121 protein-coding genes and 1 pseudogene (2 of these 122 only partly in view) are annotated in these 115343 nt (G+C 43.4%); 17 read left to right on the top strand and 105 right to left on the bottom strand.

The window, feature by feature from the left end:
• The 7 genes from MKY99_RS13375 to MKY99_RS13345 all read right to left on the bottom strand — a co-directional run.
• A protein-coding gene (locus MKY99_RS13375; protein WP_339271000.1) for a hypothetical protein crosses the window boundary here: on the bottom strand, nt 1–160 show its beginning. It extends 182 nt beyond the left edge of the window; the window shows 160 of its 342 coding nt (coding positions 1–160); it begins with the start codon at nt 158–160; the stop codon falls past the left edge of the window.
• A 22-nt stretch (nt 161–182) separates the two neighbouring features.
• A complete protein-coding gene (locus tag MKY99_RS13370) occupies nt 183–713 on the bottom strand; it encodes a TlpA disulfide reductase family protein (protein WP_339270999.1) in 531 nt (176 codons plus the stop codon).
• Nucleotides 714–854: 141 nt separating this feature from the next.
• Complete coding sequence (locus MKY99_RS13365; protein WP_339271628.1) at nt 855–1382, bottom strand: ClbS/DfsB family four-helix bundle protein; 528 nt, start codon at nt 1380–1382, stop codon at nt 855–857.
• Between the two features lie 69 nt (nt 1383–1451).
• On the bottom strand, nt 1452–2315 hold the full coding sequence (locus MKY99_RS13360; protein ID WP_339270998.1) for a S66 peptidase family protein: 864 nt from the start codon (nt 2313–2315) through the stop codon (nt 1452–1454).
• Nucleotides 2316–2335: 20 nt separating this feature from the next.
• The gene (locus tag MKY99_RS13355; protein ID WP_042187839.1) at nt 2336–2971 is read right to left on the bottom strand and encodes a pyridoxamine 5'-phosphate oxidase family protein; all 636 of its coding nucleotides are present in this window, start codon (nt 2969–2971) and stop codon (nt 2336–2338) included.
• 11 nt (nt 2972–2982) lie between these two features.
• On the bottom strand, nt 2983–3744 hold the full coding sequence (locus tag MKY99_RS13350; protein ID WP_339270995.1) for a class I SAM-dependent methyltransferase: 762 nt from the start codon (nt 3742–3744) through the stop codon (nt 2983–2985).
• The gene (locus MKY99_RS13345; RefSeq protein ID WP_339270993.1) at nt 3741–4727 is read right to left on the bottom strand and encodes a phosphotransferase; all 987 of its coding nucleotides are present in this window, start codon (nt 4725–4727) and stop codon (nt 3741–3743) included. The genes MKY99_RS13350 and MKY99_RS13345 overlap by 4 nt, the downstream gene beginning before the upstream one ends.
• 147 nt (nt 4728–4874) lie before the next feature.
• Here MKY99_RS13345 and MKY99_RS13340 point away from each other — a divergent pair, with 147 nt between their 5' ends.
• Both MKY99_RS13340 and MKY99_RS13335 read left to right on the top strand, forming a co-directional pair.
• Nucleotides 4875–5369, top strand: a complete 495-nt coding sequence (locus MKY99_RS13340) for a hypothetical protein (protein WP_339270991.1) — start codon at nt 4875–4877, stop codon at nt 5367–5369.
• Between the two features lie 97 nt (nt 5370–5466).
• The gene (locus MKY99_RS13335) at nt 5467–6225 is read left to right on the top strand and encodes a hypothetical protein (protein WP_076286378.1); all 759 of its coding nucleotides are present in this window, start codon (nt 5467–5469) and stop codon (nt 6223–6225) included.
• Between the two features lie 70 nt (nt 6226–6295).
• Here the strand turns inward: MKY99_RS13335 and MKY99_RS13330 are convergent, their stop codons facing one another.
• The 4 genes from MKY99_RS13330 to MKY99_RS13315 form a co-directional block, all read right to left on the bottom strand.
• Complete coding sequence (locus MKY99_RS13330) at nt 6296–6769, bottom strand: GNAT family N-acetyltransferase (RefSeq protein ID WP_076286379.1); 474 nt, start codon at nt 6767–6769, stop codon at nt 6296–6298.
• Between the two features lie 24 nt (nt 6770–6793).
• Entirely contained in the window at nt 6794–7489 is a 696-nt protein-coding gene (locus MKY99_RS13325) for an HAD-IA family hydrolase (RefSeq protein WP_339270989.1), read from the bottom strand.
• A 78-nt stretch (nt 7490–7567) separates the two neighbouring features.
• Nucleotides 7568–8614 carry a Gfo/Idh/MocA family oxidoreductase gene (locus MKY99_RS13320; RefSeq protein ID WP_339271627.1) on the bottom strand — a complete coding sequence of 349 codons (1047 nt, stop codon included), beginning with the start codon at nt 8612–8614 and terminating at the stop codon, nt 7568–7570.
• Nucleotides 8615–8632: 18 nt separating this feature from the next.
• The gene (locus tag MKY99_RS13315; RefSeq protein ID WP_339270987.1) at nt 8633–9520 is read right to left on the bottom strand and encodes a sugar phosphate isomerase/epimerase; all 888 of its coding nucleotides are present in this window, start codon (nt 9518–9520) and stop codon (nt 8633–8635) included.
• 123 nt (nt 9521–9643) lie between these two features.
• On the opposite strand from MKY99_RS13315, the gene MKY99_RS13310 reads away from it, so the two are divergent.
• Nucleotides 9644–10528 carry an AraC family transcriptional regulator gene (locus tag MKY99_RS13310; RefSeq protein WP_339270985.1) on the top strand — a complete coding sequence of 295 codons (885 nt, stop codon included), beginning with the start codon at nt 9644–9646 and terminating at the stop codon, nt 10526–10528.
• Between the two features lie 66 nt (nt 10529–10594).
• On the opposite strand, the gene MKY99_RS13305 is transcribed toward MKY99_RS13310, so the two are convergent.
• From MKY99_RS13305 to MKY99_RS13280, 6 genes are all read right to left on the bottom strand, one after another.
• On the bottom strand, nt 10595–11422 hold the full coding sequence (locus tag MKY99_RS13305; RefSeq protein ID WP_339270983.1) for a hypothetical protein: 828 nt from the start codon (nt 11420–11422) through the stop codon (nt 10595–10597).
• A gap of 75 nt (nt 11423–11497) precedes the next feature.
• A complete protein-coding gene (locus tag MKY99_RS13300) occupies nt 11498–12601 on the bottom strand; it encodes a Gfo/Idh/MocA family oxidoreductase (protein WP_339270981.1) in 1104 nt (367 codons plus the stop codon).
• Between the two features lie 20 nt (nt 12602–12621).
• Entirely contained in the window at nt 12622–13344 is a 723-nt protein-coding gene (locus MKY99_RS13295; RefSeq protein WP_339270979.1) for a ThuA domain-containing protein, read from the bottom strand.
• Nucleotides 13345–13393: 49 nt separating this feature from the next.
• On the bottom strand, nt 13394–14554 hold the full coding sequence (locus MKY99_RS13290; RefSeq protein WP_339270977.1) for a Gfo/Idh/MocA family oxidoreductase: 1161 nt from the start codon (nt 14552–14554) through the stop codon (nt 13394–13396).
• A 1-nt stretch (nt 14555) separates the two neighbouring features.
• Complete coding sequence (locus tag MKY99_RS13285; RefSeq protein ID WP_339270976.1) at nt 14556–15656, bottom strand: LacI family DNA-binding transcriptional regulator; 1101 nt, start codon at nt 15654–15656, stop codon at nt 14556–14558.
• A gap of 110 nt (nt 15657–15766) precedes the next feature.
• Complete coding sequence (locus tag MKY99_RS13280; RefSeq protein WP_042187813.1) at nt 15767–16642, bottom strand: LysR substrate-binding domain-containing protein; 876 nt, start codon at nt 16640–16642, stop codon at nt 15767–15769.
• A gap of 129 nt (nt 16643–16771) precedes the next feature.
• On the opposite strand from MKY99_RS13280, the gene MKY99_RS13275 reads away from it, so the two are divergent.
• Nucleotides 16772–17665 carry a DMT family transporter gene (locus MKY99_RS13275; protein ID WP_339270973.1) on the top strand — a complete coding sequence of 298 codons (894 nt, stop codon included), beginning with the start codon at nt 16772–16774 and terminating at the stop codon, nt 17663–17665.
• Between the two features lie 84 nt (nt 17666–17749).
• On the opposite strand, the gene MKY99_RS13270 is transcribed toward MKY99_RS13275, so the two are convergent.
• The 4 genes from MKY99_RS13270 to MKY99_RS13255 all read right to left on the bottom strand — a co-directional run bounded on the left by MKY99_RS13270 (nt 17750) and on the right by MKY99_RS13255 (nt 22091).
• Nucleotides 17750–19249, bottom strand: coding sequence for a DHA2 family efflux MFS transporter permease subunit (locus tag MKY99_RS13270; RefSeq protein ID WP_042187809.1), 1500 nt, complete (start codon nt 19247–19249; stop codon nt 17750–17752).
• 244 nt (nt 19250–19493) lie between these two features.
• Nucleotides 19494–20243 carry a DUF3887 domain-containing protein gene (locus MKY99_RS13265; RefSeq protein WP_339270971.1) on the bottom strand — a complete coding sequence of 250 codons (750 nt, stop codon included), beginning with the start codon at nt 20241–20243 and terminating at the stop codon, nt 19494–19496.
• 126 nt (nt 20244–20369) lie between these two features.
• Nucleotides 20370–21134: a M15 family metallopeptidase gene (locus MKY99_RS13260; protein WP_339270969.1), complete on the bottom strand. Its 765-nt coding sequence runs from the start codon at nt 21132–21134 to the stop codon at nt 20370–20372.
• 45 nt (nt 21135–21179) lie between these two features.
• Nucleotides 21180–22091, bottom strand: coding sequence for a hypothetical protein (locus MKY99_RS13255; protein ID WP_339270967.1), 912 nt, complete (start codon nt 22089–22091; stop codon nt 21180–21182).
• Between the two features lie 235 nt (nt 22092–22326).
• Here MKY99_RS13255 and MKY99_RS13250 point away from each other — a divergent pair, with 235 nt between their 5' ends.
• Both MKY99_RS13250 and MKY99_RS13245 read left to right on the top strand, forming a co-directional pair.
• Entirely contained in the window at nt 22327–22860 is a 534-nt protein-coding gene (locus MKY99_RS13250) for a PadR family transcriptional regulator (RefSeq protein ID WP_052404270.1), read from the top strand.
• Nucleotides 22861–22918: 58 nt separating this feature from the next.
• Nucleotides 22919–23737 (top strand): SDR family oxidoreductase, encoded by an 819-nt coding sequence (locus MKY99_RS13245; protein ID WP_339270965.1) that lies wholly within the window; start codon nt 22919–22921, stop codon nt 23735–23737.
• Nucleotides 23738–23896: 159 nt separating this feature from the next.
• Here the strand turns inward: MKY99_RS13245 and MKY99_RS13240 are convergent, their stop codons facing one another.
• Nucleotides 23897–25351, bottom strand: a complete 1455-nt coding sequence (locus MKY99_RS13240) for a DHA2 family efflux MFS transporter permease subunit (RefSeq protein ID WP_042193817.1) — start codon at nt 25349–25351, stop codon at nt 23897–23899.
• 49 nt (nt 25352–25400) lie between these two features.
• Entirely contained in the window at nt 25401–25970 is a 570-nt protein-coding gene (locus MKY99_RS13235) for a TetR/AcrR family transcriptional regulator (protein ID WP_042187803.1), read from the bottom strand.
• Between the two features lie 162 nt (nt 25971–26132).
• Between MKY99_RS13235 and MKY99_RS13230 the strand changes: the two genes are divergently transcribed.
• Nucleotides 26133–26567 (top strand): DUF4395 domain-containing protein, encoded by a 435-nt coding sequence (locus tag MKY99_RS13230; protein WP_339270963.1) that lies wholly within the window; start codon nt 26133–26135, stop codon nt 26565–26567.
• 3 nt (nt 26568–26570) lie between these two features.
• Here the strand turns inward: MKY99_RS13230 and MKY99_RS13225 are convergent, their stop codons facing one another.
• The 19 genes from MKY99_RS13225 to MKY99_RS13135 form a co-directional block, all read right to left on the bottom strand.
• Entirely contained in the window at nt 26571–27104 is a 534-nt protein-coding gene (locus MKY99_RS13225; protein ID WP_042187799.1) for a hypothetical protein, read from the bottom strand.
• A 103-nt stretch (nt 27105–27207) separates the two neighbouring features.
• Nucleotides 27208–28083 (bottom strand): serine/threonine protein kinase, encoded by an 876-nt coding sequence (locus tag MKY99_RS13220; RefSeq protein WP_339270960.1) that lies wholly within the window; start codon nt 28081–28083, stop codon nt 27208–27210.
• Nucleotides 28084–28105: 22 nt separating this feature from the next.
• Nucleotides 28106–28363: a GNAT family N-acetyltransferase gene (locus MKY99_RS13215; protein WP_339270958.1), complete on the bottom strand. Its 258-nt coding sequence runs from the start codon at nt 28361–28363 to the stop codon at nt 28106–28108.
• An 89-nt stretch (nt 28364–28452) separates the two neighbouring features.
• Complete coding sequence (locus tag MKY99_RS13210) at nt 28453–28722, bottom strand: PQ-loop domain-containing transporter (RefSeq protein ID WP_076286400.1); 270 nt, start codon at nt 28720–28722, stop codon at nt 28453–28455.
• Nucleotides 28723–28809: 87 nt separating this feature from the next.
• A complete protein-coding gene (locus MKY99_RS13205; protein WP_339270956.1) occupies nt 28810–29784 on the bottom strand; it encodes an ROK family protein in 975 nt (324 codons plus the stop codon).
• A gap of 106 nt (nt 29785–29890) precedes the next feature.
• Nucleotides 29891–31399, bottom strand: a complete 1509-nt coding sequence (locus tag MKY99_RS13200) for a PLP-dependent aminotransferase family protein (protein ID WP_339270954.1) — start codon at nt 31397–31399, stop codon at nt 29891–29893.
• A 33-nt stretch (nt 31400–31432) separates the two neighbouring features.
• Nucleotides 31433–31744 (bottom strand): AzlD domain-containing protein, encoded by a 312-nt coding sequence (locus MKY99_RS13195; RefSeq protein WP_042187788.1) that lies wholly within the window; start codon nt 31742–31744, stop codon nt 31433–31435.
• On the bottom strand, nt 31741–32589 hold the full coding sequence (locus MKY99_RS13190; protein ID WP_339270952.1) for an AzlC family ABC transporter permease: 849 nt from the start codon (nt 32587–32589) through the stop codon (nt 31741–31743). Before MKY99_RS13190 ends, MKY99_RS13195 begins: the two co-directional genes overlap by 4 nt.
• Before the next feature lie 41 nt (nt 32590–32630).
• Nucleotides 32631–33734, bottom strand: a complete 1104-nt coding sequence (locus MKY99_RS13185; protein ID WP_339270951.1) for a PRK06851 family protein — start codon at nt 33732–33734, stop codon at nt 32631–32633.
• A gap of 91 nt (nt 33735–33825) precedes the next feature.
• Entirely contained in the window at nt 33826–34281 is a 456-nt protein-coding gene (locus tag MKY99_RS13180; protein ID WP_042187782.1) for an NUDIX hydrolase, read from the bottom strand.
• Nucleotides 34282–34432: 151 nt separating this feature from the next.
• Nucleotides 34433–35053: a thermonuclease family protein gene (locus tag MKY99_RS13175; protein ID WP_339270949.1), complete on the bottom strand. Its 621-nt coding sequence runs from the start codon at nt 35051–35053 to the stop codon at nt 34433–34435.
• 171 nt (nt 35054–35224) lie between these two features.
• On the bottom strand, nt 35225–36403 hold the full coding sequence (locus tag MKY99_RS13170) for an MFS transporter (RefSeq protein WP_339270947.1): 1179 nt from the start codon (nt 36401–36403) through the stop codon (nt 35225–35227).
• Nucleotides 36404–36485: 82 nt separating this feature from the next.
• Nucleotides 36486–36797 (bottom strand): ArsR family transcriptional regulator, encoded by a 312-nt coding sequence (locus tag MKY99_RS13165; RefSeq protein WP_339271626.1) that lies wholly within the window; start codon nt 36795–36797, stop codon nt 36486–36488.
• 47 nt (nt 36798–36844) lie between these two features.
• The gene (gene mraY, locus MKY99_RS13160) at nt 36845–37798 is read right to left on the bottom strand and encodes a phospho-N-acetylmuramoyl-pentapeptide-transferase (protein ID WP_339270945.1); all 954 of its coding nucleotides are present in this window, start codon (nt 37796–37798) and stop codon (nt 36845–36847) included.
• 322 nt (nt 37799–38120) lie between these two features.
• Entirely contained in the window at nt 38121–38750 is a 630-nt protein-coding gene (locus MKY99_RS13155) for a hypothetical protein (protein ID WP_339270943.1), read from the bottom strand.
• Nucleotides 38751–38864: 114 nt separating this feature from the next.
• Nucleotides 38865–39608 (bottom strand): ABC-2 family transporter protein, encoded by a 744-nt coding sequence (locus MKY99_RS13150; RefSeq protein WP_339271624.1) that lies wholly within the window; start codon nt 39606–39608, stop codon nt 38865–38867.
• 48 nt (nt 39609–39656) lie between these two features.
• Nucleotides 39657–40406, bottom strand: coding sequence for an ABC-2 family transporter protein (locus MKY99_RS13145; protein ID WP_339271622.1), 750 nt, complete (start codon nt 40404–40406; stop codon nt 39657–39659).
• A 127-nt stretch (nt 40407–40533) separates the two neighbouring features.
• Nucleotides 40534–41589 carry an ABC transporter ATP-binding protein gene (locus MKY99_RS13140; protein WP_042187774.1) on the bottom strand — a complete coding sequence of 352 codons (1056 nt, stop codon included), beginning with the start codon at nt 41587–41589 and terminating at the stop codon, nt 40534–40536.
• Nucleotides 41590–41667: 78 nt separating this feature from the next.
• Complete coding sequence (locus MKY99_RS13135; RefSeq protein ID WP_339270942.1) at nt 41668–42447, bottom strand: GTP cyclohydrolase II; 780 nt, start codon at nt 42445–42447, stop codon at nt 41668–41670.
• Nucleotides 42448–42641: 194 nt separating this feature from the next.
• On the opposite strand from MKY99_RS13135, the gene MKY99_RS13130 reads away from it, so the two are divergent.
• Nucleotides 42642–42968 carry a helix-turn-helix domain-containing protein gene (locus tag MKY99_RS13130; protein WP_042127276.1) on the top strand — a complete coding sequence of 109 codons (327 nt, stop codon included), beginning with the start codon at nt 42642–42644 and terminating at the stop codon, nt 42966–42968.
• 91 nt (nt 42969–43059) lie between these two features.
• Here the strand turns inward: MKY99_RS13130 and MKY99_RS13125 are convergent, their stop codons facing one another.
• The 18 genes from MKY99_RS13125 to MKY99_RS13040 all read right to left on the bottom strand — a co-directional run bounded on the left by MKY99_RS13125 (nt 43060) and on the right by MKY99_RS13040 (nt 60260).
• Nucleotides 43060–43944, bottom strand: a complete 885-nt coding sequence (locus tag MKY99_RS13125) for an ABC transporter permease subunit (RefSeq protein WP_076298894.1) — start codon at nt 43942–43944, stop codon at nt 43060–43062.
• Nucleotides 43941–44903, bottom strand: coding sequence for an ABC transporter ATP-binding protein (locus MKY99_RS13120; RefSeq protein ID WP_339270939.1), 963 nt, complete (start codon nt 44901–44903; stop codon nt 43941–43943). Before MKY99_RS13120 ends, MKY99_RS13125 begins: the two co-directional genes overlap by 4 nt.
• Complete coding sequence (locus MKY99_RS13115; protein ID WP_339270937.1) at nt 44900–46021, bottom strand: hypothetical protein; 1122 nt, start codon at nt 46019–46021, stop codon at nt 44900–44902. Before MKY99_RS13115 ends, MKY99_RS13120 begins: the two co-directional genes overlap by 4 nt.
• 53 nt (nt 46022–46074) lie before the next feature.
• Nucleotides 46075–46593, bottom strand: a complete 519-nt coding sequence (locus tag MKY99_RS13110) for a sigma-70 family RNA polymerase sigma factor (protein WP_339270935.1) — start codon at nt 46591–46593, stop codon at nt 46075–46077.
• A gap of 173 nt (nt 46594–46766) precedes the next feature.
• On the bottom strand, nt 46767–47084 hold the full coding sequence (locus MKY99_RS13105; RefSeq protein WP_042187762.1) for a hypothetical protein: 318 nt from the start codon (nt 47082–47084) through the stop codon (nt 46767–46769).
• Nucleotides 47085–47230: 146 nt separating this feature from the next.
• The gene (nagE, locus tag MKY99_RS13100; protein ID WP_076286417.1) at nt 47231–48685 is read right to left on the bottom strand and encodes an N-acetylglucosamine-specific PTS transporter subunit IIBC; all 1455 of its coding nucleotides are present in this window, start codon (nt 48683–48685) and stop codon (nt 47231–47233) included.
• Nucleotides 48686–48733: 48 nt separating this feature from the next.
• Nucleotides 48734–49240 (bottom strand): PTS glucose transporter subunit IIA, encoded by a 507-nt coding sequence (locus MKY99_RS13095; protein ID WP_339270931.1) that lies wholly within the window; start codon nt 49238–49240, stop codon nt 48734–48736.
• A 22-nt stretch (nt 49241–49262) separates the two neighbouring features.
• Nucleotides 49263–50135 (bottom strand): PRD domain-containing protein, encoded by an 873-nt coding sequence (locus MKY99_RS13090; protein WP_042187757.1) that lies wholly within the window; start codon nt 50133–50135, stop codon nt 49263–49265.
• A 214-nt stretch (nt 50136–50349) separates the two neighbouring features.
• Nucleotides 50350–50736 (bottom strand): DivIVA domain-containing protein, encoded by a 387-nt coding sequence (locus MKY99_RS13085; protein ID WP_339271621.1) that lies wholly within the window; start codon nt 50734–50736, stop codon nt 50350–50352.
• A 93-nt stretch (nt 50737–50829) separates the two neighbouring features.
• Nucleotides 50830–51189 carry a Replication termination protein gene (locus MKY99_RS13080; protein ID WP_339270929.1) on the bottom strand — a complete coding sequence of 120 codons (360 nt, stop codon included), beginning with the start codon at nt 51187–51189 and terminating at the stop codon, nt 50830–50832.
• Between the two features lie 309 nt (nt 51190–51498).
• A complete protein-coding gene (locus tag MKY99_RS13075) occupies nt 51499–52515 on the bottom strand; it encodes an extracellular solute-binding protein (RefSeq protein WP_339247735.1) in 1017 nt (338 codons plus the stop codon).
• Between the two features lie 108 nt (nt 52516–52623).
• The gene (locus tag MKY99_RS13070; RefSeq protein ID WP_042187748.1) at nt 52624–53706 is read right to left on the bottom strand and encodes an ABC transporter ATP-binding protein; all 1083 of its coding nucleotides are present in this window, start codon (nt 53704–53706) and stop codon (nt 52624–52626) included.
• Between the two features lie 23 nt (nt 53707–53729).
• On the bottom strand, nt 53730–55385 hold the full coding sequence (locus MKY99_RS13065; RefSeq protein ID WP_076286420.1) for an iron ABC transporter permease: 1656 nt from the start codon (nt 55383–55385) through the stop codon (nt 53730–53732).
• Between the two features lie 91 nt (nt 55386–55476).
• On the bottom strand, nt 55477–56514 hold the full coding sequence (locus tag MKY99_RS13060) for an ABC transporter substrate-binding protein (RefSeq protein WP_339247730.1): 1038 nt from the start codon (nt 56512–56514) through the stop codon (nt 55477–55479).
• Nucleotides 56515–56536: 22 nt separating this feature from the next.
• Entirely contained in the window at nt 56537–57325 is a 789-nt protein-coding gene (locus tag MKY99_RS13055; protein WP_339270926.1) for a DUF3919 family protein, read from the bottom strand.
• Nucleotides 57326–57395: 70 nt separating this feature from the next.
• Nucleotides 57396–58802, bottom strand: coding sequence for a HAMP domain-containing sensor histidine kinase (locus tag MKY99_RS13050; protein ID WP_149644319.1), 1407 nt, complete (start codon nt 58800–58802; stop codon nt 57396–57398).
• A gap of 3 nt (nt 58803–58805) precedes the next feature.
• Nucleotides 58806–59471 carry a response regulator transcription factor gene (locus MKY99_RS13045; protein WP_076286423.1) on the bottom strand — a complete coding sequence of 222 codons (666 nt, stop codon included), beginning with the start codon at nt 59469–59471 and terminating at the stop codon, nt 58806–58808.
• A 213-nt stretch (nt 59472–59684) separates the two neighbouring features.
• Nucleotides 59685–60260 carry a GNAT family protein gene (locus MKY99_RS13040; RefSeq protein ID WP_339270923.1) on the bottom strand — a complete coding sequence of 192 codons (576 nt, stop codon included), beginning with the start codon at nt 60258–60260 and terminating at the stop codon, nt 59685–59687.
• A gap of 121 nt (nt 60261–60381) precedes the next feature.
• Here MKY99_RS13040 and MKY99_RS13035 point away from each other — a divergent pair, with 121 nt between their 5' ends.
• Complete coding sequence (locus MKY99_RS13035; protein ID WP_339270922.1) at nt 60382–61272, top strand: GNAT family N-acetyltransferase; 891 nt, start codon at nt 60382–60384, stop codon at nt 61270–61272.
• A gap of 88 nt (nt 61273–61360) precedes the next feature.
• On the opposite strand, the gene MKY99_RS13030 is transcribed toward MKY99_RS13035, so the two are convergent.
• From MKY99_RS13030 to hrpB, 6 genes are all read right to left on the bottom strand, one after another.
• Nucleotides 61361–61723, bottom strand: a complete 363-nt coding sequence (locus MKY99_RS13030) for a YmaF family protein (RefSeq protein WP_339270920.1) — start codon at nt 61721–61723, stop codon at nt 61361–61363.
• Nucleotides 61724–61825: 102 nt separating this feature from the next.
• Nucleotides 61826–62764, bottom strand: coding sequence for a GNAT family N-acetyltransferase (locus MKY99_RS13025; protein ID WP_339270918.1), 939 nt, complete (start codon nt 62762–62764; stop codon nt 61826–61828).
• Nucleotides 62765–63172: 408 nt separating this feature from the next.
• Nucleotides 63173–63301: a hypothetical protein gene (locus MKY99_RS13020; protein ID WP_256716254.1), complete on the bottom strand. Its 129-nt coding sequence runs from the start codon at nt 63299–63301 to the stop codon at nt 63173–63175.
• Nucleotides 63302–63327: 26 nt separating this feature from the next.
• Complete coding sequence (locus MKY99_RS13015; protein ID WP_339270916.1) at nt 63328–64194, bottom strand: NAD(P)-dependent oxidoreductase; 867 nt, start codon at nt 64192–64194, stop codon at nt 63328–63330.
• 186 nt (nt 64195–64380) lie between these two features.
• Nucleotides 64381–64965 carry a general stress protein gene (locus MKY99_RS13010; RefSeq protein WP_042187728.1) on the bottom strand — a complete coding sequence of 195 codons (585 nt, stop codon included), beginning with the start codon at nt 64963–64965 and terminating at the stop codon, nt 64381–64383.
• A 96-nt stretch (nt 64966–65061) separates the two neighbouring features.
• Nucleotides 65062–67554, bottom strand: a complete 2493-nt coding sequence (gene hrpB, locus MKY99_RS13005) for an ATP-dependent helicase HrpB (protein WP_339270913.1) — start codon at nt 67552–67554, stop codon at nt 65062–65064.
• 157 nt (nt 67555–67711) lie between these two features.
• Between hrpB and MKY99_RS13000 the strand changes: the two genes are divergently transcribed.
• Nucleotides 67712–68131, top strand: a complete 420-nt coding sequence (locus MKY99_RS13000) for a GNAT family N-acetyltransferase (protein WP_076298882.1) — start codon at nt 67712–67714, stop codon at nt 68129–68131.
• 119 nt (nt 68132–68250) lie between these two features.
• Here the strand turns inward: MKY99_RS13000 and MKY99_RS12995 are convergent, their stop codons facing one another.
• Nucleotides 68251–68649, bottom strand: coding sequence for a DnaJ family domain-containing protein (locus MKY99_RS12995; protein ID WP_076286432.1), 399 nt, complete (start codon nt 68647–68649; stop codon nt 68251–68253).
• A gap of 1158 nt (nt 68650–69807) precedes the next feature.
• On the opposite strand from MKY99_RS12995, the gene MKY99_RS12990 reads away from it, so the two are divergent.
• A complete protein-coding gene (locus tag MKY99_RS12990; RefSeq protein ID WP_339270909.1) occupies nt 69808–70287 on the top strand; it encodes an SRPBCC family protein in 480 nt (159 codons plus the stop codon).
• Here MKY99_RS12990 and MKY99_RS12985 read toward each other — a convergent pair.
• The 4 genes from MKY99_RS12985 to MKY99_RS12970 form a co-directional block, all read right to left on the bottom strand.
• On the bottom strand, nt 70276–71085 hold the full coding sequence (locus MKY99_RS12985) for an SDR family NAD(P)-dependent oxidoreductase (RefSeq protein WP_042187718.1): 810 nt from the start codon (nt 71083–71085) through the stop codon (nt 70276–70278). The genes MKY99_RS12990 and MKY99_RS12985 overlap by 12 nt on opposite strands.
• 138 nt (nt 71086–71223) lie before the next feature.
• Entirely contained in the window at nt 71224–72090 is an 867-nt protein-coding gene (locus tag MKY99_RS12980) for a transglutaminase family protein (RefSeq protein WP_042187715.1), read from the bottom strand.
• Entirely contained in the window at nt 72087–73040 is a 954-nt protein-coding gene (locus tag MKY99_RS12975) for an alpha-E domain-containing protein (RefSeq protein WP_076282772.1), read from the bottom strand. Before MKY99_RS12975 ends, MKY99_RS12980 begins: the two co-directional genes overlap by 4 nt.
• 72 nt (nt 73041–73112) lie before the next feature.
• Complete coding sequence (locus MKY99_RS12970; protein ID WP_076282773.1) at nt 73113–74576, bottom strand: circularly permuted type 2 ATP-grasp protein; 1464 nt, start codon at nt 74574–74576, stop codon at nt 73113–73115.
• A gap of 352 nt (nt 74577–74928) precedes the next feature.
• Here MKY99_RS12970 and MKY99_RS12965 point away from each other — a divergent pair, with 352 nt between their 5' ends.
• A complete protein-coding gene (locus MKY99_RS12965; protein ID WP_339270904.1) occupies nt 74929–75816 on the top strand; it encodes a DUF1835 domain-containing protein in 888 nt (295 codons plus the stop codon).
• A 127-nt stretch (nt 75817–75943) separates the two neighbouring features.
• Here MKY99_RS12965 and ftsY read toward each other — a convergent pair whose 3' ends face one another.
• From ftsY to MKY99_RS12905, 12 genes are all read right to left on the bottom strand, one after another.
• The gene (gene ftsY, locus MKY99_RS12960) at nt 75944–76942 is read right to left on the bottom strand and encodes a signal recognition particle-docking protein FtsY (RefSeq protein WP_042187710.1); all 999 of its coding nucleotides are present in this window, start codon (nt 76940–76942) and stop codon (nt 75944–75946) included.
• A 105-nt stretch (nt 76943–77047) separates the two neighbouring features.
• Entirely contained in the window at nt 77048–80617 is a 3570-nt protein-coding gene (gene smc / locus MKY99_RS12955) for a chromosome segregation protein SMC (protein WP_339270902.1), read from the bottom strand.
• Between the two features lie 171 nt (nt 80618–80788).
• Nucleotides 80789–81493, bottom strand: coding sequence for a ribonuclease III (gene rnc, locus MKY99_RS12950; protein WP_042127220.1), 705 nt, complete (start codon nt 81491–81493; stop codon nt 80789–80791).
• Nucleotides 81494–81505: 12 nt separating this feature from the next.
• Nucleotides 81506–82744 carry a beta-ketoacyl-ACP synthase II gene (fabF, locus tag MKY99_RS12945; RefSeq protein ID WP_076282776.1) on the bottom strand — a complete coding sequence of 413 codons (1239 nt, stop codon included), beginning with the start codon at nt 82742–82744 and terminating at the stop codon, nt 81506–81508.
• A 218-nt stretch (nt 82745–82962) separates the two neighbouring features.
• Nucleotides 82963–83196 carry an acyl carrier protein gene (locus MKY99_RS12940; protein ID WP_036686493.1) on the bottom strand — a complete coding sequence of 78 codons (234 nt, stop codon included), beginning with the start codon at nt 83194–83196 and terminating at the stop codon, nt 82963–82965.
• A gap of 224 nt (nt 83197–83420) precedes the next feature.
• On the bottom strand, nt 83421–84170 hold the full coding sequence (gene fabG / locus MKY99_RS12935; protein ID WP_042187706.1) for a 3-oxoacyl-[acyl-carrier-protein] reductase: 750 nt from the start codon (nt 84168–84170) through the stop codon (nt 83421–83423).
• A 52-nt stretch (nt 84171–84222) separates the two neighbouring features.
• Nucleotides 84223–85146 carry an ACP S-malonyltransferase gene (gene fabD, locus MKY99_RS12930; protein WP_042187705.1) on the bottom strand — a complete coding sequence of 308 codons (924 nt, stop codon included), beginning with the start codon at nt 85144–85146 and terminating at the stop codon, nt 84223–84225.
• Nucleotides 85147–85183: 37 nt separating this feature from the next.
• The gene (locus tag MKY99_RS12925) at nt 85184–86173 is read right to left on the bottom strand and encodes a beta-ketoacyl-ACP synthase III (RefSeq protein ID WP_139328492.1); all 990 of its coding nucleotides are present in this window, start codon (nt 86171–86173) and stop codon (nt 85184–85186) included.
• An 8-nt stretch (nt 86174–86181) separates the two neighbouring features.
• On the bottom strand, nt 86182–87171 hold the full coding sequence (plsX, locus tag MKY99_RS12920; protein WP_042187701.1) for a phosphate acyltransferase PlsX: 990 nt from the start codon (nt 87169–87171) through the stop codon (nt 86182–86184).
• Nucleotides 87155–87751: a transcription factor FapR gene (gene fapR / locus MKY99_RS12915; protein WP_042127208.1), complete on the bottom strand. Its 597-nt coding sequence runs from the start codon at nt 87749–87751 to the stop codon at nt 87155–87157. Before fapR ends, plsX begins: the two co-directional genes overlap by 17 nt.
• Nucleotides 87752–88174: 423 nt before the next feature.
• Nucleotides 88175–88348: a 50S ribosomal protein L32 gene (rpmF, locus tag MKY99_RS12910; RefSeq protein WP_019911234.1), complete on the bottom strand. Its 174-nt coding sequence runs from the start codon at nt 88346–88348 to the stop codon at nt 88175–88177.
• 69 nt (nt 88349–88417) lie between these two features.
• Complete coding sequence (locus tag MKY99_RS12905) at nt 88418–88930, bottom strand: DUF177 domain-containing protein (RefSeq protein WP_339270897.1); 513 nt, start codon at nt 88928–88930, stop codon at nt 88418–88420.
• 218 nt (nt 88931–89148) lie between these two features.
• Between MKY99_RS12905 and MKY99_RS12900 the strand changes: the two genes are divergently transcribed.
• Nucleotides 89149–90387, top strand: coding sequence for a nucleotidyltransferase (locus MKY99_RS12900; protein ID WP_339270895.1), 1239 nt, complete (start codon nt 89149–89151; stop codon nt 90385–90387).
• Here the strand turns inward: MKY99_RS12900 and MKY99_RS12895 are convergent.
• On the bottom strand, nt 90377–91414 hold the full coding sequence (locus MKY99_RS12895; protein WP_339270893.1) for a SepM family pheromone-processing serine protease: 1038 nt from the start codon (nt 91412–91414) through the stop codon (nt 90377–90379). The genes MKY99_RS12900 and MKY99_RS12895 overlap by 11 nt on opposite strands.
• A gap of 152 nt (nt 91415–91566) precedes the next feature.
• Between MKY99_RS12895 and MKY99_RS12890 the strand changes: the two genes are divergently transcribed.
• Entirely contained in the window at nt 91567–92793 is a 1227-nt protein-coding gene (locus tag MKY99_RS12890; RefSeq protein WP_339270891.1) for a nucleoside recognition domain-containing protein, read from the top strand.
• Here MKY99_RS12890 and coaD read toward each other — a convergent pair.
• From coaD to MKY99_RS12850, 8 genes are all read right to left on the bottom strand, one after another.
• A complete protein-coding gene (gene coaD, locus MKY99_RS12885; protein ID WP_076282781.1) occupies nt 92765–93283 on the bottom strand; it encodes a pantetheine-phosphate adenylyltransferase in 519 nt (172 codons plus the stop codon). The genes MKY99_RS12890 and coaD overlap by 29 nt on opposite strands.
• Nucleotides 93267–93875 carry a 16S rRNA (guanine(966)-N(2))-methyltransferase RsmD gene (gene rsmD / locus MKY99_RS12880; protein ID WP_060624086.1) on the bottom strand — a complete coding sequence of 203 codons (609 nt, stop codon included), beginning with the start codon at nt 93873–93875 and terminating at the stop codon, nt 93267–93269. Before rsmD ends, coaD begins: the two co-directional genes overlap by 17 nt.
• A gap of 646 nt (nt 93876–94521) precedes the next feature.
• Complete coding sequence (locus MKY99_RS12875) at nt 94522–94977, bottom strand: DUF6773 family protein (RefSeq protein ID WP_339270889.1); 456 nt, start codon at nt 94975–94977, stop codon at nt 94522–94524.
• 377 nt (nt 94978–95354) lie between these two features.
• Nucleotides 95355–95459: a sporulation protein YjcZ gene (locus MKY99_RS12870; protein WP_081389784.1), complete on the bottom strand. Its 105-nt coding sequence runs from the start codon at nt 95457–95459 to the stop codon at nt 95355–95357.
• A 119-nt stretch (nt 95460–95578) separates the two neighbouring features.
• Nucleotides 95579–96001 (bottom strand): hypothetical protein, encoded by a 423-nt coding sequence (locus MKY99_RS12865; protein ID WP_042187685.1) that lies wholly within the window; start codon nt 95999–96001, stop codon nt 95579–95581.
• Nucleotides 96002–96112: 111 nt separating this feature from the next.
• Nucleotides 96113–96397 (bottom strand): holin, encoded by a 285-nt coding sequence (locus MKY99_RS12860; protein ID WP_339247685.1) that lies wholly within the window; start codon nt 96395–96397, stop codon nt 96113–96115.
• A 20-nt stretch (nt 96398–96417) separates the two neighbouring features.
• Complete coding sequence (locus tag MKY99_RS12855) at nt 96418–97227, bottom strand: glycoside hydrolase family 73 protein (protein ID WP_339270886.1); 810 nt, start codon at nt 97225–97227, stop codon at nt 96418–96420.
• A 579-nt stretch (nt 97228–97806) separates the two neighbouring features.
• On the bottom strand, nt 97807–98415 hold the full coding sequence (locus tag MKY99_RS12850; RefSeq protein ID WP_076298872.1) for a pentapeptide repeat-containing protein: 609 nt from the start codon (nt 98413–98415) through the stop codon (nt 97807–97809).
• Nucleotides 98416–98538: 123 nt separating this feature from the next.
• On the opposite strand from MKY99_RS12850, the gene MKY99_RS12845 reads away from it, so the two are divergent.
• The gene (locus MKY99_RS12845) at nt 98539–98919 is read left to right on the top strand and encodes a PilZ domain-containing protein (RefSeq protein WP_042187677.1); all 381 of its coding nucleotides are present in this window, start codon (nt 98539–98541) and stop codon (nt 98917–98919) included.
• Between the two features lie 113 nt (nt 98920–99032).
• Here the strand turns inward: MKY99_RS12845 and MKY99_RS12840 are convergent, their stop codons facing one another.
• The 5 genes from MKY99_RS12840 to MKY99_RS12820 are packed head-to-tail and all read right to left on the bottom strand — an operon-like array spanning nt 99033 to nt 102542.
• Entirely contained in the window at nt 99033–99761 is a 729-nt protein-coding gene (locus tag MKY99_RS12840; protein WP_339270884.1) for a hypothetical protein, read from the bottom strand.
• Nucleotides 99755–100456: an ABC transporter ATP-binding protein gene (locus MKY99_RS12835; RefSeq protein WP_339270882.1), complete on the bottom strand. Its 702-nt coding sequence runs from the start codon at nt 100454–100456 to the stop codon at nt 99755–99757. The genes MKY99_RS12840 and MKY99_RS12835 overlap by 7 nt, the downstream gene beginning before the upstream one ends.
• Before the next feature lie 13 nt (nt 100457–100469).
• A complete protein-coding gene (locus MKY99_RS12830; protein WP_042187671.1) occupies nt 100470–100844 on the bottom strand; it encodes a GntR family transcriptional regulator in 375 nt (124 codons plus the stop codon).
• 2 nt (nt 100845–100846) lie between these two features.
• Nucleotides 100847–101593, bottom strand: a complete 747-nt coding sequence (locus MKY99_RS12825; protein WP_339270880.1) for an ABC transporter permease — start codon at nt 101591–101593, stop codon at nt 100847–100849.
• Entirely contained in the window at nt 101586–102542 is a 957-nt protein-coding gene (locus tag MKY99_RS12820; protein WP_339270878.1) for an ABC transporter ATP-binding protein, read from the bottom strand. Before MKY99_RS12820 ends, MKY99_RS12825 begins: the two co-directional genes overlap by 8 nt.
• A gap of 199 nt (nt 102543–102741) precedes the next feature.
• Between MKY99_RS12820 and MKY99_RS12815 the strand changes: the two genes are divergently transcribed.
• Nucleotides 102742–103113: a hypothetical protein gene (locus MKY99_RS12815; RefSeq protein ID WP_042187664.1), complete on the top strand. Its 372-nt coding sequence runs from the start codon at nt 102742–102744 to the stop codon at nt 103111–103113.
• Nucleotides 103114–103454: 341 nt separating this feature from the next.
• On the opposite strand, the gene MKY99_RS12810 is transcribed toward MKY99_RS12815, so the two are convergent.
• The 6 genes and pseudogenes from MKY99_RS12810 to MKY99_RS12785 all read right to left on the bottom strand — a co-directional run bounded on the left by MKY99_RS12810 (nt 103455) and on the right by MKY99_RS12785 (nt 111401).
• Nucleotides 103455–103943 carry an RICIN domain-containing protein gene (locus MKY99_RS12810; RefSeq protein ID WP_339271618.1) on the bottom strand — a complete coding sequence of 163 codons (489 nt, stop codon included), beginning with the start codon at nt 103941–103943 and terminating at the stop codon, nt 103455–103457.
• Nucleotides 103926–105296, bottom strand: a pseudogene (locus tag MKY99_RS12805) (glycoside hydrolase family 30 beta sandwich domain-containing protein); the annotation flags it as partial. The pseudogene MKY99_RS12805 and the gene MKY99_RS12810, both read right to left, overlap by 18 nt.
• Nucleotides 105297–105768: 472 nt before the next feature.
• Nucleotides 105769–107358 (bottom strand): extracellular solute-binding protein, encoded by a 1590-nt coding sequence (locus MKY99_RS12800; RefSeq protein ID WP_339270875.1) that lies wholly within the window; start codon nt 107356–107358, stop codon nt 105769–105771.
• A gap of 91 nt (nt 107359–107449) precedes the next feature.
• Nucleotides 107450–108385: a carbohydrate ABC transporter permease gene (locus MKY99_RS12795; protein WP_339270873.1), complete on the bottom strand. Its 936-nt coding sequence runs from the start codon at nt 108383–108385 to the stop codon at nt 107450–107452.
• Between the two features lie 15 nt (nt 108386–108400).
• The gene (locus tag MKY99_RS12790) at nt 108401–109321 is read right to left on the bottom strand and encodes an ABC transporter permease subunit (RefSeq protein ID WP_339270871.1); all 921 of its coding nucleotides are present in this window, start codon (nt 109319–109321) and stop codon (nt 108401–108403) included.
• A gap of 226 nt (nt 109322–109547) precedes the next feature.
• Nucleotides 109548–111401 (bottom strand): helix-turn-helix domain-containing protein, encoded by a 1854-nt coding sequence (locus MKY99_RS12785; RefSeq protein WP_339270869.1) that lies wholly within the window; start codon nt 111399–111401, stop codon nt 109548–109550.
• On the opposite strand from MKY99_RS12785, the gene MKY99_RS12780 reads away from it, so the two are divergent.
• On the top strand, nt 111390–111854 hold the full coding sequence (locus MKY99_RS12780; RefSeq protein ID WP_339270867.1) for a hypothetical protein: 465 nt from the start codon (nt 111390–111392) through the stop codon (nt 111852–111854). The genes MKY99_RS12785 and MKY99_RS12780 overlap by 12 nt on opposite strands.
• A 46-nt stretch (nt 111855–111900) precedes the next feature.
• On the opposite strand, the gene MKY99_RS12775 is transcribed toward MKY99_RS12780, so the two are convergent.
• A complete protein-coding gene (locus tag MKY99_RS12775) occupies nt 111901–112920 on the bottom strand; it encodes a LacI family DNA-binding transcriptional regulator (RefSeq protein WP_339270865.1) in 1020 nt (339 codons plus the stop codon).
• 249 nt (nt 112921–113169) lie between these two features.
• Nucleotides 113170–115343, bottom strand: partial view of an S-layer homology domain-containing protein gene (locus tag MKY99_RS12770; RefSeq protein WP_339270862.1) — the end only. 5890 nt of this gene lie beyond the right edge of the window; 2174 of the gene's 8064 nt are visible here — the last part of the coding sequence; its start codon lies beyond the right edge, outside the window; the stop codon is at nt 113170–113172.

Here is a 115343-nt window from a genome sequence, read left to right as displayed (position 1 = left end):
GTTCTAGATAAACTTGTTCATCCTGTTCCTCCATACTAGAAAAGTCTACCATCATCGCATGAACGGGTTGAGGATTTAACATATAGCTAGCTATTAGTAACATTAAAAAGATGGATAGGAATGCGGCGATGATGAATGTCTTTTTCCTTTTTTTGATCATACCAGTAGCTCCTTTTAGATTATCAAAAATACTCTATAAGAATATTTAACGAACTCTCAATAACCTCAAGATCAGATGAGCCTATAATTTGATCAAGCACTTCCCCTTCAGAATCTATAAAGTACAATGTAGGAAAACCTGGTTCCCCATAATGTTTATAGAAAGCTCCTGTTTCATCTAGAAGTACGGGATAATCAATTTTGTATTTCTTAACATACTGTTCAACTTCTGAAACATCATCACGATAAATTGGATTAATGCCGTAGATGTTCACTTTATCCTTATATTTTTCATACAAAGAAACAATCTTTGGAGCATCTTCATTACAATACGGACACCAAGAGGTGAAAAATACTAATACCGTTGGTTTTCCCGAAAATTTGATTTGTGTTACATCCGAATTTATTAGCTCCTTTAATTCAATGTTCTCTGGACTAACTGTGGGTTTAGCATTATTGTTTACCACGATATAAATGATAGTGCTTAATGCAATACATAATATAAGTGAACTGATTATTGTGGTGCTTTTTCTCAAAAGATCCACCCTTTTCATCTTTTTTCGGGACTAGTATACATTCTCTTCCACTAATCCTATCTCCTCCACATCATGCCAATCAAAATTCCTTCTATGTATATGAAAAAAGCCTCTGCTTCAGAGATTTCTTCTCTTAGACAATGGCTTGGTCTGCGGTTATTATATTGAGCTAATACAATTAAGCTTTTTCCATTTACGAATCTTCGAACGAAAAGTCTTAAACGGTGCTACTGAATTAATATGAATCCATTTGACCATTGGCCATCTTGGATTGTTTCCTGTCCATTTCCGCACGCCTTGCGTAAAAAGTTCTTCATCACTTAAAGAATCAATCCAGCTCTGCCACTGATGTTCTGTCTCTTGAAATAAAGATCTTAACTCGTCTAATGAGTAGGCAGCATATGTATGATAAAACGATTGATATAATCCGCCAAGCTGATTCCATTTATAATCCGGTGAAGGTGTAATAACGGTTATCCCTGCTTTTTCATCCTTATCCCATTTCATCACAAGGTTCAACCATCCCAATTGATAGGCAAGAATTTCTGCAGGAGTACGATCGACGCCTTCCATACGAGTGTCTTTTTGAGCATTCTCAATGCCTTCAAATTCAAGATCGAGAGATAGATAGGCAGTATGTATAGCATTTTTCAATACCTCTTTAGATGGGTAGTCGTGTTTAGACATCATAATTCTCTCTGACTCCTCTCTTATCAAAATAAATCACCTTGAAAACCAATCATCCACCTTTAGCTCTTATAAAGTTATATTCTCACCCACAACAATACACTTACTGTCACTACCATGCCCGATCTCGTCCGTCTTCACGATAGGAATCCCGCTGATTTCCTTCAAGTACGCTTCTACGATTGAAAATTCATTATAGCTCTCACTCTCAAGCTCAGTAAACGACCCAAGAATCACTCCAGCACATTTATCAAAAGTTCTAGCTTGCTGAAGCTGAGCAAATAAGGAGACGATTTTGTTAGCTCTGCCACTTAAACTCTCTAAGAATAAAATCTTGTTCGAAGGGTCTGGAAAATAACTTGTTCCTGCCAGCTTCATAAAACATCGAATATTGCCGCCAATTACAATCCCACTCATCTGGTTCCCACGGACCCAATGAAAGTCGAAATCGTAAAGATCGTTATGTCCTTCGAAAAATGTTCGATAAAAAGCAGCTTGCTGCTCCGCCCCATCAGAAGATACGAGATTCATCAACTGATAGTGATAGGATTTCGAATTACTTTGTGTATGTAAAGCGTTCAAAATAACGGACAAGTCACTCATTCCGAAAAAAGGCTTCGGATGCAATCGAATATTATCGTAGTCGAGATATTCCAAGATCTGGTTCGCGGAATTCCCACCTGAAATATCAAAAATCGCAAGAATTTCATCATTATTAAATAGACGATTCAACTCCGTTGCTCTTTCCTTAGGATTGCCACTGAAATAACCATCTCTTCTAAACAAGGTGTTAGACATCGCTACCTCTAGACCAACCGAGTTCAGAATTCTAATTAATTCTTCTACTTTAGGCAGGTTCTCCACTCTCACACCATCAGAACAAGCGATAAGTCCTACTTTATTCCCTGGAGTGAGTTTTAAAGCTTTGCTCATCTTAGTTAATCCTTTCATTTCTAATATAACCGATTCTCATAGCTATCCTTTAATCCCTTTGATACATCCTCTTGAGAAATCCCCAGCTCTTTTGCATGTTCTGCTATGATAACCGAAGGTTTAGGCAGCTCTGCTTTCAATGGCCAATACGTATCATCCCATAGATGTGATCTTTTAAAAGCTTTAGCACAATGCATATAACACTCTTCCACTTCAACGGCAATGCCCAATTTCGGTAGTTTACCTTGAGCCTCCATATGAACCATTATTTCTTGATCTTTGATAATCCTTGCATGTCCATTTATTCTTAAGGTTTCTTCAAGACCGGGAATAATAAATATCAAACCCACTTTTGAATTTAAAAGGATGTTGCGCAAAGAATCAAACCGTCGATTACCAGGTCGCTCAGGAATCACTAAATGTTTGTCGTCTAACACATATACAAAACCTGCAGCATCCCCACGCGGAGATACATCACAATTGCCAGCTGAATCACTTGTTGCTATAAAGAGTAACGGTGATTTGGATATATAATCTCGGCAATGATGATCGATGAAGGTTATACTCTTATTGTTAACCAATTCACTGGGATACCCATACATTGACCTTAACTCTTCTTCAGAGTCTATAACTTCTTTGAAAATATTATGGTTCATCTTTCTCCCCCCTATTTTCGCAGTTTAAAAACCAAAAAATCGCTGCAGCGAAAATCCTCCTCATAAGACGGATACTTCTCAAGCATTTCAGCAGAGGGCTTCGGCTCAATCATTTCTTCGATTTGAAATCCAGCCCGTACAATCGTATTTACATAACTGGATAACGTCCTATGAAAAATCAGAAACTTTTCCTCTTGATCTATTGGGAAGTTCTGATTATAAGTGCCCTCGTAAAAATAATTATCTACTTTCCAATAAAGCTTCTCACCAGTATCCGACTTCACCCATCCGCTACCAGGGGTTACAAAGCAAGGATGTGGAATTGAGAATATAAACGTCCCTCCATCAACTAACAACCGATACATTTCATGAATCGCCATCTCATAATCAGATAAGTCATGAATCACCATGTTAGAAACGATGAGATCATAACTCTCATTCTGAAGAAAGCTGAGATCTTCACAATTGCCATGATGGAAGTTTATCTTTAATTCCTCTGGTGATTTACTCTTGGCTATCGTTATCATGTTCTGCGAGTAATCAACGCCAGTGACTGAGGCACCTGCCTTAGCTAACATTCTGCTTAAATATCCTTCACCACAGCCTGCATCTAGCACCTTCTTATTTTCAACAGAACCCATAAGACTGAATAAAGCTGGATTCAAAAAAATTTCTCGATGGATATCCCCGTTTTTGCTGTACGAAGTTGAGATTAGTTCTGCGTATTTATCCCATCTTTTTATGGCTTCTTTACTGCCCAATTCATCATTCATTTGATCACCTCTAAATTTCTGAAATAATCCATTTTACTGTCGATAAATCCATTGTCAAAGTCAGCTGCACCAATAAGCTCACCTTCACTGAAACATAAAGCAAATAACCAAAGCTGTCTAAGCGCAACGAACATAGGTACGGCACTAATATCATTGTCACTGAGATCTCTTAAACTTATATATCCATTTAAAAATGATGCCCATAACCGTTCTACTTCATCTTTATCATGGCCGCTATGAATCTCTCTTGCCAATCTAAACTCAGCGATATCATAGGCTCTCCATCCGTAACCACAAATATCGAAATCATAATGAGTTAATTTCCCTTCGTCCGTGAAAGTCACATTCGTATTCCCATGCAAATCGCCATGGCAGATGCCCCAGTCGAGCCCCGCTTCCAGATGTACTTCAATCTGCGCTTTTAATTGTATGGCAAGGTCATACAGGAATTGATAATCCTCTTGTCGATGGCTCATATGCAGTTTGATCGTATGAAGCGGTTCCTCAATTAAATGTTCAAAATCAAGCTTACCTCTTACATGTTCACTCTTAAAATTGTCCGTAGCTGTGTGGATTTGTGCAACTGACTGACCAAATAAATAGCTGTCTTTTACCGCATGAATAGGCTTTTCATTTCCTACTGCAAAACTAAACATAACGCCATACTTCACACCCTCAGGCACCAAAAATTCATTAAATATGATCCCATCTTTTCGAGGAATAGGAATGGAGACGTTTACACCTTTTTCGTGCAAATCGTTCAACAATTCTAATTCAAAATCAATATCCGATCTACTCCGTCTATCCGCACGATAAACACGAAAGATGTATTTTTCCAATGCCGTTTCTAAGATGTATGTATCGTTCATGCCTCTAAGAAAATACTGCAACTGTACTGGTTCTGGAATCTCATAATGCTCTTTAATATGTAATAATAATGCGTCTGTTGCCAACAGTGAGTATGTAATAGGAAAAAAATTCAAGTGTATCCCATCCCTTTAGGTTTTTGATAGTAATATTTACACCATACCATATTTAGGGAGTTGAATCATTTTCTTCTTGAAGCTGTGAAACCAATGTATGGAAATATAAGTATAATAATACAGAATCAATTACATGGAGGTGTTCGAATGCGTAAATCACCGTTGATATTGAGTATGATTTTATTATCCCTAACGTTAATTATGGGCTGTAGTTCAGAAGTGGATGATGCCACTAAAGCCGCTGAGAAGTACAAAAATGTTGAATATACCATTAAGGTTTCTGATGATTTATTTTCTGAGGAATCCATTCTAGCCCGAAATGAAGAAATGAAACCGTACTTTACTGAATACTATACCGAAAAAGCTATAGGAAGCCGAATCACAACTATCCCTTTTCAAATCGCTAATAAACAAGAGCTTTCTTTAAAACCAGATAATCTAAAGTTCACCCTTTCCGAACAAAAGAAAAATATTGTTGAGTTAAAATATACTTGTGATCTTGTTTTGTTGGATAAGAATGACAAAGAAAGTAAACGTGTCCCTTTGGAGGGAATACTGACTATGTTTGATGTGGATGGTCAATGGTTAGTGCAAGGAGATCGTTTTGACTCGGAGGCTTTAATGAAATTGATTTATGACTAAACACCCTTCATATACCATATTATTACTGGAACATATTATCTAACAATAGTAATATTAATTTCCAGTACATAGTAATATGATAAGGAGCTAATGAGTCATGAAGCGAACTGCATGGATCATAGTAACATTACTTTTATTATTGGGGAGTATTCCAATTACTGCGTCAGCAAAAGCACCAACTGTAAAATCATGGAAGACACTTTACTCTGAGTATATCAAGAAAACGTTAATGGATGCTACTAGAGACAGGTCTTATGACGGTGACTTCAATTATTTCACTTTAGTAGATTTGAACTTTGATGGTACTCCTGAACTTATACAGGGGTATTCTTTACGATTCATTCAGCCCATCAACATTGCTCTAACCGTCCAAAATGGAAAAGTCATTCCATTCAATTATCAAGGAAAACTGAAGGATATTTCAGAGGGTATATTTAATGTAGGTATGGGTGGATTTCTACCGCGCGATGAAAATCGTGGCCTGCATCTCTATAAGAACAAAAAAGATGGAACATTACGTTATATCGCTTTTGTAGATGGCAGTGGTTCGTACAATTCTAATTTGCAGGTTTTCGAGATTAGTTTCCAAGGAACCAAATTTAATGACAAAGAGATATTCTTGGTCGACATTCCAGATCAAGAAAAAACGGATGATTTGCCAAGCTATTATGTAAATCAAAAAGAAGTGAATAAATCCGCCTATGATAAGGCGTATAAGCAATATTTTTCAAACTTGACGTTAGTACCAAGTAAAGTTATCACTGCAAACTATACAGACCTGTTTAATAATGAAGTTAACAAATTCGTTCCAAATGGAATCGCTAATTTTATAAATCGTTATTCTTCATCCAAATAAAGCTTGTTGATTGATCCTCCTTCAATAGATAAAAAAGCAGACTGCTCACCATAGCAATCTGCTTTTTTGATTAAATTAGCTTTTTACTCATCCGATAATTAACTAACAGTACTCCTTTTCGTTCTACACTTTGTTTCATCATAAGCTGGTATCCCTGTCGTTCAAAAAAGGGTCTAGCTGTAATACTTGCTTCGGTATCCATTTCATGAAGACCAAGCTCTCTCGCCTTCATTTCAAGCTTGTTCACGAGAGCAGAGGCTACGCCTTGGCCTTGGAAATCTTTGTGGACATAAAGACAATCCAAATGTCCTTCCAACGTCATATCCGAAAAGCCAACTATGTACCCGTTAATTTCGGCTACATAAGTAATATTTTGACGTAAAGAAGTGCTCCAAGCATCAAGTTTGAGGGTCTTTTCCTCTTTAGGTGCCCAAGCATCAAGCTGTTCTTGTGAATAATGTTGTTTGTTTACGAAATGAACTGTCTCATAGAACAATGAGATAAGCTGACTAATATCCGATTCTTGATAAGCTCTAATTTCCATTGCTTGTTCTCCTTGCTGGCATTGCTACAACCCCACTACATCTTTAAGCTCCAGAAGAGAACTAATCATATAGTTAGGCTTGAGGTCTTTAGGAACCTCTATATTCTGGCGATTGTAATAGCAGAAGTCAATGTCAGAATTCACAGCACCATGGTAATCATCTTGTAAAGAATCCCCAACGAACAGCACTTCATGATTGCTTAGCTGTAGATCTATTAAAGACATTTCAAAAATCCTTTTATCAGGTTTTCGGATGCCTACCTCATCAGAGATCATTATGGATTTGAATATTTCATAGATCTTACCGGCTTGCAGTCTTTTTCTTTGTGCCTCACTGATCCCATTGGTGATAATCCCCAGAGCATACTTATCTTTAAATGAAGTTAAGATCTGTTCCGCTCCTTCTTCAAAATAACAGGAATTGCAAAAATAATCCCAATAAGTATCTGACAGTTTGCTATGAAAAAACTCCTCCTGTTTAAGGGTGTCTCTAAAAGAATACCTCAATACCTCTCCTATAGTCTTCACCTCACCACCACCCACAAAGTTCATCCAATGGCGAAAATTATGACCTGAAAACTCTCCATAAAATAAAGACCACGCCTCAATATCTTCTACGAAGAGATTATGATCGTTACAGGTTCTTTTCATCGCTTCGATTTCACAAGTACTATAATTTATTAATGTATTATCTAGATCAAATATAATGGCTTTGTACATAATATCCTCCCCGAATAATGTTCTTATCTATCATAACATGAACATTAAAGTTTGGATAAAATTAACAAAAGGTTTTCATCACTCTGAGGTACTCATGAACTCTACTAGATCAATTTTCTGACCTGTTTTAGCACTTTCCAGCGCTCCAAATACCATTGCCATACTATACCGATTATCTCTACAATTCGTCTCTGCTGAACGCTCTTCTGCTAGTGAAAGGAACATTTCCTCCAAACATCCTTGATGGAAGGTTTTGTCCATATTAACAGCTTCTCCATTTACACGCTCTACATCACGAATAAATTTATCACTCTGATCTCCTGATACGACTACCTCTGCATATGGCATCTCATGACCATCCCAAATCGCAGTTCCTTTTTCCCCATTCAGACGCCAAGCTGCTTCCCAAGAGGTAGAGGCACCTTCTGCACACCAAGACCCCTGATAAGTAAATACAGATCCGTCCGACATCTCAAAGATACACACTGCCGACGCATTCCCCTTATACCATGATCCGGGAGGATTAAACTCCTGACAGTAAACGGAAATCGGATTGGCTCCACTAATAAATCGGGCCTGATCAAAGGTATGAATCGCCATATCCAGCAGCAGAGGACTTTCCATGACATCACGGAACCCTCCGAAATGAGCGCCGAGGAAAAAGCTAGAACTGATGTATCCTACTCTACCAATGGTGTCAGACTCGATTAAGTTGCGCAAAGAACGAATACGAGGGTCATAACGTCGGTTCTGCATCACAGCATGGGCATTTCCGGTTCTTTCAGAGATCTCAACAATCTTAGTGCACTCTTCCATAGTCTCGGCCAGTGGCTTCTCACTAAACACATTACATCCGAGTTCTAATGCAGTGCTAGAAATGCTGTAATGGCTTCCTGGAACTGTAACGTCAAACACAAGATTAGCTTCAGTCGCCTGAATTGCTTCTTTAATGTCAGTAAACGTCAGACAAGAAATCTCATGCTTTGCCGCCATCGCTTGTGCTGACTCCAATCGTATATCTACAAGAGCAACAATCTGAGTATCTGAACGTGATAAAGCGTATTCAATCCAGGCGTTAGCCATTCCTCCGCAACCTGCAACCGCTACACGATACTGAGCTGTCATCATTCTCCCCCTCTATGGTTACAGCGGATTAGGTACAAAGCTACCGCCCCGGCATTGTTTCAAATAATTTAAAGCATGTACTTGTCCCATCATTTCCAGCTCATCCCGATAAACAGGATCATGCCAGCCTTCAATATCAATCGTACCTTTATAACCTGCCTGACGCAAAATAGAAATAACATCAGTCCAGTTCGTATCTCCAAAGCCGGGAGTACGGTGCCATACATAAGGATTGGGGCCATGAATTCCATATTCTTTTACGATATCCCAAGCGATGGTGGCATCCTTACCATGTACATGGAAGATCTTATCTGTCCATTTACGAAGCTGCGGAATCGGATCAATTAATTGGACCATCTGATGACATGGCTCCCATTCGAGTCCTATATTATCAGCAGTCACAGCATTGAACATCTTCTCCCAAGCTAATGGATTGTGAGCAATATTCCAGTCACCTGATCCCCAGTCTCCACCCATGGAACAGTTCTCGAAAGCAATTCGCAAACCGCGATCCGCTGCTCTTTTGGACAACTCTCCAAACACCTCGGTGAACTTCGGAATTGATTCATCAATGGATACCCCTGGTAACCTTCCTGTAAAACCTGATACCATATCCGTTCCGAACAAATGAGCATGATCAATCAGTCGCTCCCAGCTCGCGATTACATCGGAATTATCACCAGTATTCGTCAAAGGATTGCCGAAGATCCCAACAGATGAGATCACGAAGTCATGTTCTGCTGCAAGCTCTTGCACACGCTTTCCAGTTTCCACGAGATCTGTTTCCCCTGTTGTTTGCCAGAAGGTTAAGCTAAAAGATTCAAATCCATGTCCTACAATTTGTGGAATCACTCTGACAGCGTCGCCGCCGCCTACTAATGTTCCAATTCGCATTGTATCCTTCATCTTGTGACCACTCCAATATTGGTTTATAGTAAGTGCTATAACCCGAGTATATATTGCTTCTGAGCTTAAAACTCTTATTATCTTGTGTTTATATAGTCGTATCTTGTGGGAGTTGAGTGATTTGTGAGTTACCCTAATGATCTTAAAGAATATCCTCAATTAGAAGAAAAAACGTATCCATTCCGATTATTTTTTAATGAATGCAAGAACGCAAAGATCGGTCAGAATATCCTGTATTTACACTGGCACGAGCATTTCGAAATCATCATTATGCAAGAAGGCAGCGCCATTTTTCACATAGACAGCAAGCCCTATGAACTGCATGTCGGAGAGGTATTGTTTGTTCCCTCTGGAGGATTGCATGTTGGGTACAGTCTGCGGGATGATCATGTTCGTTTTATCTCCGTCGTATTCCATAGTTCTTTATTTAAGGATTGGAAGCAGGATCCTCAGCATGAGCAGTTTGTAATTCCTTATTTAGAGAATCGTTATCAGCTGCCGGTCAAACCTGCAGAGCTTGTTCCGACCTGCTCCACATATTTTTCTCTTCTGGATACCATCGTTGATGAAGTACTTCAGAAGGGACCTGCTTTTCAACTGGTCATCAAGAATCAACTGCATTTACTCTTTGTGCTGCTCTCTCGCACCTTTCTACCTGAACAAGTATCCGGTAGAACGAATGAGCGGCACTCCTTTAATCGCGAACGTTTTAAGCCACTACTAGAGTATATGGAGAACCATTTCGATGACAAAATGACCGTAGAAAGCGCCGCAAGATCCGTAAATCTAAATCCATATCATTTCTGCAAAACCTTTAAGAAGCTAACAGGTCGAACCTTCATCGATTATGTTAATCTTTGCCGAGTAAATGAAGCAGAGCGATTGCTGCTCGAGACCAATTTTACAGTGACTGAGATTGCAGGTAGAGTCGGCTGCGACAATCCCAATTATTTTACCAAGCTGTACAAGCAGTATAAAGGGATCACCCCTTCAGGGGTTCGAAAATAGGAGATTCGGTCTCTATTCACGAAAAATAGCACCGTTTGCCTCTCCCAAACGGTGCTGGCTATAGGATCATTCCGTAGCAGTAAGCTCTAGCCTCCGCACACTTGCAAGCGCGGGAAAAGATTCATCCACCATACCGGTACTCCATAGCTCAACCTGCTGTCCAACCTTCAAATCCTTAAAGCTAATCGATTCTCCAGCTTCATTAAACATTGTTGACTTCTGATTGAATGAGAACCAGTAAGAGGGATCTTCCATGCCAGGCTCAAGGATGAGAATCCGCTTCGCCTGTTTGGTATCGATATCTACGATTTGACCTATTACATGTGGTTCGCCTAGCTCTGAAATGTCGTAGGTCAACATATCCGGAGCGATCCATTTTTCTATCTCAAGTATGGCCGTTTCAGCATAATCAGATGGAATTGTAATCGTTACTTTATTACCAATCGTGTCCACACCGGAACCGTATAGATTAAGCTTCTGGTAGAGTTCTTGTTTATGCAAAAGCTCTTGTGCAGCTAATAACTCTTGCATCGAATATTTAACATCATGGAGCTCATAAGTACCTGCCGCGAAAGTCTGAGCAAACCGCTGCTCAATCTGCGAGTTCAAACCCACTATATTGATATGAACCTTATTATCCTGTAGATAGATATCTCCGTTAGGAATCTTCTGAGCGGATAGGAAAGCTTTAATCGCTTCAGGATCACTGGAGTAAAGCACTTTATCAGCTTTAGGATCTTCTATTCCAGCGCTCGCAGTAGGCGAGATATCTGGAGTTGCAGTAATTGCAACAGCTGGAGCCGGCTCCTTATTCGACTGTTGATCTTCTGAACATCCACTTATGAATAGTATAATAACAGAAATCCATATCCAGCCACCATGCCACTTATGCATCCTTGTCACTCCCTCACTCTTTATCTTCTCAAACGGAGATTGGAAGTGATAGGTTGCAGATACAGAATGAATTCTCTAATCTAGTGTATAAGGAGCGAGTCCAATCGGAAGAGCTTCAGGACGGGTGCAGGTACTCTTCATTTCGTAGAATGAATGAGCATCTGAAGAATCATGGAATGCCCACATCGCTTCTAGTACATGATAAGCCAATTCTCCACTGGCACGGTGCTTTCTTCCCGTCCGAATGGCATAAGCCATATCCGCTGGACCAATTCCGCGCGTATTTTGATCATATCCAGATAACAGCGTTTGCTCTGTCCATTCATTCTCACCCATGAGCCGGAATTTCACCGGACCGCCAAAGTTATTAGGATCCGGCACTTGAATCGTTCCAAGTGTTCCGTAGATTTCTATATGTGGCAGGTTACTGCCGCCAAAGATATCAAAGCTTGTAATCAGCGTTGCAATGGCTCCATTCTCAAATCTTAATGTTCCGGCAACGTGAGTTGGAATTTGAACAGGAATTTTATTACCCGATTTCTTCTCACTTGTAATCGTGCGTTCGACTAGCGCTTTACCAGTCATCCCGCTAACCGTACGAATTGGACCCAATAACTGCACCAATGCTGTCAAATAGTATGGTCCCATATCAAACATTGGACCTCCACCAGCGGCATAGTAGAATTCTGGATCTGGATGCCAATGCTCATGTCCACGCCCCATCATAAATGAGGTAGCTGCAACGGGTTCGCCAATTACCCCCTCCTCGATCAGTTTCAATACGGTTTGGATGCCCGATCCAAAGAATGTTTCCGGTGCGCTGCCTACTAGTACGCCCTTTTCTCGAGCCGCTGACAGAACTTGGCGTCCTTCTTCTCTCGTCACAGCAAGTGGCTTCTCAACATACACATGTTTACCCGCTTCGATAGCTTTCAGGCATACATCCGCATGAACAGCTGGAATCGTCAGGTTGATAACGATCTCTATCTCCGGATCATTCAGTAATTGCTCTGTGGTGTAAACGCTTGGAATATTGTATTTATCGGCTTGTTCCTTCGCTCTCTCCAAGTCCAAGTCCGCACATGCAACTAGATCAAGAATCTCGAACTTCTGACAATTCTCCATATATATGCTGCTGATTTTACCGCATCCGATAATTCCTACTTTGACTTTATCCATTCGTTGATCGCTCCCAGAGATTATTGACTGTCTGCCATTCCGCTATAGCTACTTCTAACCGTTGAAATTTGGGATTGTGCGCGAACTTTACCCTCGGCAGCCCATAGCAGTCCTCTGCGCATCATTTCCTTTACCTGTGGCATAGCTACAATATCGGCATGATGTCCGAGTGAATTATAATACACTCTGCCATGACCCCACCGTTTGGTCCAGGCTACTGGCATATCCACGGCTTTGTTGAAAGAATGTGGGCCTTCAACAACTGGAAAACGAGTCGTTGCAAGTACTTCTACAGCTGGATCTACATGCAGATAATATTGCTCTGAACAAACGGTGAATTCTTCTAATCCTTCTACGAGAGGACTTGAGCTTTGGCAAATCTCTACGGTGTAGTTCACACCATCATTGCCGGGATGAGCTACCCATTGCCCCCCGGTCATAAACTGCCAATCCACATTATTTCGGAAAGAATCACACATCCCGCCATGGCAACCCGCAAGACCCGTTCCGTTCTGAACAGCTGCCGAGACATTATTCACAAGATTCTGTTCGATTGTACCCATCGTCCATACCGGAACGATCAAATCTAGTTCAAGAAGCTTCTCCGCATCGGCAAAAGCCTCAAGTGTATTCGATACCTCAACTTCAAATTGTTCCTCTTGCAGTACTTTAGCGAATATATCAGCTACCTGTTCAGGCTCATGACCATCCCAACCGCCCCATACTATCAATGCTTTTCTCATCTTCAGCACTCCTTCTAATAGAGGTTGTTCAAACACGCATTTTTGTTGATTACATCTCAGAGATTTCGACCCACCGGCGCTGTTCAATAGAGCGTTCTACCGCTTCTAACACAGCTTGGCATTTCACTCCATCATGGAAATTAGGTACAGGCTGACGTCCTTCTTCAATCGCGTTAGAAAGCTCCAACATTTCGTGAATAAACGTATGTTCAAAACCAATCGTATGACCCGGCGGCCACCAAGCCTCCGCATATTCATGAGCAGGGTCCGTTGCCAGCACACGCCGAAAGCCCTGTACATCCTCAGCATCTGAGGTTAAATAAACCTCGAGTTCATTCATTCGCTCGAAATCAAATTTCACACTGCCAAGGCTTCCGTTGATCTCAAAAGAATTGGTAGAGCGATGACCTGCTGCGAATCTTGTAGCTTCAAAGCTACCTAAGGCACCGTTATCAAAACGGGCTAAAAACAATGTGGCATCATCTACAGTTACCTTGCCCTTAGGAGCATCCTTATCCCCTTTTGCACTTAATCCTGTCATTTCAGCAGCAAGTGGACGTTCCTTAATGAAGGTCTCACTCATACCGATTACTTCCTTCACATCACCTACTAAGAAATGTGCGAGATCAATGAGATGCGCACCCAAGTCACCATGTGAGCCTGAACCCGCAATCTCCTTCTGCAATCTCCACACTAACGGGAACTCCGGATCAATAATCCAGTCTTGTAGAAACCAAGCCCGAAAATGATAGATCTTCCCAAGCCGCCCGCTCTCTACTAGCTTCTTAGCAAGTCTAACCGCCGGTGAAAAGCGATAATTAAAACCAACCATATGTGTAACCCCTGCATCTTCAGCGGCTTGCAGCATTTCACGGGAATCCGCCAAGGTCAGTGCGAGTGGTTTTTCACAAAAAATATGTTTACCAGCTTTGGCTGCTGCTAGAGCAATCTCCTTATGTGCATTACTAGGGGCATTTATATCAATAAGATCGATATCCTCACGAGCGATTAGATCTTTCCAATCCGTAACACAATCCGACCATCCTAATTGAGTGCCAGCCTCTGCAAGCGCTTCAGCATTCCGTCCACAAATCACAGACATCTCAGGTTTAAGCGCTTTCGGGAAAAACATTGGCAAACTGCGATAAGCATTACTGTGCGCCTTACCCATAAATTTATAACCGATCATTCCAATGCGAAGCTGTTTCATCTTATTCCTCCTCAGATTTCTTAGATTTAGATGAAGCTCGTATTACTAGTTCAGTCGGTAATTTAATCTGGATGATTTGGGAGGGGGGTGATATTTCTGAGCGACTATTCCCGTGCAATTCTAATACCTTAGATACAGCAATTTCTCCTAGCTCATAAAAGGGAACACGCACACTGCTTAAGGCTGGTGTAGTAAGCTCAGCAGCATCTGAATCATCATAACCCACCATGGCTGGGATGCGATCTCTTGGGATGCCTAGTTCCTGTAGGCCTTGCTGCAATCCAATGGCCATTCGATCATTGGCCGCTACAATGGCATCAATCTCATTCAGCAGAGGCAACATCTTCTTGGCAGCAATAGCACCGCTTTTACGACTGAAGTTACCTTCGAATAGAAGTGATTCATCTAAAGGAAGGTTAGAATCCTCCAAAGCGCGCAAATAACCAGTTAAACGATCTCGGCTGTTCGAATAAGATGCTGGCCCGTTTAGAAAGGCAATCCTCGTAAAGCCCTGATCCAGTAAGTGCCTGACCGCTTGCCAGCTTCCTTCGACATGATCAGCATCCACCTCGTGAAAAGCCTCTCCTTCAAAATGCTGATTAATCAGGCAAAACGGATGACCTTCCTCCTTCAAACATCGAAGTGAGGCTAGCTCACCTGGATCCTCTTTGGCACCGAGTACAATACAAGCATCAATCTTCCGCATCTTAAACAATTCGTTATAGTCCACTCTCTCTTCGGCATTTCGAAACAGCATTAACAGATCATAACCCTCTTCTCGCGCCTTACTCCCAATTCCACTTAATATTTCTGAAAAATAATAAGTGGAGAACAAGCGTGCATTTGGCAAATAAGGCATTACTACACCAAGGTGCCCACTTCTTCTACGAGCAAAGCTCTGCGCGAGTGAACTAGGGGTATATCCCAGCTTGAGCGCAGCTGCCAACACACGTTCCTTCGTTTCTTCCTTGAGCGGGCCTACGTTGTTTAACACGCGGGAGACTGTGGCTTCTGAGACTCCGGCAAGCTCGGCAACCTCTTTACGGCTGGCGATAAAAACCCCTCCTACGAAAGCGCATTCAATAAATGTACGCGCGTACATTCTCTCATGAACAAAGTCCCTCGTCAACCCTTATTTTGGATATTCATTCATAATAAAACCCCTGAATTAATCAGGGGTTTTGCTCATTCTAAACGGTGTATTCTTAGGGTTCAGGGATGCCCCATCAACCACGCTTGTACATGCTTTAGGAACTTTTTAGTGGCGGGAGATGCGTATTTCATAGAATGTACAGCGATTCCAAGTGATCTGAAACTACGTTCTTCCAATTCAAGCATCGTTACATTATAATTCTGACGGGTTAATACAAGCTCTGGCAAAATACTAATTCCGAGTCCCTTCTCCACCATGGCCATAATGGCATAATCATCACCTGCTGAGAACTTAATATTCGGTTTGATGCCCGCCTTATCCAGTACACGCCTAACATCATAATCTGAACCTGCCTTCGGGATGATGAAATCCTCTTTAGCAATTTGGGATAAGGAGAGAAAAGGTTCTGCACTAAGCGGATTTTCTTTGGATACGATTCCTAACATCCGGTCCTTTTTTAAGGGAATCACTTCGAACTTCTCACGCGTAGGCAGAGAAATAAAACCACAGTCAACGACTCCAGCCTCGATCCATTGTTCAACCTCTAAATAACCACCTTCCATCAACCTGATTTCGATATAGGGGTATTCACTGCGAAATTGCTTAATCATTCCTGGCAGCCAATGCACGGATACACTGGTGAATGTACCGATGGTAATGGTCCCGACCTCTAGCCCATGTATATCTGCTACTTCCTGCTTCAATTTTTCATTCCACTTCAGAATTTCACGGATAGGCTGTAGTACTTGCTCCCCGTTTACCGTCAATTTAACGCCAGATCTATTTCTAATTAATAACGTGAAACCAAACTCCATCTCCAAGCTACTAATCGTGTGGCTAATTCCAGATTGCGTAAAGCCCAGTACATCTGCTGCTTTTGTTAAGCTACCTAGCTCTACAACTTTTAGAAAAATCTCATACTTATTGATGCTCAACCTCTATCCCTCACCTTTTTAATTTACATAAGTTTTACTCATGTATCCTATGATAAACATTCAGTTACCTTATGTATAGAGCCGTATTATACTAAATTGAGTTGAAAATGAAGAAGGATGGATGACGAGATGAAACCGCTCAAAGCTGAGCTGATGCTGTTAGTTGTAACATTATTTTGGGGTTCCTCCTACATATTTATGAAAATGGGGTTAGGCACGTTAGGCGAATTCAATCTGATTGCACTCCGCTTCGGACTTGCTTTTATATTAGCCACAGTGTTCTTCCACAAACGTTTACGAAAAGTTGACATCAAAACATTGAAATATGGTGCTCTACTCGGATTCTTACTCCTCGGCGTGTTCACATGTATAACGTTCGGACTGAAGACCACGACAACCTCCAACGCTGGATTTTTAGTAGCCTTGACGGTCATATTTGTACCGATGATAGATCGTATACTTTTCAAAAAAAGAGTTGCACCTCCGCAAGTCTTTGGCTCCGTACTCGCTATAGCTGGCATTGGACTTCTTACATTAAATGCTACCTTAAAAATTGGACCAGGTGACTTCCTCTGTATTCTTTCGGCGGTGTTCTATGCGGTACAGATCTTATTTACAGGCAAGGCTGTAAAAGAGTGTGATTCACTGAATATTGGAATCTTACAGTTGGGTTTTGCCGGAGGGTTTGCTCTAGTGTTATCTGCGCTATTCGAGACACCTTCGCTTCCTTCGACCTTACCAGCATGGATTGCGATCCTCGCACTTGGGATTCTCTGTAGTGCCTGTGGCTTCATCCTACAACCCATTGCTCAAAAATATACTTCACCTACACGCACCGGACTGATCTTCTCCCTTGAGCCGGTATTCGCCGCGTTGTTTGGCTATTGGTTCGCCGCTGAAAAGCTATCGATGCAAGGATATGCTGGTGCAGCTCTTGTTCTACTAGGCATTGTAGCATCGGAGCTACTCGGTAAAGTTACATTCAGCCCTAGGTGGGCTCAGAAGAAACCAGAACATCTATAGGATGATTTTCTCATACAAAAAAGGCGTCGTTAGCTATACAAGCTGAACGATGCCTTTTTTTATTATCTAAGATTATCGTATAAATTAATGTCCCATCATCATTGCTGCATCTGCTTTCTGACTCTCTTCGGAGGAGGAATCATTCGAGGAAAGCTTTGGTTTGCGCAGGATAATACTCATAAGTACACCGACTACAGCTATACAACCAGATAGAAAAAATACATCATCAAAACCTAGAACTGCTGCTGATAAAGGATTACTTCCTGCTTTCAATGCTCCCATATGCACAGTAATTTGACTTGTCAGATAACCCGTCAAGCCTGCTACGGCAAAGGCCACAACCACCTGCTGTGCCGCTGCTGTAAGCGATGTGACCCGGCTCACCAATTCACGCGGTGCTGCATTCAGAACATGTGTATTGAGTGGCATCATCGCTATACCCATCCCAAATCCTAATAAAGCAAGATACATCATAATGGTATTTAGACTTGTAGTCATCGAAATCCCAGACAGTAGGAATAGGGTAACTGTAATGATGCTCAGACCCACAAAAGCCAGCGGTCGTGCCCCTATCTTATCAAACAATTTACCACCAAGCGGCATGCCGATTACACAAGCTAAAGCTTGCGGAAGCAGAATCAGCCCCGTCTCTAGTGGTGTATAAGCCCGAATCTGCTGTAAGTATAGCGGCACGAACAGCATGGAACCAAACAATGCGGCTTGCATGACCCATGTTAAAATAATGCCGCGGGTGAAATCTGAGGAGCGAAAGACGCGCAGATCCAGCAAAGGCTGTTTATGCCGCAGCTCAACGATTATAAATAGAATCAGTGCAACGCCCCCAACAGATAATCCAAGGATTGCTGGAGTCGATGACCAACTATTCGACCCGCCTTCATTTACTCCATAAGCTAGCATGGAAAACGCAATCGGTGCCAGTATAATGCCAAGTATGTCGAGGTTGCCTTTACCGATCTTCTCCGTCTTGGGCAAATACTTAACACCAAGAATAATACCAACAATCCCAATCGGCACGTTAATCAGGAAGATCCAATGCCAGCTAACATATTCAACAAGCCATCCGGACAATATCGGGCCAAGTGCAGGTGCAAGCAGCATGGGAATCCCAAGCATGCCCATAATCGATCCTCTTCGTTCTGCTGGAGCTAACTTAAACACCATAGCCATCCCAATAGGAGCTACCATCCCCCCACCAAGTCCTTGGATCACACGAAAAATAACAAGCTGCGAAGAAGTTTGAGCCACAGAACATAACATGGAGCCAAGAATGAACAACGTGAGCGTCACCAGAAACACTTGTTTAGAACCGAAGCGATCTGTCATCCAGCCTGCGAGCGGTATTACAGCAGCTAAAGCTAACGTGTAACCTGTAATCGCCCACTGAATCGTTTTTAAATCTGAAGAAAAATAGTCCACCAGTTTGGGTATAGCCACATTCACGACGGTTCCATCCAGAATAACCATAATCATTCCGACGATAATAGCAAGAAGCGGGGGGAGGATCGCTCTTAGCGAGAAGGGCCGTTCTTCTGTCGGGCTACTCTGAGTAATTGATTTTGTCATCCAGTACTCCACTCTTTTCTCTAATTTAGTTAAATGCTTTAACAATTATTTCAAATTTTAATTTACCTTCGATGAATGTGAAAGTCAACAAATAAAACCCTTTTTTACAATAAAAATACATTGCAATCTCAGAATGTTTATTGAAACACAAAAAAGGCTATGCATGGTCCCAAGAAGAAATTTCTTCTTAAGGAACACACGCATAGCCTGTTGTTCTAAACCTAAATCATTATTATTCTCAAGATTAAATGGAAGGAAGGTTTCCTTTTAATTCAACAATCTTACCAGACTTATTGAGAACAAACTCAAGGGACGCATCCGTTACAGCAAAGCCAAGTACACATTGTATTGACATTTGATTTTCTTTTTGAATACTTTCAGTAGACTTTATCCCATGGTAAGTACCAGCTCGTGCAGTAAAATCAGCCCAATATTTCTGTAAACCCGTAGTGGAAAGCGAACGCTTCATTTCATCACTAAAGAATCGATTCTCTAACTCTTGAAATTGCCCAGTGCTCAGCAGTCCCGCTATCACACTTGCTGTAACCTCGGGCGCATAAACTTCCACTAGATTAGCTTCAGCATTATAAGAGGTTACCAGTCCTACACTAGTGAAAAAAGAGAGCGGAACATATAAGTGTTCCTTCCTAAACACAACATTATCCTTAAAGTCTCTTTTCTCTTTATCATTAATGGTAATATAGTCGTTTCCTACTTTATATTCAATCTTTTGTTTGACTCCGTTTAATGTAATGGTGTCCGTACTTTTTTGATAAGTGATTTGATATTTCAAAACGCTTGATGCCTCTCTAAGGGGTAGCATGACCGTAGAACCGTTTGGATACGCTGAATATTGATCTGATTTCAGAACCTGACCATTCAAAACCACCTTTACTTCACTAGCATCTGCCCAAGCCGTAGAAGAGGTAGTTCCTCCAAATCCATTTACCAATAACAGTACACTTAACACTACAACAACCGCGATTTTGTTCATCCGTTCGAAACCTCCCTTTTTTTGACTATTAGTATTATGTGCGTTTCCAGCATCTGTTAATCCTAATGGTAGTAAAGCTCAACAAAAAAAGTGAATCGCTTCTTACATGGACATTCAAGTTCTAGGCTATTCCACCTTGAAGTCAAAATATTGTTTAGGATAAGGTTCCTTGATCAGCATAAAATGCCACCATTCTTTACTGTAAGGTTTAAATCCCTGTTTTACCATCGCCTCTTTGAGGATCGCCCGATTTGCTTTCTGAGTCTTGTTGATTAAGGACGTATCGTAATAGGAGATGTCTCCGAAAAAATCAAAAGGGCTTCCCATGTCTACTTCAGCTCCCGTTTCTTTATTTACGATCGTTAAATCGACGGTGCTACCTCTGGAATGGCCTGATTTTTTAGCTATAAAACCAAGTTTAAATAGATTACGTTTATCCAGTCGCGGATAATATTGCTGTTTCATTTTAGTATCTACGGCATTCTGTGACCATCTTACAAAATGATTCACCGCCGTCTGCGGACGATAAGCATCATAAATTTTAAGAATATACCCTTTGTCCGCTAAATCCTCACTTACAGTCTTTAAAGCTGTTGCCGCTGTCCGCGAGAATATCGCTAAAGGCGCCTTGTAGCCATCAATCCGCTTCCCCACAAAATTATTATCTCCGTAATATCGAATCTCATATTGTGCCGTTGGGATCACTTCATCCAGATAGACAAAACCTTGCGGTAAATGGTTCTTCTTCTCAATATGCATTTGCTGCAGCACTGAGTCTGTTGAAGAGCCGACATAAGCAGCTTCTGCGCTACCCATAAACATACTGTTTGTCCACAACAACAGCACAACTGCAAAAACTGCGATTCTTATTCCTTTTGATCCTATTCTCAATTAATCCAGCCTCTTCTCAGATGTTGTCTTTACATACTCTAATAATTACGAGTTTACGGTTTCAACTAGAAATTTTTCTATTACAGGAGTGAATTTATTATTCGTAGAATTAAGTAATTGTAGTAGCTTTTCTAAAATCGAAAGAATTCTAGTATCAACTTTGCTATTTTTTAGTGCATTCTCATACGCCTTTTTTACTTCTGGTTTGATAACTTGCTCATCATAGTCATATGCAGGTGTATTACTTGTTCCATATAATAAGCGAGATGTTGCAATGAGAAGTTCTTTTTGAAGAGCGGTTGAACGGTTAGAAGCAGGATATTTCGTCACAAAATCCTCTATTGCAAGCGCTCTATTCGTTAACTCAGTCCAACTGATTACAATCGCTGCATCAGATACACTCGGTTGATTAGATTCGGTGGCCATGATGTCAATATAAGCTGCGATGTCCTTCGTAATATACGGCTTAAAGATCTTAAATCCCTCATAATGCATTACCGGATAGTACATGCCCTCACTGGTCTCCAGCTTATATCCCTTATCCCGGCCTTCAATTAACACATTGCGTACGTTGGCATCTTTGATCGTATTAAGGAGTGAGGTATAGGTTAGATTTTTGCTTTTGGAAAAAGCACTGTTTATCTCTTTCTGCATCTTGTCCGGAAAAACCTTTTCTGAGTATACAGATAAATGTGCCTTCTGTGCATTCTCGAGCTGAAGTGTCATCTGAGTCGCTGTCCAGGTATCCACTTCTTTAATATGGTTAATTAAATAATTACGTGCGTTAGCAAGAGATGTCGGCTTCTGTACATACTGCTGGAATTGATTATAAACGCCTGCAGATTCCGTTGCCGTTGCCGTTGCGGCAGATACTGGCTCTATACCCAAAGTACTGAATCCTGTCACTGAACCAAGGGCTATAGCAATACTTAACAAGCCGGATTTTTTCCAGTTCAATAGATGACCTCCCTTTTGCCATATATGTAATTGTACTTAATATTTAGACATACGGGAATGACCTGAAACTAATTGGTTCATAGTACCCATTCCAAACAATCCTCAAGGAACAAGTGATTTATGATTTCGATAAAGTTACCTGTATCAAAATAATATATATTGACACAATATATATCTAACCGATATATTATAAGCGTGATATACAAATATTTCTAAACAACAAGGAGGTTCTATTTTGAACAGTCAGGATGTTATTTTAGGCATGCTTATGAAAGAATCGAAGACTGGTTACGAAATAAAACAGTTATTGGAGGATGTATTCTCTAATTTCTATAGTTCTAGTTATGGAACGATTTATCCCACACTTGCTCGCATGGAAAAGGAGGGTTTGATAACTAAGGAAAATGTGCAGCAGGCAGGTAAGCCTAATAAGAATCTTTTAAACATCACGGATAAAGGAAGAGATAGTTTTAACGCCTATTTGCTAGCCCCACTAGAGGCTGACAGTATTAAGAAATCTGATTTTATGATGAGGCTATACTTTGGTGAATTTGTTGGGTATGACAAGGTGATTCTTTGGTTGAAGCAGGTACAGGAGGAATCACAACATAAGTTAGATCAGTTACTTGCGCAGTATTCACTTTATAAAGATGAAATGCATCCAGCACAGATCATCTGTATCCAAATTGGCATTGAAGAATATAAAGCAAAACTCAAAATCATTGCCGAAGGGTTGTCAAACATGGAGCAGTTAGTGCTTACGAAGTAAGTTTTGTACGTACCAAGTGAAAATGTAACGCTCAGAAAACTTTTGGGAGGAATTGTTAATGAAAACAATTTTTATAACGGGTGCTTCGTCTGGCATTGGGAGAACTACAGCAAAACATTTTGCTGAAAGAGGATGGAACGTCGTAGCCACGATGCGTTCCCCTGAACAAGAAAGTGAACTTATTACACTTGATAATGTATTGGTTTTACAGCTTGATGTAGAGAAATCAGATACAATTCAATCTGCGTTAGCGGAAGCGATTAAGCGGTTCGGTAAAATTGACGTTCTTCTCAATAATGCTGGTTATGGAACAATGGGTCTTATTGAAGTAGCTACAGATGAGCAGATCAGAAGGCAGTTTGAAGTGAACGTGTTTGGTCTTATCAGTATGACTAAAGCCATATTGCCACATTTTAGATCTAATCAAGATGGTTTGCTAATCAATATCTCTTCTATGGGAGGGAAAGTAACCTTTCCTACAATGTCTCTGTATCATTCAACGAAATTTGCCGTTGAAGGTTTTTCTGAATCCGTATCTTATGAATTAGCATCACAGAACATTAAAGTTAAGTTAATTGAACCAGGTGCTATTCAGACGGACTTTGGTGGAAGATCGATGGAGTTCTTTTTTAATGATACATTAACGGATTATAAACCCTTTACTACTGCATTTTTGGGTAAATTGGGTGAGATGGAAAAACAACCTACCTATGCTTCGCCTCCAGAAATTGTTGCGGAAACAATATATCAAGCCGCCACTGATGGGACAAGTCAGTTCCGGTACATTGTTGGAGAAGATGCAAAAATGCTCATTCATATGAAAGAAAATACAGATGAAGCAGAGTATCTGACTAATATAGCCCAGCATTTTTCTTAAAAAGAAGTTAGGTAGCGGACGCTTCTCGGTATTCTACCGGGGAGAGGTCCCTCTTTCTTGTTATGATTAAAAAAATCCCCTCCGATTAACAGTGGTATGTTCATATGTACATGAACCTTCTCCACTATCTACCGTAAGGGGATTTTACAAGCTTAATGATTAATGCATTGGTGTATTCATTTTATGATTAACGACTACTCTTTTCACGAAGAACGCAAGAATTAGACCTACAATCGCCATACTCATTCCGAAAATAAATGCATTTTGTACACCTTGCGTGAATGCAGGCAACATATTAGCTGGATCGGCAGGATCGGCCACAGTCTTCAAATAACTCTTAGAACCTGCGGACATAATGCTGACAGCTAATGCAGTACCGATCGCACCAGCAACCTGCTGCAAAGTATTCATGATCGCTGTACCATCTGGATATAATTCTAACGGCAGCTGGTTAATTCCGTTGGTTTGTGCAGGCATAAATACCATCGACACACCAATCATAAGCGTACTGTGAAGTACGATTACGAATACAACCGTAGAAGCAACAGTAATACTGGAGAAGAACCACAAAGCAGTAGCTGCAATAATTAGACCCGGAATAACGAGCCATTTGGGACCGTATTTGTCGAACAGACGACCCATGATTGGGGACATCAATCCGTTAATAATCCCCCCTGGAAGTAGCAGCAAGCCTGCCTTGAACGCTGTATACCCTTGACCCTGTTGAAGATACATTGGAAGAATCAACATGGATGATAGGATAACCATCATACAAATAAATACCATAGCCACACCAATAGAGAACATTGGATATTTAAAAGCTCGCAGATTAATCATAGGCTGCTTCATCTTCATTTGGCGCAAACCAAACAATAAGAGTGATACCACACCTACTACGATAGCAATGATTACTTTTGGACTTCCCCAACCAGCTTCTTCACCGGCGCTACTGAAACCAAACACGATTCCACCAAACCCGATTGATGATAACACTATGGAGAGGATGTCGATCTTCGGCTTCGTAACCTTCGTTACATTCTGCATGAAGAGGATCCCGAATATCAATGCGATCACCAGGAATGGCAGTGACAGCCAGAAGATCCAGTGCCAGCTAAGGCTTTCAATTAGAAGACCGGCAATAGTAGGACCGATCGCTGGTGCTACCATGATAACCAATCCTATCATCCCCATCGCGGCACCACGTTTTTCAGGAGCAATGATAATAAGGATCGTATTGAACATAAGTGGTAAAAGAAGCGCTGTACCCATTGCTTGTACCACACGCGCTGTTAATAGGAACTCAAAACTAGGTGATACTGCAGCTAAAAACGTTCCAAGTATTGAAAAACATAAAGCAGCAACAAACAACTGTCTAGTCGAGAACCACTGAAGCAGCATACCCGAAATCGGTACTAGAATTCCCAGTGTAAGCAGATAAGCCGTCGTCAACCATTGTGCTGTTGCTGGAGTAATTTGAAGGACATTCATAAGATCACTTAAAGCTACATTCAGTGCGGTTTCACTGAACATTCCGATAAATCCTGCAAGTAGTAAAGAGACTAGAATCGGAATGGTTTTAAACTTCTTTACTTCCTTTTGTTGCTTTCCTTGCATAGTTGCTTCCACTCTTAATCCCCCTGATGTTCTTATCTATTGTCTATCTCTAACCAAGTATTGCTGGGATAATCTTCGCCGCCGCGAGAAGCGGCTGTTCATCCCGTAAAGTCAGCGTCTGAAGAAGCGCTCCTTCAAATAATGAGACTATTACTGAAGCCTTATCGGCTGCAGTGTTGCTCTCCACACCTTCTTCCAGAAGGCGTTTCTTGATCACATCCTGCAAGTCCATAAACACAGATTTACATGCAGTCCGCAGCTCCTCACTAATACAAGAGGTCTCCGCCGCTAACCAAAAACTAAATGGAACAATCCCCTCAAATGAAGATTCCACTGCATCCATAGCCATGCCTAGAATAAAATCCTCCATTGCTTCAGCTGCACTATTGCTGCTCTCCATATGACAGTTCAGTTTCTGAGCGACTGTTAGACTAGTCCGGTTAATGCATGTTAAAGCCAGCTCTTCTTTACCGTGGGGGAAGTAATAATAAAGAGATCCCTTCGGTGAATCGCTGTCTTTAATAATCTGATTTAGTCCTGTTGCATGATATCCCTGAGAAAAAAATAATTTCGAAGCGGTGTCCAGAATCGCCTCACGCGTATTCGGCTTGTTCGACAAGCTGACACTTCCTTTGCATTATAACAATTGGTCTACATAATAAAACCATATTTTTAAGAGATATGTCAACATATAAATTACTTAAATTCAAAGTAATCTACTTCCCATTCCCTCAACCTCAGCGTATACTATAATTATTCCAATAAGAAAGGTGTGAATAAAATGCAAGACGTGCCAAAAGGAATTCCACGACCATTAGTAAAGACTAATCAGGCGTTTATCGTCATTTCTGTAATATTGACATGGCTAACAGGACAGCACTGGATTCTTGCGCTGCCCTTGTTTGCCGGATTGCTCGGACTCTTGTTCGGTTATAATCCCATCATTAAACTGGCTGCTAAGTTTCTGACAAAAGAACGTTCGCACTATGTACTCGAAGACTGGTCACAGCAACAGTTTAACCAAACGATTGCTGTCTTCTGCCTCACAGGTGGTCTGATCAGCTTCATCGCGGGGTGGACGATTGCTGCCTATATTTTCACAGCGCTAGTTGCAGTGGCAGCCACTGTTGCGATACTTGGATTTTGCATCGGATGTTTTATCCATTATCAGTGGAAAATGTACAATTACAGACGTAAACAGAGCAGCACACATTAAATCTTAATCTTTCTCTTCTCCAACAACATCCCAGCGATGGCGAAATTTTAGTAGCCTTGGATGAAGTGATGAAGGTGCAGATGGCAACAATAAGCGGATCTTTACAATCCATTCTTCAAAAGAGGAGTAAGACGCAAACTGATTCGCCACCTCAGGTGTTAAATACAAAAAAATCGGCGAAGGATAGATTTCTGCAAGATGTCGAAGCGCAGAATCAAGCGGAGTATATTTCTTTCGCTTTCCCTCCAAACTCTCTACCGTGATGAAGCTAAGTCCTTGCTCCCTCTTCCATTCATGCAGCCGGTCCTCTCGCTTATAATAAGCGCTCACCGGCTCTTTGGTCATCCGTCTCACCGTTTCTTCATGAAGCGGATATAGCACTAGCTTAGTGAAACGCCGATCGGTGGCCGTTTTTGCCGCGATTACAAGTTCCTGATCTGTTATATGTTCAAAAGAATCGTAAAACACTAACGTCCCTTTACGTTGTTCAACCGGTGGCTCATAGCCGTAGGGAACATGCTGAATGTCTCTTTTCATTGAAATCCCTCCTGCTTGTTCTATTTATAAATCATATCATGTGACAATAGCAGAGCTATCATTCTTATCTTGCAGCTTAAGCAGTTCTCACTTCCCACCTACCTCAAACAATTCCTGCTCTATCCCAAGCTAATTTAAATTCCGCCACACTCTGATACCGCTGCTCACGCTCTAGGCTAACCGCCCGTAAAGCAACCTCGTAGTGAGCTTCGCTCGCCTCCCATTTTGCAAACGACCGGTCGGAGGATCCTCCTAAAAGAACAAATGAAGTTGCGCCCATATTGAATACATTGGTAACTTCATCAATCGGTGCACCCAAGATAAACTCTTCCGGTGACTTGAATCTGGATGAGCCCCAGAAGTTCTCTCCCAGATCATTTACAGTTGGCTTAGGTCTATAAAAATCAATATCACAAATCCTTGTTTCATCGTTCGCGAAATTATAAAGAATACTTCCATCATAAAAATCGACAGCGACATAACCCTGCAACTCAACATGTTCATGAAACGCAAAGATTACGTCTAAGGACGCTAAACGTTTTTCAATAGATAGTTGCTTATAGCGGTAAAAAGGCGATTCCGGATGGTTCAACTTAGCTTCTCCCGCAAACAGCCAATGCGAATGTAAACATTCACCTTCAAACCATTCAAACACTGCTGCATATCCCACTCCAACTTCAAAATGTGACACCAGATAGATCAGCACTTCAGATTCAAGCTCTTTATATACCGGAATAGCTTTAATCAAATTATCAACAGCATCCGAGGGGTTTCCATCGTAAGTCAAAGGCTTTGCACCAGCAAATTTCACAAAATACCTCTGACCTTCCTTCTCCACACCAAAAGAAAGATTGCCCGAATCCTGCTGATCGAACACTTTGAACACCCTGCCAAGTTTAGATAACCAAGCAAAATCACAAGGCTCTTGCAATTGAAAAGTTACTGCATCGATTTCGTATGTAAAATATTTTTCGCTCAAATGTACCTCCGCATTTACTAACCTAAGTTAGCTCTATTTTCATAAAGATTCCGGCGATGATTGTTTCATGAGGACCTATTCTTTTGACAATTTCATACGGCTTAAACCCTAACCTGGAGTATAATAACATCCCTTTAGTATTCACATTATGACAAACTAAATGTAACTCTTGAAGCTGTAAGTCCTCTTTAGCAGCAGCAAGCATGGTACGAATCAAATACTCCGCGGCTCCCTTACCTCTATAATCGGGTGAAACAATAACATTTCCTAGCCAGTACAAATCTTGTTCTTGTCATATTGCGGCATAATCCGTAGATGCGGCTTTTCGGTAACTGTACGTCATTCCGTTTCCTACCTTCTTAACTTCAATCATGATCTTGCTCGATATTTAAGCACTAGAATAATAACCAGCAACACAACACATAAGGACATCGTATTCGTAATCAAAAAAGCTAAACCTACTCCCGTAACCGCCAAACTTATCGCGTATGCTTCCATTAGACTAATCCCGAGCAGCATAAGTAAATACGACTTCAAATTTAAATCGGCTACGGATTTTGATTTGAGGATTTGAATAATTTGAGGAATCCATCCCAAAGACAGGATCACCCCACCTATTAATTGCATGATTGCAAACATATGAGCACCTCCACGGATTTTATTACTGTTGTATTCCGGGCGGCTCCATCTGGTTCCAGTTCATACTAAATTAACAATTATTTTTAGCTACTCTGCTTCTTTAAGCTTACTATATGCATAAGAGGCCGCACCAATAGTTCCAGCCCGACTCCCTAGCGAAGCTTGAACAATTTCACACTTACTGCCAGATAGCTTCAACGCATGCTGACTTACAGTTTCTCTTACAGGTTGGAGCAACTTATCACCCGCTGCTGCCATCCCCCCACCTACAATAATAAGATCAGGGTTCAGCATATTCACTACATTCGCTAATCCAAAGCCAAGTATAGTCCCCGTCTCCTGCATGACCTCCATAGAGATAGCGTCTCCGAGTTCGTAGGCTTCAGATATCATTAGCGCGGTAATTTGCTCTTCTTGATCATTAGTCCAGGTCTGAATTATGCTGGTTCGGCCTTCCTTCAGCTTCTCTTTAAAAGTGTTCACCATGCCAAGCGCGGAGACATATCGTCCCAAGCAGCCCGAGCTCCCACATTTACAAGGTCGTCCGTTCCTGTACATATTCATGTGCCCAATTTCACCAGCGCTATAAGACGTGCCGTAGATTACTTTCCCGTTGTTCACAATACCCGATCCTAAACCCGTTCCCAAAGTAATCAGAACTAGATTGTTATAACCTCTGCCTGCACCTTGCTGCCATTCTCCATACAGATTAACCCTTACATCGTTATCAATGAAAATAGGGAAATCATAAAACTTCTTCATCTCGTCAACAACATGTACTTGCTCCCACCCCGGAAAATTAGGGGAGAAAAAAGAAATGCCCGCTACCGGATCAAGTAATCCGGGCACTCCGATTCCCATACCTTCTACTAAATCTAACGAAATATCCGCTTCAACCGTAATCAAACGTACAGCTTCTCTAATCCGTTCCAGCACATGTAACGGGCCTTTGGCTGCCTCTGTAGGTGTAGATATTTCTTTAACAGCTATAAAATCGAAATCGTAAATTCCTGCTTTGATATTCGTTCCACCGAGATCAATTCCTATAATGTAGCGTTTCATAAGAACCTCCAGAATTAGAAATAACTTCACCTTTTATTATGAATGTCTGAAGGCTGAAACTATAGAGGGAACATACAAGTTATATGATAAAGTTCCAACATTTCTATTACAAATGACTACTACTAACTGTCGCTTCTGCTTCGGCTAACATCAGTCTGTTCACACCCATCTTAATCTGATTCTCAGTAAGATTAGAATAGCCTAGTAGAAACACAGGTCCCTTAGGTTTACTCTCCAGAAAATAAGAGGATGCAGGATATACACGAACTCCGTAATGGAGCGCCACTTCAGCTATACGATTCTCTTCGGCATCCGACTCCAGCTCAATCAGTAAGTGCAGCCCCGCTTCCTCGCCGTAATATCGCACTCGACTTCCAAATTCAGTATTCAAGCTATTTACGAGACAGGCTCTACGAGAGGCATACAGCTTACCCATCTGTGTAACATGCCTTGCATAGTGACCATTCTGAATAAATTCAGCTAACGCTTCCTGATCCAAAGCAGAAGACATGCGATCTGTAATCCATTTAACAGCTAAAAAAGGTTGAAGCAAAGCTGGAGGCAACACAACATAACCTATCCGCAGAGAAGGAAATAATACTTTACTAAAGCTGCCTACATAAATGACTCGCCCCTCAACATCAAGACCAGCAAGCGCGGATAATTTCGGACCCTCGTACCTATATTCACTGTCATAATCGTCTTCAATAATAAAAGCATGATTAGCTTTCGCCCAATCCAACAGCTGAACTCTTCGTTTCAAGGACAGTGTCGTCCCAAAAGGGAACTGGTGAGAAGGCGTAACATAGACTAGCTTTGGCGATTTTTTAAGATTACCTTCTTTATCGTTATCACTGTTTGTCTGGATCTCTTCCACACAGATGCCATCTTGATCTACTTTAACAGGTATGACCTCTACCCCAGCAAAAGAAAATATTTCACGCACAACGCTATGTGAAGGATCTTCAACAATGACTTGATCACCTTTAAATAAGAAAATCCTCGATAAAATATCAAGAGCTTGGGTAGCTCCAGAAGTAATCACGATTTGTTCTGGAACAACGGGCATAGACCGCGTGGAACGTAATAAACGAGCAATTTCTCGGCGTAGTCCCAGTGAACCCTCCGCAGGGCCATAGCCTAAAGTATCCGGTGAAGCGCGGCGGCAAGCATTCATTAGAGCTTTTTGCCATTGATCCATAGGAAACGCATCCCAAGCAGGTACACCATGTCGAAAATCGCAAAATACCGGGTTCAAATGATCAACTTCTCTAGTAGAAGGAGGATTAAGCGTAAGGATATCAGGTCCCTTCGTTATAAAATTGTAAGGGCTCTCATAATCTTTTGTAACTTTCTCCTCCAACGTCAACTCCGCAATAAACGTTCCCGCCCCTTTTCTCATCTCCAGATACCCTTCTGCCTGTAGTAGCTCATAGGATTGAAGGACCACGCTTCTGGATACTCCAAGCTGATTGGCCAAAGTTCTAGACGGAGGCAGGGGGTCCCCCCCGCTTAAAGCTCCTGAATGGATAGCATTTCGAACTTGCTCGTAAATTTGACGGCTAAATGGTATCTGTCGTTCTTTATCGAGTGTGATCAGCAAATCATGCTTCATAAGAGGTCCTCCCCTTCTGTTCCGACTTTTGATTTAAAAATATAGGGTTAGCATTTTTACGAGTATTGCTGCGGAAACAGAGCCTAGAATCACGAAGAGCAGCGGAATTTTTCTAATTAATACCAGTATAACAGCGACAGTCCCTGATGCGATACCCACAAGATTAACATCTGGGTCTACCTGAATGATTCCAGGCACCGTTAACGCACTAAGAACCGCAATGGGCAAATACTCCAGTAGCGCTTGGACTTTGGAAGAACCATTTGTATGGTTCGTAAGCAGTAAAGGCACAAAACGAAATAAAAATGTAATAACAGCCATACCTATGATGATTAATATAGTCATACGGATACCCCCTTCTCCGCTTTGACTTGCCCTTTAATTAAGGAGCCCACTGCCATACCGATCAACATAGCTATAAGAATCGAAGAGTTTCCCAGCAAAGGGTTCAGTAGCCAAGATGATCCTGCAGCTGAAATACATATAGCCATATTCCGTAAGCTGCCTTTCAATTGAGGTACAACAAGTACAATTAGTAAGGCATATAATGACGTGTTTAGCGCCGGTAAATATAAAGCTGGGATATAGGAGGCAAGGGTGATCCCCGAAGCTGTTGCTATCAGGTTAGCGACATAGGGAGGGATTTGTAGGCCTAGCAGATAAGGAAGTCCTAATGGCTGGTTCATTTTTTCATTCTCCGTTTTACGGTTTACTCCTTCTCGAGGGATCATACTAACGGCATATACCTCTTCTGTTAAACTGAAGCCAATCCAAGTTCTCGCTAGTACACTGATGTTACGATTTAACTGCCCTCCAAAGGATAAGCTGATAAACAAATATCTTAAGTTAATGATCAGAGTAAGCAGTAAAATCACTGGAGCGGCTGCTCCTGCGGCAAGCATTTTTACACCGATAAATTGACTAGCCCCCGCAAATACGAGCGCTGACAATAAGAATACTTCCAGACTTCCTAGACCTAACCCCTTACCGACCAATCCAAACGTAAAGCAAGCTGGGATAAATCCTGCAACAATTGCGATAGAATCTTTTAGCCCTGTTCTAAACATTACTTTTTGATCATTCATAAGTTTCTCTCCCTTATCGTTGTTACTAGAGAGAGCATACTTGGATACAGTTCCAGTGGAAATAACCACATTGGTGCGTATGTACCATACCAATTTCTTTCTCACAAAAAAAGACCGCCCTCTAGAGAGCGATCTTAAATGTAGGTTTAAACCTCCAGTGGACTTTCAACAATCTCGTTGATTTCCTCTAAAATCTGCGATTTAATCTGGTCTACTCGATCAAAATTCAGGGTAGAAGTATAGATTTGCTTTAATGCAACTAGGAATACTTTTGCGTCTGTAAGATGTTGTGTGGATTGCTTCATGGTACTCGAATATCGCTCTTTAATGCCGGCAATAGCTTCGGAATATTCTTCATCTGTACCAGGCAGTATACAGCGGGAATACATATCGACGATCTCGTCGGTTGCCCGATCTGGGTAGTACTCATGTGGAGCCGTACTATCAAAAATAGCAAAGCCAAGCTCACGCACAATAATCATATCAAGGCTATTTGGATCGAAGCCACAGTGGTAAATTTCAACATCGAAACCACGTTTGATGCCTTCAGCCGCTATTTTCTTTAACAGTGTAGATTTTCCGGAGCCCGCACGTCCTTTAACCAGATATCTTTTTAGTCCTGAGGTTAGATTAGGAACAAAATCCACGGCCCCCTTAGGCGTCGCCGCACCTAAAAAACGATGATCTACCCGGCTGGATTTTTCAGATTTCTGATCATCATACAAAAGCTTAATATACTCCTGTGTCAGCTCATCAGCTGCTCGAAAATCCATTTTCGCGATATAAATTGCTTCCCATTCGTCATGAATGCGAAGAGCTTCAGCAAAGCCAGCATAAGCCAATTCATGTTCTTGTTTAATGGCTCCGACTAAATTATCGATTTCCAACTTCTGCTGGCACAACTGGAACTGATCAGCGGCCTGCTCCAAATCTACAAATACGATGGACTCTTCAGGCAGTTCAGGGTTTATTACTCGCGGAGCTGTTCCATCCACAATTCCTATATTTAATTTGGGAATAATCACACCGTCGAATGAATCGTTATCTGATGCAGTGTGGATGAACCAGATCTCATAACCTTGTTGATTCAACTGCTCTCCAATTTCTCTAATCAGTTTGGTCTGCCCCGTACCTGGGCCTCCTTTTAAAACATATAGACGCGTTAAACTTTGCAATGACGACTCATAGAGGCTGTAAAAGCCGTGAGCCGTATTCCCGCCAGCAAAGAAATTGAGGATTGTTCCGTTCATAATCGCACACCTTTCCGGGCTAATGTCATGGTTCATATTTCATCGTATTATGGTTCCCTGGGAAAGGTGACACTTTAAGTGAGATGTGGTCTTACTTCATAAAATGATCCATAAATCTCTTAATGACTGGAACATCAGGAGGTGATAACTCGCTAGGCAATTCTCCATAATTAAAAAAACGGACTTCTTGCACTTCAATTCCATCTTCTTTAAGCGCACCGTCAAATTCTGTACATAGATAAGCGGCTACAACATTATATACTTCATCACCGTTTGGATATTTGTAATAAAGCTCTTGTCCAGAAAACATGTCGAACAATTCAAGTCCTCTGGCTTGTAAACCTGTCTCCTCAAAAAGTTCCCTTTTAGCAACCTCTTCCAAAGTCTCCCCAAGCTCCATCGAGCCACCTGGCAACCCCCAGCAACCGTTGTCCGTTCTACGTTGTAATAGTAATTGCTGCTCGCTACACAACAAAACACAGGCTCCTGCCATAATAAGCGGCCTGGTACCTACTAGTTTTCTTAGCTCCATAATATAATTGCTCATTACACAGCATCCTTTTCGTTAATGGATTGTTTTTTTTGTTCATCCCCAAATATAATCACAGGAATCATACCACAATATTACATTTATAACATTCGAAAGCAAATAAAAAAGCTACCTCATGGTAGCTCTATAAATCCTGATTACTAGATAATCATTTCGTTTTTGGAACATGAAAACCATTGTTTTGCGCGTAATTTTCAATACTCCAGATGCCGATTCCCTGCTCTCTTGCTTTATCCTGTATAGCTCTAAATTGATCTACGTATTTCGTATTAGGTGCAAATACATATGCCACACGTGCATAACCCTGCTCTAGCAGAAGCTCATTAAACATTTTGCCATCGATATAGAGATAACAGAGTAGACGACCATATTTATCTCGTTCTGATACATCTAGTTCAATTTGCACATCTTTATTAGTAAGCATCTTTTTGGCATAATCAGAGGCTTCTATCGAAAATGGCTGTGGCTCAGGAATGTTCGGATTAACGGATTCAGGGGTATCGACTAGTAGCAAGCGTACTGTTTCTTTTTTACCGTCGATAGTCAGCTTCATGGTGTCACCATCAACTACCCGTGTTACCTTAGCATCTAATAAACGTCTGTTATCCTCTTGTGTATTCTTTGCCGTAGCATCAGATTTAGGGCTAGGACTTGTTGTTATAGATGGAGCTTGATCTGAAGTAGACTGCTCGGCGAAAGTGCAAGCGGTAGCTGTTCCGAGTATGAGGGTGATGGCTAAGCAGATTTTTAATAGATACGTTTTACTCATGGTTAAACCTCTTTCTTATACATATGTAATAGCTTCATGGGGTCTAATTAAAATAAATCAAAATAGTAAAAAACACAAGTTTGTAATACTTAATATAGAAAACAACGACAGCTATGTATCAGAAAAATAAGATACATGGCTGTCGCTGTTTTAATAAATTCATAATCTCCGTTAATCACCCAGCTTAGCTTCTGTTACGTTTAAGTTAGAAATTTTTATTTTGATTATGATCGATAAGAAAGCAAGCAGGGAAAACATAATTCCGATCCAGATGAGCTGATGTATTCCTGCATGAGAAATAAACCAACCACCGATAGCAGTCCCTATCGTAATTCCAAGATTGGAGAATGAAATAAACAAGCTGTTACCGAATTCGGGAGCTTCTTTCGCCTCGGTCGTTAACCATGCTTGACTGACAATGAGTCCGCCGGAATGCACTGCCCCCCAAATGATTATGATAATAACCATCGGAATGAAATAAGATCCTAGATAATAAACGAAGAGGTAAGTTACCGCATATAGCAGAGGAAACATGATGACGGTCTTTGAAATGCTTTTATGCAAAAGGCCCCCAAATAAAAAATTCCCAAAAATCATGATTATACCAAAGACCATCAACATGATACTAATCCATGATCCATTCATCTGTGTTACTTGACCAAGATACTCAGCAAAGTAACTATATACAGAAAACATAGCTGCAAAAATAAAAATAACAGTCACAATATTTAACCATAATAGGGGTTTGCGTAGTATACCAAGCTGCTTGCCATAAGACATTTTTTCTTTAACAGGCATGGAAGGAAGCCAAGCGAGTATCCCTAAAAAGGCAATTATACTTACAACAGCACCAAACAGGAAAGCAACTTCTAATGATATTTTGTCCGCGAGATAAGAAGTCAAAGGCACACCAAAAGCAAACCCGACTGTAATTCCGGCGAAAACCTTTGTAACTGCTTTAGTACTCTTTTCTGGTGGGACAAGTTGAGCAGCGGTCACAAGAGCAACTGAAAAAAAGACAGGATGAAAAATAGCAGGGATAATACGAAAAATCAGCATTACTTCAAACATAGTTGTATAAGCGTACACAACATTTGAAACTGCAAAAATAAGCACAGCCGTTAATAGAATAACTTTACGATTGATACCAGAAGCCAGTAATGTTAGAAATGGACCAGAAATGGCAACGACTAAAGCAAATATACTTACAAGCCATCCAGTCTGTGAAGTCGATATATTAAATTTTTGAGTTATCTGCGGTAGAACACCTATAATCCCCATTTCCGTAGTGATAATACCAAATACACCTAAAGCCAGAATAATAATAAGCAACGGGTTAATCTTTTTCATTTTTAAAATAATCCTCCATTTATATTCACATATACAGAATTGTAGATATGTATTATCAAAAAAAAGTCTTCCCTCCTCTCATTTATAGTTTCTGTTTAATATACTCGGAAAATTCCTGAATTGTCTTCTCGTTTCGACGATAGTACGTCCACTTCCCAATTCGCTCAGATTCCAACAAACCAGCTTTTTGCATTGTCAACAAATAACTCGAGATAACAGACTGTGCAAGTCCCGCTTTAGCTTGAATATCTCCCACGCATATTCCAGTTCGAAAACTAAGGCCTTGTTGCAAATAAGGCTTCTCATCAAAGAATTCCGCCGGAGTTTTTAACCACATCATAATCTGACTACGTGTCTCGTTAGACAAAGCTTTAAATATCACTAAAGGTTCCATGCATTTCATTATATCTACTTTTATAGATTTGTAAATGTAAAATTAATTTAGTGCATGAGATATTTCCAAATTAACCAGCAAATCAGTACGGATACCCACGAAATGAAACCGAATATAATCACGATTTTGTTTTCGCTCCATCCATATTTTAAGCTGAAATGGTAATGGATCGGAGCCATTCGGAACAGCCGCAGCTTAGTTCGTTTATAGTACCAAACTTGTAATATGACCGATAACTGCTCCGCAAAATAGACGAAAAACAAAATTGGAATCAAAAGCTCGACCTTCTCAATGACAGCCAAAATGGAAAGGGAGCCACCGATCGCCAACGATCCTGTATCGCCCATAAACGCTCTTGCCGGATAAATATTATAAAGGAAAAGCCCAAGCAGACAGCCGATCATGACAAGGGAAAGTGTCTGTACTTCAGGTTTGTCCGAAATCATAAAAAAGAAAAAATACGTTGGAATGGCCACATTAATCAGTAACCCATCAAGACCGTCTGTAAAATTAATGGCATTTGCGGAGCCCACCACAAACAGCAAAATGATTCCGACATAGAGGTACAAAGGCAGTTGCAGATAGTGCCCTTGAAATAACCCAATATCGCTCGTCAGGCCGAACGAATGGAACAACACATACAAAATGGTCCCAGTAAAAATAAATTGTAACACTAGCTTTGAGCGACCGGTGATGCCGGACGGATTTTGCCAAAAAGCCTTTTTGAAATCATCGAGAAATCCGACTGAGCTGAACAACAAAAACGTGACGCATAAGAGTAACATTAGAGGTCCGGGATGAAACTGTAACGAGATCGCTATCCCGATAAGCAGGACCAACCCTGCCATAAGCGGTGTACCACGTTTGGCCTGATGATCCGCTGGTAACTCGGAGCGAATTGGCTGCGTTAGCCTCAGCCTGTGAAGTGTCCTGATCAACAGCGGCGTAAATATCGCCACTAGAAGAAAAGACAGGCCGGAAATAGCCATAATTCCAAACATATAACAAACTGCCCCCTCTTTGAAAAACAATATTTTAACACTTCCACTCCAAATACTCTACTCTGGAACCTAACTCACACTCACGAAATTGATTTGAGAGTTATTAAGATCGCTTGAATTATGTAAAGTTTTATCCCTCTCACTTGTATCTTTAGAAAAATAATATATGTAAATAAATCTTTGATAAAGAGAAAGTATTCTATTTTTATTTCCTATTTTCGTTCCTCATTATGAAATACTTCCGATCAATAAATAAAGGACTGCCTATCGGCAGCCCTTCATTTATTTCACATCCCCCTTTATTTTCAAAATCGATAATTACCTAAGAGTCTAGCTCTGCTAATTCCCGAAGGATTTTCTCAATATGACCATCAGGATTTAACGCTTTAATTATCTCTTTCGTAATAGCTGCACCCTCATAAACTTGTGCAACAACCTCTAAGGGGAGTGTGAGTTCAAAATAACCTTCGGCAAATTCCACAAAATCCTCAGCTGTGCGGAAAATAGTCCCTAGCAAAAAGTCCGAACCATCTTCTGTCCCCGCTGGAATCTCTACCTTCCCCTTTTTCCACGTCAAGTCATTATTTTCACGCCAAAAACAAAAAGTAACATCATCCTTAGTTATCGCCTCATCTTCAAGTAAAGACAATAGTGAGGTCGGGACTTCTTCATAGATTCCTGGCCAAACTTCATGTTCGTCGCGCGCATATGGACTTACTTCTGACTCATGATCAAATCCTTTAATTATCGTTCCTTGAGGTGAAAAAATAATAAACAAATGATCACCTGATCCATTGTCAATCGATGCTAAGGAAACATTCTTATCGAATTCAGAAACAAAACTATGATAGCGAAGCCATTCCTCTGGACATAGGACAATATTTAGAGAAGCAAGTATTTTCATGAGCTTTTTTAAGTTTTCGGGTGCTGGTAAAATATTTAACACATTCATTTATGATTCCTCCCCATTGTAGTTATTAATGATTTTAGCATATTGATGAATTAGGAGTGAAAAAAAAGACTACCCGAAGGTAGCCTTTCCAACTTAACAAGACAATAGCTTAGCTTAAGATCCCGCACCCTTATATCTTCTAACCCCATAACTCCAAGCTAACAGACCAATCCCAAGGAATATCGCACCTACAACAGGTGTCATCAGCGCCAGGCTCGTCATTTCTTCACGCTGCAGGAAGAGCGCTGCTGGATATACTCCGACGAATGCAAACGGGATAATCCAAGTTAGAAGTACCTGAATAGCACGATTGTAAATCGTTACCGGATAACGGCCATAGGTCTGAATATTGTACATTAGAGGAAGAATACCCGTTGGTGCATCGGAATAGAAAGACAACGAAGTCAATGTTGTATAAATCCCAGTATAGATGGCGACGGCACTTAATGTAAGAACGATCAGAGCCGGTATCGTCCACCATTCAAAGGGAAGACCCAAATTACTACCACTGATGGCCATAATAATAATACCTATGAATGAGCCCATTAGTGCTGGTGGATCAACATTTTCCAAGAAGATCTGGAACAAATTATGCGCCGGACGTGTCAAAATACGGTCCATCTCACCTTTGACGATATAACGCTCACTAAATCCCCATAGATTCACAAAACAACTAAACACCCCAAAAGGCACCATAAAGAACCCATAGACGAACACTACTTCGTTCTGATTCCAGCCGCCAAGGCTATCCGTATGCATGAAAATTACTAGTATAAAGATAAAGTTTGTAGCCTGAAAGAGCAAATCTGAAATGACCTCTACCCAAAAATCGGCGCGATAGGTGAGCCGGGACTTCATATAGTTTTTAATGTATTCAATTAATAATCCAAGGTAATACACGTTTCCTCAACCTCCCTGCACGAAGAGACGCTGCCGCGCCGCATGATATAACCAGACAATTGGAATTAGTAATGCCAGGAACCAAACGATCTGTATCCCTAGTACATTCCAAATCCCAACCCCTTGCACCCGTCCTGTAAATACAGAACCTGGCAAGTAAGTAATCGCCTGAAACGGCAGCACCTTAAGTATAGAAGATAGCCAGTCAGGAAACAGACTGATCGGCACGATCAGACCAGAGAACAGATCAACAATTACCCGCTTCATACGCATCATGCCCTCATTATTTTCAACAAAGAAAGCCGAGAGCCCAGTAATAATATTGATCTGTGAATTAATCAAAAAGCTGAAAAAGAGCATTACAAGAAAACCCGCCCAAGCAGATGGTGCTGTCGGTAATTGAACCGGGAACAACAACATCGCTATTGCCATACCCGGAATCATAAACAAGAGGAAGCGGAACATTCCCTCTCCGAGTCCTTGCATCATTTTGACTAAGACATAGTTATAAGGCCTTATAAACTGGATAGCGATACTTCCGTCTCGTATATCCGTAGAGATCTCACGATCTAGATTATTAAAATAAAACGCACGAGCCATCCAAGAAACAGCGACATAAGACGTCATTTGCGTTGCGGTAAAGCCACCAAGTGAATCCCCATTACCATAGATGGCCATCCACGTGAAATAGTTAACCCCAATATTCAGTGAATAGATAAGAATACCTGAGTAGTAGTTAACCCGATAAGCAAGCATGGTAAGGAACCGGATCCGTATAAAATCTAAGTACGCCCCAAACAGTAATCTACGACTATTCTCTGGAGGACCACCTGAAGACGAACCTCCTGAGGACGAAGACATAGCTGTTGCAGCATTAAGCTTATCAGACATGTAAAGCCTCTCTTTCATCCTTCAGAGCGGCAGCTTGTTTCTCTGGTTTATCCGCAGACCCGGATTGATAAATACTGCGAACAATATCGTCCGTATTCGTCTCAATGATTTTGATATCAGTAATGTCGGCTTTCCCTACTACCCGTCCCAAAACATCGGATACATTAATATCCAGCGGTATCCAAACCGATGCTCCAAGATCGTTGTCTGCAGACCAAGTAACCGGCATCCCTTCAGTCCAAAGCTCAAGCAGTTGCCGTTTCGTTGCATTTCCGAATTGAAATTGAACTTCACGTCCGGTTCCCCAGCGCTGTTTCAGATCTTCAAGTCCGCCGTCATAAATAATTCGACCATCATCAAGCATAATCACCCGCGAGCAAAGGGCTTCAATATCTTGCAGGTCATGTGTAGTCAACAGTATGGTTGTTCCATGCTCACGGTTCATATCTTTAAGGAATTCACGGATCTCTGACTTCACCACAATATCTAAACCAATGGTTGGCTCGTCCAGAAATACAATCGAAGGGTTATGAAGTAATGCTGCGACTAATTCACAACGCATCCGCTGACCTAGACTGAGCTTACGAACAGGACGATTCAGTAGTTCTTGCAACTGCAATCGTTCGACCAATTCATCCAGCCGTTTCTTGAAGTCTTGTTCAGATACCCGGTATACTTTGCGCAGCAGCTGGAAGGATTCAATGACCCCAATGTCCCACCATAGCTGGCTGCGTTGCCCGAACACCACACCGATATTCTTCACGAATTTCTCGCGCTCCAAATAAGGAACATAACCACCCACCGTAAGATTTCCTGAAGTTGGTACGAGAATACCCGTGAGCATTTTGATCGTGGTTGATTTCCCAGCACCGTTCTCGCCGATATAACCACAAATCTCACCTTCGGGAATGGAAAAGGAAATATCCTTTACAGCAGTTACTTCCGTATACTCCCTTTTAAACAAATCAGCGAAGGCCCCTTTGAGACCTTCGCGGTTTTTTTGTACTTTGAATGTTTTGCGTAAGTCTTGTACTTGAATAGCAGTCATATTGTACCTCACTAAGCTTAAAGTTGGGTTCCAGTAACCCATTATAATTGAAGAAGTGCAAAAGCACTACCTCAATTTTTACTTAGCCAGTCTTCCTACAATTGGATTCGCTTCTTTCACTGCCTCTAGATGTCCTGAACGAGCCACTTTGGTGCGTAAGTATTTCTCGTTAAAAGAAGATACATCTCCCCACAGCGGTACTCTTTTCACAGCATTCATACCTGCAGTCTTGAGAGCTTCCAGTTTCTTCGGATTGTTCGTAATTAACGTGACTGGTTTATGACGTAGATGTTGTAGAACGCTAATCGCTTCTTCATAATTTCTTGAATCATCAGAAAAACCGAGCTCTAAATTAGCCTCAACTGTATCGTATCCTTCTTCTTGTAAAAGATACGCTAAAGATTTGCTAAACAGTCCAATGCCTCTACCTTCATGGTTAGCAAGATAGAATAACGCACCTGAACCATGCTCTACGATCATTTTCATGGACTGATGCAGTTGGAAGCCACAATCACAACGTTTGCTGCCAAAAATATCGCCAGTATGACAAATGCTGTGCATCCGAATCAAAGCTTCCTCTGAACCTTCGAAATCACCATATACTAAAACACTGGATTGCTGACCATCTGCGAGGCTCATGGATGGTAACTTTGAAATCAAAGCGGCTGTTGCTTCACTGTTATCACCAAGAAGCTCTGCATCCGTAGTGTTCAGCCAGTTGTACCATTTAAAAGTAACGGTCTCTCCGTCTAAATTCACGGGTAAAGTAATCGGTCCAACCAATATATTTGTACTGTTTTCTAAAGGAATTCGAGTAATTTTATTTTGTAGGATAGAAATAATATCTGGTTTAATCATGTGTACACCTTCCTCAATGTCCATCGATGCTTAGCAGTAGCTAAACTTAAGGATCGAATATTAGTTAAAATATAAGTAACTATTTGTAAGTAAGTTTATCATTGTAATATAACTTCGTCAAGTTATATTATATCTTTAAATATTTATAATTACTTTATGTAAGTTTATGATATAATGAATGTCGAGGTGATATTATGAATGATTTCAACATGTGTCCTCGCTTTGAAAAAGCGGTAGACTTGCTAAGTAAACGTTGGGTCGCGCTGATCGTTTTCGTACTTATGCCAGGTCCACGTCGTTTTGGCGAAATAGAAAGCTGTCTGTCCAATCTAAGTGGTAAAGTGTTATCTGACCGATTAAAAGAAATGGAAATCGAAGGTATTATTGAGCGAACCGTATATCCAGAAATGCCAGTACGCATTGAATACTCCCTTACTCCAAAAGGAACCGCGTTGGCTCCTATACTTGGTGAAATTGGAAATTGGTCTACGGACTGGATTGAGCTTGGTGTTACAAATTAATCCGACTTATACTAACTTGAAGAGCCCTTTTTGTTCCGTAAATCCGGCAACAAAAAGGGCATTTTAAGTTCTTAGAAATATTGTTAAACTGCTATAGATCTTTCCGTTGAAAACGATACAATCCGATTAAGAAAGCGATTAGCGTATAGAAGATCGCATAGACGATAAATGTATTAGATGGGACTGAGGTGAAGTTATCTAACCCAAATAGACTATTGGAAGCGTTAAACATCCCGTTCATTTCGTTAATACTAAACAGTTCAGCAGTCATTCTGCGCTGTAACCCATCTACAGGCATAAGTAAGGACATTATACCCGTCATATTATTTAGAGTGCTAAGTGCTTCGGGCTTAGATAATAAAGAACTACTTACCTTATCAATCATTCCTCCTAGCCATCCTGCTCCATAAAGCATCGTCATAAAGACTCCATTTCCAAGGGCTGAGAAGAATCCTGAACCCAGCATAGAAACAGTTATTAGCAACGGTACGATGGAAGAAAAGAGCAAAAATGATTTGAATAACGCTAATCCATCTCTTGGAATTGCGGTATGGGCTTGCGTAATTAGCAATATAGAAACAAATAAAATAAGTGCATAACCTATTCCTAGTGTTACATAACCAAGCCAGCGACCTGCGTACCATTTCCAGCGTGGAATTGGTCTTGGAAGCAAGGCTTGCATCACTCCCTGCTCTGCCTCACCTGAAATGGCGGAAAACGAACTAAAAATAGCTAAAAAAGCAATTACAAAAGCTCCGAAGAAAAATCCAAACGATAAAATAAATAAACCATTTGTAAAACGAATAAGGAGTTCTTCTCCGCTTGGAAAACTCGATCCGTGAGACATAGAACTTTGCCCGATCGTACCCGCAATAAACCAAAACCCAATAAGAAAGACCACGGTCATAATTAATGTCAGCACCATTACTCTTTTGCGCATCAGTTCTTTCCAGGTCATACCCATTATAATTCTCATTCGTGTTCACCTCTGTGGCTTAGTCCTGATACAGCATTCATAAACCACTCTTCTAGACGTTCTTGCTGATGTGAAACTTCATATAAGGTCATCCCTTGTTCTATAATCAGTGTATTCAGCCAACCCACCTGCTCTTCACTTTCCAGCTCCGCTTCCAACCAAACCCTACTACTGTCTATGGATTCTTCGGTATGGGAAGACACCCGGATCTGCAAGCCTGTCTGATCTTTTAGCCACGACAATAAAATAGGCGCAAAGCCGCCTACTTTAAATCGCCAGCTCATACGCTTGTTTAACACCTCGGACACTTTACCATGCCGGAGAATAACTCCGTTATTAAGTAGCGCCATTCGGTCGCAAAGTACTTCAACGTCCTCTAACAGATGAGAGTTTAGAAATATCGTAACCCCTTTTTCTTTTAGATTCTGTAATATACGCCGGACTTCCTGACGTCCGATTGGATCTAGTGCCGATGAGGGCTCATCCAAAAATACGATAGCCGGCTCATTAACAAGTGCACAAGCTAAACCCAGTCTTTGCTGCATTCCCTTAGAGTAATGCTTCACTCGGTCACGTCCACGCTTACCAATTCCAACCTCATCAAGAAGTTGAAGAATTCTCTTATCTGCTACAGACCGCTGCATTCCGCATAGTCTTGCATGCAGCCTCACAACCTCCTCACCCGTTAGCCATTCCTGATAACGATACAATTCGGGTAAATAACCGATTAGTGATTTAGCTTCTAGCGAACCAATCTTATGCCCGAACAGAGTTCCACTGCCACTTGATGGATGAATAAGACCTACAAGCATTTTTACAAAGGTGCTTTTACCTGCACCGTTAGGGCCGAGGAAGCCAAAGGCTTCCCCTTTCCCTACAGTAATACTTACATCTCGACAACCGCGCCCGTTATCATATTCTTTAGTTAGGGACTTGGCTTTAATTGCAGCAGTACTCATGATTCAATCAGCTCCTGAACTTTGGTCATAAGCTTCTCTTTACTCGAATAGAGCTCACCTGACAAATTGAATAGCTGTCCATCCTGAATCCATGTGGCTTGATATACAGGACCGCGGCTGTATTCATAATTGTCAACTATAACTAAAGTGTCACCCACAGTTATTTGCTCCGTATTTTCACCAGCGATTAACGGCATTGGGATTTCTCCGGATAAGACCCTGCTTTGCATTAAGCTAGTCTTCAAGTAATCTGGGAGCAGTGGGAAATTCATTACAGCTTCCAAAGCCTCTTCCACTTTAATAGAAGGATCAACGTTAAGTACAGGTGCATTCATCTGCGACAGACTTGCCCAGTGCGTTTCGTCAGATGAGAGATTGTAATTCACAAATTCCGGGATATGAAGTGTAATCGGTTTACCGTCAATCGATTCGGGCAGCAGATGTTCTGCTCCAATTTTTTTCAGGGCTTTGTTCACTTCGTCCACTTTCAGATTTAGCGTGATATCTTGTGAAGCACCCACCGTAACTGAATTATGCCCTTCCACTAAAGCAGCGGTTTTCGCTGGATAGCCTAGGGTAGCCTTCAGTTGATCCGCAGGCAACTCACCAATGTAAGCCCCGCTAGCGTTTGTAAACTCACCGAATTGATTAATTGATCGATTAAGTTCACCGTCTTCAGCCACCTGTGTGAAAATATTACGCAGATCACTTTCCTGAACAACCGTAACCTGTTCCATCCGGAACTGATTCAGAATGGATGCCATTGCTGTGTTTCCTATTGGGGTCGCGAGAATGACTGCAAAAACAGCTACACTCGCAGCTACAACTCCTAGCTTCCGACGACGGTTCATACGCAGTCGACGCGGACGTTGTACTTTCTTATCATGGGTAGTTACAAGTATGTCCTGTACTACCGTTGGAGTTGACTCTGATTCAAGGTTCTCTAGATTTTCTGGCTGACTTAAGTTAACAGAATCCTCAACTTGGGCTTCCGTATTTTGACTCCATTTTGCCCATTGAGGATTATAAGGCTCATTCTCTAACTTACTCTGCAGCTTGACCCAGGCTTCGTCTGTACTTTGCTTATCTTTATCTTGCTTTCCTGAATAGTTATTCATTATTATACCTCCTGATTTTAAAGATTACTTCGTAACTTCTCCTCAAAAGAAGTCTACTTCGTCTGGGGTATCGCCTTCGTTGCATTTTGTCTTAGTTTCTCTGTCGCTCGGTGAAGCAGGGTCCCTACTACTGGAGGCCTTACTCCAAGCTCTCCCGCGATTTCCACATAACTGTACCCCGAATAGCGAAGAAGAAGCGCTTGTCTGTCTCTTTCAGGCAATTCATTCAGCCAGATGTGTACATCTTCCTGATCTAGCTTACTAATTATGACTTCTTCACCTGAAGGGGGAGATTCACTAGCATCATAAAGCTGCTCTTGTTTATTCTGCAGTCGCCGTTCCCTTGCTTTTTTGTCCAAATAATCATATCCAATACGAGTTAGGACTCTATGAAGCCAGGCACCCAGCGCTGCTGGATCATCTGGTGGATTACGGTACAATTTCAGAAAAACTTCTTGAGCTAAATCATCAGCCGCCGATTCATCACGTACCAAAGCGGCAAGCTTACGGCGGACAACAGGGTAATGTTCATAAAACATTGTTTTAAAAATTTCAGATTCCGGAATTTCCATTGTGTAAATCCTCCTTATCAGCTGCAGCTATAAGTAAGACGACTGTCAGTACATTTTTGTATCAGAATTCTTCATAATTATCATAATGCATTATAAAACACACAAAAAGACAGCCCCTTATTAATAAGGTAACTGTCTTCATTATTGGTCTTACCTATCTGTTTTGATTCCAATTATCGAATTCGAATATATCGGTTAAGAATCTTCTTGGACAAAATACTCCGCTCCAGCTTAAGCTCCAGCAGTTGTTCTTTCCAATGTAACACTTCATCTGATTCTTCATTCTTACGCAGCTTCTCAAACAACTTCATGATCAATATGTTAACGGAATCAAACCGTGACCATAATTCTATCACACTTTCTTCTTGAACCTGAGGTTCTTCCGATACTGTGTTAAGATTCTTTAAGCTCTCTATGATGTCAGCCTGCCACTGTCCATCGTTAATTGCTTTGGCATAATTTAAAAGGTCCAGATAATCGTCGACTGACATATGTACCGACTCCTTTGTATGGTTATACCAAGTATTATACTAGGTATTGTGTATATTGCAACACTTTATACCTGTAAGTATACAAAAAAACAAGGGCTAGTATGCGGACTAGCCCTTGTTAATAAATTTAAACGGAGTACGTTAAGTTATAGTAACTTCTCGATTTCCTCTTTGTATTGCTCCGATTTCGGACCAAATACGATTTGTACAGCACCTTGACCAAGTCTCATCACACCAGAAGCACCGAGTTGTTTCAGAGCGGAATCTTTAACGGCTTTTTCGTCTTTAACGATCAGACGAAGGCGTGTAATACAAGCATCGATATTTTCGATGTTTGAAGGTCCGCCGATGTGCTCAAGAATTTGAGCAGCCTTGGAAGAAACAGCTGAACCTGTTCCATTACCTCCAGTTGGTGCTACAAGCGCATCATCATCATCTTCGCGACCAGGGGTCTTAAGCTTGAACTTCGTGATGATAAAGCGGAACAACACATAGTACAGAACGAAGAAGCACAGACCTACAGGGATAAGAATCCATGCATTAGTGGATAGCTTCATGTTCACCAAATAGTCAATCAAACCAGCGGAGAAGCCGAAACCAAGCTTAACATCTAGAATGTACATTAACGCCATAGAGAAACCAGTAAGTAAAGCATGCACTAAGTACAATACTGGTGCCAAGAACATAAAGGAGAACTCAAGGGGTTCTGTGATCCCTGTTAAGAAGGAAGCGATAGCAGAACCGATAAAGATGGAAGCAACCATTTTACGTTTTTCTGGTTTAGCTGTATGAATAAATGCAAGTGCTGCACCTGGAAGCGCAAACATCATGATTGGGAAGAAGCCTGTCATAAACATCCCAGCTGTTTTGTCTCCAGCGAAGAAGCGATACAAGTCACCGTGTACCAATTCACCTGCTGCATTCGTAAAGTCACCAATTTGGAACCAAGCAATCGTATTAAGTACGTGGTGAAGTCCAATCGGAATCAACAAGCGGTTAGCTGTACCAAAGATGAAAGCTCCAACTGCACCTAGGGATACAACCCAGTTTCCGAAATCACTAATTACGTCTTGAATCGGACTCCAAATCATTCCAATTAATACGGCAAGAACCATCGTGGATGCTGCGGTAATAATTGGAACAAAACGTTTACCAGCAAAGAACCCGAGCCAATCTGGCATCTTTATACTGTGATATCTCTTATATAGGAATGCTGCCCAAGCACCGGCAAATATACCTCCGAGCACACCCATATTCAACACTACATCATCATTGATGAAGGAGAATTGAAGTGGTACGACAGCTAGTATCTTAGTCAGTACCATATATGCAATTACTGCTGACAAGGCTGCTACAGCGTCCTTGGCAAATCCAATGGCAACCCCGACAGCAAATATCAAAGCAAGATTTCCGAAGATCGCATTCGCACCGGCATTTAGGAATGGAGCAAAATATTGATTCAGGAATCCCCCTACTGTAGCTCCTAGATGCAAATCTTTTTCATAGTTAAGCAATCCAAACCCTTGAAGAATAGCTGCCGCTGGCATAGTAGCAACTGGAAGCATAAGCGACTTACCTAATTTTTGTAGAAAAGCCAACATAATAATATCATCCTTTCGATTCAATAGTAGTAATGCTGTATCAGCTTATTACTTTGAAGCCACTGTAAGAATCAGATCCTGTCCTGCTGTAACCTGACCATAATGTCCGTTCACTTGAGGTGGTGTTTCCTCCGTACTAGTCACGATTACAGGTGAAATTGTGTCACAGCCTGCTGCGCGAATAACGTCCAGATCAAATTCGATTAAGGTTTGACCTGCCTTCACTTGATCTCCAGAGGCAATATGACTGACAAATCCGTTGCCCTTAAGACTGACAGTATCGATTCCGATATGTAACAGCAATTGCACACCGGAGGAATGTTCCAGAATAACTGCATGACTCGATTTCACGATATGAGCAACCGTGCCATCAAAAGGAGCCTTTAGGATACCCTCAGAAGGTTTGATTGCAACTCCGCTACCCATATGACCACCAGCAAAGGTTTCATCCGGAACTTCTGTTAATGAAACTGCCTCTCCGCTGATTGGTGCCATGATTTCGATTGTATGTCCAGTATGTTTCTCTTCTTTTTTTGATTTCCATTTGGAAAACATATGCTCCACTCCTCTAAAGATGTTAGTTTTGTTTCACTAAAGTTTGAAATAATCGGTGTAAGTGCATCGCCAGGAAACACAGCTCTTCTTCCGGGATATCTACACCAAGAGATTTTTGCATCACTTTACCGAGCTTTTGAGATAACTTGTATTCTTCTTTATATTCCTTCTTAATATGTTTCACAAAAGGATTATCTATTAGTGATCCCTTCAAAATACGTTCCAATGAAAACCGTAAATGGATCATTAATCGAATATGATTCATACTGCCATGCTCAAAAGTTATATTCCGTTCTTGCTGTATCATGTCCAGAAGTTCACTTACAATATTAGATGCTTTTACTAACTGACCCACCGATACATTGTTAACTGCGGAGTACACATGATAAGTTAGAAATCCAACCTCGTCTTCGGGAATTTGCACCTGAAATTCAGCATTGATCTTCTCTGATGCCTTGTAAGCGATATCAAATTCCTTCGGAAAAGACATCTTAGTTTCTTGTAAAAAAGGATTAATAATATCCATCCCGTTGCGCAGACGGTAAATGGTGAACTGAATGTGGCTCGGGAGTGCCAAATAAATCTTGTCGTTTAATTTGTCAGGAAATTGACTTTGGATATCAGCAATTATTTCATCAGTTATTCTCATCACTTTGGGATCTATGTCTTCCAGCAATATTTGATACTGACTCCAGGATTCGCGGTCTTCTAGACGAAACAATTTCTCAATACGAGGATCGTTTCCTTCAATCACACCTGAACCTTTCACAGCAAAACCAATGCCTTTACCGATAATGACATATTCCTTGCCGTTCTTGCTTCCCTGAACCATTACAACGTTGTTCCCAATCACACGCTGTACTTGAAATTGCTCGATCTCCCGCGACAAGCTCATCACTCCTTTCCCATATTATCGTCAATTAGGAACAAAAAAAGCCAAGAAATGTCTCATCGAGATGAAGACAATCCTTGGCTCATGCCCTTAACGGTAACACGCCACTAAAATATAAATGATCATTTATGAACATATCATAAATCATGAACTGCTAACTCGTCAATGGTAAATTTATAAATGTCAAGCGCAGCTCCTGAACTCAAAAATTCACGAGTTATAAATAGCTTTCAATTTGGGGAAGCTTTTCTTTAAGCTGACGGACATTGGTCTCCAGTTTTAGAATGACCTCTTCTAAATCCTTAGGATCGATGCCTCGAAGTACAGGAACCTGAATTACCTCTGTGGCTTTGGTTTCTGATTTTAATTCTCGCATCTCCAGCTGCTGTTCTTGCCATTTATCCATCAGATCAGCAATTGTCGCATAAAAACGCTCATAATCCTTGATTACGCTATCTAAAAATGTATCCACTTCCTCCGCATCGTAACCACGAAGCTTCATACTGAATTCTTTTTCATGTATGGTTAGAGCATCTAGAGTAATGCCAAGTTGGCTGAATAGCTTACGTTGTTTGTCCAATCGACGTTTCATATGTTCATCCATCATTTGTTACCTCCAAGTATATACTGCAATTATCCGGCAGTAACCATTATAACAGGGTGAGAGCATCCTGAAAATATAACTATAGTTCCAGTTCTAGAAGTTATCCGCAACCGCCTTGTTCAAAATACCTAAGCAGCGATCAAGATCCGTCTTCACCTGCTTCTTATATAGCTTCGCTTTCTCTTCTCCATCAGTTGCGAAATGGTATAAGACGATTTCTTGAAAATCCACCTTCGGGTCATTCCCTTTTAGCTGTTTAGTACGATATAAAATTCCTTGCTGTACCAGCTCATGCAGCGCGCGATAAATTTCGCTCTGTGGAGGGGAATATCCATGTGCCTTGAAATCTCGACGTAAATCCTCAAGCATTTGGTATCCATACCCGCGATGTTGTTCTACCATTGTTATAAGATACACCTTGATAAAAGCCCGTTGAGCAATCATAAACGCCATATAAACCCTCCTCATGTTGTGTTTTTTTGGTTAATCTTACCTTCTATAACTCTAGTATAAGCACTATTTTCCAACTTTCACAACCTGAAATGTGGTAGTGGGTTCACTTTTTCCGATTTGTATAGAAATTTAATAGGGATAGATGATGAATTTATTGAAAGTAACTAGATAGAGTTGTTTATTTTGTGATTTTCTATTGTGAATTTTTCATATGATGAAAGTTGGTTTTCTCGAGTAATAAATAACGGCCATTGAGAACTTAACCATAAAGTTCTCGATGGCCGTTGAAAATAATGCGTGAACAATCCCTTAGCGTTTATTGGCCTCATGCCATTTAGCGAGTAATTCCTCTCGGTTCGCAGCAGCGATATCGAATCGATACGTAATCATTAATTTTCCCAGCTTAACAGAAGACAATAGCGGATGGATCTTAATATTCGGCATCACAGGTAAGGAAAATGCGGAATTCATATAATCTGTCTGAGCATCTGTTGACAGTACAAAATCTACCAGCTGTTTAGCAGCAGTCACGTTGTTCCCACCTTTCAAGATCGACACTGCACCTATCTCCCATCCAGCTTGTGGAGGAATAGAAGATTGTATAGCATATCCCGAATTCTTAAATCGAAGCTGGTCGCCCATAAAGCTGATAACAGCAGCAACTTCACCTACTGCAAGCCGCTGGGCAGAACTAATTCCTGAGAATGTAGTTGATGAACTCTGCTTCTTAAGAGCACTCACCAATGCTAGAGCTTGCTCCTCCCCACGTTCTTGTGCAAGAGAGGCTAGCAATGTGTATCCTGTACCTGAGGTTTCTGGGTCCGGAATTTCAATTTTCCCCTTGAGCTCGGGACGTAATAAGTCTTCGTAGCGTTCCGGAAGAGGTAAAGCTACAAGCTGAGGATCTTGATTCCAGACCTGCTCATTTACACCAATAGCCAATGCACCCATGTATATACCTGTCCAATAGCCCATTTTATCTTTATAGATGTCGGGGATCTCATCAGCAACATGTGATGAATAGCGAATTAATTTCCCTTTGTTCTTGAGCTGCTCATGAAGATCAGCAGGCCCACCGAGAACAACATCAATGCCTGTCTTATTGATCGACATCAAATGGTAGCTTGCCTCACCGCCAGACATGCGAATAAGCTCATAAGACTGTCCCGTCTTCTTCTTATATTTCTCCAACAGAATACGCGCTTCATCCTCTTGAAAAATTACATATACTTTGAGAGGCTGATTGCTTTTCTGTCCAGGATAGAAATATATTAGAAGAAGTATTGTTACCGCAACCAATGACAGGATAATTACCTTTGTTCTCAATTAGAACGTCTCCTCCCGCTAAACTAGCCTATAGCCGCCGTTCTATAAAAAACGATACGCCAAAAAAGGAAAACGACTGTTTTCCTTTTTTGGAACATCTACTTCAGTTTACGGACTAACCTTTTTAATAATATGAATTTTGTCTATTGCCGCACTCATCCGAACTTGACCATCGAAAGTCTTTTGACCAATATCATAAGCATCGACAATCCATTCTTTGCCCCATTGATCTGCAAGGAAATATCTTTCCTTTTCTCCTAGAAACATCGAGGATTGGACTACTCCCATGATGTTAAATCCGCTAATGTCCGGATGATTTAGTCGCAATGATTCGGGGCGAACACTCAGAAGAACTTCCTCACCCTCTGTCAGCTTTTCATCTGTAGTAATAGTAACATTATCCCCTCCAAAGCCGTAGCTAACTGTTGCCGTACCCTCTTTACTTTGCATGACTACTGCCTCAATAAAATTGGTAGAACCAATAAAATCAGCTACATATTGTGTACGAGGTTTATAATATATTTCATGCGGCGTACCGTACTGATCAATAGCTCCTTTATTAAAAACAACGATCTGATCTGACATCGACAAAGCTTCCAATTGATCATGCGTTACATATATTACGGTTAGTCCAAGTTCCTGTTGAATTGTTCGCAGTTCAACGCGTACCTCTTCACGTAATTTAGCATCTAGATTACTTAGTGGCTCATCCAGGAGAATAATCGGCGAATTCATCACTAAGGCACGAGCCATAGCTACACGTTGCTGTTGTCCACCAGACATTTCATGGGGATATCGCTCTTCAAGTCCGGATAATTTGACCTGGGCCATAACAGCCATTACCCGTTCCTGCACTTCTGCTTCAGGTCTTTTCTTAATATCTAGTCCATAAGCAATATTATCAAATACCGTCATATGCGGGAACAAGGCATATTCCTGGAACACCATTGGAGTGCCCCTTTTATATGGAGGTAATTCATTAACCAAATTCCCGTCAATCCACACCTCACCATCATCGATGGTATAGAAACCCGCGATGGAACGTAATAAAGTCGTCTTCCCACAACCACTCGGACCAAGGAAGGTGATGAACTTCCCCCGTTCAATCTTTAAGTTGATATTTTTCAAGACATGGTTATTGCCGAACACTTTATTCACATTTTTCAAATCTAGTAGTATGTTGGATTCCATCGTGCCCACTCCCTTCAAAATCATTAGAAATCAAATATTTTCACTTTGGAACGGAAGATCAACTTGATCACTCCCAGTGTTCCAAGCGTTGCACCCATCAAACCCACTGCCACAGCGGCTGCCCAATAATAGGTTCCCGTTTCGGCATAGTTAAAGATCGATACTGCTGCAACAACCCATTTAGGGGTAATTAGGAAGATTATCGTACTCAAAGTATTCATATTTTTCATAAACGCATAGACAAAGTTCGCTACGACGGTTTTTTGCAACATTGGAAATACAATCGTTGTTAGCGTCTTACGGCTACTCGCACCCAGATTGGTGGCTGCTTCTTCGATCGATTTATCCACTTGTTTAAAAGACGCAGTCAAGCCCCGATAACCTACAGGCATCTGTTTAAGTAACATCGCAATGACAATCAATGCTGCAGATCCCTGCAAAACAATCGGACCTTTACTAAACGCAACAATCAGTGCAAGACCAACGAATGTTCCTGGAAGCGCAATTGGAAGAACCGCGCTGAAATCTAGTAATTTTTTACCTGGAAAAGGTTTGCGAACTACTATATAGGCGAGCACTAATGCAAGAGCCACCGCCAGCAACGCACTAATTAGCGATAACACTAAGCTGTTCAAAACGGCTGGACTAGATGAACTAAAGACAACTTTCATAATATGATCCAGTGTGAACGTATTATCTCGACCAAAGTTTTTCGTAAAGGCGAAAAGAATGGTGATCGCAAACATCGAAATAATGAACAATGAGATTAAACTGTTAAAAGAGAAAAGTAATGCATCTGTCCTCTTAGATGTAGTGATCCGTTTCAAACCAGATACCGGCTTACCAGTTATCGTTGAGTAGGAGCCTTTAGATAAAATCTTATTCTGAACCCAAAATACAATCAGTGCAGGAATTACTAAGATAATCCCCATGACCGAAGCTAGTCCTGCCTCGTTATTAATGATTTCTCCGTAAATTTCAACTGCTAAAAGTGAATAGTTACCACCAATTAGCTTTGGATTTCCGAAGTCAGCGAAGCAGTTAATCGCTACAAGCAAGAATGCGTTAATAACACCTGGAAGTGCAAGTTTCAGCGTAATCGTCCTGAATAATTTAAACCCTCTAGCCCCAAGATTCTGTGCTGCTATCTCCAGATTCGGTGATATAGCGCGGAGCACACCCGTTATAGTCATGTAGGCAAGTGGAAAATAGGATATCGTCTGAACAATCCACAGCCCCGGTAATCCATACAAATCAAGCTCAAAATTAAAGTTGGTATTTAACCATTGTGAGATCATTCCTCCACGTCCAAAAAGCAATAGGAATGCTAAACCACTCATAACCGAAGGAGCTAATAATGGAATAAAGGCTATAAATCGAAAGAACTTCTTTCCTCTGATGTTACTGTAGTGAATCGCATACGCATAAATAAATCCAAACACTGTTGCTGTAAAAGCGGATAATGATGAGCTAACTACCGTATTTAATAGCGCTTTTCCATAACGGGGTTTACTAAAAAACGTTGCCCAATTATCAAATCCAGATGTAAACACAACGACTACCAGCGGATAAATAACAAATAGAATGAGAAATGCAAAGCTAGTCAGTACAAGTACGAGTGACGATGGATCTTTAAAGAGCCTGTTGATCGACTCCCCAATGCCTTTTTTTTCTTTCATAGGGGGCGACTCCCACCTTTCTGCCATCCAATTTGAGAGGCATTACAGTCACCATATATGGTACAGCCCTGCAATACCCCTATTGGCTCTTTTATTTCAAATCTTTTAATGCATTTTGCAACTCTTTACGCTGCGATGCTGCTTTTAACAAATCATAAGCATCGTTGTATTTCGTTGTTTTAATATCAATGCCACCTTTAGGAATCGGTACTGATGCTTTAACGGATACTGCGTATGCAGATTGCGTATACAACTCACCCGGTTCATTGGTAAGCATATAATCCATAAGCTTCTTCGCAGCCTCTGTATTAGGTCCACCCTTAACAATGGATAAGGCTCCAACTTCATAACCTGCTGCTTCTGGAACAACACTAACAATTGGGTTGCCTTGGTATTTAATCTTCAATTGATCGCCCAGGAAAGTCACACCAATTGTATACTCCCCTTTAGCAGCTTTCTGAATGGGCTCAATGCCAGACTTAGGTCTTTCCTTAAGGTTAGGCAGCAACTGTTTGATATAGTTCAACATCTCATCATCACCCCATACTTGGGCTAAAGAAGCTACTGCTGTATATGCTGTACCCGATGTTGCTGGATCCGACATACCAATTTCACCTTTGAATTTAGGATCAAGCAAATCCTTAAAAGTTTCAGGGTATGGATCACTACCATATTTCTCTTTCCAGCGTTCTTCATTAATACCTATAGCGATTGGATTTAGATAAAACCCTGTCCAGAAGCCATCTTTGTCTTTCATATTGTCAGCGATGTCAGAAGCATTCGGAGAAGCATAAGCTTCCAATGAACCTGCCTCTTTCAGTACTTGGTGCGAATCCGCTGGCCCTCCCATCAGAAAGTCGGCTTGTGGATTCGACATTTCATTCTGTACACGTGATACCGCTTCTCCACTTGGCAAACGTAGGATGTCATAGTCAATTCCGGTTTCAGCTTTGAATTTATCCAGAATTTTACGAGCCTCTTCCTCTTGAAAAATGGAATATACGGTGATTTTTTTCATTTCTTTACCGCCAAATACTCCTGATTTATACATGAAGAACCCCGCTACCAGCACAACTACTATGACTGACAATAAAATGACTGACTTACTGTTTTTTTTCTTTCTCGCCATAGACTAAACCATCCCTTCAAGATCAGTATGAGGCATTATTTAGTTTGAAATAGACTCTTTGATTGGTCTCATCCAGAAGGTCATAGACCACGAAGTAAGCGCCGTTATAACGATCCACATGGATCCAGTGCTTTTTCACTCGATAATCATTCGTGAGCTGAATGACAAAGTGAGCATCGGGTGTACGTTGTAAGTCATCAAAATGGCTGAAATCGATAATACGCTCTGCTGCACGAATCTGCGATATCAACGCCTTCCTCTCAACCTGAGTGAGAGCTGTAAGTACTCCCTGCTGTAGTGTGAACACATCATTAATCTTGTTTTCCACAGCAGATCCAATACTCGACGTTGTTAACATCTTATCGATGAGTGTACTTTGCAGCTTGCGGATAGTTGCACTTACATTAAGCGAATTAACTGACTCTGCACCGAAGTGAAACGCATTCGTTTCCACTTGAAAAGGAATATCTTCTTGATCCAGATAGGCCATCGTTCCCGTCAACAGAAGTCTCGGAACCAACTGTTGTGGACGCTGTATTCCTGATGATAACAACCCGGAAAAAGTAGATCTCAATTTCAGCAATTCCTTCGGATCCTCAATGGAAATCGTCCCTAGGCCTGGATATGTAATATCCACGCGCATCGGAACGCCTGCAATCCGGTCAAGCTGATCCTCCTGTCGAGGTACAACATGTACTTCATCAAGAGGTATTCGAAAAGTGTAAGCGCACATGCCGATTAGCAGACTGCCTATGATGACTTGTAACAAGATGAGGCGAAACCATGAAAGCCCTTTCTTATCCTCTGGCACTTACTTTAACCTCCTCATATATCAGAAAAATTTTAAATTTGTATCAGTTTTGTAACAGCGCTTACATTTGTTATGTTAAGGGGAATCTCAGCTGAATCTCTGTCCCCTTCTTCTCCGAGCTAGTAATGACGATACTCCCTCCTTGAAGTTCCATAAACTGTTTACATAGAGGTAATCCTAACCCATGTGATTCGTTTGAAATAATACGATCCTGTTTCTCTGCCGAGGGTAGAAATAATATACTTTGTAATTGTTGCGATATCCCTCTCCCGTTATCTATGATACGAACCAGCCCAAAGCCCTCATGCTCCGTTAACTCGATATAGAGATTTGTGCATTCGCTATGCTTAATAGCGTTATCAATCACGTTAAATAGAACTTGCTGAGTTCTCTTGGGATCTAAATTCACTTCACAAGACGAGATCTTTAGCGTGGTAACAATCGCGGATTTTTGAAGGGTCGGCTCTAAGATTCGTAGACTATCCATAATGACAGCCCCTAAATCAGTACACTCCAGCTTGATACGCCAAGCCTCATCACCAATCAGTGAGGTCTGTAACAAATCCTCAACCATATTTAACAACCGAGTACTCTCTTTACGGATATAGGTATTACACTCCTGTATATCATCCTTCTTATTCATTCTTTCAATTAAATCCGAAAACCCGATAATCGAAGTTAATGGTGTTTTTAATTCATGAGTTATGTTGTCGTAGAAAGCTTTCTGCTTTCCCTGTTCATACTTTAACATTTTGATATGATGTTGCAGCGCATCCGACATATGATTGAAATCCTTGGCTAATTCTCCTACCTCATCCTGACTACTCGCCTGTATCTTTCTGCTAAAATCGCCAATGGATACAAGCTTAAGCGCCTGCTGCAAGGCATGTAGAGGCCTCACCAACAAAGATGAGAATGAATAGCTGACCATAAGCGAAAAAATTAAACATCCTACAGCTGCAGCGATGAACCATGTGCGCATCTGGTTTAATGTCTGCAAATTCTCATGGAGGTCCAATAAATATCGAAATCCACCCACAATTTCTCCTTCATACCAGAAGGGAACTGAGTAGATTAGATATTGTGTACCTTCACCTGCAGTTATGACTGTGGCAGCATTACCAGTAAGCGCTTTCTTAATATCGTTACGTTTAAGTAAGTTTTCTTTATCGCTGCTGCTCCCAACAATCGTCTCATCTAGTGCGAATAGTTGTACTTGAAAATTGCTGTTTGACGCCAAATGCGACGCAATAAAGGGGGCGTACTTACCTGAAAATAATTGTTCTATATTAATTTTCTGATCACTGACAATCTTCAATGCCTCAATACGATGCAAGCCAAAATACTGACTTAACGTCTGAGTATCCCGTTTAATCATACTTTGGTTAAGCGTATAATTAACGATAAAAAACATCGCTGTGAGCAGCATAACAATCGTAACGGCATGCTGAATAAACATTTTATTTCGCAGCCCCATCTTCTATACCTCCAGCTTATAGCCTGTCCCATGTATAGTGGCGATCAGATGCTCGTTGGGTTTCATTTTCTCCCGAAGACGGTTTACCACCATGTCCACGGATCTTGTATGCCCATAATAATCATAACCCCAGACCTGATCAAGCAAGTCTTCGCGAGTGAAAACTTTCTTAGGATGAGCACATAAGAGCCACATGAAGTCAAACTCTTTACTAGTTGTCTTAAGCCATTGTTCCCCTATCTTACAAGTACGTCCATTCTTATCAATTTCAATAGGTCCAATCTTGATCACTTCAGGAGGCGCCACCATCTTCATTCGTCTCATAACTGCCTTAATGCGCTCGATAAGTTCCCTTGTCTCAAAAGGTTTCGTTAGATAATCGTCTGCTCCCAACTGAAAGCCAAGGATTTTATCATTCATTTCATTCTTAGCGGTGAGCACGATTACCGGGACTGACTTATACTGTTGTTGAAGCATTTGAAGAAGCTCGAACCCGGAACGGTCAGGTAACATAAGATCTAACAGTATTAAATCGGCAGACCATGTTCCAAGTTCATCCCACGCCTTAGTCACCGTTCCTACAGCTTTCGTCTGATACCCTTCCACCTCTAAGCTCAATTTTAGCAGCATTTGAATGCTGGGATCGTCTTCAATAATTAAAATATTCATATGTAGCCCTCTTTTCCTTAGATGCTATTTTACACTGAACTTTCATATTTTTAGTTACCCTCTTATAATAGCGGATATCATTCAATACGAAAACGCTTTCCATTTATGTACAAATAGAAATACAAATCAAACAATGAAAAAAAACCCCCATTAAATGGGAGTGTTAAATTTGTACTATATTTACTATTTAATATGCCGAATCAGCGATTGTGCTCATAATTGTTCATCTCTGTTTTTCCCTATAAACTCATCCTTCGTCAATCCGAACAATATCAAATCATAATATCTTCCATTCGTGTAAATGACTTTCCGCCGCACGCCCTCTTGCACGCATCCGACTTTCTTTAACATCCCTATAGAACCTTCATTACCTTCAAGCGCACATTCATTGAATTTATTTAGCCGTCGCTCGAAAAAAGCATATTTTAAGAGGATGGTTATAGCTCTCGTTCCATACCCTTTACCTCGATGATCTTTATCCACCTGCACACCTATACTGAACGTACCATTTTTCTCGTCAATGCTATTGAGATTTACGCCGCCAACATTTTCACCATGCAAATCTTCGATCGTAAACATTAGTCTATCGGATGAGAATTCAGCGTAAGTCTCCGCAAAATTTTTGGCTTCGGCAATGGTGGGTGGTAGTTCAACTGCACATTGTAAGAGTCGCCGCGCTGGAGTATCGAATCGGTTCGTATAATAACCTTCCCAATCCCCTTCTTGTATTGATCGTAATCTGATTTTCTCTTCTTTCCAGTAATAATTGCTATAATCTATCTCTCTCATTTTCTAGCCTCCAAATAATATTGGGATTGTTTTTTTATAATAAACATTACTTTATAAGCATGTAGTAAGATATAACCATTAAACGTGACTATGAAAAACACTTTGGAAAAGAGGCATACTTATGAGTGATTACCAATTGGTAAGTGATTATAAGCATATCGAAAAATATAAAGAAAGCTTTAATGCCTTAGCTAAATCGATCTACGGGATTGATTTCTCGCCATGGTATGAACAAGGAGGCTGGAGTGACAAGTATATTTGTTATTCCTACATCGATAGGGACCATGTGATCGCAAATGCGTCCATAAACAAAATGACGATTCTCATAAATCAAAAAGAGTATAACGCCATTCAAATTGGCACTGTAATGACACATCCTGATTATCGCATGCAAGGATTATCCAGGAAATTAATAGATCATATTATCGCGAAATACGAACATGAATATGACTTCATTTACTTATTTGCAAACGACAGTGCTTTGGACTTTTATCCTAAATTCGGATTTGAACGTATGCAAGAAAGCAGCTTTTCGATTAACGCTTCTAATCTTAGAAATCAAGTGTCTAAAATCTTCTCTGTGCGTCCCTTATCTATGAATAACTCCGTTGATTTCGCCATGATAAAAAAATTCGCTGAAGAAAAAGTTCCGGTGTCCTCTATACTCAGCGTTGTAAACAATGAACATCAGCTGCTGTTTTATTTTATCCTTCCTTTCCATGATTCTTTTTACTATATTGAAGAAGCTGACGTCGTAGTGGTCTTTAGACATGAGGAGCATCAGCTTCATATTTTTGATATTATCAGTACTAAAAGTATAGATATTAACGCGATATTGAATAGCATTATTTCTCCTGAAACGGAGGTTATACATTTTTATTTCACACCAGATTATGCCATAGATCACATAGAGTCAGCATTAATTCCCCAGAGTGAGGATACGTTATTTGTACGTCCATTTTTAAAAGAACTATCTAAACATTTCATGTTTCCCATAACCTCACATGCCTAGATAGAATGAAGAAGGCTGCCATCCGGCAGCCTTTTTTTTATTTGCTCTTTCATTCCTTCAGAGCTTCATTTCATACCAGATTTATTCATTAAACAAGTGGAGCTTGAATCAATGTTGCGAAATTGAATCGATGGACATGACCATCATTTAATGTAGTTTGGCCAGATACAAAATGTACGTGCTTGCCATTTCCGACTGAAATAGCAGGGCCTGTTCTTATCTTTTTCAGATTATGAAAGTGGTTCAAGAAATCAGTTCTACTAAGGTCAATTTCATGAATATGGCTATTCCCTACTCGAATCGCCTGCCCCGTAACACCTGCAAAGCGATGGTTATGTCGATCTGCACCTTCTTCAGCCAATTTCGTACTACCTTCAAATTCATGTACATGTTTCTGCGCATATTGAGAATACAATGTTTTCTTCTTTAGAGTAGCTTTTTTCTTTACCATCTGTTGTGAACCTCCCTATAAACATGAACTTCACAACATTCTATTAAGAAAACACATTTTAAGTTCTAGGCAGGTGTCTAAGTAACCATTATGATTTGTTTGCTAATCCATTACAGGAATATACATGCTCTGTATCTCTTGTACTCCAGGAACAAATCCTAGATTTGTATAAACAGACTCCGCGTCATTACCTTCCATGACATATAATCTAAGGAGAGGATACTTATCTTTAAGGAGACTTAGTCCTCTTTTCATCATCAGTGTCGCTAACCCTTTGCCTCTATAACTGGGCATTACACCAATACTATAAACCGCTGCGTAATCGTCTTGTAAGCCCAAGAGACAATTCGCAATTAACTGTCCCGATTTCCTATCATACACAAGCGTTGACGCGGTAAGTAATGCTTCATTAGTATAATTCGGTTCTTCACTTGGAATAAAATCTTCATAAGAGAATTTTTTTCTTCTAGTCGCCTCGAGACTTCCATTAAAGCTTGCATAGCTACATTCGGCGATCTGATCTTCCAGAATAAAGCGTTTAGCTCCTTTTCCATCATCTTCGATCTGTGGACTTTCAATTCTAAATTCTTCGTTCCATTCCACCTCGAAATGATCTGTAGGACGCTGCATCCAGCGACATCTGAACTCATCAGGCCAAAATCCTGCCCGCGCAAATAAATGAACTTGATCCGGTAGAACCTCAAATGTTTTTATAGGCTCCGTTCGGTCAGACCAATATATCAAAAGCTTTTTTAGAAGTTTAAGCACCACAAATGTATCGTTAAAGGGTGGAATAACAAATAAATGATAGATCCGATTAGGCGACATCCTTACTCCACCTATTTTCGCCTCCCCTTTATAGATCCAAAAAGCATTCTTTTGGGCAGAATTGAACCCATCTTCTCTAAAAAAGCCAATATACTGAATATTATAATAAATGGAGCAATACACTCCCCACTCTTCCGATTCAGCCTTATGAATTGAATAATCATTACTTATCTCATAAGATATTTCATCCTCAGACCATCCCATTAATTGCATGTACAATTCCTCCTCGCTGCTACTTCACCTTCTATTTTCTATAGTATCACTTCTTAAAGTAAATGATTGGTAATAAACACTTATAATGATTATTTACTAAACTAAAGCAAGTGTAATTGCATCTGGAAGTCCAATATATAAGAAGAAACCTTATAATAAAAAAAAAACTGCCTATTGGCAGTCTTATCCTCAATAAATTCTAGAGCATAGCCAAATGGCGGTTCCCACAGCGATAATACCTGCTAACGTTACAAATAGGACATACCCTCTCTTTGTTCTAGTAACCGTGTGATTATCATAAAATTCAGGTTTTCGTACGATTCCAAACCATAGATCCGCGATTAAATTCACGACCACTAGAGAGAAATTTTTTATTACCCCCACGTCATCACTCCTTTTCAACTTTAGCTAGCCAAGTTTATTATTAATTTCACTTAGTGACTCATTCATTTCGTCCATTTTCTTGATCATCGCATATTGATTGCTAATCATCATGATTAAACCAATAAAGAACAAAATCACAAGAAGTAAACTCATACTGCACTTCCTTTCAGTAGCTGAATTCATTCACTCTGGACATTCAAGCTCCGAGCAAATCCTGACCTCCATGACGGGTACAGTGGACTCCATTCGCAATCCATTCGAGCTTTCGTATTGGAGGCTCCCCGTTCCCATCCTGCTCTGCCTTCTTGAACATTAGGAGCAGGAGCACCTATGGTATCTGAATAAGCTGATAACCAATCCAATCCTTTAGCAGGCTCGTCGTCTACGATGTTCACAGGGCCTGAAGGCCAGTTCAGAGCAAGCACCGCTGTGTTAGCTGCATCCTCCACATGTAGGAATGATACAACGGCATCTGTCGCTGTCATTCGTTCTTGACGAATTTCCTCTGCCATATAGCCATTAGTGTCATACCATGTTCCTTGGCCGTACAACATTCCATACCGCAAGATCACATGATTGGGGATCTCGGCAACTGCTTTCTCTAGTGAGTATATACCTTCAATCGTTCTTCTCCGAGGCTCTAAAGCCTTAAGATCTAAAGGAGTTTCCTCCGTAGCTGGCACATCTCCAGCTTCATAAGCCCATGAAATACTTTGTGCAATGATTTGTTCCACGCCAGCTGCAAGAGATGCATCCACAATATTTCGTGTTCCTTCTATTCTTATCCTGGAATTATCTGAGAAATTCCGCTGACTTAGTGAAGTTAGCTGATGGATAACCACTTCTGGCTGTGCTTTGTGAATGGACGCAAATATGGCCTCTCGATCGAAGACATCCGCGATTACCGCCTGTGCTCCACACTTCTCAATAAATGCTCTTTTTTCTTCCTTATGGGTCATTCCGACAACCTCATGCCCCGCTTCTAATAACTTAGGTAGCAATAGCCGTCCAATCACGCCCGCCGCACCGGCTACAAATATCTTCATCTACGCCCTCCTTAAGAACAGCCTCTAAGTATAAAGATTGCTAGTTACTTCTCAAAACCCCAATTATAATTTGGATTATTATCCATATCATACCACATGTATAATAAAGACTGCACCTCACAGCTTATCGCTAGGAGGTGCAGTCTTTAATGGATTGTTTATAGTAAAAGTAGGTCGATTAACATTTTAGATTTTATCGCGGTTGTAAACTTCAGCCGTTCGGTCTGCTCTGTTAGCCATCGAATTACCTAGTCGAGTGTCTTCGTTATAGACGCCTTCGTAACGCTGAGCATTTAGTGAGCGATTGTCTCGGAACACATCATGCGCTTGATACCCTCGTCCATTATCCTCAACAAGCACAAGGATCTTGCCACTTTCAACGTATCCTTCGTACTCTTTTGCCTCATCCTCAGGAATGCCAAGACCGATCAAGCCACCAACTAAGCCACCTGCACCTGCACCCACGGCTACACCTGTTAACGTTGCCACAATAGGTCCCGCTGCCAGAATAGGACCAATCCCCGGAATTGCGAGCGCTCCGATACCTGCTAGCAGTCCGGTAACACCACCCAATACGCCGCCTGTAGCTGCACCTGTTGCAACACCCTCGGGAGCTTTTGTGCCTGTATCATCCGAAATATGTCTTAGCTCATCACGATCACGTGTGATGACTGATATTTCATCATTACTGAACCCTTGATTGTGAAGTCCTTCAATTGCTCTGGTTGCTTCTTGTTCTGTATCAAAGATACCTACGATTTTTTTAGTCACTTGAAGCCCTCCTTAGTAATTGTCTTCGCTAGTTAATTACCCTGTAAGCTGAAGACAAAACATCTAATTAAAATTTCAAGTGCACGAAGGACCTTATTATTTATTGGGACGTGTTCGATTGGTCGGAATTGCTTGCAAGGGGTCGTCTGGCCAATAGTGCTTAGGATAACGTCCTTTTAGATCCTTTTTAACCTCAAAATAAGTACCACGCCAAAAGCTTGCAAGGTCAGAAGTCACCTGCATCGGTCTTCTTGCCGGTGACAAAAGATGAAGTAAAACAGGTACCTTCCCCCCTCCAATTCTAGGGGTGTCTAACTGTCCAAACATCTCTTGCAAACGCACAGCCAGTACGGGAGCAGCTGGATTAGCATAGTCCACGGGCACACGCGAACCACTAGGAACTGTTATATGTGTCGGCGCTTCCTGTTCAAGAAGCTGTCGCTGATTCCAGTCCAGCAACCCCTCAAGCGCACGGGATAACGGGATTCGCTGAAGGTCACGCAAATTACGCATACCGTGAATGTAAGGTAATAGCCATTCATCAAGCATCTCAATTAATGCTTCATCAGAGACATCCGGCCAATCTGAACGTAAGGCGTGCATAAACATTAGCCGCTCACGAAGCTGCAGAGGTCCCTTTTCCCACGGTAAGATATCAATCCCATCCTCTGCGATTACACTTAGCAGTACTTTCGCTGTTTCTTCTGAGGAGGGTCTTTCATGTGACGTTTCTTTTAAGACAAGAGCGCCAAGCATCGTTCGACGGCGTTTCTTCACACTTCCACTTTCTTTATCCCAATACACGTCAGAATCCTCTGTGATGTGATCTATATGATATTTAAGCAGTTGTCCTTCTTCAAGCTCAGCTGCCAGCAAGATTGCACCTTGTGTGGCTCGATCGTCAACAGACGCAGCCACAATATAAGCGGATCGGGCCATCGGTTGCCCTTCCCGCATGGCCACGCCACGACCGGCGGAGAGCAGAAACGCGCCATCACCGCGTTTCTGCCCGATACGGTCGGGATAGGCGAACGACAGAAGCAGCCCGCAGAGGCTGATGTCGTTCACGGTCCCGCCCGGCGCTGCTTGCAGCTGCGCCAGGAAATTGCGGCTCTCGCGCACCACCGCGCGCAGAGCCGCAGGGTCCGCTCCGCCCGTATCGGCGGAGCGTTCGAACCGGAGCAGCGCCTCTACGCGGAGCGTGAGGTCGCAATCTAGTGCCGCGGGACCCTTGAACAGGTCCCGCTCTTGCAGCAGCGCCGCCAGCCGGCAGGCGAGCGGTGCTGCGTCAAGCTCTGCCGCGCGCAGCAGCATATGCGCGGCTCGCGGGTGCGCGCCAAGCGCGGCCATGCTGCGGCCGTGCGGCGTGATGGCGCCGCCGGCGTCCAGCGCGCCGAGCTGGCACAGCAGCGCGGTGCCCTGCGCATAAGGCGCAGCGGGCGGCGTGTCAAGCCAAGCTAGCGCGGCAGGATCGCGCACGCCCCACAGCGCCAGCTCCAAAGCGAGCTGCGCAAGATCCGTCTCCATAATCTCCGGCACATTGTCATCCGGAAGGCGATTATGCTCCTCCTGACTCCACAGCCTGTAGCATACGCCCGGAGCTGTCCGCCCGGCCCGTCCTCGCCGCTGATCGGCAGAGGCTTTCGATACCGGAACCGTCGTAAGACTTGGCATTCCCGTACGCGGAGAGAAAATCTGCGTACGACGCAACCCTGTATCAATTACCGTTCGCACACCTTCGATCGTCAAGCTTGTCTCCGCAATGGAGGTCGCTAGTACGACTTTACGTTCGCCGTTTATGGATGGAGCCACTGCAGCATCCTGCATAGCCTGTGGTAATTGTCCGTATAAAGGACGAAGCACTACCCCGTCAGGCAGTTTTCCATGTTCCAACTCATTTTGGGTTCTGCGAATCTCCCGTTCACCCGGCAAGAATACAAGTACATCTCCCGGCTGTTCAGCAAGCGCACGTCTCACTGCGGCTGTGGCCGATTTTTCAATCGGAAGATTCCCTGTGGTTAGGGTATAAATAGTTTCCACCGGATAGGTTCGTCCCGGACAATCAACTACTGGCGCATCGCCCAGCATAACCGAGACCCGTTCACTATCCAGTGTTGCTGACATAATCAGAATCCGAAGATCATCACGCAGCACTGCCTGCGCTTCCAGCGCCAGAGCAAGTCCCAGATCCGCATGTAGACTACGCTCATGGAACTCATCAAAAATAATCAGACCCACATCCCCTAGTGATGGATCACTCTGAAGCATCCTCGTTAAGACACCTTCAGTCACTACAACAATTCGTGTATTCTTGCCTACCTTAGTGTCGTTCCGCATCCGATAACCTACCGTCTGTCCAACACTTTCTCCAAGATTGGACGCCATGTAAGTTGCAGCTGATCTAGCGGCAAGTCTTCTAGGCTCAAGCATAAGAATGCTTTTACCAGCCATCCATGGCTCGTCCAGAAATGCCGGAGGCGTTCCAGTTGTTTTGCCCGCACCGGGTTCTGCGATCAGAACAGCTGCCCGTGTTGAGCGAAGTATGTGTTTCAGGTCTGGAAGCACCTGTATAATTGGAAGCTGTTTCATTATATCTCTCCATCGTTTGTAATAATATGTTATGATTTCCTTTGATGTGGTCTAAACCCTATTCATCATGTGCGAAAAAACTTCAAAGATCAAGACAATCTGTACTTACCATTTCAAGTATAACTTTCTTATATTATAAAAAAGGAGACTTTCTAAAATGCTCGTAACTAAAGCCACTATTTCAGATTTATCTATACTCAGCAAGATCGATAGCATGGTCATTGGCAGCGAAATTCGCAAACCTAAAATTGAACAATATATTCTAAATGAGCAATGTGTTGTAGCATCGATTAACAGTGAGCCTGTCGGTTTTGCTTGTTACGATACCACTTTTTTCGAATGCTGTTTTATTCAGCTCGTAATTGTGAATCCCAATTTCAGACGTCTTGGCATTGCCGGTGCACTTATTCGTTACATTGAAGAACACTCTCCAACCCCCAAGCTGTTTACTTCCACCAATGAATCCAATACGATCATGCAGCAAGTGTGTCTTTCTCTAGGATTTGTAAGAAGCGGAATCATTGAGAATTTAGACGATGGTGATCCAGAATGGGTATATTTCAAGCAAGTAAAATGAAATACACTTGTGAAGCGAAGCACGCAAAAAGGCAGCTCTTTCGTCTCTTTATGGACTAAGAGCTGCCTTTATATCACACTATTTATCCTCATGTCCATACAACATGACCCTAATAAGCGTTATTCTTCTTCCCTAATTATCTGTTCATGTATTTGAACACTGTATTGCATATAAGCAGGATTACTATCTAAGCCTCGTTCACGCAGAAGCTCTTGCAGACGCAGCCTTTTCAAAGACAATTTTGCCCGGATTGCCTTACCTTCACTAGTTTCAGTGCCTCCGCTATTGTGGCAGGCAGCAAGCAGCCCTTCGAGGGTAACGCATTCTGCACGCAAAGATACTTCTTCGGGCACCAGCCCGGAATTCTTCATAATTTTGAAAGACATGCGTAATTCTTCTGGCACGTCCGATAAATCCTCAAGCTCCAGTGGCTTGCCATGCCCAGGTAAATCTCCAAATTCCCCATTACGCATAGATTCCTGAATCCGCTGCTCAACCAGCCAGGACATCATCCCCATATACGCAGCCTCCTTCACCAATACCACTACTATGATCTATCCCGCCTAAGCAAAAGTATGGTAAGCAGAATTGCGTCTATTTTAGCATAAAAACAGTAGATTTACATCAAACTGCCGCAATGCATTCTTATAAAAGACGATCCTTCTCCGTTCTATGAATCTTCCTCGTCATCGCAGATCGTTCGGACTAAGGAGCCCTTATTTCGCAATTTCAGGCTATTTTGCTACACTATCGGACTCAGTTGCACCTATTCACGCAAATACACCCTATTTTTAATAGAAATTGTGGAAATAAGAGCTATGCAGTCCGAAAAGTCTGCGCATCCTCATATTTGCCTCCGCAGATCGCTCAGGACTCAAGAGTCCCCATTCCGCAAATTCAATTCATTCTGCTACACCATCATTCTCTGCTCCCTGTCCGCAACATATTACAGACGCCTAACCAAACCGTACAATAGTTTTTTTTCATGCGAACAATTGTTATACTCGTTCTAATAAGCCTCAACTCAACAAGAAAAACGCCTGACGTCGTCCTTGGAGGTAGAGTTACAAGCTGAGTACATCCGTAATTCCATACTCGTATCCATATACACCTTCGTAGTGAGGTTCCGCTTACGGACCGAATGGCTTATTTCGATGAAATGAGCACATATATTAGGGACGGACCGTATTGCACTTATTCCCTAATAACAAGCCCCTTCCCGGGTGATCTGGGGCGAATAACAGCGCTGGCTCATTTACGTTACCGGCGGCACATTGTATTCGGTTTTTCGCATACATTTGGCTCGTTTACGTTACCGGCGGCACATTGTATTCGATTTTTCGCATACATTTGGCTCGTTTATGTTACCGTCGGCACATTGTATTCGATTTTTCGCATACATTTGGCTCATTTACGTTACTGGCGGCACATTTGTATTCGTTTTTTCGCATACATTTGTCCGTAGGCTCGACTAAAACATGCATTTCGGAGGATATAAGGTCCGCTCGGTTTTTAGAATCTGACGGATGACTCCTCGTTTATTTCATGTCTCCTGCTTCTTCACGTTCACCCCTCCTTCCTCTTTCTTCGGAGTTATCCACATTTTTTTTGAATTGTATAATTTCCTAAACAATAAAAAAAAGGACTACAGCAGTAGTCCAAAGGAGAAATATAACATGATAGCTAACCTCAAAAAAACAGATGATCATTATGTCGCTCGTTTCGAACGTCAATTAAAACATCCCGCATCAGAAATCTGGTCCTTTCTGACAGAGAATGAGAAGCTTGCTTTATGGTTCACTGAATTACGTGTTGAAGACCTGTGTGAAGGTGGATTAATCAAGTTTGATATGCAAGACGGAACCTTTGAGGAAATGACGATTACCGCCTTGCAACATGAATCTGTTCTTGAATTTACGTGGGCTGAAGATTCCGTTCGCTTTGAGCTATATCCTAATTCAGAAGGCTGCCTTCTCGTCTTGAATGAAACGATCCGAACGCTCACGCCACACACACCCCGAGATTTAGCTGGCTGGCATGTATGTCTGGACGTGATCCAGCATCTTCTGGATGGTACGACGCTGGAGTCACGAAAAGCTGAATGGAACGTTTGGTATGAACGATACCGAGAAGCGATCTCTAAATTAGGACAATAAGGATTCTGCTCCATCAATCACAATTTGCGCACCTGTAATATGAATGGATTCATCGGAAGCCAAAAAAGAAACTAGATCGGCAACATTATCCGGTTTACCCGGCCCATCCGCCAGCGGCTGCGCACCATCGGGAAATTCAATCGGAATGACGATCGCTTCTACTTCTTCGTTCATTTCAGTGGTTTCATCTATATTGGTAGCAATCGCCCCAGGGCAGATCACATTCACTCGAATTTTAAACTTAGCTAGCTCAAGTGCAGCCATTTTGGCAAAAGCTACCTGTCCAGCTTTGGTAGTACTATATGTAGACCACCCAAAGCTGGCAAATCTAGTATTCCCATTGATGGAGCTAGTGATGATAATGCTACCTTTCCCTTTATCCTTCAGATGAGGGATCGTATATTTTAATGTCAAAAAGGTCCCCGTCAAGTTCACCGACATCGTGCGCTCCCAATCACTCAGGCTCAGTTCCTCTATAGGTCCCACCGCACCATTGATTCCCGCGTTAGCGAATACTACATCTAAGCCGCCGAATTGTTCGACTGTCCTGCGCACGGCTTCCTCCATCCCTTTTTCATCCGAAGTGTCTACCTCTATGGCCAATGCACAATCTTTGCGAAACTTGTTTAGCTTATCCGCCAAAGATGAGGTACGTTCAAGATTCAAATCAAAAAGCGCTACATTAGCACCTTCCCTCGCCAGCTTAATAGCGGTAGCCCGACCAATTCCTGAGCCCGCTCCTGTAATAATTGCTGTTTTTCCAATAAATCTTTGTTTCTTAGCTATGTTTGGACTCATATGTAATCTCTCCCTTAAGATCTCTTAGTGATGTACTATGGATCAAGATTACCCAAATACATGCACACTGGAATCATCTTCACAAAAAAACTCCCCGTTCAAAAGCTTGAACTGAGAGTTTCATCTAGATCTATACATCTAATTGTCCAGCTTCCGCACATCTACTTTCACGGTCAGAGTGCCTGCTCCACCACGATATACACCTTTTACAGGTACAATATCTTTGTAGTCCCGTCCGTGACCTAACTTAATGTAACGCCAATTGACCTCAACATTATTCGTCGGATCGAAACCAAGCCAACCTGTACCCGGAATGTGAGTCTCCACCCAAGCATGTGAGGCTTGCTCAAAATTAGCATTACTCCCTTGCAGATCACCAACAAAATGATATCCACTTACATATCTGGACGGCAGACCGACACTACGGCAGACAGCAATCATTAGATGAGCATAATCCTGACATACACCGCGTTTAAGCTTCAGTGCTTTTTTTACCGTAGTATTTACACTTGTAGCCTCAGGGTCATAGGTGAACTGTTCATAAATCGTCGCCGATAATTTAAGAATCCATTCATACATATCCTCTGCTTCATTAAAAGGGTACTGTGAGGCAAACTCCACTAATTCAGGCGTCACCTCGGTATAACGAGTCGGCAATATAAACTCAATATAACGGTTCTGAAATCCCTCGTCATTTAACAATCTAATTTGTTCTTCAAGAGATGTTCTCGGGAGATCTGTCCCCTGAGCTTTATCCAGTGTAACTACAGTAGCTTTAGTGTGGATGACCATCTCCGTATGCGGCTTATTAACCGAATAGGCATGGACCCGATTCCCGAAGAAATCCTCATAGGTTAATAGATTGGCTGGCGGGTAAATATCCACTTCATGGTGATAACAGGATTGGCGATAATTCGTGCGTGGCGTGAGTCTGATCTCATTGACACTGTCCGTAACCGGCTCTGGATAGCTGTATGTGGTGGTATGATTGATTTGAATCTTCATACAGACACTCCTTCTCGCCGAAAAAAGGCGCCCTCCATTGTTTTACCAAGTTTTTGACAGGATATCACCAGCGATTTAAGCACATCTTCCACTAGCTCGCCGGACATTTCTTCCTTTTCCATATAATCCAGCTCTGCTTTTAGCTTACCCGCTTGCCGGATAACCTTCTCATGACCTGAACCTTTCTCTGAGGGATCTAGTTCAAGCTTTGCTAAATGCTCTTCCAGCTGATGAAAAGAAAAACGAATGGAACGCGGAAATTTGGGATTCGCAATCAAGAAATCTAAAATGCTCTCCGGGGACATAGCATCTGCATAATAACGGCGAAACGCCTGGTACCCACTAACGGATTTAAGCACCGCCTGCAACTGAGTATAAACCGCGTCAAGCTCCTTAAATCGGCATGAGGCAATGACCGCCTGCAAGATACGAGTTGTATTCTCTGCCCGCTCTAGAAACCGTCCGCTCTCAATGAAATGCCACTCATTCCCTCTAAGCATTACCGACTGTTCTGCTCCGAGAAACATGGCTGTACGCTCCTTAACCTGCTGATAGAACTGATGTGGGCCGCTCATAATATCTGCAACAGACCGCTCACCAAGCCATAGGTTGAAGCTGTTGACAACATCCCATAATTCACTTGGAAGCTGCTGACGGAGTGTTCGCAGATTATTTCTGGCATGATGTACACAAGAGAATAATGAATTAGAATTGCCTAAATCAAGTGTGATGAAAGATAGGACATCCTGCTCGGAAAAGGTTTCGAACTGCTGCATATATTCACCTCGAACGCCTAGCGCATCGATTAACCTTGACCATTTATGTCCTTCTTCATGAAAATCCTCTTCCTGCTGGATATGATAATGAACATTGATTAGCCGCGCATGATTCTCTGCCCTTTCAATATATCTGCCGATCCAGAACAAAGCTTCAGCATTTCGATTCAGCATCTCCAGCCACTCCCTTATTTAACAAATTGATGCTGCATTTTGTTAATCATCAACAAGCCTCACTAGGTTGTATCAAGCCATGACCCAAGTATCTTTTACGCCACCACCTTGCGAGGAGTTTACGACCAAAGACCCTTCTTTCATAGCCACCCGTGTCAATCCCCCAGGGATAACATGTGGCTTACGGTCAGCACCCATTAATACAAAAGCTCGAAGGTCGATATGTCTCGGTGCCATTGTTCCTCCTGACAATACCGGTGCTCTAGATAGAGACATGATCGGCTGCGCAATATAACGCTCCGGATCTGCGATAATCTTCATTCGAAATTCAGCGAGTTCTTCTTTCGTAGCTTCGCTTCCGATCAACATTCCATATCCCCCGGATAAAGAGGTTTCCTTAACAACCATTTCAGATAGGTTCTCAAGGACATATAAACGTTCATCAGGCCTGCCTAGCAGATAGGTCGGGACATTCCCAAGAATCGGTTCTTCATTCAGATAATAACGAATCATATCCGGTACATAGACATACATCGCTTTATCATCAGCAACACCAGTCCCCGGGGCATTAGCAATCGCTACATTCCCTGCCCGATACGCATTCATCAGACCCGCCACCCCTAGAAGTGAATCCGGCTGAAAAGCTAACGGATCGATGAAATCATCATCCAAACGGCGATATAGTACATCTACGCGGCGAAGTCCGTTCATTTCTTTCAAATATATTTTGTGATCCTTTGCAACCAAATCTCGTCCTTCAACCAAATGTATACCCATCTGTTGTGCTAGAAAAGCATGCTCATAATAAGCAGAATTGTATTCCCCAGGTGTAAGAAGTGCTATAACCGGATCTGACTTTCGTGAGGGTGATAAACTACGTAGAACGGATAAGAAGCGATTCAAGCTATGATCAACATCTCGGATGGAGCTGGCAAAGGACAATTCAGGAAACAACTGATTCATAAGGGTTCTGCCTTTAAAAAGATATGAAAAACCTGAAGGCGTTCGTAGATTATCTTCAAGCACATAATATTGCCCATCATGATGGCGAATCAGATCGATTCCCGAGGTAGTGATGTAGGCTCCACCAGGCACCCTTAGACCAGTCATTTCTGGCCGGAAATAACAGTTGGAGATGATCATACGCCTTGGGACTATTCCATCCTTTACGATGTACTGCTCATGGTAGATATCATGAATGAACAGATTCAAAGCCGTGATACGCTGAATAATTCCAGCCTCTAGCCTCTCCCATTCATTCTTAGGAATAATGCGTGGAATCATATCGAAGGGAATCGTACGCTCCATGGGATGATCCTGAGCCGGATTGTATAGCGTAAAAGTAATTCCTTCCTCCATCATCCTGCGCTGCATCAAATTCTGCTTACCCTGCAGCTCTTCGGAGCTCATTCCGGAAAACATGCGATTCACATGTCTATAATGCGGCCGGACATTTCTCTTATCTGCATACATTTCATCGAAAAAATGTTGCAGCGGATACGGAGACAGACCTGGCAGAGGATCTAATTTGGACATGAGCCCGACTCCTTTCGATAATGTTATCTTTACTAACAACCTATACTTTAATTTCTGAAAATATCCTTGAAAATATTGTTTTGTATTCCCATAATACGTAAATTCTATTGCCGATGTCAATATATATAACAGAGAAATGTGATCTCTGAATATTTCCGTGTTTTGGAATCGCTTCCTTTCTCTCTTATATAGGTTGCCGGAGCTGAAATGTAGTTTCTTCATTGAATTGTATGCAGGAGTAGTGACAAGCATTACTATTATGAATTTTTCATATGTTGGTTTTTTTATATAGTTGTCTGGGAAAGTAATTTCAGTTATATGGTATAATTTGGAGCGTTAGGAGAGTGAACAAATGGATCACAAATATACTATGACCATGGAGCAGGAAGAGGCTAGGCGGAAGCATATTTATCTTTTATTTGGTTTGTCAGAAGCTGGTTCGATGAAGGTAGCACTTAGTCGTGTAGGCAGTCGTCATTTAATAAGAGTACTTTCATTTAATGAGACGTTCTCTGCTGGACCGCTGTGCAAATTACATAATGATGAAGGGTGTCATGCCCGTGAGTTATGGTTTCAAGAACGATTTCCGGATCAGGGTTATCATCTCAATCCCCAGCATAAACTGGGAGCCATGATTCAGACCTTAAAAGAAATTCCCGAGGACAAAAAAATCACTATTTGGTGCGGAAACAACTCCCATGATCAGACAGGTTTACGATTTGCACTTTCTGTTCTTAGTGAGAGGAAGCAACCTATTTATGTTATAAATCCAATCGAAGCTTATGAGGAGCTTCCTGGGATTACTGAACAATATAGCATGGACTTATCTCCCCAGTCCCTGGGTCAGCTCCCAAACGAAGCTATGCAAACTATTATCAAAAACACCGAAAATACGCAACCCCTTACCTCCGCGCAGAGAAAACAGTATGAGCTGGAGTGGCAAGAAATCAGCAACACTGAGGCTATGCTTCGAGTATGGTCCAAAGGTCAGCTAACGAATGTACCCGAAACATACTATGACGAATACATTCTATCCTTAATTCTGCAACTGCAAAAGAATGAACAGGGAGATCATTTCGTAAATGCAGGACTTATTGTAGGTGCAATTATAGGGCAGTGGAATTTATTTATCAGTACCTCATTTATAGAATATCGCTTCTGGAGGCTTATTAGTGAGGGAAAGCTGTTATTTAAAGGGATACCCTACGCGATGCATTTGTACTTTTTAAGAATTCCTTAGAGGTCACTACATTAACAACTAACAATCATTTTATAAAAAAGGAATGCCCTCATAAACTAAATATAGCTTCGAGGACATTCCTTGTAAATATGACTTCTTTAAGATCATGTGTAGGTATGGATTACACTTACTCTTCCGATTCTTCTGACTCTTCCTCAGCAATTAATCCGGCAAAAAGAGCATGCACGAACTGCTGAGAATCAAATGGCTGCAAGTCTTCCATCTTTTCTCCGAGCCCTACGAGCTTCACTGGTAAGTTCATTTCCTGACGAATGGCTACTACAATTCCGCCTTTAGCTGTACCATCCAGCTTCGTCAAGACGAGCCCTGTTACCCCACTCTTTTCACCAAATAGCTTGGCTTGAGTAAGCGCATTTTGACCTGTGGTCGCATCTAGCACCATCAGTACTTCATGCGGAGCACTAGGAATTTCTCTTTGAATAACGCGGAAAATCTTGTTGAGCTCTTCCATCAGATTGCTCTTATTCTGAAGTCTGCCTGCCGTATCGCAAATCAAGATATCTACATTCCGCTGCTTAGCCGCTTGAACAGCATCGAACATAACAGCGGCTGGGTCAGAGCCAGCTTGTTGCTTAATTACGTCTACGCCAGCACGTTGACCCCAAACTTCGAGCTGTTCAATCGCTCCGGCACGGAACGTATCCCCTGCGGCCAAAAGAACTTTTTTACCCTCTTGTTTGTAACGATGTGCTAATTTACCGATCGTAGTCGTCTTGCCTACTCCATTTACCCCAACGAACAAGATAACTGTAATGCCATCCGGATTTTCCTTCAGGCTGTTATCGTCATCGCCGCGCAGCAATTCCATGAGCTTACGAGACAAAATGGGTTGCAGCTCAGCTGCATCTTCAATTCGTTTTTGTTTCACTTCGGCGCGCAGATCCTCGACAAGTGTCATTACTGTATTAACACCTACGTCCGCACCAATCAAGATTTCTTCCAGCTCTTCGTAGAACTCTTCATCTATTTTTTTACGGCGGATAATCAGGTCTGCTACCTTCTCGACAAAGCCTTTACGGGTTTTCTCTAATCCGTCGCGGAATTGTTTGGTTACACTTTCCGTTTTGCCGGAAATGCTTTCTTTTAACTTCCTGAAAAAGCTCATTTGTTTCCTCCTAAAAATTTTGTGAGCGACACTTCATTGATTTAACTTCGTACAAAACTCGCTTCGAAAGCAGATACTTAAAAAAATCACCATTTTGGCAAGCCGTTAAGCGATCTCTGCTTCCTCATCCTCTAAACGTACAGAGACAAGCTTAGATACTCCGCCTTCTTCCATCGTCACTCCGTAGAGCACATCCGCCTCTTCCATCGTTCCTTTGCGGTGTGTAACGACGATAAATTGCGTTTGTTCCGAGAACTCACGCAAATACTGTGCAAAACGCACGACATTCGCCTCATCTAGCGCAGCCTCTACCTCATCCAGTACGCAGAACGGAACCGGCTTCACTTGCAGGATGGCAAACAAGAGGGCCATCGCAGTTAAGGCGCGTTCCCCACCAGAGAGGAGCTGCAGGTTTTGAAGCTTTTTACCCGGTGGTTGGGCTACGATATCTATACCTGTTTCAAGCATATGTTCTGGATCCAGCAGCATGAGATCAGCTCGACCGCCTCCGAACAGCTTCGAGAATACCGTGCCGAATTGTTTACGGATCGCATCAAAGGTCTGTTTGAAGCGTTTGGACATTTCATCTTCCATCTCACGGATAACTTGATACAGGGTAGTCTTGGCTTCGACCAGGTCATCTTTTTGTCCACTAAGGAAGGTATAACGCTCATGAACACGCTGATATTCTTCAATCGCACCTAAGTTCACTTCGCCCAATGCAGAAATACTACGTTTCAGACGCTGTACATCCGCTTGTGCGGCAGGCACATCTTCGGGCACAGGATAACGTTGCTTCGCTAGTTCATAGCTTAGCTCGTAATCATCACTCAGCTTACGAAGAATATTATCAAGTTCAACATCGAGACGACCCACAGAAACTTCAGTAGAACGCAGCTTGTCCTCCACGACTCTAAGTGCCTGACGCTGATCCTTGGTCTTGCCCTCCTCTAGCTCAAGCTTACGGGTTAACGCTGAACGTTCCGCCCGAGCTAGATCCAAAGTACCGGCTGTCTCTTCCTTCTTCAGACGATAACTATTCAAATCTTCTTTCTGTTTCACGGTTTCCAAAGCATTGCTAGCCAAATCCTGTTCGATCGTATGTAGCAGGTTTCGATTTTGGCGTAGCTCTTTATCCTGTGAACCCGCATCTTGTCTTAGACGGCGTAATTGTTCCTCCAAGGAAAAGATCTCCTGATCGAGCTTGCCTTCTGATACTTTCATGCTGGTCAGCTTGCCTTGAAGCTCTTCCTTAGCCGATTCATTCGCTTTACGCGCCGATTCGGCATTACGGATACCCTCATGAGCTTCCTTCTCTTCCTTCTCGAGACGTTCAAGCTCAGCAGAGGCTTGTTTCCGAGTCTCCTCAAGCGTGCGGACCTCACTTTCAAAGCCACTACGTTCCGCGCCTGTGCTTTCCACTTGTTCCTGCACATGCCGAAGCTCCTGTTCAAGCTGCTTCAAATCGCCAGAAACACGTTGCTCTTCCAGTCTCTTCTCATCACCATCACGGCGCAGGTCCTCTAGCTTCACGCTAGCGTTCTCCTGCTCTTCACGAAGTCTGGCTATGCCTTGTTTCAGCTTAACAATTTGACGCTCGCTCTCTTCGATCTCACTGCTCAGCTGATCCAGCTGGCGTTTACGACTAAGTAAGCTATTGTTCTTCTTATGTTGGCTACCACCAGTCATGGAGCCCCCGGCATTGACTACATCACCCTCTAGCGTAACCACACGATAACGATACTGGCATCTAGCGGCGATGCGGTTAGCCTGCTCCAGGCTCTCAGCAATAACTACATTGCCAAGCAAACTGCCAACAATACTTGCATACTTATCATCGTATCCAACGAGTTCGGAACCAATTCCAACAAAACCTTCAGCATCTTCCACCATTCCTCGGTCGCTACCGGAAATTTGGCGTGGCCGGATAACATCGAGTGGTAGAAAAGTAGCTCGTCCCAATTGACGTTGCTTCAGGAAAGATATCGCTTGACGAGACACGCTCTCATTATCCATAACCACGTGTTGCAGCGATGCACCCAGCGCAGTCTCAACAGCCATTTCCAGCTTCTCAGGAACGGAGATGAGTTCAGCAACCGCACCATGCACACCGCTAAGCTGTCCTTTACGAGCTCCTTTGAGAACTTCTTTAACCCCAAGCATAAAGCCATCGAAATCATCCTGCATTTCTTTCATGGTCTCGTGACGGGAGACTTGTGCTTCCCGCTTCTGTTCCCACTTTCTCAGACCTGATTGCGTCTCTTCAATCAGCTTCTGACGTTTACTAAGTTGTTCACTTTCAGTAATATAAGCACCACGAAGATTGCTTAGTTCTTTTCCAAGCTGGGCAATCTTGTCTTTTAGCCCTTTCTGGTTAGCAGACAGCTCATCATGCCGTGCAGTCCATTTGCCGCTTTCTTCTTCACTGCGGCTCATACGACGCTCCAGGTTCTCCTTCTGTTGATCCGCGTAACGAATTTCGTTACGTGCATTCGCCATAAGGTTCATTAACTCCAGGAGAGCACTTTTCAGCTTCTCCTCCTGGCTCTGACTAATACCGTCAGCGACACCTTCGAGTCTTGCCTCTTCCGCTTCGATCTGTTTCCGAAGCTCAACAAGCTTAAGCCGGGACGCTTCGAGCTTAGCTTCTAAATCCCCAAGCTCACGCTGTCGGTCCGCAGAACGCTCACCTACAGAACCTAATGTGAGCATTAACTGTTCACGGTTGCTCTCAAGATTACGCTTGCGTTCCTTCAACACTTCCCCGTAACCTTCGCTCTTCTCATAAGCTTCACTATAACGGAGCAATTGCTCTTGCTGCTTCTCAATCTGTTCTTCTAACGCGCGCAGTTCAGCACGTCCGCTTTCCAGCTTCGCATCATGAGCAGAGACAACTGTAGATAATTCCAGTTGCTCATCCTTTAAAGTTTCGAGCTTAGCGTTACCTTCCTGCCAAGCTGTATGAATGCCTTCAATCTGATGCACATAGACTGAAATTTCCTGATGCTTCAGTTGTTCCCGAAGCTCTTTAAAGCGAATGGCCTTCTCCGATTGATCCTTTAGGGGACCAATCTGATCCTCAAGCTCACTAATCAAATCGTGAATACGAAGCAAGTTTTGCTCCGTGTCGTCAAGCTTTCGACTTGCATCTTTTTTGCGCGATTTATATTTTACAATACCCGATGCCTCTTCGAAGATGCCTCGCCGATCCTCGGAACGAGTACTCAGAATCTCTTCAATCCGACCCTGTCCGATAATCGAATAAGCCTCACGCCCGATACCAGTATCCATGAACAGCTCTGTGATATCCTTCAGTCGGCAGGATTGCTTATTAATTAAATATTCACTCTCACCACTGCGGTGAACACGCCGAGTCACTGTAACTTCGCTGAAATCCAGTGGAAGCGTGTGATCCTCATTATCGAGCGTAAGTGATACTTCACCATAATTCACAGCTTTACGCGCGTCACTACCGGCAAAAATAATATCTTCCATCTTGCCGCCACGCAGTGATTTAGCACTCTGTTCGCCGAGCACCCAGCGTATGCCGTCAGAAATATTGCTCTTGCCGCTTCCGTTCGGACCCACTACGGCCGTTATTCCGCGCACAAATTCCATTTCTGTTTTGTCGGCAAATGATTTAAAACCAGCTAATTCTATCCGTTTCAAAAACATACTTGCCTATCACCTCTGACCCATTATACCATAGCGTTTATTCGCCTAAAATAGCTTCAAAATGAAGCTTGGCTATTCTTTCGAAAAAGAGCAGCAACGGTCTGAGCTCCGCCTAAACGCCGGTATTCAGACCTTTGCTGCTCTCCTCCGCTTGTCCACATGATGCAAAATTCAGGCACCATCTTCTTTCAGATGCAACAGTGCAGCTGCTGCAGCCTGCTGCTCTGCTTCCTTCTTCGAGCGGCCGCTCCCTTTACCAAGTGAACGGTTAGTCATTAACACTTCAGAGACGAATTCACGCTCATGCGCGGGTCCCCGTTCTTCAATGATCCGATATTCCAACGTACCCATATTGTGCTGCTGAATTAGCTCTTGCAGTTCCGTCTTATAATCAGTCATCTGCATTTGCAGTTTCCCATCCGTCTCCACAAGTGGAAATACGTGATTATCAAGAAAAGACCGTACAGTTTCCAGCCCTTGGTCAAGATAAAGCGCTCCCACGAAGGATTCGAACACATCAGCCAGCAGGGCCGGGCGAGTACGTCCGCCCGTAAGTTCTTCCCCTTTTCCCAGCAGTACATAACGGCCAAAACCTAAACTCTCAGCGAACTTAACCAGCGAAGGCTCGCATACGATAGCGGCACGTAGCTTGGTCAGTTCCCCTTCAGGTCGGTCTGGCAACAGATTGTACAAATATTCAGAAACCGTCAGCTCCAGTACAGCATCCCCTAGAAATTCGAGACGCTCATTGTCCTGATGCTGATTGAAACGGTGTTCATTCACATAGGATGCATGGGTAAAGGCCTGCTTCAGAAGCACAGAATCGTGAAATTGGATTTGAAGTTGCTGTTGTAACTGCTTCAGTTCTCCTTTCACCGCGCTGTCCCCTTACTGATTATATTTTTTTAGAATAACTGTTGCGTTATGTCCCCCGAATCCAAACGAATTCGACATTACAATATCAAGATCCGCTTTACGTGGAACATTTGGTACATAATCCAAATCACATTCCGGGTCCTGGTTGTCCAAATTAATCGTTGGAGCAATCATGCCCTTTTGCAAAGAGAGTCCGCAGATAATAGCTTCTACTCCACCAGCAGCACCTAGAAGATGACCTGTCATGGATTTCGTTGAGCTAATAGCTACTTTATAGGCATGTTCGCCCAATGCTTTCTTAACAGCAGCCGTTTCTGATCGATCTCCTACAGGCGTTGAAGTACCATGTGCGTTGATGTAATCAATATCTTCAGGAGAGATACCAGCATCACGGATTGCCATCTTCATGCAGCGAGCTGCTCCATCTGGATCCGGTTCAGTCATATGGTGAGCATCAGCGCTTAGACCATAGCCGATTACCTCAGCATAAATCTTCGCTCCACGTTTCTCCGCATGTTCAAGGGATTCCAGAATCAAGATCCCAGCGCCCTCTCCCATAACGAAACCATCGCGATCTACATCAAATGGCCGACTAGCCTTCTCCGGCTCATCATTACGAGTGGACATCGCTCTCATTGCACAGAATCCTGCCATTCCTGTTGGACGAATGGTCGCTTCCGAACCACCGCAGATCATAGCATCCGCGTCTCCACGTTGAATCAGACGGAATGATTCCCCAATGGAATGACTTCCTGTAGCACAGGCTGTCACTGTAGTCGTATTCGGTCCCTTTGCACCGAGGTTAATGGACAGCTGCCCAGAACCCATGTTAGCGATCATCATCGGGATAAAGAACGGGCTAACCCGTTTTGGCCCTTTTTCAAGCAACAGATTATGATTGTCTTCCCAAGTACCAAGACCACCGATACCCGAACCAACAGATACACCGATCCGTTCAGCATCGATATCTTCACCGATCTTAAGTCCACTGTCTCTCAATGCATCTTCACCAGCAGCCACTGCAAATTGTACAAAACGGTCCATTTTGCGGGCTTCCTTGCGGCCAAAAAGCGCCTCCGGATCAAAGTCTTTAACTGATGAAGCAATTTGCGTAGTGTATTCACTGACATCAAACGCTTCAACCATCGATACACCTGATTTACCGCTCATCAGATTATCCCAGAACGTCTCCAAGTCTTTCCCCAGTGACGTAATTACGCCCATCCCGGTTACAACCACTCTATGACTCAAACACAATCACCCCATCTATAGGCTGTATACATTATATTCAGTACTTATATACTGCAAATTATTACTATATGAACAGCGATCACCGCATCATTAAAGCTTCCGCGGTTCTGTTATAATCCCTATGAAGCTGCACATGGCAACCTGTAATACATCTTTAATCCTGTATAAATGAGGAGAAGCCCCGCCCAAGTTGGAACGGGACTCTCAATCATATGACTCTAGGTATGAGATTGTATGTACTTCACAACTTCACCCACGGTCGTAATCGTCTCTGCATCTTCATCAGAGATTTCCATGTCGAATTCATCTTCCAATTCCATAACCAATTCTACTACATCAAGAGAATCAGCACCTAAATCATCTTTGAAAGACGCTTCTAATGTTACCTCAGCTTCATCGGCACCTAAGCGGTCGATGACAATGCGTTTTACACGCTCTAATACATCGGACATCCGGTTCACCTCCTCTTTTGGTATTATACGAGATATGAGGTCAAAATACCATAGACCGCAAAAAACGCTTTCCTGATCCCTCACATTTCATCTTTAAAACAGTGTAATTTCTCCCAAGCATAAACGCTTTCGGCGTCCTTATAAGGACAGTAAGTGTTTATGTTAGAAATATAAGGATAAAGTATAGTGTGAAACTTATACTTTCTTATATTTTCAAAGGAGAATTACATATACATCCCGCCATCCACGTGTAGTGTCTGGCCGGTCATATAAGCGGCGCCTTCAGAAGCTAAGAAAACAACTGTCATAGCTACTTCTTCCGGACGCCCAAGGCGAGCTAGTGGAATGCCCTTCTCTAGCTCACTGCGAACTTCTTCAGAGAGCTCACGTGTCATATCTGTATCAATAAACCCAGGAGCAATACAGTTGACGGTGATGCCCCGCGAAGAAAGCTCACGAGCCGATGCCTTCGTTAAACCGATGACACCAGCCTTAGCTGCAGAGTAATTAGCCTGACCAGGGTTACCTGTCACGCCCACAACCGAGGAAATATTAATGATTCGGCCATAGCGCTGTTTCATCATCGGACGTGTTGCTGCCTTAAGGCAATTAAACACACCTTTCAGATTCGTCTCAATCACTTGATCGAACTCTTCCTCTTTCATGCGCATAATCAGGTTGTCCCTAGTAATGCCGGCATTATTGACAACAATGTCAATACGTCCCCAGGTATTAAGAACCTCTTTCACAAGGCTCTCGGCCTGTTCACTATTGCCGACATCTCCACGGAGTGCAATACCCTCCGAGCCAAGCTCGACAATACGGGCCACAGTCTCCTGTGCCGCCGCTTCACTTCCTGCATAGTTCACGGCCACCTTTACACCGTGTTCTGCAAGAGCAAGCGCGATACTACGACCAATGCCACGTGAGCCGCCAGTTACAAGGGCCGTTTGGCCCCGCAATGCTGAGAACATAGTCTAATCCCCTTTCAATCATGATGCTGTTGTCAAAATGTTAAACCATTTCTTACAAAACAGTTTGGACACTTTCAAGTGTATTAATGTTGATTACTTTGACTGTTTTATCTATTTTGCGGATCAGACCTGCCAGAACACTACCAGAACCAATCTCAACAAAAGTGTCAACACCATCCGCAATCAACCATTCAATACTGTCTTGCCAAAGCACAGGAGAATACACCTGACGAACAAGCAGTTCGCGAATTTCTTCGGGATCTGTTACCGGTGATGCAGTGACGTTAACGATGACAGGTACATTTGGAGTGTTGAAGGTTACTTTCTTCAACTCTTCTGCCAAACGATCTGCAGCAGCTCTCATCATAGAAGAGTGAAAAGGTCCACTTACTTCTAGCGGAATTGCCCGCTTGCCACCAGCTTCTTTAACACGCTGCACAACACCATTAACGCCTTCCTGAGATCCGGAAACAACGATCTGACCTGGACAGTTAACGTTAGCCAGTTCTACAACACCATTCTCTTCAGAGATAGTTTGGCATAATGCTGCCAGCGCTTCTCGTTCTGCACCAAGCACTGCCGCCATTGCACCTTGTCCTCCTGGAACAGCTTCTTCCATGAAACGACCTCTCAAGCGTACAAGTGTTACAGCATCTTCATATGACAACACACCCGCAGCTACTAGTGCACTGTATTCACCAAGGCTATGACCAGCAACATAATCCGGCTTCAAGCCTTGTTCACGTAGAGCTTCAAGATAGGCTACGCTTGCTGTAAGAAGCGCTGGTTGCGTGTTTACCGTTTGCTTCAACTCACTGTCCGGTCCTTCAAAAATCAGCTTACTTAGTGGAAATCCGAGAACTTCATCCCCTTTCTCGAACACTGCACGGCTGTTTGGAAGAGCATCATAAACATCCTTGCCCATTCCAACTGCTTGTGCTCCCTGACCGGGAAAGACGAATGCAATTTTACTCATAAGTATGAACTCCTTCCCGTATAACGGTCTTAGCTTATTACCAGATCAATACAGATGCGCCCCAAGTCAAGCCACCGCCGAATCCAACCATCAGGACGGTGTCGCCTTCTTTCATACGTCCTTCTTCCGCCGCTTCAACAAGCGCTAGTGGAATGGAGGCAGCCGAAGTATTGGCATATTTATCAACATTGATTACACATTTCTCTGGTGGCAAATCAAGACGCTGCATAGCGGATTGAATGATACGAATATTCGCTTGGTGAGGTACAAACAAATCGATATCTTCCTTACCCAGACCAGCTTTAGTAAGCACACGTTCTGTAGCTGAGCCCATTACACGAACAGCAAATTTAAAGACTTCACGGCCATTCATATAAATGAAATGCTTCTTATCTTCAACGGTTTGCTGAGAGGCAGGCAAGCGCGAACCGCCGGCTTCTAGCTTAAGCAAGTTCCCTCCAGAGCCTTCAGCACCCAGATCAAAGGATTGGAAACCACGACCTTCCGGAACCTCACCAATGATAACTGCACCTGCTCCATCACCAAACAAGACACAAGTATTGCGATCTGTATAATCTGTGATGCGGGATAAAGTATCCGCACCTATAATAAGTGCATTGTTGTACATTCCGTTCTGAATAAAGCCAACCGCAGTAGCTAAGCTGTATACAAAACCAGAGCAGGCTGCTGACAAGTCAAAAGCCGCAGCGCCTTTAGCACCCAGTTTATCCTGCAAAATACAGGCTGTAGAAGGGAAAGCACTATCAGGTGTTACTGTTGCAATAATAATAAGATCCAAATCTTCGGCTTTCATTCCAGCGGAATCAAGTGCCTTGAGTGCTGCTTCATACGCTAGATCAGAAGTTGCCTCGTGAGGCGCAGCAATATGTCTCTCGCGGATGCCTGTCCGACTGACGATCCACTCATCGTTAGTCTCCACTATTTTTTCCAGATCGCTATTTGTCAATATTTTCTCAGGTACATATTTCCCAGTTCCTATAATTCCAACCGGTCGCAACTGTCTCATGTCGTCACTCACTTCCCGCTAATTTCCTTGGATATACTTGGCACAAGATCGGCTTGTAGAGCAATCCGCGCTTGTCTTACCGCATTCTTAACTGCATTTCCGTCAGAAGATCCGTGGCCCTTCACTACCAATCCGCTAAGACCGAGTAGTGGTGCACCACCGTGCTCTTTGTAATCCATTTTACCCTTTAAAGCTCTAAGCTCCGGCATCAGCATAGCCGCGCCAAGCTTAGTCTTCAGGGAACGACTAAATTGCTCCTTGAGCAAAGAGAACAAAGCGCCCGCCGTACCCTCAAGAGACTTCAGCAAAATATTACCGGCAAATCCATCGCAGACAAGCACATCGCAATTCCCTGTCAGTACGTCACGTGCCTCAACATTACCGATAAAATGAATACCTGGCAAGTTCTCAAGCAGCGGATAAGCTTCTTTCGTCAGTTCGTTACCCTTTCCAGGCTCCGTCCCTACATTCAGAAGTCCCACACGCGGCTTAGCAATACCATGAACCTTGCTCCGGTAAATGCTGCCCATCAGCGCATATTGTACCAGATGTTCAGGCTTCGCATCCATGTTAGCACCAAGATCAAGAGCCAGTACGCCAACATCGTCAAGCGTTGGAATCATAGGCGCCAGTGCAGGACGTTCAATTCCCTGCATCCGGCCAACTACGAGGAGTCCTGTGGTCATTAGCGCACCCGTGTTACCCGACGAAATCATAGCATCTGCTTCACCTTCACGCACCATTCGTCCAGCTACAACCATGGATGAGTCTTTTTTACGACGAACTGCCTTAACCGGCTCTTCATCAGAACCAATGACGTCTCCTGCATGACGTATTGTCAGATTAGATGGCTTGTCTTTGAGTAGTGGCTCTAATCTGGCTTCGTCACCAACGAGCACAATCTGCGTATCTTTCCATTCCGCGGCCGCGGACAACGCCCCCTCGACATTACATTCAGGAGCGTTGTCCCCGCCCATGGCATCAATGGCGATCAGCACTATGGTTACCCCCTTCACTGTGTTCATCATTTGCGGACCGATACACTATAAAATGGCCCTGAAACACTAGTTCTTCTCCGACATAGGTGAATACGTCCACCTCTGCTTTGCCACCCCTACCGGCGAGTGACCGCACCTGTGCTTTGGCAATACACTTCTCACCTAGCTGAACTGTGCGTACAAAACGTATATCGGCTGAAGCGGTCAGAGCAATTTCATCGTTGATTACGGCAACCGCAAGCGAGTTCGCTTGAGCAAACACATAGTGACCACGAGCGATCCCATTTCTAGAGAACACATGGTCTTCGCGAATCTCAAATATCGAAATCCCACTCTTGTCCAATTGTAAATCCACAATGTCTCCGATGACTTCATCCGCAGGCAAAGAGCGCACCTGATCATAGGAGTGCTCTGCCATTTGCTTCATTCGTTCACGCAGTTCCGGTATCCCCAGCTCCATTCGGTCTAACCGAATCGTCTGAATGCTAACTTTTAGCTGACGAGTCAACTCCCGATCCGTTACAAAAGGATTACCTGCGATTATATGTAGCAGCTGTTGCTGACGTTCTTTCTTGGACATCCGCTCGATTGCGGCTCACCTCCTGGCACGTGCCAAGCATAAACGCCTTCGGTGTCCTTATGGACGATAAGCGTTTAAGCGAGAAATATAAGACATCAAGTATAGGTGCATAACTTATACTTTCTTATATTTTAAAGAAAGCATTCGGCCGCTTGAATGGCCGCTGTTATATTAGGTCAAATAACCTTAAACATTATTTAGAACCAGGTACTAATATGTAGTATAAAGCATGCCGCACCAAAAATAAAGCATTGACTTCTGGGCGGCTTATGTTTGGATAAGCATAAACGCCTCAGCGTCCCTAATAGACGGTAAGCGTTTGTGCAAAAAATATAAGGATAATGTATAGCGTAAAACTTATATATTCTTATATTTCAAAAAAAATAGTACTTCACCGATAGTGAAGTACTATTTATTCCGAAACTATTGTTTGATGATTTCTCTTGCTTTGTAAGTTCCGCAAACTTTACATACGTGGTGAGCCAATTTCAACTCTCCGCATTGTTCGCATTTCACCATGCCCGGCACAACCAACTTAAAGTGGGTGCGACGTTTGTCACGGCGTGTTTTAGACGTTCTACGTTGTGGTACTGCCATGTGTTCCACCTCCTTGTGATATTTCTGTCAGCCTGCTCCTCAGAGCAGAATGTGTTTTGTTGTAATGTTTCATTTGAAAAAGTCTTTCAACCCAGCGAGTCGAGGATCGATCACTGTGTTGTCGCAACTGCAGGTGCCTTCGTTCAAGTTCTGTCCGCATTTCTGACAAAGACCAAGACAGTCTGCCTTGCACAATACCGAATCCGGTAAGTGCAGTACGAAATTTTCTTCCACATAAGGAATAAGATCCACAACCTCATCCTTGACGTAAATGAGTTCCTCATCTTCGTCATCTTCTGGAAGAACTGGCTGCTTAAGCCACTTGAAAGTCTCAGCAAAAGGAATGTTCAAATCACTTTTGACCTCCGTGAGACAACGTGAACATAACATGTCCACATCTCCACTCAGTTTTCCCACCACGTTCACACAATCGGTTCCCGCGGGCAGCGCTTTAAGGTCCACTGAGAGCGGAGCAACAGCTAGAATATCCTTGCGCCCTTTGACTACCTCGCTGACATCCACAACATCGTGAATATGTAACGGTTCGTCGGCATTCGCTAATTTGCGAAAGTGAATCTGCATAACTTATCACTCCCAAACAAACAAAATTTATTATACCTAGTATTATATACCTTTGTCAACCATTTTCCCTTTATATTGTTTCAGGAATTGGAGAGAATTATGATATAACTATTAGTGTAAATCAAAATGACAGCATATGCGAACTGAGTTTCTAAATATTAATCCTACTAATCTCTACTTATATTTTAAATAATGGTTACATACGGAGGGAAGCAGCAGTGACAACAGTTGGAATAATAGCAGAATACAATCCATTACATAACGGACATGTCCATCACTTCACCGAAGCCAAAAGACTATCTGGCGCTGAGCGCGCCATTGTCGTAATGAGCGGTCCCTTCACTCAGCGCGGCGAGCCGGCGGCGGTAAGCAAGCAAGCCCGGACAGAGATGGCGCTACGAATGGGCGCCGACCTCGTCATTGAGCTGCCGGTGGCCTATGCTGTACAGCCGGCAGAATGGTTCGCCTTCGGAGCAGTTGCACTGCTGGAAGCGACCGGGGTCGTGGACAGCTTGTGCTTCGGCTCCGAAGCCGGCACTTTGGGTTCGCTGCTTCCTCTGGCCAGGTATCTGGCAGAGGAAAGCAGCGAACTTCAGAGCGAGATCCGCCGCCGCATGGCGCTCGGAGCGAGCTTCCCCGCCGCGTACAGCGCAGCGGCGGCGGTGGCCTTTGAAGGGACTCTCCATGAAGAGGAGAGTCCCGGCGATGCTGGCGAGTTGCTGCGCCAGCCGAATAACAGCCTTGGCTTGCATTATCTCATCGCCTTGCAGCGGCTAAATAGCAAGATCGAGCCGCTAACCGTTCCGCGAACGGCAGCCGGATTCCATGATCCTTTGCAAGTTGACTCATCGATCGCAAGCGCCACTGCTATTCGCAAGCTGCTGCAAGAAGGCGGCTCTCCAGCAGCATACATGCCGGAATATAGCGTGTCCATATTAGAAAGAGAGCATGCAGCAGGTAGAGGTCCTCTGGAATTGGAGCATTTCCGAGGTCCCCTCCGTCACCTGCTCTCTACACGTACCGCTGCCGAGCTACGAACCATCCAAGACATGAATGAAGGCTTGGAGAATAGAATCCTTCGCCTTATGCCCGATCTTGAGCAATTCTCTATCTCGGGTTTGCTTCAAGCCCTTAAGAGCAAGCGTTATACGCATACACGACTGCAACGTCTACTACTACACATTTTGCTAAATCATACAAAGGAAGAAATGACCCCTTCTGTACTAGCGGAGGGGCCCGGATATATTCGAATCCTTGGTTTTAGAGAAAGTGGACGAGTTCTCCTTAAAGAGATGAAACAAAAAGCAACCTTACCCATCATCATGCGGCCGTCACTGTGCTCCCATCCACAACTTGAACGAGACCTTCAAGCCGCGTCTGCTTTCGCAGGAGCTTTTCGAGAACCGCACAGAACCGATCTGTATCGCGATTATTTGGAACCTCCGGTCATGGTTTGACCGGTAGTTCCTCCATATACTTCAGTGCTTCATCCAGTGTCGATACGGGTACCAACTTCATAGATGTGCCGATTTTATCAGCTTTCGTTTTGGCTTCGTCGTAATTCTTAACAGGAACGAAAAAAATCTCCGCCCCTTCTCGATCTGCAGCAACAATCTTATGCTTCACTCCACCGATAGCACCTACCACACCCTCAGCGTCGATCGTGCCCGTTCCTGCAACCCTATGACCTTTGGTTAAATCACCAGGCGTAAGTCGGTTGTAAATCTCCATAGTGAACATCAGACCTGCAGAAGGACCGCCAACATTCGTATCCACAAAGCTGACCGCTTTGCCTTGTTCTTTAGGTTTTACCTTTTGAACTGCGGCTATAGTGACTCCAAAACCAGGTCGAACTGCAGTAACATCTTTATCTTTGATCTCGACAAGTGTCACCTGTTCCATTACTTTCTTACCGTTTCTTTGTAAAACAACAGCGACCTGATCACCGATTTTTTTTGTTGAAAGTAAAGCAGAAAGTGCTTCTGGATCGGGTACCTTCTGGCCTTCTACACTTATGATTCTGTCACCCAGCTGGAATTGTCCTTTATTACTGGCAACCGGAACTGAAAAAACATACAAATAATCCACAACATCCTCATACGGGATTCCTGCAGCATGATAGGCCGCCTGAACGGAGTAAGATTGCGAGCTGTTCATATAAAAAACCTGCTCCGCAGCATACTCATCTTCAGACTTATCTCCTAACCGTGTTTCTTTCCGCACAACCTCTGAATTGGAGTTAAAAGCAGAGGCGACCAGCAACGCCACATTAGCGTAACTAGCAGATACTGTAGTCATCATGAAGGTTCCTTCTTCAGCTGGATCGGCATTTTCCACTTTTATCATAGGGGCAACTTCAGAGGCACTACCCGGTTGATATACAATGTACGGGGTGTTCATAAATACAAATACATACACGATAACTACAAACGTAAAGAGGTAAGCTGTGGCACGGAATCCCGGCCGATGCTTCAACTGCTTCACTACTCTTCCCTTCTTTCCCACGGCACATTTAGGATATGAATGTTTGAACTTCATTACCGCTTCGACTAGTGGTTTGGCATGATGGTTGTCTACTCTGCATAAATTGATAACACATCCGCTATGCCTTAAGTTATGAAGAGGTGATTCTAGAAATGAACAATATTAAAATACGCCGGCTAGCTAGTCGCTCCACACCTTTTTTATCTGGGGTGATCGCAATCCTGTTAGCCATTGCCATCATCATCTCACCAGAAAGCTCTTTCGAGGCTTCTCTCCAAGGGTTAAAGCTCTGGTGGACACTCGTATTCCCTGCACTTCTCCCCTTCTTGATGCTGTCTGAGATGCTAACCGCTTCGGGCTTCGTGCATGGTTTCGGAGTGCTCCTGGAACCATTGATGAAAAAGGTCTTTCGACTGCCTGGCGCGAGTGGTTGGACTTTGGCGCTTGGAATCACCGCTGGATTCCCCGGCGGGGCCGGAGGTGTAATGCAGCTTCATAAGCAGGGCAGCATTTCGGACAAGGAAGCCGCTCGTCTTGCTTCACTTACGCATTTCGCCAGTCCAGTAACCCTGCTCATTGTGATTGGTGTAGCTTTCCTACATAGTCCTACAGCAGGTTACTTTCTACTTGCTATCCACTGGGTTTCAGGACTTTTGGCCAGTTATACAGACGCTCTTTTAAATGGCCGGCTAGACAATCCGCAGCCTTCTGTAAAAGAACGCACGAATACCAAACGACCTTCTTTATATAGTCGTGTCCAACTTGCAGCCACTGAAGCCAGATCAAGAGATGGCCGAAGCTTCGGTAGACTTCTTGGGGAGTCAGTAGCTACAGCGGTACAAAATTTGATGGTTGTGGGCGGTTACATGATTATGTTCGCCGTGGTCATCAATATCATTACTACGGTACTTCCTGTATTGCCAGCCGCTCTGCCAGCGAGCTTGCTCGAGATTCATTTAGGAGCCGACGCTATAATCAAAGGGCTCTCGAGCATCGGAGCCGGAGCATCAGGTGTACTAGGCTTGGCCTTACTCTCTGCTGCACTAGGCTGGAGCGGGCTCTGTGCGCAACTACAGGTACTGACGTTGCTTAAACAAGCAAATGTCCGATTCCTCCCCTATGCTGTCGTTCGCCTGATGCACGGCGTTTATGCTTTTTTATTAACACTGCTACTATGGAAACCACTTTTAGTAATAAGTGAAGCCGCTTTGCCTGCACTCGCTGATTCACAATCCATACCAAACAGAACCATTAATGTAACTGCCATATGGAGCTCTTTTCCACAGTTGCTTAGTTTGCAATCGCTTCTGCTAATCATCCTACTGGCATTATCCGCAACGATCTATCTCGTTAGCGCTTTTCGCCATCGGCTCGATTAAATTTAAGCTTCATCGCCTGTTCCACCTCAGGCGTCACGAAGTCAGACACATTCCCACCAAAATGGGCAATTTCTTTTACAACGCTGGAGCTTAAATAGGAATATTTCGGATTAGTCATCATAAAGATCGTTTCCGCATCCGGATCCAGACTATGGTTGATGGATGCATTTTGCAGTTCATATTCAAAGTCAGTTACGGTACGAATGCCACGTACAATGACTTGAGCATCTTTTTGACGAACATAATTGACTAATAGATCCCTAAAGCTGTCGATTTCCACATTGGGAATATCAGCTGTTGCCTGTCTTAAAAGCTCTGTCCGCTCTTCTACAGTAAACAGCGGGTTCTTACTCAAATTATTAAGCACCGTTACGATTAAACGGTCGAATTGCTTGGATGCGCGCCGAATAATATCCATATGTCCCATAGTCACGGGATCAAAGGTGCCTGGATAGATGGCAACACGTTCTTTTCTAATTTGCTGACTCATTCTCTACCTCCTCACCAGTCTCGCTTTCCACAGAAGGATTAGCTTCATACTGATAAATAGAAATTGTCGTTTCTCCGTATACGGCCTGACGCAGCCTATAAAATCCTGGGATATCCTCAGGATAGGCATAACTTGATTCATGCTCCAGAACAATGATTGCGTCCTCTTGCAGCATTCCTTTTTCTACCATAGATAGCATCAGCTCATCTCCGTGCTTCAATCGGTAGGGAGGATCTAGAAAGACTAAATCAAAAACACGTCCCCGCTTCTCCAATGCACTGAGGGCTCTTCCTGCTTCATTTCGGTACACTTGCGCACTCGCTTCAAGATTAGTCGCTTTCAAATTGGCACGAATGGTGTCAATACTCTTGGGATCCATATCTACAAATACGGCGCTTTCCATCCCTCTGCTTAAAGCTTCGATACCCAAACCACCTGTACCTGCGAACAAGTCCAGTACCGCTCCACCTTCAAAATATGGACCGATCATACTGAATACAGCTTCCTTCACCTTATCGGTTGTAGGTCTTGTTCCACTTCCCGGCACACTTTTTAGTGGTCTTCCTTTTGCACTTCCCGATACCACTCTCACCGTCAATCACCCGCTCTATGTCTCTGTTTGTTATACCCAAAAGGGCATAAGTCCACGCCTATCGTAACACATTTGCGCGATGAAATAAAAAATTTGTCTAGATATGAAAAATGGAAAGATCAAGACTATTCCGATAAATAAGTCTTCCTTATGTATAAGACTGGGCTTCCAGGGACATCATGTAATTATCGACACCACAAATGTCGTAGACAACCGCGGAGCAGGCTTACGTTTCCCCATAAGCTCTTCGTCCGGTTTCTCCTCTCCCATGAAAGGGGCCCTAGAGATAGGGCCCCGAATTTATGTTTAAAGACATTAAAAGTTATTATTATATATGGAATAATCAATACAAAATTACTAGTTTCGGACAATGAGAAAGAAGGACGCACACAGTTGCTTGCGAATGCTGCCGCCTTAGGAATACCCCAAATTTCTGCAATTGCCTCTTGGCTCAAAGATCACGGTCATAGGGAAATATAGGCTCTCGTGCTTATCCTTTCGGAGATCTGCGACGTGCCTTATTTTCAGCAGCGTATTCAACTCCCTCTGATAAAATTAAAGCTCATTCATATTGAATTGGATATGGAAAACGACCTACGGTTATATGAGTGTGGCAAGATAGATGAGGATGAAAAGTCCGCGCATTTCATTCAACTGTATCATCACTACCTAATTCATCATCGATTTGCTGTTGTCTTTTTTTGTTTATATTCCGTAACACTAGGTGTGTAAGAAAATAAACAATTATAAAAGATACAAAGATTAAAATAATGCTCCATACATTTCTTTCTCCCGACAAAACTATAAGCAACGAAACACAAATTCCGCCTGAAATAATGCTGTTTATGAGCAGCTTTTTATTTGTGTTTCTTCGGGAATCCCAAATATCAACACCAACAGACAAGTGCCGTATCGTTATATATATTCCACTACCAATTAAACAGAAAAACTCGACTGCAAATTGCTCAAACGGAGCATTCATTATGAATTGTTGAATCAGTACTGAAATCAGCAAACAATATACTAATATTTGATAAGCATCACTTTGAATCTTTCTTCTTTGAGATACAACTCGTTCATCATTCATTTTACTTTTTTTCATTATTATCCCTCCCTATAACCAGAATTATAATATATTTATTACATAATGCAATTTATATATTGCATTTAAATGTGAATAAAAAGCAAACTCACACAATAAATTCGCTAAGGAGTATATACTTCACAAAAGGACCACCTTTCGGCAGCCCTTTGTTAGACAGTCAGGGTCGGGGTTACATGATAGAAATAAAAGCTTCCCACCGTTACGACATTAATTAATAGTACAATAATGGAAGAAATCCCGATCAGCATTTTTTATGTACTTCAATACGAGAGTAGAATCCTAACGACTTTTGCTTTGCATGGCATAAATCGAAATAGTACCATAAAGAAAGTCTGCTTCCAGCACGAATGCCAGAAGCAGACTTTTTTATATCTTTAGAATATGCATGCGCTCGTAATAATAACTAACAAGATGAACAACACTAAGATTGCGCCTGTGGAAGTAAAAGCACCACCAACATGACCAAATTCTGCACCCATGAGAAGACCTCCTCCGTATTTTAGAATACATCACAGGATATGTATTAACCCCCCAAGAAGATTGGGCGAACGGTTAAAAATAAAACCCCGCCAACTGCGCGAGGTTAGTGTAAAAATGTTTAATCAGAAACTAAAATACCGTCAAAGCTTTCTGGACCCACACGAACTGTGCCGAGTAGATTAGATGAAACAAATGCTGTATAAGTGAGTTGAGGTGTGATTGCAGGTAAGAAATCGTCTGCTGAAAAGGTTATGACTTGCGGAGCCAAAATACTTAGACCAAAAGTTGAAGTAGCAGAATATATAAGCGGATCGGTCGGCAAGGTTCCCCTTACAATCGTAATTGTGATACCCACTAAAGCTAAAGGAAGCGTTACAGAGATCGTTCCTTTAAGCAGCACACGCGGATTTGTAGTCACTCCTGCAGTCAACAACCCAATCTGTCCAAACAGCTGTGGAGTATTTAGAACGGTTATAGGAATGGCTATAGAGTTGGCGAGGCTGGCATTTTGTGACGTTCTTGCATCAAGATAAGTTCCCATTGTTGCACCCCCTTTATAATTGACATAAGATAATATATTAGGGTTCTCGATAGATTGCATAGTCACAATACCTGTATAAAACGATTGTTTTATATAACTGATAGGCCGAGTCTATTTATCATCTGTTTTGGTTCCATCCCTTTTGTTAAAAGCAAGCTCAAATAACCCCGTCGCCGAAAGTCCTGCTAGCCCTCCAGCCCATAGCCGCAGGATCAGATTCATATCAGTGAACGGATAGGCCACTGCTCCAACCAGCAAGCCAATAGCTAATCCAACAACCGGTACAATATTCCGCGGAAGTCGCACGCTATTCTTCACAAGTTGTACAAGTGCCATTACGAAAACAGCCAGCACAGAAGCAAAGGCAAGCACACTGTTGAGAGCATCATTATACATGGTGTTTAATCCTCCTTATTTCATTTTCCACTACCAGAAGCAAGTAAGCCTGCACGGTTCAGCACTGTTATTATGCGATAGAAGTCATAACTGCCACCTGACGGTGTATCTAGCAGCCCTGCAGCACTCGCTGCCTTTACTGCCGCTTCAGCCCATGGGGGTACATTCATCACTGCTCGGTCTTCAATTAAAGTCACACGATCTGAAAGCTTAGTAATCGACTGACCTTGTTCCTGCATACCTGTTTTTAGCGTATCCTTGCTATCCGTAAGGCTCACAATAAGAGCACGCAATTCTTTTATTTCCGTTTCCAGACTAGCCAGCCTTTGTTTATCCTCTGCCGACATTTCGTCATCACCTTCCATGGCTTCATCATCATATTTATACAGATTGTAGGTATTCATGATTTGGATTAGCTTTGCTGCATAGTTTGGGTCGGTAGCATAACCAGCAGCAGCAATCTCTTGTGCGGCTACCTTGCCACTAACACCAAGCACTTTGCTGTAAAGATTACGATTCCACGAAACACCATTCACAATCAACGCGGAATGATCCGCAACAGATTCTCCCCAGTTGTTATAGGCCCGAAAAAGAGCTTCTACTTTAACAGCTTTACCATTAACATATTCAGTAGTTTGCACAGTAATACTACCGGCTGGTCCGCTACCTTTAATCCCAAACAAATTGTTGGCCTTAACAGTCAATCCGCTGCTGCCAAAGCCCGATTCCAGCGCCGCTTGAGCTATCGTTAGCGATGCCGGAATCTTGCTGATCTGCATGTCCTTTACAGCAAAATTTGCGATCTTCGCAATAAACTCGGTCTCCGTCATTTCATCACTTCCTCTCCTTTTATTAAATGCTGACCATAATGAAATGCTTGTGCATATCCCTACTAATAGAGCGTCATTGCTAGATTCCATTCAAAATAAACGTCAAAACACGCGCCCAAAGAGCGCGTGTTAGTATTTGATAATTCGAATGTGACATAAGTAGCTGAAAAGAATTAAATGGAGCATGCAACTAACATAGGGCTATTGGTCCTGCTCACATGAGCAATTTACTTCTCGTAGATTCATAATATGTAATTATAAGTAAAATTGTCTTGAAGTTTCATTAAAACTAGCGTAACATATAGTATTAATTGACTATATAGGAGGGTCTAATAGACTATGCCTTCATATTACTTTAGAGAACTATGGACACCCTTACGCTGGGTAGGCATTAAATTTTTCCGTGATGACGAAGGTTTTCTTTGGATTAAATGGTGGGCCAAACCCAGAAAAAGACTGCGTTAACCGTTAAGCAAGCAAATATACATAAGAAGTTTCATACAATGTGCATATGTATTTCTTGATAACAATCTAAAGGGGCATCAACCGCTACAACATTAGCAGCTGATACCCCTATTCCTAGTTCCCTACCTTAGCCCCAAAAGAGCGTGCTAACAGTACAGCCTGATCTATATCCATACGAACACCTTGCAGATCCAAACTTTTCAAATCAATTCCTTCAACAATAGCATCCCGTAGGTCAGCCCCCTTAAGCTTGCATTGAGACAGCTGTACACGGCTCAGATCAGCCCCTCGAAGATCACTTTTTTGCAAATTACAACCCATTAGATCGGCCTCAGTAAATCGAATCCCGCGCAGATCCTGTCTGCTAAGATTGGTATGTCTCAGGTTCGTGTAGGACCAGTCCCCGCCGATAAGTGTGATCCCGTCCAAATAAGCATTTGAGAAATCAGAGCCTACCATTTTACAATCTTCAAATTTAGATACGAACAGATTCGCACCCGTGAACTTACAGTTAGTAAAAGCCGAGCCTTTATGGTGTGATGCATTGAGCATGGCTCCAGTAAAATCGCAATCTATAAATCGGCAGCCGATGGAAGTCATCTCTTCCATAGAGCTTCCCTTGAAGGAACACTGCTCAAATGTACAGTTATTTAGTTCCCCGTCCTGTAGACTTCCTTGGTCAAAATTGTGTTTTTGGAACGTTTCATTAAGGTATTGGTACATGTTAAGTCTCATCACCTTCATTAGGATTAAATAAATTTATTCTTATTAAAAATAGCACTTTAGTAGATTGTTCTCAACAATCTCTTTCGATATAATTGCAAATAAACGATATGGAGGGAAATTATGGATGTGTCCAGCAGGAAAGAACCATTTCGCTATGTAATGAACCAGCCGCTTGAATGCTGGATTGAAGTTCCAATAAGTAGTAGCGGTCCGGGTGCCGGAAAGCTAACAGAAGCTGTGTTGCTCGATCTTAGCCGATCTGGCTGCAAAGTGCGCACCCCCCTGAATCTTCGATTCACGGCGGGCGATACAAAGCTAGTGATTCATCTTCAATTAAACGAAGAAAAGCTTCAACTCGTGGGCAGCGTCCGTTGGGGCTGGATGTTCGGACTCGGCCAATACCAATATGGAGTTAAACTTAAATTGAACGAGGACGAAGAAGAACAGCTACATAGAGAACTCGATATATGGACAGCCTCTCTAAATGTAGAGGGCCTGTAGAATTCTACATAACAGATGCCCTTCTCATGGAAAGGCGTCTTTTTTTTACATAAAAACGAAGACAAAGCTAATCGCTCTGCCTCCGTTCTAAAAAACGTTATTTCACCGTGTACCTAGGACTCCACTCTTTTCTTAACGAGTTTAACAATAGCAAATACTAGAATCACAATAATCACAGCTTCGAACAGGGTAGGAAGTAAACCAAGAACATACTGAGAGGTCTCAATATTATTTAATTTAGTAGCCTCATCCGTCACTTCAAATCGAAAAGCTCTTTCCAAAGTGATATTTTTATGATCGAACATCGATGTTTCTATTAAAGAAATTAAATACTGTATTACAAAAAAAACAGCTATCCCAATCCATACTCTTCCTTTCACTCTCACACTCATTGCAACGGTCATGGAGAACATCACGAGTAACATAGAGTAGGCGGAAGCCCAAAAGACTATTAGCACTGTATAGGCGGAAATCAGCCAAAATTTTTCCGGTAAAAACGAAGTTGAAAACATCATAATATCAACTGCTAAATGAATATAAGCAACTAGAAATAAACAGAGTAACGAACCTAAGAACAGCATTATCGGTGAGAGAACGGTGTACAGGACTGGTACTGGCACAAGCCTACGATTGAATAATCTCAGGTTCTGACCGAAGGTGCGCAGACTAAAAAAGAGAAGCACTACACCTGCTACGGCATAGGAAGTGACGTTCATCATGAACATCTCTTGATCTGAACGAACAGTAAATCCTATCACAAACTGCACAAGAATGGTGATAACAAAAACAGCAAGAAACTTATCTCTATCTCGTCTAAAATCATACTTCACTAGCTTTAGCATTCTGCGTACACCTCTCTGAACAGTTCGTCTATGCTTTTACCTTGGCGCATCCGGATATCTTCTACCGCCGTATGCATCACAATTTCTCCCTCTTTTATAAAAATCACATCATCAAAGATCCGCTCGATATCCGATACTAAATGAGTAGAAAGGAGAATGGTGCTGTCCTCTTCATAAAACTCTACTAACGCGTTAAGAATTTTAGTTCTAGCTACTGGATCAACACCACCGATTGGCTCATCCAGTAAATACAGGCTAGCTCGGCGTGATAAAGCAAGTGTAAGCTGTAGACGTTCATTCATCCCTTTGGACAAATCCTTCACCTTATCTTGAGCTCTTAGCTTCATAAACTCCAACATTCGAGAAGCCTTAGTCTGATCAAAATCCGGATAGAAATCACTTTGGAACTTTAGAGCATCCTTAACATTCATCCAGGATTCCGTAAGCGGCTTATCGGGCATAAATGACACTACTGCTTTACTATCTATGCCTACAGCCCCTCCAATAATGGATACACGACCGGAAGTAGGCTGTGTCAGCCCGGCGATGATTTTCATAAGTGTACTTTTACCGCTGCCGTTACTGCCCAGCAGTCCCGTGATTTTACCCGCACTCAGATTAAAGGATACTCCGCGGAGAGCGTGCTTGGATCTATATTTTTTTGTAACGTCATGAATCTCAAGTATATTTTCCAACTTGCTTATCCCCCTATTCTCCATCCTTGTTTCGGATACTCTCTGCTACTGCCGCTAAAATATCTTCACCTTGAAAACCAAGGTCCTGCATGCCACGAATGAAACGATCTAGTACATCCTTTGCCATTTCTTTTTTGATGGTCAAAATAGTTCCTTCATTACTAGTGACGTATCTTCCCATTCCACGCCGGGTCTCCACGATTTCTTCACGCTCCAGTTCCTGAAAGGTTCTTTGTACTGTATTCGGATTAATCTGCAGTTCATTGGCAAGCTCTCGTACCGAGAGAATTTTATCTCCTGGTTTTAACTTACCTGTGACGATTTCTCCTTTGATGTAATTCATGATCTGAATATAAATCGGCAGGTTGTTATCGAATTCGATTGTCATGATTAAGCAACATCCCTTCGTCTAAAGACGGAGAAGCCTATGAGTAGAAAGACAGCTGTGTATAAAACTAGCATTACTATGGAAAAGGTCAGCGTCATTCCAGGCATAGGTGCTCCTCCACCTTCATAAGCAGCTAAATTTAGGTTGGGGAATAATACATATTTATAAAATTCACGAAAAATAACCAATTTGTCTATCATCAGCATAAACATTGTAGCACCAATTGTAACACCCGTAGATGTTGTCAAAATACCGATCATAAAAGCAAGTGTTGTATATACAACTGTACTAACTGAGTTATACATTAAACTGGTTAACATCTCACGAATACCAGCCTCACCACCACTCAAGCCAAACCATAAAGCTCCTGATGCAAAAACCGCCAACATGCCGACAACTGCCACTGAGAACGCGTAAATCAACACAACAGCATATTTGGACGCAATTATTGCTGTACGACTTCTCGCACGGATTAGAAGGAATTTGATGGTGCCCTGACTATATTCTTTTGAGACAATACCCGCTGTTCCGATGATTGCGAGAATGGTAATCACTTGCCCAATCCCTTGTGAAAGCAGCATCATTGCTGAAAAGTCATAAGCTGATCCAAACATATCAGGTGAGACAGAATGAACAATATAACCTAATAGCAGGGATAATAGAATTAATATCAGGTAAGGTACAAAAAACGTACGTTTCTTCGAGAGCTTGAGCCATTCATTAACAACCAAATTATTAAAGCTACGCAATTCGGTTCCCTCCTGTCCATTTCAAGAAATCTTCCTCTAAGCTTTGTTTATTCTCTGCAATCCGGTAAATACCTACCCCTTTATTACTAAAAGTCGACACTAGTTCCGGCACTTTACTGTCATGCAGATTTATCGTCACCTCAGAACGAGCACTATCCATAGACAATAACTCTGCGTATTCTAGCCCTTCCAAGATGTTAATTGCTGATTCTACTGAGCCTACACGAATGGTTAGTTTCACATCTGAAGCTGTCTCCTGCTCCCCACCAATCGCTGTAACGGTCACTAATTTGCCGTTCTGAATCACGATGGCCCGGTGACAAATTTGTTCAATTTCAGTTAGTAAGTGACTGGATATTAGAATAGAAATCCCTTCAACCTCAGCAATCCTACGCATATAATCACGCATTTCTCGTATTCCTGCTGGGTCAAGGCCGTTCGTAGGTTCATCTAGAATCAATAACTTTGGTCGGTTCAGTAATGCCTGAGCAATCCCAAGACGTTGACGCATACCCAGCGAATAGGCCTTCACTTTCTTATTCATCGCTTCCTGAAGTCCTACCAATTCAACAACCTCATCAATTCTGCCAGCCTCAATATTATCTGTCATTCTCTGATATTGCTTTAAATTATCAAGCCCTGTCATATACGGATAGAACTCTGGATTTTCAATAATCGCTCCAATATGTCCAATAGCTTTATTAAAATCACTCTTAATACTGTGACCTTGAACGATCACATCGCCTTCACTCATCCGTATAAGACCCGTCATCATCCGGATCGTTGTTGTCTTCCCTGCACCATTGGGTCCCAATAGCCCAACAATTTCTCCCTTACGGATATCAAATGTCAGCTTATCCACAATGGATTTCCCTTTAATGATCTTGCTTACCCCATTCATTTGCAGCACGATTGAATCCTGCATGCGTTCATCACTTCCCTGCTTCATGGTAATCCTCCCTGCCATCTTTTGTATTATTGATGAGTTTGTTTTAATGTGTCGGTGTTATAGTTGAATAGTACACTAATATATTGTTGATGTAAAGCCCGAAATTATGGATTACGCAAAATAAGGGCTTTCTATTAGACTATCTGCCAAACCAAAAATTGAAATGAACATAGATTAGATTACAAAGGAGGAATGACAAATGAAAAAAGAGGTTCATGTATCCCAGACTAACCCACGTTTGACTGTATTCAATGAAGAAAATTTTAGGGGTAGCAGTAGAATCTTTACCGGCAACCTTGGCATTCGTAATACGGACAACATCCTCGATGGTATTGAGAGTCTTCGTTTCTTCTCTACCAGCAGCAACGCAACACTGGTACTGTTCACAAGAACTAGGTTTAGAGGGAACTTCCGCGTACTCCGTGGAAACCGCAGCATCCGTGATTTGGACGATTTCATTTCCGGTAATGATGTGGAATCGATTATTTCAACTAATCAAAGATTAACTCTCGAACAGATTCGCAATATCCGCAGCAGCGGCACTTTGCCTGCGGGATATCGCCTGATCTAACATTTCCATTCAACAAGAAAGGAGTAATCTGGAGCAAGAGCCCAGGTTACTCCTTTTAATAGATTAATCCCCTAAAGGGTAATATACATAAATGCCACAATTGAGGTAGAGTTATTATAAGATCAGAATGTAAAAGTCTACAGTAAGATGCCAGAGAAATCATTCTCATGTAACTGATGCTACAAACATAGGGATAGAAAAAGGCCAAGCCATCCTTCGCAAAGCAGCCGGAAATCCTGATGAGCTCAAGTCTGCGGATGGCAGTCTTAAACTGAATATCCAGTCTTCTTACACACCAAAAAGCCCGCGCTTGTCGGGCTTTATGACATTCAAATCAAACCTTACGGTGCTACAAAGAAGAATAACTGATTGTCCGCTCCGGTATAAGACCACTGCTGGATTTTGGTACCGTTCATGGTTGAAGTGCCTGGAATATCCAGTACTTTGCCGCTATTCTTATTCACAATCTTATAATAGCCCCCACCTGCAGCTTCAAGCTTCCACTGCTGATTATTTCCTCCCGTACCGGTAAGCGCCCACTGCTGAACGCCCGCACCGTCCGTGGTGGAGCCGTTTATCACATCCAGGGCTTTGCCGCTGGCTGCGTTAACGATGTTGACATACCCACTTCCTGCATCGCGGATCGTCCATCGCTGGTTATTTCCGCCTGTATACTCCCATTGCTGGACAAGCGCTCCATCCGCCGTAGAAACGTCAGTCACATCCAGAGCCATTTCACTTGCTTTGCTCAAGATCTTATAGGTGCCGCCGGTCACCGGTGCCGAGGTGGACGACCATTTGAACGTGATCGCGCCTCCGGCAGGAACCATGTACGTGAATGACTGCGAATTCCACTGAATCTTGACGGTCTTAGCGCTGGAGAGCCGGTTGGACAGCACAAGAGCAATGGTGCCGTCCGGATTTTTATAGGCTACGTCCTCCATGCTGTCCTGAAACGTGTTCGAATCAATGCGGGATGCATTCAGGTCGACAAATTTGCTGCTGTGCCCCAGACCGTAAAACTGCGGGTTGTAGGTCACTGAGTCCATAGTGTCAGAGCGGATGGTCAGCAAGCCGCGGTTGGCAGCATCAATTCCGGCGAGCGCGGGGCCGCCATTTTGATCCAGCGCAACATTCCACAAGATATAGGACTTCGCCCAGTTTCTGGGAAATCGAATCGTATGCATCATCAGATCCTGGAACATTCCCATGTTCGTGCCTCCGCCAATCCACGTTCCGCTGCCGCCTTCCGTGAACCAGATCCGTTTGGCCGGATACTCGTTATGCAGCGTAGTCAGATTGGAATGGCTGAGGGCCGAATAATAATGAAAAGCACTGCCCTGCGTATAGGCAGATGCGCTGGATCCCAGCACCGACGAGGCATAGCTGATATCGTCATAGTTGTGGTCATAGGCCATAATTTGAGTGTTAAGTCCGTTCTGTGCCAGCTTCGGACCCAGCACATTGATCAGATTGATTTGTTCACTGGCAGACATTTACAATCCGGGATAGTGTGGGGCAAATTTCGGTTCATTCTGCAGGGAGAGGGCATAGACTGGTGTTCCAAGTGCGGCATACTGCTGCAGATATTTCACCAGATAATTGGCATAGGCATCATAGCTATCGGTACGCAGTGTGCCGCCCGTGTCGCCGTAGAGGCTTTTTTGCGTCTTCATCCAGGCTGGCGGACTCCACGGGGCGGCGAACAGCTTAATCCGGCCCGGATTAACGTTGTAGGCCTGATTAAGCATAGGGCGGATATAGGCATCTTCCCGCCAGAGCGAGAAAGCGCTCAGGTTCATATCATCACTGTTCCCGCTTGTATCATCATAGGTCCACATCTCCCAGTTGAAGTCACTCGCGCCGATCGGCTGGCGGAGGGCGCTAATGTTGATGCCGCTGGCGCTGAACAGCTGATTCATGACCTCAGTTCTTTTGGCTGTAGACAGTTTGTTTTGCAGCAGCCAGCTGGATGAATCTGTGAGTGAAGCTCCAAAACCGTCCATCGTCTGATAGGTGCTTCCTTCATTGACAGTAATCGTATAGTCTGCAACTGCGCTGGACGCAGAGAACTTGACATCCGATTGTCTTGCCAACCAAGTATTTGTGTTGGGGTTGGACAGCCATACCTGTACGGTTTCCCCTGCAGCATGCGCCTGTTGCGGTGCGGACACCGCCCCCATGGGCACGCTAATGGCCAGAACAGTTGCCAGAGTCAGCATTTTTTTGATTGCCATAACAGTTCACTCTCCCTGAATAATATGAACTTCTCAAAATGCCCTTATAGTGTTAATAGCAAATGTGACGACAACGTGGGATTAGTCCAGTGCAGCCACCCAGCAATAGGTCCCGGCTATCCCCGCTGGCAGAGACGTGAATTGCCAGCCTTCGTAGAGCAGTCGGAAGTCCTGATCACGGTGGTCAGTACAGTTGACCACTACCGCCATGTACCCGCCATCCGGCTTGCGGAAGACGATAGGGGTCACGCTCTCCATACCTCCGCTGCTGGCGATTTTTACCGCGCCTCGCCGGACTTCGACTCGGTCCAGAGCAGATCCCGTAATCTGCCGCTTTGCCACATTCCCCTTTCTTTTCTGAATAGGAACTGGAACAGCAGCGAAATTGCCTCCGCCGCTATCCTCATAATTTCAAGTTCTATTTAATTCCTTTTTCGTCAAAAAACTGATTCGATTGTTCCTTCACATAAGTCAGGAGTTTTTCGATACCGGCACTTTTCAGCTTGTCGCGGTAGGTCTTGAGTGCAGCGTCCACATCAGGTATCAGCCCGAGCATCAGCGGCTTGCCATATTGCTCAAACACTTGGTTGACCGCTGCAAGCTCGGTTTTAACCGGATCATAATCCATATAAATCGGTCCGAAAATATCCGGTTTGCTGATCGGCTTGAATTCCTCCTTCAGCTTATCGAGGCCATCCCAGCCTCCTTCTTCTTTCAGCATGTTGGGCTCATAGCGCCAGCCCCAGCTTGCGATATCGAAACGCGGCGTCACATTGAGATCGACACCCGGTGCCGGAATGACAATCGTTTTGGCGTCCTTGCCCTTGGCCCAGTGCTTGCCTTCGACCCCATAGGTCATCAGATCAAAGTAAACAGGATCGTTGCGAAGCTTATCGAGCACCATCAGCGTGCGCTCCGGATTCTCCGAGCTCTTCGGAACAGCCATCGCGTTCGAGCTTGGCAGTGTCGGAAGTACATAATTGTGGAACCGAGTGAATGGGAAGTAGCTGATTTCCATATTCAGTTTTTTGGACTTCACCTCATTAATAAAGCCTCCGGCGCTGGACGGGTTGCGCCAGTAGATCGCTCCTTGTCCGGTCTTGATGAAATCGCCGGCTTCTTGCTTCGAGGACAGCGAGTTTTTGTTCCAGTAGCCCTTGTCTGCCCACTCCTTCATCTTCTTGACCCAAGCTTCGTACTTGTCAGTAAACGGTACGATTTGAATGTCCCGCGGAGTATCGTAAGAAGTGGCCGCGATCACCTCACTTCCGCCAATCATCTGGAAATCATTCCAGTATTGGGATAGGAATTTCACGTTATCATAGACCAAGCCATTGATCGGGGTAACATGCTTCTTCGTCTTCACGGCATCCATGTAAGCCTCAATCGAATTCAGGTCGGTGAACTCCGGCAGGCCCAATTCCTTGCGCCAGTCCTCCCGGTAGACGTAGCCGGCTGGAGTGTATTCCGGAACCGTATTCGGCACCGCGTAAATACCGCCGCCGACCGTGACGGAGCCCCAGTCATCCTTCGGCACATTGCCCCAGGTTTCCGGTGCATATTCAGGGAGCAGATTCGTCAGATCCAGGAACGCACCCTGCTTGGACAGCTTGTAGAAATCTGCCCAGCTGGATGCGAAGATCATGTCGATCTTCTCACCGGAGGTTAGCAGCAGATTATATTTAGTCTGCCAGTCGTTCCAGGTGGTAAACTTGAGATCGACCGTAGTGTTCAGGTCTTTCTCCAGCATTTTGTTCCATTCGGCTAACACCTTGTCCATATCCTTATGCGTATCGCCGACCAGATACCAAGTCAGCTTTACCTTTTTGAGCGGTTCCTTCGACGATGTGGCCTCACTTGCCGCTGGACTGGCATTACCTCCGGACGTAGCCGGATTGTTCTTTTCCGACGCACCGTTATTCGATCCGCCGCAGCCTGCCAGCAACGATGCCAACATGGAGAGCGAGACGAGCAGTGTCCATCTTTTTTTGATTTTTCCCAACTTCATTCCTCCTCAATTAATGTGCTAAATGCTTCGACTGTCTGACCTTGCCCTTTATTACTTATAAAAAAATACTATGTTAGCCGGCAAGCCGGTTCTAACCTTTGACCGCTCCAACAGTAAGCCCTTTCACGAAGTAGCGTTGGACGAAAGGATACAGTAGGATAATTGGCCCTGTCGCCACCACAGCAACGGCCATTTTGAGTGTTTCCGTCGGAGGCACGACATTAGCGGCCAGGTAGGCCCCGTTGTTCGTTTGCAGCACCGCTGCGCTGGACAGGATTTTATAGAGCAGGAATTGCAGCGGATATTTACTATCCGATGTAATGAACATATTGGCATTGAACCAGTCGTTCCAGTAGCCGAGTGCGAGAAACAGCCCGATTGTGGCGAGTCCAGGCGTCGACAGCGGCAGAATCAGCCTCTGGTAGATCTTGAAATCACCGGCGCCATCAATTTTGGCGGACTCTACAATGGATTCAGGGATCGACTTCATGAAGCTGCGCATCAGGATAATGTTCCAGGCACTCAGCAGAGGAGGCAGAATCAGCGCCCAATAGCTATCTTTGAGTCCCAAATTTTTGGTCATGAGAATATACCAGGGAATTAGGCCGCCGCTGAACAAAGTCGTGAAGTAAATAAAGAACGAAATGCCGTTGCGCATGGCGAAATCCTTGCGGGAGAGGACATATCCGGCCATCGAGGTCAGGAAAATGCCCAGCAGCGAGCCGGCGATCGTCACACCGATAGTTACACCGTAAGCCCGGTAAATTTGCTCCGGCGTACTGAATACGGACTTATAAGCCTCGAACGAGACCGTGTTCGGGAATAATTGAAAGCCTTTTGAGATAATCTCCAGCTCATCTGTAAAAGAACCGGCAACGATCAGCCAGAAGGGGATGAGACAGATCAGGGAAACGAATGTCAACAGTGTGTAGCCGATGATATTAAAAACGATGGTTTCCTTATCCTGCTTGATCCGGCTGCCCTTGAAGGCATCGGCTTTGGCCAGTTGATTGACTTGAGTACTCAAGCGTATACCTCCTTTCTAAAACAAGGAGTAGTCCTTGTTCGTCTTACGGATGATGAAATTGACGATCATGATCAAGGCGAAGCCGAAAAAGGATTGATACAGGCCGGCTGCCGTACCCATCCCGATGTCAAAATTGACCGTCAGGGAACGAAACACATACGTGTCGATAATGTCTGTGGCATCATACAGCATACCGTTGCTGCCGATAATCTGATAGAACAGATCGAATTGCCCCTTCATAATGGTCCCTAGGCTGAACAGAATCAGCAGGATGAAGGTAGGTTTCAGTAGCGGCAGGGTGATATTGCGGATTTGCTGAAAAATAGTCGCCCCGTCGATTTTCGCCGCCTCGTAATATTCATCGCTGATCGCCATAATGGCTGCCAAATAAATGACGGTGCCGTAGCCGAGCCCTTTCCAGATATTAAAGAACACAATAATGAACTTCCAAGGCGCCGTATGTAGGTAAAAATCATAGGGATGAAGTCCAATCTGCTTAAGTACGCTGTTGACTACCCCGAGGTCAGAGAACAGGTTGTAGACGAACGCGCCTACCAGCACCCAGGACAGAAAATAGGGAAGAAACATCAGCGATTGGGCCGTCTTCTTAAACAGCTTGCCGGATAGCTGAGCAAGGAATACGGCACAAATAATCTGCATGATATTGCCCAGTAAAATGAACGCCAGATTATACAGTACGGTATTCTTGGTCAGATTCCACAGTACTCCTGTCTTAAACAGGAAATTGAAATTCTCCATCCCGACAAACTGGCTTCCAAACAGCCCCCCGTCAAAATCAAACTTCGTAAAGGCGTAATACACGCCAATCATCGGGATGTAACTAAACACAATGAAAAAGACAATTGTTGGTGCAATCATCAGCAGTAGCGTCTTGCTCTGACGCAGTTCCCGGATGATCCCGCCCTTTCCGGACATCGAATCAGCCTCCTTCTCCTTCTATTTGGAATATTCCGCCGGTACTTCCGGCTCAAGGTCAATACTAGGAGACAGCCTCTTTCCGGGCAACTTACCATATGCGATATGACTCACTTTTTGCTTAAAAATCAGACTAATTTTTTCCGAACTGACTGCTTATTTGCTACCTCTGTACGTTAAAAAAGGCGATCCTGCGCGATTTTATCGCCATGGGTCGCCTTCTCTTCTAATCTGCTGCAATGCCTGCTTCTTCGCCATTATCATCTGTTCGCCCCCGGCCCGTTCTGCGGTATTCCGCAGGCGTTACACCGTTGTACTTCTTGAACGCTTTGAAAAAGTACGGGCTGTTCGAGAAGCCGGCGCGTTCTGCGATTTCTCCGACGGGAGCATCCGTATGCAGCAGCAGCTCGCGCACTCTGCTCATCCGCATTTCCTGGATATAACCTAGTATCGTATGCAGCGTATGCTGTTTGAACACGCGCCCGATATAGGTGGCGGACATGCCAAGCTCCTCTGCCAGCATGTCCAGAGACAGATTCGGATCGGCATAACGTTCATCGAGAATTTTTTTGATCCGGCACGGTAATTCATCCTGCCGGCTCTTCTTCCGTTCATTCATCTGATTCTCCAACTGATCAAATAGGGACATACAACGTTCAATGAACTGCTCCATCGTCTCAGTCCGGGAGTGCGGCATATACAGCTGCAGATTAATGAACTCCCAGTCCTCGTTTGACAGTGAATGTGACCGGATAATCCGCAGCGCGTTCTGCAGCGCAAAGGTCAGATGTGAAACAGCAAACTGGTAGGAAATATAGGTATAAGCAGCTGTATCTACAATGATCTCGCGGAACAGTTGCCTTACATCAGCTATCCGCCCCAGCATTAGCTCATCAATCATCTGCTTCTCTTTATGCAGTGGATATTCATAACGTTTGGTCTTGTTCTGTTCCACTTCCTCGGCTTCGATATGGCTGCCGGCTCCGCTGAACACCCAGCTGTATGAGGCTTCCACCGCCTGCTGATACAAGGCGTGCACCGCTTCAATACTCGGGCCACTCAGGCTCGAGGAAACAGTGACTGACAGCTTTAAATATTCGCTGACTGCCGTCTGAATCCAGGAAGCAGACTCCTTGCACCGCTCCCGGTCACCTTCAGCATCGCCGGACATCTGAAGAAGCACCGCCGCCTGTTCATCCCCGATATCCGCCGCGGTGGCGGGAATGCCAGCTGCGGCGAACAGCTCTTGGACAATGTTGAGCACTCCGTAGATCAGCAGCTTGCGGTCCTCCGCTTTGTATCGGTTCACGAATAGCAGGTGATCGTCTACCATGATCAGCAGGACACGGACAGGCTGTAAAGGATCCAGCGGAATGTTGTATCGTTCAAATCGGTCGGATGCATGCCGGGCGTTCATCTGTGTATATCCCTTCAACAGGCTGCGGAGATAATCCATGCGCATGGCCTGGACACTCTCCCGCTGCTCTGTCTCCAGCTTACCTAACCGGGAGAGCTTGTGGTTCAGCCCGCTAAAAATCCGACGGGACAGCAGAGAAGACAGCACAAGTCCGGCGAGCAGGATGCCTCCGGCAACGATCATTGTCTTGATCCGCATACTGTCGATATTCTGGCTGATTACTGAATAAGGCACAATGCGTATATACCTCCAGCCTAGATAGTCAGACCTGCTGTAGGTGATCAGAGATTTAACATGATCGACCTCAGCGGCAAAATACCCGGAACCCTCTGGATCTCGCAATATCCGATCTATATACGTCGTGCCCTTAAGGCTACTCAGCATCGGCGTCTTCCAGCTGTTCGTGACAAGTGTGCCGTTTTCGTCGATCAGAAAGGTATTCGTCGGATCATTCGTCAAAGAACCGTCGATATGCTTATGCAGCTGCGTCTCCTTGATGTTGACGACGACCGCATTCTTCCGCGACTTCTTGCTGAGCGTGTCATATAGCAAAAAAGTATACGTATCGCGTTCCCGCTCAGCGATATTTCCGACGAACCCATCGATCCTCAACTTGCGAGGAATCGGCATTAGCGTGTTGTAATCGTTTACATGTTGGAGCATGTTGCGCAGCTCCTGATCGTAAAATTCCGGCTCGCTGAACACAGAAGGTACATTCATATCAGAAGTGACATAGAAGGTGCGTGCCTCGGCATTATAAACATAGATAGACTCGATAAATGGCGAGGTTTCACGGTAATTGGTCAGCTGCCGGATGGAAACGGCGATGTCCAGCGCACTGACGTCGGGAAAATTAAGCAGATTGGCGACATTCTGATCGCTGTAAATCTGCTTGGCGAACGTGGCGGCGGTCACAGCCATCACGGAGGCTTCCTGAGTCGTCTGCGCCAGACTATCCATCGTCTGATCATAGGATTGGCGGAGCGCAATTTTCTCAAAATTCATATAAAGGATGATGGACAGGATGGAAATTGTCAGAAAAATCGTGACTACCATTACGGAAAAAAACTTCCCGAAGTAGCGTTCTGCCTTTCTATGCGGCATTTTCATGCATGATTCCCCCACCAAAGGATAGTGTCATTCCAGCCCCGTAGGTGGGCATTCATTTCAAATCAGCTCCTTTTTGCGAAGAACCTTTGACAATCAGCCTAGAATCGATCATAAAATTACTTTGACCCTGTTGGAGATTGCCGTTGATCTGATCGATAACCTTGTCCGCCAGCAGGGCCCCCAACTCGTACAGCGGCTGTTCGACTGAGCTGATCTTAGGCGATACATAGTTTGTAATCCGGATATTGTCGACACCCACCACCGCCATGCGGTCTGGAATCGCAATGCCATACTCAGAGCAGGCTTTGTACACACCTAATGCCATCTCGTCATTGGCGGCAAAAACCGCTGTAAAATCGCCGCTTTCTTCCCATAACCGACAGAAAGCTGCATATCCTCCTTCTTCGGAGAATTCTCCTTTCTCAACCAGAGTTGACATAAAATGAAGTCCCGCCGCAGCCAGTCCCTCCTTGAACCCTTGCAGCCGCTCGATGCTGTCGAGCGCCTCCTCGTAGCCGTTCAAAAAAGCAATCTTCCGGTGCCCGTTCACCGCCAGATGAGTGACAACATCACGGCCGATTTTCCAGTTATCCGTAGTGGTGCAGGGAATATTAGGATGTCCAAGCCGGCGTCCGATAACTCCAATCGTGTACCCTTCACCAGCGAAGGCCGCGATCTCTTCGTCGCTCAGCATCGGCGCCACCAGGATAATGCCGTCTACTGTCCGGTTCTGAAGCAGCGACAAATACTCCAGTTCCTTCTCCTTCTCATTTTGCGAGTTGCAGATGAGAATTTTGTAATTCATTGCGTTCGCCCTTTGTTCAATTCCCTTGATAATCTCGGCATGATAGGATATCCCAATATCGAGTACGACGACACCCAGAGTCATGGTCTTCCTGGATCGGAGTTGCTTGCCCATGGCGTTCGGTGTATAGTTCAATTCCTGAATGGCCTTCAATACCTTACTTTGCGTTTCCTTAGTTACTAGCGGACTGTCATTCAATACGCGTGATACCGTCGCGGGTGAGACATTGGCAATCCGGGCAACATCGATAATTTTACTATTCTTCATCAGATCACATACTTTCGAGGGTTAATAAATCCATTATAACTATCAATGAAATCGATTTCAACTTCCTTTCGACCTCTGCCTCAGATCCACTTATTTCCTCAACAAACATTGCTAGCTTACATTTCTTTAAGGTTTCAGGCAAAGCAAATCAGGCACCGCCTAAGCTATGCCTGATCTCTGCTCTTCCTTTCGTTTGATAATCGAGCCGGCTCCGGCAAAAACGTTCACCGAAACGCCCCGCCAATTCAACTAGTACATTATTCCGTACAACCGGTAAAGTGTAACAGCAGCTTCCGCCCTGGTGATCGGCGAAACGGGCTGCAAGTAACCGTTATAGCCCTGGAACAAACCGGATGAAACCGCACGGGCCACACTTTCCCTGACATAAGAGGATACCTGCGAAGCATCCCTGAATTCCGCCAATGCCTCCCCTCTGACCACAGAGCGTTCCTTGCCTGCCGCAAGCATGGCACTGTCCAGCATCAACATCATTTCCTGACGGGTTACCGGCTGCTCCGGCCGGAACTCACCACTACCCGAACCGCGCACAATGCCCAGCGTCCGTGCAGCATTCACATCTTCATAGTAATAATCAGCCTGCGCTATATCCGTAAAGGAATGGGTGGCTTGCGCCTGCAGATCAAACAGCCGCATAATCATGACCACCGCATCAGCGCGGGTAATAGTTTGCGCAGGCGAATACGAATGTTGCGAGACTCCCTGGATTGCGCCCTTAGAGGCAAGAGCTTCCACCGCTGCCTGCGCCCAGCCGTAGCGGCCCAGATCGCCGAAATTCTTGGCTACAGAGACAACTACATAACGGCTGAAGTGATGTGTGGTGAATAGCATCTCACCACCTACGCTGTCATATCGTCCACTGACTACCGGCTGTCCCTTTCCGTCTTTACCGATCTGCCAGAACGTCAGCTGAGACGGGTTGAGCGCTTCAGCGGAGGAAAGCTGGTAAGGCGTGCGGAACGTAACCGTCGCTAGATTGTTCTGCCAGTTGACAGGATTTCCATCCACGGTAGCGCCCAGTTCGACAGCCGGACGGCTGCCCGCAGCCTGCTTGACGTCCTCATCCGCACCGGACAGATCCGCGAGTTTAACGGACACAGCAATCTGCTTTGCTTCTTTAGCCATGCCCGCAAACATATCGCCCGGAAGTAGCAGGCTACCTGCAGGAGTAATAAATTGGATCCGCACCTGCTTCATCGAAGCCAGATATGAGGCAGGCAGCTGCAATTCGAATGTTGTCTTACCCGCAGCTGATCCGGCCTTAAACGTAAGCGTCCGCACTCCATTGATATCCGCCGGAGCGGCGGCGAGCGCCTTCGTAAGCTCAGCTGTACCGGGAGCAAGAACAGATTTTGCACCGTCTGTTGCGTCTGCAAAGACGGAAGAGGCCGGTGTACCGGTTCCGGTATCAGGGCTGGTAACAGAAGTTCCCTTCTTACTGATAACCAGCAGTTGCGTTCCAGGTACGGCTTCGTAATAGACGAATGCACCTTCACCCTCACGGACCGGCTTCAGGTTATAAGAAGTGGCTCCCCGTGTGAGAGTAACCTCACTCCATTCTGCCGGAACCTTCGTTCTCAGTGTCAACGGCTCATTATAAACTGCTGGGTCCAGTGTGCCCTCCAGCTTAACCTCAATTGCACCGGAAGCGGTTTTAGTAGCCTTAACTGTGGCGTTCTGTCTTTCACGCAAATATTTGCCCACCTCGGCAATGGTACCGTTCCAAAGAGCATCTATACGCTGGGCTACATATCCGTAATGATTGTCATACAGGCTGAGCGGAGGTGAAGACCAGCCTTCACCATCATTTCCATGGCCGGTCAGAATCAGCCAGTTGCCCTTGGCGATGCCAAAGTCGGCCCACTCATCCAGTTGGACGGTCGTTGTCGTGCTTTCAACCATTGTGCTGCTCAGATTGTAATACTGCTCTGTACTGCTGGCGTTGCCGGCATTGTTGCCTCCCTGACGAGCAGCAACGAAATACTTGGCTGCTTCTGCCGCAACCGCCGCATTGCCCGTATTGTACGGGAGCGCCAGCGATTCCGGTGAGTAACCGGTCTTCTCCTTGATCCGGGCGACAGAATCCTTGAACTCGGAGGACACATTGGACGCGCTGAGCGTGGTCAGATTCCGGTGAGTAACCGTATGGCTCGCTACATCGAAAATCCCTTTATCCAGCAGTCCTTTCCACTGATCCCACGTGCCCGTGGAAGCGCCAGTGTCATTATAACCATCGTCGATCCAGCCGCTGATGAGCGCCAGCGTTCCCTTCAGGCTGTATTTTTCATGCAATCCGGCAAACCGTAAAACGGAGTTGTAGATACCATCATCGTACATAATCGAATACGCGCCGGCCTTGCCGTCTTTCCAGGTGGTAATCTCCGTATCCCCAATGCTGTAAAGTG

Origin of the sequence: Paenibacillus sp. FSL R5-0470 (assembly GCF_037975205.1) — a bacterium.
GTDB lineage: Bacteria > Bacillota > Bacilli > Paenibacillales > Paenibacillaceae > Paenibacillus_AQ.
The sequence above is the reverse complement of the archived record's forward strand: the minus strand, read 5'-3'. Positions and strand labels throughout refer to the sequence as shown.

Bases quoted from the DNA above. Each gene is read 5' to 3' on its own strand.
- nagE (WP_076286417.1), bottom strand. From the start codon at position 48,685: ATGTTGGCTTTTCTACAAAAATTAGGTAAGTCGCTTATGCTTCCAGTT.
- MKY99_RS12820 (WP_339270878.1), bottom strand. From the start codon at position 102,542: ATGAAGCAGGGAAGTGATGAACGCATGCAGGATTCAATCGTGCTGCAA.
- MKY99_RS13320 (WP_339271627.1), bottom strand. From the start codon at position 8,614: ATGACAGCTCAGTATCGTGTAGCGGTTGCAGGTTGCGGAGGAATGGCT.
- MKY99_RS13315 (WP_339270987.1), bottom strand. From the start codon at position 9,520: ATGAAGGATACAATGCGAATTGGAACATTAGTAGGCGGCGGCGACGCT.
- MKY99_RS13065 (WP_076286420.1), bottom strand. From the start codon at position 55,385: ATGAAAGAAAAAAAAGGCATTGGGGAGTCGATCAACAGGCTCTTTAAA.
- MKY99_RS13045 (WP_076286423.1), bottom strand. From the start codon at position 59,471: ATGAATATTTTAATTATTGAAGACGATCCCAGCATTCAAATGCTGCTA.
- MKY99_RS13175 (WP_339270949.1), bottom strand. From the start codon at position 35,053: ATGAGTAAAACGTATCTATTAAAAATCTGCTTAGCCATCACCCTCATA.
- MKY99_RS13335 (WP_076286378.1), top strand. From the start codon at position 5,467: ATGAAGCGAACTGCATGGATCATAGTAACATTACTTTTATTATTGGGG.
- MKY99_RS13225 (WP_042187799.1), bottom strand. From the start codon at position 27,104: ATGAAAAGAGACATTCAGCATGTTCCCTACGGCTATGAGCCACCGGTT.
- fapR (WP_042127208.1), bottom strand. From the start codon at position 87,751: ATGTCCAAGAAAGAACGTCAGCAACAGCTGCTACATATAATCGCAGGT.
- MKY99_RS13015 (WP_339270916.1), bottom strand. From the start codon at position 64,194: ATGAAGATATTTGTAGCCGGTGCGGCGGGCGTGATTGGACGGCTATTG.
- MKY99_RS12785 (WP_339270869.1), bottom strand. From the start codon at position 111,401: ATGCTCCAACATGTAAACGATTACAACACGCTAATGCCGATTCCTCGC.
- MKY99_RS13145 (WP_339271622.1), bottom strand. From the start codon at position 40,406: ATGCTTGCTTATCGGGTTAACTACTACTCAGGTATTCTTATCTATTCA.
- fabG (WP_042187706.1), bottom strand. From the start codon at position 84,170: ATGTTCTCAGCATTGCGGGGCCAAACGGCCCTTGTAACTGGCGGCTCA.
- MKY99_RS13070 (WP_042187748.1), bottom strand. From the start codon at position 53,706: ATGGAATCCAACATACTACTAGATTTGAAAAATGTGAATAAAGTGTTC.
- MKY99_RS13125 (WP_076298894.1), bottom strand. From the start codon at position 43,944: ATGAGAATTATAATGGGTATGACCTGGAAAGAACTGATGCGCAAAAGA.
- MKY99_RS12875 (WP_339270889.1), bottom strand. From the start codon at position 94,977: ATGAAAAAAAGTAAAATGAATGATGAACGAGTTGTATCTCAAAGAAGA.
- MKY99_RS12775 (WP_339270865.1), bottom strand. From the start codon at position 112,920: ATGAAGAATAGTAAAATTATCGATGTTGCCCGGATTGCCAATGTCTCA.
- MKY99_RS13080 (WP_339270929.1), bottom strand. From the start codon at position 51,189: ATGGCGTTTATGATTGCTCAACGGGCTTTTATCAAGGTGTATCTTATA.
- MKY99_RS12830 (WP_042187671.1), bottom strand. From the start codon at position 100,844: ATGACAATCGAATTCGATAACAACCTGCCGATTTATATTCAGATCATG.
- MKY99_RS13330 (WP_076286379.1), bottom strand. From the start codon at position 6,769: ATGGAAATTAGAGCTTATCAAGAATCGGATATTAGTCAGCTTATCTCA.
- MKY99_RS13370 (WP_339270999.1), bottom strand. From the start codon at position 713: ATGAAAAGGGTGGATCTTTTGAGAAAAAGCACCACAATAATCAGTTCA.
- MKY99_RS13060 (WP_339247730.1), bottom strand. From the start codon at position 56,514: ATGGCGAGAAAGAAAAAAAACAGTAAGTCAGTCATTTTATTGTCAGTC.
- MKY99_RS12890 (WP_339270891.1), top strand. From the start codon at position 91,567: ATGAACAATATTAAAATACGCCGGCTAGCTAGTCGCTCCACACCTTTT.
- MKY99_RS13115 (WP_339270937.1), bottom strand. From the start codon at position 46,021: ATGAATAACTATTCAGGAAAGCAAGATAAAGATAAGCAAAGTACAGAC.
- MKY99_RS12870 (WP_081389784.1), bottom strand. From the start codon at position 95,459: ATGGGTGCAGAATTTGGTCATGTTGGTGGTGCTTTTACTTCCACAGGC.
- MKY99_RS13305 (WP_339270983.1), bottom strand. From the start codon at position 11,422: ATGCATAAGTGGCATGGTGGCTGGATATGGATTTCTGTTATTATACTA.
- MKY99_RS12980 (WP_042187715.1), bottom strand. From the start codon at position 72,090: ATGAAGATTCAAATCAATCATACCACCACATACAGCTATCCAGAGCCG.
- MKY99_RS13325 (WP_339270989.1), bottom strand. From the start codon at position 7,489: ATGTACAAAGCCATTATATTTGATCTAGATAATACATTAATAAATTAT.
- MKY99_RS12845 (WP_042187677.1), top strand. From the start codon at position 98,539: ATGGATGTGTCCAGCAGGAAAGAACCATTTCGCTATGTAATGAACCAG.
- MKY99_RS12865 (WP_042187685.1), bottom strand. From the start codon at position 96,001: ATGGGAACTTATCTTGATGCAAGAACGTCACAAAATGCCAGCCTCGCC.
- MKY99_RS13185 (WP_339270951.1), bottom strand. From the start codon at position 33,734: ATGAACGGAACAATCCTCAATTTCTTTGCTGGCGGGAATACGGCTCAC.
- MKY99_RS12855 (WP_339270886.1), bottom strand. From the start codon at position 97,227: ATGACGGAGACCGAGTTTATTGCGAAGATCGCAAATTTTGCTGTAAAG.
- MKY99_RS12975 (WP_076282772.1), bottom strand. From the start codon at position 73,040: ATGCTGAATCGAAATGCTGAAGCTTTGTTCTGGATCGGCAGATATATT.
- MKY99_RS12790 (WP_339270871.1), bottom strand. From the start codon at position 109,321: ATGTCCGGAAAGGGCGGGATCATCCGGGAACTGCGTCAGAGCAAGACG.
- fabD (WP_042187705.1), bottom strand. From the start codon at position 85,146: ATGAGTAAAATTGCATTCGTCTTTCCCGGTCAGGGAGCACAAGCAGTT.
- MKY99_RS13275 (WP_339270973.1), top strand. From the start codon at position 16,772: ATGAAACCGCTCAAAGCTGAGCTGATGCTGTTAGTTGTAACATTATTT.
- rpmF (WP_019911234.1), bottom strand. From the start codon at position 88,348: ATGGCAGTACCACAACGTAGAACGTCTAAAACACGCCGTGACAAACGT.
- MKY99_RS12850 (WP_076298872.1), bottom strand. From the start codon at position 98,415: ATGTACCAATACCTTAATGAAACGTTCCAAAAACACAATTTTGACCAA.
- MKY99_RS13035 (WP_339270922.1), top strand. From the start codon at position 60,382: ATGAGTGATTACCAATTGGTAAGTGATTATAAGCATATCGAAAAATAT.
- MKY99_RS12995 (WP_076286432.1), bottom strand. From the start codon at position 68,649: ATGGGGATGATGTCCTGGCTGGTTGAGCAGCGGATTCAGGAATCTATG.
- MKY99_RS13340 (WP_339270991.1), top strand. From the start codon at position 4,875: ATGCGTAAATCACCGTTGATATTGAGTATGATTTTATTATCCCTAACG.
- MKY99_RS13130 (WP_042127276.1), top strand. From the start codon at position 42,642: ATGAATGATTTCAACATGTGTCCTCGCTTTGAAAAAGCGGTAGACTTG.
- MKY99_RS13110 (WP_339270935.1), bottom strand. From the start codon at position 46,593: ATGGAAATTCCGGAATCTGAAATTTTTAAAACAATGTTTTATGAACAT.
- MKY99_RS13025 (WP_339270918.1), bottom strand. From the start codon at position 62,764: ATGCAATTAATGGGATGGTCTGAGGATGAAATATCTTATGAGATAAGT.
- MKY99_RS13050 (WP_149644319.1), bottom strand. From the start codon at position 58,802: ATGGGGCTGCGAAATAAAATGTTTATTCAGCATGCCGTTACGATTGTT.
- MKY99_RS12940 (WP_036686493.1), bottom strand. From the start codon at position 83,196: ATGTCCGATGTATTAGAGCGTGTAAAACGCATTGTCATCGACCGCTTA.
- MKY99_RS13135 (WP_339270942.1), bottom strand. From the start codon at position 42,447: ATGATTAAACCAGATATTATTTCTATCCTACAAAATAAAATTACTCGA.
- MKY99_RS13245 (WP_339270965.1), top strand. From the start codon at position 22,919: ATGAAAACAATTTTTATAACGGGTGCTTCGTCTGGCATTGGGAGAACT.
- MKY99_RS12815 (WP_042187664.1), top strand. From the start codon at position 102,742: ATGAAAAAAGAGGTTCATGTATCCCAGACTAACCCACGTTTGACTGTA.
- MKY99_RS13195 (WP_042187788.1), bottom strand. From the start codon at position 31,744: ATGACTATATTAATCATCATAGGTATGGCTGTTATTACATTTTTATTT.
- MKY99_RS12985 (WP_042187718.1), bottom strand. From the start codon at position 71,085: ATGAGTCCAAACATAGCTAAGAAACAAAGATTTATTGGAAAAACAGCA.
- MKY99_RS13020 (WP_256716254.1), bottom strand. From the start codon at position 63,301: ATGAGTTTACTTCTTGTGATTTTGTTCTTTATTGGTTTAATCATGATG.
- MKY99_RS13140 (WP_042187774.1), bottom strand. From the start codon at position 41,589: ATGACTGCTATTCAAGTACAAGACTTACGCAAAACATTCAAAGTACAA.
- MKY99_RS13210 (WP_076286400.1), bottom strand. From the start codon at position 28,722: ATGTTTGCAATCATGCAATTAATAGGTGGGGTGATCCTGTCTTTGGGA.
- MKY99_RS12925 (WP_139328492.1), bottom strand. From the start codon at position 86,173: ATGAGACAGTTGCGACCGGTTGGAATTATAGGAACTGGGAAATATGTA.
- MKY99_RS13165 (WP_339271626.1), bottom strand. From the start codon at position 36,797: ATGGAACCTTTAGTGATATTTAAAGCTTTGTCTAACGAGACACGTAGT.
- ftsY (WP_042187710.1), bottom strand. From the start codon at position 76,942: ATGAGCTTTTTCAGGAAGTTAAAAGAAAGCATTTCCGGCAAAACGGAA.
- MKY99_RS13085 (WP_339271621.1), bottom strand. From the start codon at position 50,736: ATGGATGAACATATGAAACGTCGATTGGACAAACAACGTAAGCTATTC.
- MKY99_RS13000 (WP_076298882.1), top strand. From the start codon at position 67,712: ATGCTCGTAACTAAAGCCACTATTTCAGATTTATCTATACTCAGCAAG.
- MKY99_RS13155 (WP_339270943.1), bottom strand. From the start codon at position 38,750: ATGAATGTGTTAAATATTTTACCAGCACCCGAAAACTTAAAAAAGCTC.
- MKY99_RS12780 (WP_339270867.1), top strand. From the start codon at position 111,390: ATGTTGGAGCATGTTGCGCAGCTCCTGATCGTAAAATTCCGGCTCGCT.
- MKY99_RS12810 (WP_339271618.1), bottom strand. From the start codon at position 103,943: ATGGTTCCTGCCGGAGGCGCGATCACGTTCAAATGGTCGTCCACCTCG.
- MKY99_RS13295 (WP_339270979.1), bottom strand. From the start codon at position 13,344: ATGAGAAAAGCATTGATAGTATGGGGCGGTTGGGATGGTCATGAGCCT.
- MKY99_RS13365 (WP_339271628.1), bottom strand. From the start codon at position 1,382: ATGTCTAAACACGACTACCCATCTAAAGAGGTATTGAAAAATGCTATA.
- MKY99_RS12800 (WP_339270875.1), bottom strand. From the start codon at position 107,358: ATGAAGTTGGGAAAAATCAAAAAAAGATGGACACTGCTCGTCTCGCTC.
- MKY99_RS13180 (WP_042187782.1), bottom strand. From the start codon at position 34,281: ATGAGCAATTATATTATGGAGCTAAGAAAACTAGTAGGTACCAGGCCG.
- MKY99_RS13290 (WP_339270977.1), bottom strand. From the start codon at position 14,554: ATGAAACAGCTTCGCATTGGAATGATCGGTTATAAATTTATGGGTAAG.
- MKY99_RS13265 (WP_339270971.1), bottom strand. From the start codon at position 20,243: ATGAACAAAATCGCGGTTGTTGTAGTGTTAAGTGTACTGTTATTGGTA.
- MKY99_RS12990 (WP_339270909.1), top strand. From the start codon at position 69,808: ATGATAGCTAACCTCAAAAAAACAGATGATCATTATGTCGCTCGTTTC.
- MKY99_RS13270 (WP_042187809.1), bottom strand. From the start codon at position 19,249: ATGACAAAATCAATTACTCAGAGTAGCCCGACAGAAGAACGGCCCTTC.
- MKY99_RS13095 (WP_339270931.1), bottom strand. From the start codon at position 49,240: ATGTTTTCCAAATGGAAATCAAAAAAAGAAGAGAAACATACTGGACAT.
- MKY99_RS13090 (WP_042187757.1), bottom strand. From the start codon at position 50,135: ATGAGCTTGTCGCGGGAGATCGAGCAATTTCAAGTACAGCGTGTGATT.
- MKY99_RS13360 (WP_339270998.1), bottom strand. From the start codon at position 2,315: ATGAGCAAAGCTTTAAAACTCACTCCAGGGAATAAAGTAGGACTTATC.
- MKY99_RS13120 (WP_339270939.1), bottom strand. From the start codon at position 44,903: ATGAGTACTGCTGCAATTAAAGCCAAGTCCCTAACTAAAGAATATGAT.
- MKY99_RS13040 (WP_339270923.1), bottom strand. From the start codon at position 60,260: ATGAGAGAGATAGATTATAGCAATTATTACTGGAAAGAAGAGAAAATC.
- coaD (WP_076282781.1), bottom strand. From the start codon at position 93,283: ATGAGTCAGCAAATTAGAAAAGAACGTGTTGCCATCTATCCAGGCACC.
- MKY99_RS13030 (WP_339270920.1), bottom strand. From the start codon at position 61,723: ATGGTAAAGAAAAAAGCTACTCTAAAGAAGAAAACATTGTATTCTCAA.
- MKY99_RS12905 (WP_339270897.1), bottom strand. From the start codon at position 88,930: ATGCAGATTCACTTTCGCAAATTAGCGAATGCCGACGAACCGTTACAT.
- MKY99_RS13205 (WP_339270956.1), bottom strand. From the start codon at position 29,784: ATGAAACGCTACATTATAGGAATTGATCTCGGTGGAACGAATATCAAA.
- MKY99_RS12970 (WP_076282773.1), bottom strand. From the start codon at position 74,576: ATGTCCAAATTAGATCCTCTGCCAGGTCTGTCTCCGTATCCGCTGCAA.
- MKY99_RS13200 (WP_339270954.1), bottom strand. From the start codon at position 31,399: ATGAAGCATGATTTGCTGATCACACTCGATAAAGAACGACAGATACCA.
- MKY99_RS12840 (WP_339270884.1), bottom strand. From the start codon at position 99,761: ATGCTAAAGCTAGTGAAGTATGATTTTAGACGAGATAGAGATAAGTTT.
- MKY99_RS13355 (WP_042187839.1), bottom strand. From the start codon at position 2,971: ATGAACCATAATATTTTCAAAGAAGTTATAGACTCTGAAGAAGAGTTA.
- MKY99_RS13350 (WP_339270995.1), bottom strand. From the start codon at position 3,744: ATGAATGATGAATTGGGCAGTAAAGAAGCCATAAAAAGATGGGATAAA.
- MKY99_RS12965 (WP_339270904.1), top strand. From the start codon at position 74,929: ATGGATCACAAATATACTATGACCATGGAGCAGGAAGAGGCTAGGCGG.
- MKY99_RS13105 (WP_042187762.1), bottom strand. From the start codon at position 47,084: ATGTCAGTCGACGATTATCTGGACCTTTTAAATTATGCCAAAGCAATT.
- mraY (WP_339270945.1), bottom strand. From the start codon at position 37,798: ATGTTTGGAATTATGGCTATTTCCGGCCTGTCTTTTCTTCTAGTGGCG.
- MKY99_RS12860 (WP_339247685.1), bottom strand. From the start codon at position 96,397: ATGTATAATGATGCTCTCAACAGTGTGCTTGCCTTTGCTTCTGTGCTG.
- MKY99_RS13230 (WP_339270963.1), top strand. From the start codon at position 26,133: ATGCAAGACGTGCCAAAAGGAATTCCACGACCATTAGTAAAGACTAAT.
- MKY99_RS13240 (WP_042193817.1), bottom strand. From the start codon at position 25,351: ATGCAAGGAAAGCAACAAAAGGAAGTAAAGAAGTTTAAAACCATTCCG.
- MKY99_RS13300 (WP_339270981.1), bottom strand. From the start codon at position 12,601: ATGGATAAAGTCAAAGTAGGAATTATCGGATGCGGTAAAATCAGCAGC.
- smc (WP_339270902.1), bottom strand. From the start codon at position 80,617: ATGTTTTTGAAACGGATAGAATTAGCTGGTTTTAAATCATTTGCCGAC.
- hrpB (WP_339270913.1), bottom strand. From the start codon at position 67,554: ATGAAACAGCTTCCAATTATACAGGTGCTTCCAGACCTGAAACACATA.
- MKY99_RS13285 (WP_339270976.1), bottom strand. From the start codon at position 15,656: ATGTACGCGCGTACATTTATTGAATGCGCTTTCGTAGGAGGGGTTTTT.
- MKY99_RS13170 (WP_339270947.1), bottom strand. From the start codon at position 36,403: ATGAAAAAGATTAACCCGTTGCTTATTATTATTCTGGCTTTAGGTGTA.
- MKY99_RS13150 (WP_339271624.1), bottom strand. From the start codon at position 39,608: ATGAAGTCCCGGCTCACCTATCGCGCCGATTTTTGGGTAGAGGTCATT.